The 113,035-nt window shown below is 70.4% G+C and carries 109 protein-coding genes, 3 tRNA genes, 1 other RNA gene, 2 pseudogenes and 1 riboswitch (1 of these 116 running past the window's edge); of the genes and pseudogenes, 62 read left to right on the top strand and 53 right to left on the bottom strand.

Annotated elements, in window-relative coordinates; translation table 11 throughout:
- The 8 genes from R9X44_RS22590 to R9X44_RS22625 form a co-directional block, all read left to right on the top strand.
- A protein-coding gene (locus tag R9X44_RS22590; protein WP_319816247.1) for a ribonucleoside-diphosphate reductase subunit alpha crosses the window boundary here: on the top strand, positions 1–1,484 show its 3' portion. 742 nt of this gene lie to the left of the window's left edge; the window shows 1,484 of its 2,226 coding nt (coding positions 743–2,226); its start codon lies off the left edge, out of view; it ends in the stop codon at positions 1,482–1,484.
- Entirely contained in the window at positions 1,484–2,482 is a 999-nt protein-coding gene (locus tag R9X44_RS22595) for a ribonucleotide-diphosphate reductase subunit beta (protein WP_319816248.1), read from the top strand. The genes R9X44_RS22590 and R9X44_RS22595 overlap by 1 nt, the downstream gene beginning before the upstream one ends.
- A gap of 138 nt (positions 2,483–2,620) precedes the next feature.
- Positions 2,621–3,007, top strand: coding sequence for a helix-turn-helix transcriptional regulator (locus R9X44_RS22600; protein ID WP_319816249.1), 387 nt, complete (start codon positions 2,621–2,623; stop codon positions 3,005–3,007).
- A 22-nt stretch (positions 3,008–3,029) separates the two neighbouring features.
- The gene (modA, locus tag R9X44_RS22605) at positions 3,030–3,791 is read left to right on the top strand and encodes a molybdate ABC transporter substrate-binding protein (protein WP_319816250.1); all 762 of its coding nucleotides are present in this window, start codon (positions 3,030–3,032) and stop codon (positions 3,789–3,791) included.
- A 105-nt stretch (positions 3,792–3,896) separates the two neighbouring features.
- On the top strand, positions 3,897–4,682 hold the full coding sequence (modB, locus tag R9X44_RS22610) for a molybdate ABC transporter permease subunit (protein ID WP_319816251.1): 786 nt from the start codon (positions 3,897–3,899) through the stop codon (positions 4,680–4,682).
- Positions 4,679–5,725, top strand: a complete 1,047-nt coding sequence (locus R9X44_RS22615) for an ABC transporter ATP-binding protein (protein ID WP_319816252.1) — start codon at positions 4,679–4,681, stop codon at positions 5,723–5,725. Before modB ends, R9X44_RS22615 begins: the two co-directional genes overlap by 4 nt.
- Positions 5,726–5,821: 96 nt before the next feature.
- Positions 5,822–9,787 (top strand): bifunctional nitrate reductase/sulfite reductase flavoprotein subunit alpha, encoded by a 3,966-nt coding sequence (locus tag R9X44_RS22620; RefSeq protein WP_319816253.1) that lies wholly within the window; start codon positions 5,822–5,824, stop codon positions 9,785–9,787.
- A 159-nt stretch (positions 9,788–9,946) separates the two neighbouring features.
- The gene (locus tag R9X44_RS22625) at positions 9,947–10,633 is read left to right on the top strand and encodes a Crp/Fnr family transcriptional regulator (RefSeq protein ID WP_319816254.1); all 687 of its coding nucleotides are present in this window, start codon (positions 9,947–9,949) and stop codon (positions 10,631–10,633) included.
- Positions 10,634–10,658: 25 nt separating this feature from the next.
- On the opposite strand, the gene R9X44_RS22630 is transcribed toward R9X44_RS22625, so the two are convergent.
- Genes R9X44_RS22630 through R9X44_RS22650 form a run of 5 tightly spaced genes read right to left on the bottom strand, consistent with a single transcriptional unit; the run spans position 10,659 to position 13,962 of the window.
- Entirely contained in the window at positions 10,659–11,552 is an 894-nt protein-coding gene (locus R9X44_RS22630) for an MBL fold metallo-hydrolase (protein WP_413774972.1), read from the bottom strand.
- On the bottom strand, positions 11,552–12,376 hold the full coding sequence (locus R9X44_RS22635; protein ID WP_319816255.1) for an NUDIX hydrolase: 825 nt from the start codon (positions 12,374–12,376) through the stop codon (positions 11,552–11,554). Before R9X44_RS22635 ends, R9X44_RS22630 begins: the two co-directional genes overlap by 1 nt.
- A 40-nt stretch (positions 12,377–12,416) precedes the next feature.
- Positions 12,417–12,875: a RidA family protein gene (locus tag R9X44_RS22640; protein ID WP_319816256.1), complete on the bottom strand. Its 459-nt coding sequence runs from the start codon at positions 12,873–12,875 to the stop codon at positions 12,417–12,419.
- Complete coding sequence (locus R9X44_RS22645; RefSeq protein ID WP_319816257.1) at positions 12,872–13,030, bottom strand: DUF4177 domain-containing protein; 159 nt, start codon at positions 13,028–13,030, stop codon at positions 12,872–12,874. Before R9X44_RS22645 ends, R9X44_RS22640 begins: the two co-directional genes overlap by 4 nt.
- A 17-nt stretch (positions 13,031–13,047) precedes the next feature.
- The gene (locus R9X44_RS22650; protein WP_319816258.1) at positions 13,048–13,962 is read right to left on the bottom strand and encodes a slipin family protein; all 915 of its coding nucleotides are present in this window, start codon (positions 13,960–13,962) and stop codon (positions 13,048–13,050) included.
- 141 nt (positions 13,963–14,103) lie between these two features.
- On the opposite strand from R9X44_RS22650, the gene R9X44_RS22655 reads away from it, so the two are divergent.
- Both R9X44_RS22655 and R9X44_RS22660 read left to right on the top strand, forming a co-directional pair.
- Entirely contained in the window at positions 14,104–15,090 is a 987-nt protein-coding gene (locus tag R9X44_RS22655; RefSeq protein ID WP_319816259.1) for an ArsA-related P-loop ATPase, read from the top strand.
- A complete protein-coding gene (locus tag R9X44_RS22660) occupies positions 15,087–16,220 on the top strand; it encodes an ArsA family ATPase (RefSeq protein ID WP_319816260.1) in 1,134 nt (377 codons plus the stop codon). Before R9X44_RS22655 ends, R9X44_RS22660 begins: the two co-directional genes overlap by 4 nt.
- Positions 16,221–16,277: 57 nt before the next feature.
- Here R9X44_RS22660 and R9X44_RS22665 read toward each other — a convergent pair whose 3' ends face one another.
- On the bottom strand, positions 16,278–16,586 hold the full coding sequence (locus tag R9X44_RS22665; RefSeq protein ID WP_123669798.1) for a WhiB family transcriptional regulator: 309 nt from the start codon (positions 16,584–16,586) through the stop codon (positions 16,278–16,280).
- 279 nt (positions 16,587–16,865) lie between these two features.
- Here R9X44_RS22665 and R9X44_RS22670 point away from each other — a divergent pair, with 279 nt between their 5' ends.
- Together R9X44_RS22670 and R9X44_RS22675 are read left to right on the top strand one after the other, a co-directional pair.
- The gene (locus R9X44_RS22670) at positions 16,866–19,058 is read left to right on the top strand and encodes a transglycosylase domain-containing protein (protein WP_319816261.1); all 2,193 of its coding nucleotides are present in this window, start codon (positions 16,866–16,868) and stop codon (positions 19,056–19,058) included.
- Between the two features lie 54 nt (positions 19,059–19,112).
- Positions 19,113–21,404: a transglycosylase domain-containing protein gene (locus tag R9X44_RS22675; protein WP_319816262.1), complete on the top strand. Its 2,292-nt coding sequence runs from the start codon at positions 19,113–19,115 to the stop codon at positions 21,402–21,404.
- Between the two features lie 53 nt (positions 21,405–21,457).
- Here the strand turns inward: R9X44_RS22675 and R9X44_RS22680 are convergent, their stop codons facing one another.
- Complete coding sequence (locus R9X44_RS22680) at positions 21,458–21,904, bottom strand: GatB/YqeY domain-containing protein (protein WP_319816263.1); 447 nt, start codon at positions 21,902–21,904, stop codon at positions 21,458–21,460.
- A 79-nt stretch (positions 21,905–21,983) separates the two neighbouring features.
- Here R9X44_RS22680 and R9X44_RS22685 point away from each other — a divergent pair, with 79 nt between their 5' ends.
- The 3 genes from R9X44_RS22685 (at position 21,984) to R9X44_RS22695 (ending at position 24,777) form a co-directional block, all read left to right on the top strand.
- On the top strand, positions 21,984–22,886 hold the full coding sequence (locus R9X44_RS22685; protein ID WP_319816264.1) for a metallophosphoesterase: 903 nt from the start codon (positions 21,984–21,986) through the stop codon (positions 22,884–22,886).
- 413 nt (positions 22,887–23,299) lie between these two features.
- Positions 23,300–23,376: transfer RNA gene (locus R9X44_RS22690), tRNA-Pro, on the top strand.
- 654 nt (positions 23,377–24,030) lie between these two features.
- On the top strand, positions 24,031–24,777 hold the full coding sequence (locus R9X44_RS22695) for a hypothetical protein (RefSeq protein ID WP_319816265.1): 747 nt from the start codon (positions 24,031–24,033) through the stop codon (positions 24,775–24,777).
- A 412-nt stretch (positions 24,778–25,189) separates the two neighbouring features.
- Here the strand turns inward: R9X44_RS22695 and R9X44_RS22700 are convergent, their stop codons facing one another.
- Positions 25,190–25,768, bottom strand: coding sequence for an Eco29kI family restriction endonuclease (locus tag R9X44_RS22700; protein ID WP_319816266.1), 579 nt, complete (start codon positions 25,766–25,768; stop codon positions 25,190–25,192).
- A 531-nt stretch (positions 25,769–26,299) separates the two neighbouring features.
- Here R9X44_RS22700 and R9X44_RS22705 point away from each other — a divergent pair.
- The 7 genes from R9X44_RS22705 to R9X44_RS22735 all read left to right on the top strand — a co-directional run bounded on the left by R9X44_RS22705 (position 26,300) and on the right by R9X44_RS22735 (position 36,667).
- Positions 26,300–27,652: a DNA cytosine methyltransferase gene (locus tag R9X44_RS22705; RefSeq protein WP_319816267.1), complete on the top strand. Its 1,353-nt coding sequence runs from the start codon at positions 26,300–26,302 to the stop codon at positions 27,650–27,652.
- Between the two features lie 4 nt (positions 27,653–27,656).
- Positions 27,657–28,454, top strand: a complete 798-nt coding sequence (locus R9X44_RS22710) for a very short patch repair endonuclease (protein ID WP_319816268.1) — start codon at positions 27,657–27,659, stop codon at positions 28,452–28,454.
- Positions 28,455–29,007: 553 nt separating this feature from the next.
- Positions 29,008–31,356: an ATP-binding protein gene (locus tag R9X44_RS22715; RefSeq protein ID WP_319816269.1), complete on the top strand. Its 2,349-nt coding sequence runs from the start codon at positions 29,008–29,010 to the stop codon at positions 31,354–31,356.
- The gene (locus R9X44_RS22720) at positions 31,353–33,017 is read left to right on the top strand and encodes a DEAD/DEAH box helicase family protein (protein WP_319816270.1); all 1,665 of its coding nucleotides are present in this window, start codon (positions 31,353–31,355) and stop codon (positions 33,015–33,017) included. Before R9X44_RS22715 ends, R9X44_RS22720 begins: the two co-directional genes overlap by 4 nt.
- On the top strand, positions 33,014–33,613 hold the full coding sequence (locus tag R9X44_RS22725) for a hypothetical protein (RefSeq protein ID WP_319816271.1): 600 nt from the start codon (positions 33,014–33,016) through the stop codon (positions 33,611–33,613). Before R9X44_RS22720 ends, R9X44_RS22725 begins: the two co-directional genes overlap by 4 nt.
- Positions 33,614–33,638: 25 nt before the next feature.
- Positions 33,639–35,027: a sigma factor-like helix-turn-helix DNA-binding protein gene (locus tag R9X44_RS22730; protein WP_319816272.1), complete on the top strand. Its 1,389-nt coding sequence runs from the start codon at positions 33,639–33,641 to the stop codon at positions 35,025–35,027.
- An 809-nt stretch (positions 35,028–35,836) separates the two neighbouring features.
- Entirely contained in the window at positions 35,837–36,667 is an 831-nt protein-coding gene (locus R9X44_RS22735) for a metallophosphoesterase (RefSeq protein WP_319816392.1), read from the top strand.
- Here the strand turns inward: R9X44_RS22735 and R9X44_RS22740 are convergent, their stop codons facing one another.
- From R9X44_RS22740 to R9X44_RS22760, 5 genes are all read right to left on the bottom strand, one after another.
- Positions 36,668–37,840 carry a hypothetical protein gene (locus R9X44_RS22740; protein ID WP_319816273.1) on the bottom strand — a complete coding sequence of 391 codons (1,173 nt, stop codon included), beginning with the start codon at positions 37,838–37,840 and terminating at the stop codon, positions 36,668–36,670.
- Positions 37,841–37,932: 92 nt separating this feature from the next.
- A complete protein-coding gene (locus tag R9X44_RS22745; RefSeq protein ID WP_319816274.1) occupies positions 37,933–39,126 on the bottom strand; it encodes an aminotransferase class V-fold PLP-dependent enzyme in 1,194 nt (397 codons plus the stop codon).
- A 49-nt stretch (positions 39,127–39,175) separates the two neighbouring features.
- Positions 39,176–39,289: riboswitch (SAM riboswitch) on the bottom strand.
- A gap of 47 nt (positions 39,290–39,336) precedes the next feature.
- Entirely contained in the window at positions 39,337–40,149 is an 813-nt protein-coding gene (locus R9X44_RS22750) for a PIG-L family deacetylase (protein ID WP_319816275.1), read from the bottom strand.
- Positions 40,150–40,212: 63 nt separating this feature from the next.
- Positions 40,213–40,938, bottom strand: a complete 726-nt coding sequence (locus R9X44_RS22755) for a hypothetical protein (RefSeq protein WP_319816276.1) — start codon at positions 40,936–40,938, stop codon at positions 40,213–40,215.
- A 9-nt stretch (positions 40,939–40,947) separates the two neighbouring features.
- Positions 40,948–42,177 carry a helix-turn-helix domain-containing protein gene (locus R9X44_RS22760; RefSeq protein WP_319816277.1) on the bottom strand — a complete coding sequence of 410 codons (1,230 nt, stop codon included), beginning with the start codon at positions 42,175–42,177 and terminating at the stop codon, positions 40,948–40,950.
- 301 nt (positions 42,178–42,478) lie between these two features.
- Here R9X44_RS22760 and R9X44_RS22765 point away from each other — a divergent pair, with 301 nt between their 5' ends.
- Positions 42,479–43,729: a lipase family protein gene (locus tag R9X44_RS22765; protein WP_319816278.1), complete on the top strand. Its 1,251-nt coding sequence runs from the start codon at positions 42,479–42,481 to the stop codon at positions 43,727–43,729.
- A 58-nt stretch (positions 43,730–43,787) separates the two neighbouring features.
- Here R9X44_RS22765 and R9X44_RS22770 read toward each other — a convergent pair whose 3' ends face one another.
- Positions 43,788–44,012, bottom strand: a complete 225-nt coding sequence (locus tag R9X44_RS22770) for a hypothetical protein (protein WP_319816279.1) — start codon at positions 44,010–44,012, stop codon at positions 43,788–43,790.
- 246 nt (positions 44,013–44,258) lie between these two features.
- Here R9X44_RS22770 and R9X44_RS22775 point away from each other — a divergent pair, with 246 nt between their 5' ends.
- The 3 genes from R9X44_RS22775 (at position 44,259) to R9X44_RS22785 (ending at position 46,812) form a co-directional block, all read left to right on the top strand.
- A complete protein-coding gene (locus R9X44_RS22775; RefSeq protein ID WP_319816280.1) occupies positions 44,259–45,101 on the top strand; it encodes a serine hydrolase in 843 nt (280 codons plus the stop codon).
- A gap of 68 nt (positions 45,102–45,169) precedes the next feature.
- Positions 45,170–46,099: an alpha/beta fold hydrolase gene (locus R9X44_RS22780; protein ID WP_319816281.1), complete on the top strand. Its 930-nt coding sequence runs from the start codon at positions 45,170–45,172 to the stop codon at positions 46,097–46,099.
- A gap of 41 nt (positions 46,100–46,140) precedes the next feature.
- Positions 46,141–46,812: a TetR/AcrR family transcriptional regulator gene (locus R9X44_RS22785; RefSeq protein ID WP_319816282.1), complete on the top strand. Its 672-nt coding sequence runs from the start codon at positions 46,141–46,143 to the stop codon at positions 46,810–46,812.
- On the opposite strand, the gene R9X44_RS22790 is transcribed toward R9X44_RS22785, so the two are convergent.
- Both R9X44_RS22790 and R9X44_RS22795 read right to left on the bottom strand, forming a co-directional pair.
- Complete coding sequence (locus R9X44_RS22790; RefSeq protein WP_319816283.1) at positions 46,790–47,392, bottom strand: hypothetical protein; 603 nt, start codon at positions 47,390–47,392, stop codon at positions 46,790–46,792. The genes R9X44_RS22785 and R9X44_RS22790 overlap by 23 nt on opposite strands.
- 64 nt (positions 47,393–47,456) lie before the next feature.
- Positions 47,457–49,214, bottom strand: a complete 1,758-nt coding sequence (locus tag R9X44_RS22795; RefSeq protein WP_319816284.1) for a S9 family peptidase — start codon at positions 49,212–49,214, stop codon at positions 47,457–47,459.
- Between the two features lie 146 nt (positions 49,215–49,360).
- Here R9X44_RS22795 and R9X44_RS22800 point away from each other — a divergent pair, with 146 nt between their 5' ends.
- The 3 genes from R9X44_RS22800 to R9X44_RS22810 are packed head-to-tail and all read left to right on the top strand — an operon-like array spanning position 49,361 to position 51,173.
- Positions 49,361–49,864: a hypothetical protein gene (locus R9X44_RS22800; RefSeq protein WP_319816285.1), complete on the top strand. Its 504-nt coding sequence runs from the start codon at positions 49,361–49,363 to the stop codon at positions 49,862–49,864.
- Positions 49,840–50,730 (top strand): hypothetical protein, encoded by an 891-nt coding sequence (locus R9X44_RS22805; protein WP_319816286.1) that lies wholly within the window; start codon positions 49,840–49,842, stop codon positions 50,728–50,730. Before R9X44_RS22800 ends, R9X44_RS22805 begins: the two co-directional genes overlap by 25 nt.
- Complete coding sequence (locus R9X44_RS22810) at positions 50,727–51,173, top strand: hypothetical protein (protein ID WP_319816287.1); 447 nt, start codon at positions 50,727–50,729, stop codon at positions 51,171–51,173. The genes R9X44_RS22805 and R9X44_RS22810 overlap by 4 nt, the downstream gene beginning before the upstream one ends.
- Positions 51,174–51,370: 197 nt before the next feature.
- Here R9X44_RS22810 and R9X44_RS22815 read toward each other — a convergent pair whose 3' ends face one another.
- Positions 51,371–52,426: an aspartate-semialdehyde dehydrogenase gene (locus R9X44_RS22815; RefSeq protein ID WP_319816288.1), complete on the bottom strand. Its 1,056-nt coding sequence runs from the start codon at positions 52,424–52,426 to the stop codon at positions 51,371–51,373.
- Complete coding sequence (locus R9X44_RS22820; protein WP_319816289.1) at positions 52,423–53,688, bottom strand: aspartate kinase; 1,266 nt, start codon at positions 53,686–53,688, stop codon at positions 52,423–52,425. Before R9X44_RS22820 ends, R9X44_RS22815 begins: the two co-directional genes overlap by 4 nt.
- Positions 53,689–53,921: 233 nt before the next feature.
- Here R9X44_RS22820 and R9X44_RS22825 point away from each other — a divergent pair, with 233 nt between their 5' ends.
- Entirely contained in the window at positions 53,922–55,310 is a 1,389-nt protein-coding gene (locus R9X44_RS22825; protein WP_319816290.1) for a tetratricopeptide repeat protein, read from the top strand.
- 57 nt (positions 55,311–55,367) lie between these two features.
- Here the strand turns inward: R9X44_RS22825 and R9X44_RS22830 are convergent.
- Positions 55,368–55,826, bottom strand: a pseudogene (locus R9X44_RS22830) (NUDIX domain-containing protein); the annotation flags it as partial.
- A 208-nt stretch (positions 55,827–56,034) separates the two neighbouring features.
- On the opposite strand from R9X44_RS22830, the gene R9X44_RS22835 reads away from it, so the two are divergent.
- Positions 56,035–56,418, top strand: a complete 384-nt coding sequence (locus tag R9X44_RS22835; protein ID WP_319816291.1) for an RNA polymerase sigma factor — start codon at positions 56,035–56,037, stop codon at positions 56,416–56,418.
- Between the two features lie 36 nt (positions 56,419–56,454).
- On the opposite strand, the gene R9X44_RS22840 is transcribed toward R9X44_RS22835, so the two are convergent.
- On the bottom strand, positions 56,455–56,625 hold the full coding sequence (locus R9X44_RS22840) for a hypothetical protein (RefSeq protein ID WP_319816292.1): 171 nt from the start codon (positions 56,623–56,625) through the stop codon (positions 56,455–56,457).
- Between the two features lie 27 nt (positions 56,626–56,652).
- Between R9X44_RS22840 and R9X44_RS22845 the strand changes: the two genes are divergently transcribed.
- Positions 56,653–57,165, top strand: coding sequence for a hypothetical protein (locus tag R9X44_RS22845; RefSeq protein ID WP_319816293.1), 513 nt, complete (start codon positions 56,653–56,655; stop codon positions 57,163–57,165).
- Between the two features lie 37 nt (positions 57,166–57,202).
- Here R9X44_RS22845 and R9X44_RS22850 read toward each other — a convergent pair whose 3' ends face one another.
- Complete coding sequence (locus R9X44_RS22850; protein WP_319816294.1) at positions 57,203–58,117, bottom strand: hydroxymethylglutaryl-CoA lyase; 915 nt, start codon at positions 58,115–58,117, stop codon at positions 57,203–57,205.
- Between the two features lie 61 nt (positions 58,118–58,178).
- On the opposite strand from R9X44_RS22850, the gene R9X44_RS22855 reads away from it, so the two are divergent.
- Positions 58,179–58,832 carry a GntR family transcriptional regulator gene (locus R9X44_RS22855; protein WP_319816295.1) on the top strand — a complete coding sequence of 218 codons (654 nt, stop codon included), beginning with the start codon at positions 58,179–58,181 and terminating at the stop codon, positions 58,830–58,832.
- Entirely contained in the window at positions 58,829–60,031 is a 1,203-nt protein-coding gene (locus R9X44_RS22860; protein ID WP_319816296.1) for a CoA transferase, read from the top strand. Before R9X44_RS22855 ends, R9X44_RS22860 begins: the two co-directional genes overlap by 4 nt.
- Positions 60,032–60,110: 79 nt before the next feature.
- Here R9X44_RS22860 and R9X44_RS22865 read toward each other — a convergent pair whose 3' ends face one another.
- The 6 genes from R9X44_RS22865 to ffs all read right to left on the bottom strand — a co-directional run bounded on the left by R9X44_RS22865 (position 60,111) and on the right by ffs (position 65,082).
- Positions 60,111–61,049: an EamA family transporter gene (locus tag R9X44_RS22865; protein ID WP_319816297.1), complete on the bottom strand. Its 939-nt coding sequence runs from the start codon at positions 61,047–61,049 to the stop codon at positions 60,111–60,113.
- A gap of 113 nt (positions 61,050–61,162) precedes the next feature.
- The gene (locus tag R9X44_RS22870; RefSeq protein WP_319816298.1) at positions 61,163–61,765 is read right to left on the bottom strand and encodes a DUF5063 domain-containing protein; all 603 of its coding nucleotides are present in this window, start codon (positions 61,763–61,765) and stop codon (positions 61,163–61,165) included.
- Complete coding sequence (gene recR, locus R9X44_RS22875) at positions 61,758–62,357, bottom strand: recombination mediator RecR (protein WP_319816299.1); 600 nt, start codon at positions 62,355–62,357, stop codon at positions 61,758–61,760. The genes R9X44_RS22870 and recR overlap by 8 nt, the downstream gene beginning before the upstream one ends.
- A gap of 1 nt (position 62,358) precedes the next feature.
- Positions 62,359–62,691 carry a YbaB/EbfC family nucleoid-associated protein gene (locus R9X44_RS22880; RefSeq protein WP_319816300.1) on the bottom strand — a complete coding sequence of 111 codons (333 nt, stop codon included), beginning with the start codon at positions 62,689–62,691 and terminating at the stop codon, positions 62,359–62,361.
- Positions 62,692–62,831: 140 nt separating this feature from the next.
- Positions 62,832–64,964, bottom strand: a complete 2,133-nt coding sequence (locus R9X44_RS22885) for a DNA polymerase III subunit gamma and tau (protein ID WP_319816301.1) — start codon at positions 64,962–64,964, stop codon at positions 62,832–62,834.
- A 22-nt stretch (positions 64,965–64,986) separates the two neighbouring features.
- An RNA gene (ffs, locus tag R9X44_RS22890) (signal recognition particle sRNA small type) lies at positions 64,987–65,082 on the bottom strand.
- 46 nt (positions 65,083–65,128) lie between these two features.
- Between ffs and R9X44_RS22895 the strand changes: the two genes are divergently transcribed.
- Complete coding sequence (locus tag R9X44_RS22895) at positions 65,129–65,449, top strand: DUF952 domain-containing protein (RefSeq protein ID WP_319816302.1); 321 nt, start codon at positions 65,129–65,131, stop codon at positions 65,447–65,449.
- A gap of 10 nt (positions 65,450–65,459) precedes the next feature.
- Positions 65,460–65,547 (top strand) — tRNA-Ser (locus R9X44_RS22900).
- A gap of 109 nt (positions 65,548–65,656) precedes the next feature.
- Here the strand turns inward: R9X44_RS22900 and R9X44_RS22905 are convergent.
- Positions 65,657–66,286, bottom strand: a complete 630-nt coding sequence (locus R9X44_RS22905; RefSeq protein WP_319816303.1) for a ComF family protein — start codon at positions 66,284–66,286, stop codon at positions 65,657–65,659.
- A gap of 270 nt (positions 66,287–66,556) precedes the next feature.
- On the bottom strand, positions 66,557–67,525 hold the full coding sequence (locus R9X44_RS22910) for a GlxA family transcriptional regulator (protein WP_319816304.1): 969 nt from the start codon (positions 67,523–67,525) through the stop codon (positions 66,557–66,559).
- A gap of 88 nt (positions 67,526–67,613) precedes the next feature.
- On the opposite strand from R9X44_RS22910, the gene R9X44_RS22915 reads away from it, so the two are divergent.
- The 3 genes from R9X44_RS22915 (at position 67,614) to R9X44_RS22925 (ending at position 70,672) form a co-directional block, all read left to right on the top strand.
- Positions 67,614–68,438: a dienelactone hydrolase family protein gene (locus R9X44_RS22915; RefSeq protein WP_319816305.1), complete on the top strand. Its 825-nt coding sequence runs from the start codon at positions 67,614–67,616 to the stop codon at positions 68,436–68,438.
- Positions 68,439–68,550: 112 nt separating this feature from the next.
- Positions 68,551–69,726 (top strand): NAD(P)/FAD-dependent oxidoreductase, encoded by a 1,176-nt coding sequence (locus tag R9X44_RS22920; protein WP_319816306.1) that lies wholly within the window; start codon positions 68,551–68,553, stop codon positions 69,724–69,726.
- Between the two features lie 10 nt (positions 69,727–69,736).
- Positions 69,737–70,672 (top strand): sigma-70 family RNA polymerase sigma factor, encoded by a 936-nt coding sequence (locus tag R9X44_RS22925; protein ID WP_319816307.1) that lies wholly within the window; start codon positions 69,737–69,739, stop codon positions 70,670–70,672.
- Positions 70,673–70,719: 47 nt separating this feature from the next.
- Here R9X44_RS22925 and R9X44_RS22930 read toward each other — a convergent pair whose 3' ends face one another.
- Positions 70,720–71,430, bottom strand: a complete 711-nt coding sequence (locus R9X44_RS22930) for a GAF and ANTAR domain-containing protein (protein ID WP_319816308.1) — start codon at positions 71,428–71,430, stop codon at positions 70,720–70,722.
- Between the two features lie 59 nt (positions 71,431–71,489).
- A complete protein-coding gene (locus R9X44_RS22935; RefSeq protein ID WP_319816309.1) occupies positions 71,490–72,164 on the bottom strand; it encodes a GAF and ANTAR domain-containing protein in 675 nt (224 codons plus the stop codon).
- Positions 72,165–72,415: 251 nt separating this feature from the next.
- Here R9X44_RS22935 and R9X44_RS22940 point away from each other — a divergent pair, with 251 nt between their 5' ends.
- Positions 72,416–73,735, top strand: coding sequence for a GAF domain-containing SpoIIE family protein phosphatase (locus tag R9X44_RS22940; RefSeq protein WP_319816310.1), 1,320 nt, complete (start codon positions 72,416–72,418; stop codon positions 73,733–73,735).
- Here the strand turns inward: R9X44_RS22940 and R9X44_RS22945 are convergent.
- Positions 73,728–74,090: a helix-turn-helix domain-containing protein gene (locus tag R9X44_RS22945; RefSeq protein ID WP_319816311.1), complete on the bottom strand. Its 363-nt coding sequence runs from the start codon at positions 74,088–74,090 to the stop codon at positions 73,728–73,730. The two genes, R9X44_RS22940 and R9X44_RS22945, sit on opposite strands and share 8 nt — an antisense overlap.
- Positions 74,091–74,190: 100 nt before the next feature.
- Between R9X44_RS22945 and R9X44_RS22950 the strand changes: the two genes are divergently transcribed.
- Positions 74,191–74,541, top strand: a complete 351-nt coding sequence (locus tag R9X44_RS22950) for a DoxX family protein (RefSeq protein WP_319816312.1) — start codon at positions 74,191–74,193, stop codon at positions 74,539–74,541.
- 25 nt (positions 74,542–74,566) lie between these two features.
- Here R9X44_RS22950 and R9X44_RS22955 read toward each other — a convergent pair whose 3' ends face one another.
- The 4 genes from R9X44_RS22955 to R9X44_RS22970 form a co-directional block, all read right to left on the bottom strand.
- Positions 74,567–76,432: a BTAD domain-containing putative transcriptional regulator gene (locus R9X44_RS22955; RefSeq protein WP_319816313.1), complete on the bottom strand. Its 1,866-nt coding sequence runs from the start codon at positions 76,430–76,432 to the stop codon at positions 74,567–74,569.
- Between the two features lie 157 nt (positions 76,433–76,589).
- Positions 76,590–77,396, bottom strand: coding sequence for a tetratricopeptide repeat protein (locus tag R9X44_RS22960; protein ID WP_319816393.1), 807 nt, complete (start codon positions 77,394–77,396; stop codon positions 76,590–76,592).
- Positions 77,397–77,399: 3 nt separating this feature from the next.
- The gene (locus tag R9X44_RS22965) at positions 77,400–78,617 is read right to left on the bottom strand and encodes an MFS transporter (protein ID WP_319816314.1); all 1,218 of its coding nucleotides are present in this window, start codon (positions 78,615–78,617) and stop codon (positions 77,400–77,402) included.
- 205 nt (positions 78,618–78,822) lie between these two features.
- On the bottom strand, positions 78,823–80,319 hold the full coding sequence (locus R9X44_RS22970; protein ID WP_319816315.1) for an MDR family MFS transporter: 1,497 nt from the start codon (positions 80,317–80,319) through the stop codon (positions 78,823–78,825).
- Positions 80,320–80,370: 51 nt separating this feature from the next.
- Between R9X44_RS22970 and R9X44_RS22975 the strand changes: the two genes are divergently transcribed.
- Positions 80,371–81,111: a TetR/AcrR family transcriptional regulator gene (locus tag R9X44_RS22975; protein WP_319816316.1), complete on the top strand. Its 741-nt coding sequence runs from the start codon at positions 80,371–80,373 to the stop codon at positions 81,109–81,111.
- Here the strand turns inward: R9X44_RS22975 and R9X44_RS22980 are convergent.
- From R9X44_RS22980 to R9X44_RS22990, 3 genes are read right to left on the bottom strand one after another with little or no spacing between them, the layout of a single operon-like run.
- Positions 81,108–81,878, bottom strand: coding sequence for a helix-turn-helix transcriptional regulator (locus tag R9X44_RS22980; protein WP_319816317.1), 771 nt, complete (start codon positions 81,876–81,878; stop codon positions 81,108–81,110). The two genes, R9X44_RS22975 and R9X44_RS22980, sit on opposite strands and share 4 nt — an antisense overlap.
- 27 nt (positions 81,879–81,905) lie before the next feature.
- The gene (locus R9X44_RS22985) at positions 81,906–82,652 is read right to left on the bottom strand and encodes a MerR family transcriptional regulator (protein ID WP_319816318.1); all 747 of its coding nucleotides are present in this window, start codon (positions 82,650–82,652) and stop codon (positions 81,906–81,908) included.
- Positions 82,649–83,863 (bottom strand): MFS transporter, encoded by a 1,215-nt coding sequence (locus R9X44_RS22990; RefSeq protein WP_319816319.1) that lies wholly within the window; start codon positions 83,861–83,863, stop codon positions 82,649–82,651. The genes R9X44_RS22985 and R9X44_RS22990 overlap by 4 nt, the downstream gene beginning before the upstream one ends.
- 130 nt (positions 83,864–83,993) lie before the next feature.
- Between R9X44_RS22990 and R9X44_RS22995 the strand changes: the two genes are divergently transcribed.
- A complete protein-coding gene (locus tag R9X44_RS22995) occupies positions 83,994–85,391 on the top strand; it encodes an FAD/NAD(P)-binding protein (RefSeq protein WP_319816320.1) in 1,398 nt (465 codons plus the stop codon).
- Positions 85,392–85,400: 9 nt separating this feature from the next.
- On the opposite strand, the gene mftF is transcribed toward R9X44_RS22995, so the two are convergent.
- From mftF to mftA, 6 genes are all read right to left on the bottom strand, one after another.
- Positions 85,401–86,879: a mycofactocin biosynthesis glycosyltransferase MftF gene (gene mftF, locus R9X44_RS23000; RefSeq protein WP_319816321.1), complete on the bottom strand. Its 1,479-nt coding sequence runs from the start codon at positions 86,877–86,879 to the stop codon at positions 85,401–85,403.
- A gap of 198 nt (positions 86,880–87,077) precedes the next feature.
- Complete coding sequence (gene mftE, locus R9X44_RS23005) at positions 87,078–87,872, bottom strand: mycofactocin biosynthesis peptidyl-dipeptidase MftE (protein WP_319816322.1); 795 nt, start codon at positions 87,870–87,872, stop codon at positions 87,078–87,080.
- Between the two features lies 1 nt (position 87,873).
- Positions 87,874–89,052 (bottom strand): pre-mycofactocin synthase MftD, encoded by a 1,179-nt coding sequence (gene mftD / locus R9X44_RS23010; RefSeq protein WP_319816323.1) that lies wholly within the window; start codon positions 89,050–89,052, stop codon positions 87,874–87,876.
- A 126-nt stretch (positions 89,053–89,178) separates the two neighbouring features.
- A complete protein-coding gene (gene mftC, locus R9X44_RS23015) occupies positions 89,179–90,420 on the bottom strand; it encodes a mycofactocin radical SAM maturase (RefSeq protein WP_319816324.1) in 1,242 nt (413 codons plus the stop codon).
- On the bottom strand, positions 90,417–90,695 hold the full coding sequence (gene mftB, locus R9X44_RS23020) for a mycofactocin biosynthesis chaperone MftB (protein ID WP_319816325.1): 279 nt from the start codon (positions 90,693–90,695) through the stop codon (positions 90,417–90,419). Before mftB ends, mftC begins: the two co-directional genes overlap by 4 nt.
- A 6-nt stretch (positions 90,696–90,701) precedes the next feature.
- Entirely contained in the window at positions 90,702–90,836 is a 135-nt protein-coding gene (gene mftA, locus R9X44_RS23025) for a mycofactocin precursor MftA (RefSeq protein WP_319816326.1), read from the bottom strand.
- 143 nt (positions 90,837–90,979) lie between these two features.
- On the opposite strand from mftA, the gene mftG reads away from it, so the two are divergent.
- Positions 90,980–92,506 (top strand): mycofactocin system GMC family oxidoreductase MftG, encoded by a 1,527-nt coding sequence (mftG, locus tag R9X44_RS23030; protein ID WP_319816327.1) that lies wholly within the window; start codon positions 90,980–90,982, stop codon positions 92,504–92,506.
- A 57-nt stretch (positions 92,507–92,563) separates the two neighbouring features.
- Here mftG and mftR read toward each other — a convergent pair whose 3' ends face one another.
- Positions 92,564–93,193, bottom strand: coding sequence for a mycofactocin system transcriptional regulator (gene mftR, locus R9X44_RS23035; protein ID WP_319816328.1), 630 nt, complete (start codon positions 93,191–93,193; stop codon positions 92,564–92,566).
- A gap of 174 nt (positions 93,194–93,367) precedes the next feature.
- Between mftR and R9X44_RS23040 the strand changes: the two genes are divergently transcribed.
- The 11 genes from R9X44_RS23040 to R9X44_RS23090 all read left to right on the top strand — a co-directional run bounded on the left by R9X44_RS23040 (position 93,368) and on the right by R9X44_RS23090 (position 105,984).
- Positions 93,368–93,907, top strand: coding sequence for an RNA polymerase sigma factor (locus R9X44_RS23040; protein ID WP_319816329.1), 540 nt, complete (start codon positions 93,368–93,370; stop codon positions 93,905–93,907).
- A complete protein-coding gene (locus R9X44_RS23045; RefSeq protein ID WP_319816330.1) occupies positions 93,904–95,076 on the top strand; it encodes a CU044_5270 family protein in 1,173 nt (390 codons plus the stop codon). The genes R9X44_RS23040 and R9X44_RS23045 overlap by 4 nt, the downstream gene beginning before the upstream one ends.
- A gap of 529 nt (positions 95,077–95,605) precedes the next feature.
- Positions 95,606–96,136 carry a fasciclin domain-containing protein gene (locus R9X44_RS23050; protein WP_319816331.1) on the top strand — a complete coding sequence of 177 codons (531 nt, stop codon included), beginning with the start codon at positions 95,606–95,608 and terminating at the stop codon, positions 96,134–96,136.
- A 46-nt stretch (positions 96,137–96,182) separates the two neighbouring features.
- Positions 96,183–97,757 (top strand): hypothetical protein, encoded by a 1,575-nt coding sequence (locus R9X44_RS23055; protein ID WP_319816332.1) that lies wholly within the window; start codon positions 96,183–96,185, stop codon positions 97,755–97,757.
- 1,396 nt (positions 97,758–99,153) lie between these two features.
- Positions 99,154–100,737: an ABC transporter substrate-binding protein gene (locus R9X44_RS23060; RefSeq protein ID WP_319816333.1), complete on the top strand. Its 1,584-nt coding sequence runs from the start codon at positions 99,154–99,156 to the stop codon at positions 100,735–100,737.
- Entirely contained in the window at positions 100,734–101,732 is a 999-nt protein-coding gene (locus R9X44_RS23065; protein ID WP_319816334.1) for an ABC transporter permease, read from the top strand. Before R9X44_RS23060 ends, R9X44_RS23065 begins: the two co-directional genes overlap by 4 nt.
- Positions 101,733–101,913: 181 nt before the next feature.
- On the top strand, positions 101,914–102,870 hold the full coding sequence (locus R9X44_RS23070; RefSeq protein WP_319816335.1) for an ABC transporter permease: 957 nt from the start codon (positions 101,914–101,916) through the stop codon (positions 102,868–102,870).
- 20 nt (positions 102,871–102,890) lie between these two features.
- Complete coding sequence (locus R9X44_RS23075; protein ID WP_319816336.1) at positions 102,891–103,955, top strand: ABC transporter ATP-binding protein; 1,065 nt, start codon at positions 102,891–102,893, stop codon at positions 103,953–103,955.
- The gene (locus R9X44_RS23080; RefSeq protein ID WP_319816337.1) at positions 103,945–104,649 is read left to right on the top strand and encodes an ABC transporter ATP-binding protein; all 705 of its coding nucleotides are present in this window, start codon (positions 103,945–103,947) and stop codon (positions 104,647–104,649) included. Before R9X44_RS23075 ends, R9X44_RS23080 begins: the two co-directional genes overlap by 11 nt.
- 108 nt (positions 104,650–104,757) lie before the next feature.
- Positions 104,758–105,633 carry a neutral zinc metallopeptidase gene (locus R9X44_RS23085; protein WP_319816338.1) on the top strand — a complete coding sequence of 292 codons (876 nt, stop codon included), beginning with the start codon at positions 104,758–104,760 and terminating at the stop codon, positions 105,631–105,633.
- 60 nt (positions 105,634–105,693) lie between these two features.
- A complete protein-coding gene (locus R9X44_RS23090) occupies positions 105,694–105,984 on the top strand; it encodes a type II toxin-antitoxin system VapB family antitoxin (RefSeq protein WP_319816339.1) in 291 nt (96 codons plus the stop codon).
- A gap of 80 nt (positions 105,985–106,064) precedes the next feature.
- Here the strand turns inward: R9X44_RS23090 and R9X44_RS23095 are convergent, their stop codons facing one another.
- Complete coding sequence (locus tag R9X44_RS23095) at positions 106,065–106,544, bottom strand: hypothetical protein (RefSeq protein WP_319816340.1); 480 nt, start codon at positions 106,542–106,544, stop codon at positions 106,065–106,067.
- A gap of 194 nt (positions 106,545–106,738) precedes the next feature.
- On the bottom strand, positions 106,739–107,161 hold the full coding sequence (locus R9X44_RS23100; protein ID WP_413774973.1) for an ATP-binding protein: 423 nt from the start codon (positions 107,159–107,161) through the stop codon (positions 106,739–106,741).
- Positions 107,162–107,324: 163 nt separating this feature from the next.
- On the opposite strand from R9X44_RS23100, the gene R9X44_RS23105 reads away from it, so the two are divergent.
- From R9X44_RS23105 to R9X44_RS23125, 5 genes and pseudogenes are all read left to right on the top strand, one after another.
- A complete protein-coding gene (locus tag R9X44_RS23105) occupies positions 107,325–108,167 on the top strand; it encodes a helix-turn-helix transcriptional regulator (protein ID WP_319816342.1) in 843 nt (280 codons plus the stop codon).
- 8 nt (positions 108,168–108,175) lie between these two features.
- Positions 108,176–108,373, top strand: coding sequence for a DUF397 domain-containing protein (locus R9X44_RS23110; RefSeq protein ID WP_319816343.1), 198 nt, complete (start codon positions 108,176–108,178; stop codon positions 108,371–108,373).
- A 193-nt stretch (positions 108,374–108,566) separates the two neighbouring features.
- Positions 108,567–108,746 carry a DUF397 domain-containing protein gene (locus R9X44_RS23115; RefSeq protein WP_319816344.1) on the top strand — a complete coding sequence of 60 codons (180 nt, stop codon included), beginning with the start codon at positions 108,567–108,569 and terminating at the stop codon, positions 108,744–108,746.
- A 55-nt stretch (positions 108,747–108,801) separates the two neighbouring features.
- Positions 108,802–109,497, top strand: a pseudogene (locus R9X44_RS23120) (hypothetical protein); the annotation flags it as partial.
- Between the two features lie 132 nt (positions 109,498–109,629).
- Entirely contained in the window at positions 109,630–110,046 is a 417-nt protein-coding gene (locus R9X44_RS23125) for a winged helix-turn-helix domain-containing protein (RefSeq protein ID WP_319816345.1), read from the top strand.
- A gap of 42 nt (positions 110,047–110,088) precedes the next feature.
- On the opposite strand, the gene R9X44_RS23130 is transcribed toward R9X44_RS23125, so the two are convergent.
- The 5 genes from R9X44_RS23130 to R9X44_RS23150 all read right to left on the bottom strand — a co-directional run bounded on the left by R9X44_RS23130 (position 110,089) and on the right by R9X44_RS23150 (position 111,894).
- Positions 110,089–110,178 (bottom strand) — tRNA-Ser (locus tag R9X44_RS23130).
- A 10-nt stretch (positions 110,179–110,188) separates the two neighbouring features.
- On the bottom strand, positions 110,189–110,620 hold the full coding sequence (gene tadA, locus R9X44_RS23135; protein ID WP_319816394.1) for a tRNA adenosine(34) deaminase TadA: 432 nt from the start codon (positions 110,618–110,620) through the stop codon (positions 110,189–110,191).
- Between the two features lie 37 nt (positions 110,621–110,657).
- Entirely contained in the window at positions 110,658–111,122 is a 465-nt protein-coding gene (locus R9X44_RS23140; protein WP_319816346.1) for a tRNA adenosine deaminase-associated protein, read from the bottom strand.
- A gap of 20 nt (positions 111,123–111,142) precedes the next feature.
- Positions 111,143–111,631 carry a tRNA adenosine deaminase-associated protein gene (locus R9X44_RS23145; RefSeq protein ID WP_319816347.1) on the bottom strand — a complete coding sequence of 163 codons (489 nt, stop codon included), beginning with the start codon at positions 111,629–111,631 and terminating at the stop codon, positions 111,143–111,145.
- Positions 111,632–111,720: 89 nt separating this feature from the next.
- The gene (locus R9X44_RS23150) at positions 111,721–111,894 is read right to left on the bottom strand and encodes a hypothetical protein (protein ID WP_319816348.1); all 174 of its coding nucleotides are present in this window, start codon (positions 111,892–111,894) and stop codon (positions 111,721–111,723) included.
- A 52-nt stretch (positions 111,895–111,946) separates the two neighbouring features.
- Here R9X44_RS23150 and upp point away from each other — a divergent pair, with 52 nt between their 5' ends.
- Complete coding sequence (gene upp, locus R9X44_RS23155) at positions 111,947–112,582, top strand: uracil phosphoribosyltransferase (RefSeq protein ID WP_319816349.1); 636 nt, start codon at positions 111,947–111,949, stop codon at positions 112,580–112,582.
- 163 nt (positions 112,583–112,745) lie between these two features.
- Positions 112,746–112,973: a three-helix bundle dimerization domain-containing protein gene (locus R9X44_RS23160; RefSeq protein WP_319816350.1), complete on the top strand. Its 228-nt coding sequence runs from the start codon at positions 112,746–112,748 to the stop codon at positions 112,971–112,973.
- The last annotated feature ends 62 nt before the right edge of the window (positions 112,974–113,035 follow it).

Below are 113,035 nucleotides of genomic sequence, written 5' to 3' on the forward strand. Positions count from 1 at the left end.
ACCTGGAGCCGTGGCACGCCGACGTCGAGGAGTTCCTCGAGCTGCGCGACAACACGGGTGAGGACGCGCGGCGCACGCACAACCTGAACCTCGCGCACTGGATCCCCGACGAGTTCATGCGCCGCGTCGAGGCCGACGCCGAGTGGTCGCTGTTCGACCCGAAGGAGGTCCCCGAGCTTGTCGACCTGTGGGGCGCGGAGTTCGATGCCGCCTACCGGGCCGCCGAGGAGTCGGGACGGTACGTCAGGCGGGTGTCGGCGCGCGCGCTGTACGGGCGGATGATGCGGACGCTCGCGCAGACCGGGAACGGCTGGATGACGTTCAAGGACGCCGCGAACCGCGCCTGCAACCAGACGGCCGAGCCGGGCAACGTGGTGCACCTGTCGAACCTGTGCACGGAGATCCTCGAGGTCACCAGCGACGGGGAGACCGCGGTGTGCAACCTCGGCTCCGTCAACCTCGCCCGACATGTCGGACCTGACGGGTTCGACTTCGCGCGGCTGCGCGAGACCGTCAAGACGGCCGTGCGGTTCCTCGACCGCACGATCGACCGCGGCTTCTACCCGACCGACGAGGCGCGCGGCGCGAACCTGCGGTGGCGTCCGGTGGGCCTCGGCGTCATGGGCCTCGCCGACGTGTTCTTCACGCTGCGGCTCCCGTTCGACTCGCCCGAGGCGCGCGAGCTGTCCACGGCGATCGCCGAGGAGATCGCGCTCGCCGCGTACGGGACGTCGTCGGAGCTGGCCGAGGAGCTCGGCGCGCACCCGTCGTACGGGGCGACGCGGGCGGCGCGCGGCGTGCTGCACCCCGACCACTTCCCGGGCGCGGCGCGCAGCACCGAGTGGGCCGAGCTGCGGGAGCGCGTGGCGCGGACGGGCCTGCGCAACTCGCTGCTCGTGGCGATCGCGCCGACGGCGACGATCGCGTCGATCGCGGGCTGCTACGAGTGTGTGGAGCCGCAGGTCAGCAATGTGTTCAAGCGCGAGACGCTGTCGGGCGAGTTCCTCCAGGTGAACCGCTACCTCGTGCGCGACCTGCGCGAGCGCGGCCTGTGGATTCCGGAGATCCGCGACGCGATCAAGCGCGCGGAAGGGTCGATCCAGGACATCCCGGTCCTCGACGACGACCTCAAGGCGCTCTACCGGACGGCGTGGGAGCTGCCGCAGCGCGCGCTCATCGACCTTGCCGCCGCGCGGACGCCGTTCATCGACCAGTCGCAGTCGCTGAACCTGTTCATGGCGACGCCGACGATCGGCAAGTTGTCCTCGATGTACTCCTACGCGTGGAAGTCGGGGCTGAAGACCACCTACTACCTGCGGTCGCGTCCGGCCACCCGGATCACGCAGACCACCGTCCCCGCCCAGGCGGCCGCGGCGGGCCCCGGCGACGCCGTCACGTCCGGCGTCGTGCCGGTCGCGACGATCGACGCCGACGCCGTCGCGTGCTCCCTGGAGAACCCCGAGATCTGTGAGGCGTGCCAGTAATGACGCTGCTCGACCCGGGCATGGACCTGACGCTCAGGCCCATGCGTTACCCGGACTTCTACGACCGTTACCGCGCGGCGATCCGCAACACGTGGACGGTGGAGGAGGTCGACCTGGCCTCCGACCTCGCCGACCTCGCGAAGCTGACGCCCGAGGAGCTGCACCTGGTGAAGCGGCTCGTGGCGTTCTTCGCGACGGGTGATTCGATCGTCGCGAACAATCTCGTGCTGAACCTGTACAAGCACGTCAACAGCCCCGAGGCGCGGCTGTACCTTTCGCGGCAGCTGTTCGAGGAGGCCGTGCACGTCCAGTTCTATCTGACGCTGCTCGACACCTACCTCAGCGAGGACGAGGAGCGGGTCCAGGCGTTCGCGGCGATCGAGCACATCCCGTCGATCCGGGCGAAGGGCGAGTTCTGCTTCCGCTGGATCGACTCGATCTCCGGCCTTGACGAGCTGCGCACGGCCGAGGACAGGCGGGGTTTCCTGCTGAACCTCATCTGTTTCGCCGCGTGCATCGAGGGCCTGTTCTTCTACGGGGCTTTCGCGTACGTGTACTGGCTGCGTTCGCGCGGTCTGCTCAACGGCCTCGCCTCCGGGACGAACTGGGTGTTCCGTGACGAGTCCCTGCACATGGACTTCGCGTTCGCGGTCGTGGACACCGTCCGGGCCGAGGAGCCCGGGCTGTTCGACGACAAGCTGACCGCGCAGGTCACCGAGATGCTTGAGGAGGCGGTGGAGGCCGAGCTGGCCTTCGCGCACGACCTGTGCGGGGAGGGCCTGCCGGGGATGTCGGCGGTCGACATGCGCTCCTACCTGGAGTACGTGGCCGACCGGCGGCTCGCGCGGCTCGGCATGCCGGCGCGGTACGGGACGGCGAACCCGTTCGCGTTCATGGAGCTGCAGGACGTGCAGGAGCTGTCGAACTTCTTCGAGCGCCGCGTGTCGGCCTACCAGGTCGCGGTCGAAGGGTCGGTCGCGTTCGACGAGGATTTCTGAGGCATGATCGGGACGGGTCGGCGTCGGTGCGGCGGCCCGTCCCCTCCTGGCAGGTTCGGCCCATCGTCGCAGTTCAGCCAGCAGGTGCAAGCCATATGTCCGGTTGTTCCTTGAATGTGCGATAGATAGGGTGAGGTCGTGACGACGTTCCGGATCAGCGAGGCCGCCGAACTGCTCGGGGTCAGCGCCGACACCGTGCGGCGCTGGGTGGACGGCGGCAGGCTGGAAGCCGAACGCGACGACAACGGGCACCGCATCGTCACCGGCAGGGCGCTCGCGACCTTCGCGCGCGCCCAGGTCGGGACGGACGGGGCCGACGGCAGGTCGTCGGCGCGCAACCGGTTCCGCGGCATCGTGACGGAGGTCCGCAGGGACACCGTCATGGCGCAGGTGGAGCTGGCGTCGGGGCCGTTCCGGGTCGTCTCGCTGATGAGCAGGCAGGCCGCCGACGACCTCGGGCTCGAGCCCGGCGTGGTCGCGGTCGCCGTCATCAAGTCCACGAACGTCGTCGTGGAGTTGCCGTGACGACCTCCCGAAGGAGACCCCCGTGTTCCGACGCGCGCTCACGCTCGCGCTGCCCGTCCTGCTCGCCTTCACCGCCGCGTGCGGCGGCGGTGACGACACCGAGGCCAAGAAGACCGAGACCCTGACGGTCTTCGCCGCCGCATCGCTCACCGAGACGTTCACCGAGCTCGGCAAGACGTTCGAGGCCGAGCACGACGGCGTGACCGTCAAGTTCAACTTCGGCTCGAGCGCGACCCTCGCCCAGCAGATCACGCAGGGCGCGCCCGCCGACGTGTTCGCCGCGGCGTCCCCCGCGACGATGCAGACCGTGGTCGACGCGTCCCTCGCCGCGGGCCCGACGACGTTCGTCAGCAACAAGCTGGAGATCGCGGTGCCCGCGGGCAACCCGGCCAAGATCAAGGACTTCGCGGACCTGGCGAAGCCCGACGTGAAGGTCGCGCTGTGCGCCGAGCAGGTGCCGTGCGGCGCGGCGGCGAAGAAGGCGATCGAGGCCGCGGGCCTGAAGATCACCCCGGTGACCCTCGAGCAGGACGTCAAGGCGACGCTCACCAAGGTCACGCTCGGCGAGGTGGACGCGGCGCTGGTCTACCGCACCGACGTGCTCGCGGCCGGCGACAAGGTCGAGGGCATCGCGTTCCCCGAGGCGGAGAAGGCGATCAACGACTACCCGGTCGTCGCGCTGAAGGACGCCCCCGCGAGCGACCTCGCCGCGCAGTTCGTCACGCTTGTCCTGTCCCCCCAGGCCAAGGACCTTTTCACGAAGGCGGGTTTCACCACCCCCTAGCGCGCTAGAGGACACGGCGGCGGCCCCACAGGCGAAGAGCCCGTGGCGTCGCCGCCCCTCAGGTCACAAAGCCCCCGAAGCACGAGGAAGGAGACGGAACACGGCATGGCCACGCGCAAGACACGTGCCCCATGGATGCTCGCCATCCCCGCCGCCATCGCCCTCGGCTTCCTCATCCTCCCCCTCGTCGGCCTCCTCGTGCGCGCCCCCTGGCGCACGCTCCCCCAGCGTCTCGCCGAACCCGCCGTCCTTGAGGCGCTGCGCCTTTCCCTGGTCAGCGCGACGATCGCCACCGCGGTCTGCCTTGTGCTCGGCGTCCCGCTCGCGTGGGTGCTGGCGAGGACGAACTTCCGAGGCAGGCGACTCGTCCGCGCGCTGGTGACGGTCCCGATGGTGCTGCCGCCGGTCGTCGGGGGTGTGGCGCTGCTGCTCGTCCTCGGCCGCAACGGGCTCGTCGGCAGGTACCTTGACGACGCCTTCGGCATCACCCTCCCGTTCACGACGGCAGCCGTGGTCGTCGCCGAAGCGTTCGTGGCGCTGCCGTTCCTCGTCATCACCGTCGAGGGCGCGCTCAGGGCCGCCGACCCCCGCTACGAGGAGGCCGCCGCGACGCTCGGCGCGTCACGCTGGACGGTGTTCCGGCGGGTCACGCTGCCGCTCGTCGCGCCCGGCGTGCTCGCGGGCGGGGTGCTGTGCTGGTCGCGCGCGCTCGGCGAGTTCGGGGCGACCATCACCTTCGCCGGGAACTTCCCCGGCGAGACCCAGACGATGCCGCTCGCCGTCTACCTCGCGCTGGAGACCGATCCGGAGGCCGCGATCGTGCTCAGCCTCGTGCTGCTCGCGGTCTCCGTGGCGATCCTGACCGCGCTGCGCGACAGGTGGATCCCATGAGCGGCCTGCGCGCCGGGATCGGCGTGCGACGCGGCGGATTCCGGCTCGACCTCTCCCTGGACATCGCCGGAGGGGAAGTCGTCGCCCTTCTCGGCCCGAACGGCGCGGGCAAGACAACCGCTCTGCGCGCGCTGGCGGGCCTTGTCGACCTTGACGAAGGCGAGATCCACCTCGGTAAGACGCGGCTCGACGCGCTCCCGGTCGAGCGGCGGCCCGTCGGCATGGTCTTCCAGGACTACCTTCTGTTCCCGCACCTCTCGGTGCTGGAGAACGTCGCGTTCGGGCCGCGCAGCCGGGGCGTCAGGGCGGCCGCCGCACGCGAGCGCGCAAGGGCGCTGATCACAAGGGTCGGCCTCAAGGGACACGAGAAGGCACGTCCCCGAGAGCTGTCCGGCGGGCAGGCGCAAAGGGTGGCGCTCGCCCGCGCGCTGGCGGTCGAACCCGAACTGCTGCTTCTCGACGAGCCCCTCGCCGCCCTCGACGCGCACACCCGCCTGGAGATCCGGGCCTGGCTGCGCGCCCAGCTCGCCGACTTCGGCGGCGTCGTCGTCCTGGTCACCCATGACGCGCTCGACGCGATGGTCCTCGCCGACCGCATCGTCGTCATCGAGGACGGCCGCGTGGTCCAGGAGGGCGCGCCCGGCGACGTCGCGCGCCGCCCGCGCACCGACTACGTGGCCCGGCTCGTCGGCCTCAACCTGTACCGGGGGAAGGCCGAGGGCGGCCAGGTGGACGTGGGCGGGCTGCGCCTCACGGTGTCCGAGGCGGAGGACGAGCCGCTCGACGGCCCCGCGTTCGTGGCGTTCGCGCCGGGAGCCGTCGCGCTGTACCGGACGCGTCCCGACGGCAGCCCGCGCAACCTGTGGGAGGCGACCGTGGAGGGGGTCGAGCGGCAGGGCGGGACCGTCCGGGTGCTGCTCGGCGGGCCGCTCAGGGCCGCCGCCGACGTGACGCCGGCCGCCGTCGCCGATCTCGCGCTGCGGCCGGGGGCGACGGTCTGGGCGTCGGTGAAGGCCACGGAGACGCACGCCTATCCCGCGTGACCTCACCGTGACCGGTGGGCGCTTGTGTGGCGGACGTAACCCGGCGTTACCGGGCTGTGTGACATTACGGTAACGAGGGCTTCTTACCGTTTGCTGGTGAGTTCTCGCAGCGTGAAGACGGTCTGTGCCTACTGCGGCGTGGGCTGCGGCCTCGTCCTGGAGATCGCCGACGGCAAGGTCGTCAAGGCGTCCGGGGACAAGGCGCACCCCGCCAACTTCGGCCGCCTGTGCACCAAGGGGGCCACCACCGCCGACATGCTCGCCGCGCCGGGCCGCCTCACCACGGCCCTGCGGCACACCGACGGCGGCCCGCGCCCGACGGACGCCGACGCGGCGATCACCGAGACCGCGCGCCGCCTCCGCGCGATCCTTGACGAGCACGGCCCGGACGCGCTCGCGTTCTACGTCTCCGGCCAGATGTCCCTTGAGGCGCAGTATCTGGTGAACAAGCTGGCCAAGGGGTTCGTGCGGACCAACCAGATCGAGTCGAACTCGCGGCTGTGCATGGCAAGCGCGGGCACCGGATACAAGCTGTCGCTCGGTGCGGACGGCCCGCCCGGCTCCTACACCGACTTCGAGCACGCCGACCTGTTCCTGGTGATCGGCTCGAACATGGCCGACTGCCACCCGATCCTCTATCTGCGGATGATGGAGCGGGTGAAGCAGGGCGCGAAGCTGATCGTGGTCGACCCCAGGCGCACCGCGACCGCCGCCAAGGCCGACCTCTTCCTCCAGATCAAGCCGGGGGCCGACCTCGCGCTGCTGAACGGCCTGCTGCACCTGCTGGTCGAGGCGGACGCGACTGACCCGGAGTTCATCGCCGCGCACACCGAGGGCTGGGACGCGATGCCCGCGTTCCTCGCCGACTACGACCCGGCGACCGTCGCGTCGCTCACCGGCCTGGCCGAGGCCGACATCCGGGAGGCCGCCGCGCTGATCGCGGGCGCGCCGAACTGGATGTCGTGCTGGACGATGGGGCTCAACCAGTCCACGCACGGCACATGGAACACCAACGCGCTGGTGAACCTGCACCTGGCGACGGGCGCGCTGTGCCGCCCTGGCAGCGGCCCGTTCTCCCTCACCGGCCAGCCGAACGCCATGGGCGGCCGCGAGATGGGCTACATGGGCCCAGGACTGCCCGGACAGCGCTCGGTGGTCTCCCCCGCCGACCGCGCCTTCACCGAGGACGTGTGGGGCCTGCCCGAGGGCACGCTGCGCACCGACGTCGGCAAGGGCACCGTCGAGATGTTCCAGCGCATGGCCGAGGGCGCGATCAGGGCGTGCTGGATCATCTGCACGAACCCCGTCGCGTCGGTGGCCAACCGCAGGACGGTCATCGCCGGGCTCGAGGCCGCCGAGTTCGTCGTCGCGCAGGACGCGTTCGCCGACACCGAGACCAACGCCTACGCCGACCTCGTACTGCCCGCGGCCCTGTGGACCGAGGGCGACGGGGTGATGGTCAACTCCGAGCGCAACCTCACCCTCGCGGCCAAGGCCGTCGAGCCGCCCGGCCAGGCCCTGCCGGACTGGCAGATCATCGCGCGCGTCGCGTGCGAGATGGGCTTCGCCGACGCCTTCACCTACGGCAGCGCCGAAGAGGTCTTCGAGGAGCTGAAACGCTTCCACAACCCCGTGACCGAGTGGGATCTGCGCGGCGTCACCTACGCCAGGCTGAGGCGCACCCCCGTGCAGTGGCCCGCAGCCGACCCGCAGGGCGACGACCGCAATCCCGTCCGCTACCTCTCCACCGGAACCCTCTCCTTCCCCACGCCGAGCGGCAAGGCGGTCTTCTACCCCCGCCCGCACCTCGACCCGGCCGAACTCCCCGACGACGACTACCCGTTCACCCTCAACACCGGCCGCCTGCAGCACCAGTGGCACACGCTCACCAAGACCGGCAAGGTCGCCAAGCTCAACAAGCTCAACCCCGGCCCGTTCGTGGAGATCCACCCGTCCGACGCCGCCGCCCTGGGGGTCGCGGACGGCGACGAGATCGAGGTGGCCTCCCGGCGCGGCCGCGCGGTGCTGCCCGCCGTGGTGACCGACCGGGTGCTGCCCGGCTGCTGCTTCGCCCCCTTCCACTGGAACGACCTGTTCGGCGAGTACCTCAGCGTCAACGCCGTCACCAGCGACGCGGTGGACCCGCTGTCCTTCCAGCCCGAGTTCAAGGTCTGCGCGGTCGCGCTGACCCCGGTCGCCGCCCCCGCCCGCGTGGAGGCGCCGCCCGCCGAGCTCCCGGCACCCGGCGAACTCAAGCCGCAACCGACCGTAGCGACCGCCTCTGACATTCTCGGCGGCGAGCTCCCGCCGCCGCCCGTCCTGGACGCGCCGGGCCGCCGCTACCTCGCCGGTTTCCTCGCCGCGCTGAAGACCTCGCCGCCCGCCCCCGGCGAGGTCCCCGTGCTGCCCTCCGGCGCTCCCCTGACGGCCGACGAGGCCATGTGGATCAACGGCATGCTCGCGGGCCTGTACAGCCGTGACGGGGCCGTCCCCGGGCCCTCCGCGCCCGCGCGGACCGTCCTCGTCCTGTGGGCGTCGCAGACCGGCAACGCCGAGGAGTTCGCCGCCGACGTCGCCCGTCGGCTGGCCGGGGCCGGATGGAGCGCCCCCCTGGTCAACATGGACGACACCACGCCCGAGGCGCTGCGCGAGGCGTCCGAGGTGCTGCTGATCACCAGCACGTTCGGCGACGGCGACGCTCCCGACAACGGCTCGGGCTTCTGGGACTCCCTCGCCTCCGCGCAGGCCCCGCGCCTCGACGGCGTCCGCTACTCGGTCCTTGCCTTCGGCGACTCGAACTACGACGACTTCTGCGGCCACGGACGCCGCGTCGACGCCCGCCTTGACGAGCTCGGCGCGGTCCGGATCGCCCCGCGCGTCGACTGCGAGCCCGACTTCGCGCCCTCCGCGACCCGCTGGCTCGACCAGGTCGTCACGGCCCTCGCCCCCGGCGACGCGCCCGCCCCGCCCAGCGAGGCCGCCAAGCCCGCGAGCAAACCCGCCCCCGCGAAGGCCAGGCTCGTCGGAAACCGTCTCCTGAGCCTCCCCGGAGCCGCCAAGGAGGTCCGCGAGTTCACCTTCGACATCTCCGGCACCGACCTTGTCTACGAGGCGGGAGACGCCCTCACGATCCGCCCGGAGAACTGCCCTGACCTCGTTGAGGAGTGGCGTAAGGCGGCCCGGCTGCCCGACGAGATGGATCTCGCCTCGCGCGACCTCACGAGGATCACCCCCTCCCTCCTGCGCTTCCTGTGCGACCGTACGGGCGACAGGTTGCTTAAGAAGCTCCTGCGGCCGGGCAACGAGCACGAGCTCGCCAGGTGGTCGTGGGGCCGTCAGGCGGTCGACGTGGTCGCGGAGTTCCCCGTGGAGGCGTCGGCGGAGGAGTGGGCGGAGATCCTGCGGCCGCTGGCCCCGCGCAGCTACTCGATCTCCTCAAGCCCGGCCGCGAGCCCCGACGAGATCAGGCTGACGGTCTCGGTCGTCCGTTTTGAGAACCCGGGAGGCAGGATCAGGAAGGGCGTCGCGTCCACCTACCTCGCCGACGCCCCCGCGGGCACCGAGGTCGCCGTCGCCGTCCAGCGCTCCCCGCACTTCCGCCCGCCCGCCGACCCGAACACCCCGATGATCATGGTCGGCCCGGGCACCGGCGTCGCGCCCTTCCTCGGCTTCCTCGACGAGCGCGCAGCGCGCGGCGCACGGGGACGGAACTGGCTGTTCTTCGGCGAACAGCGCGCGGCGACCGACTTCTACCACCGCGAACACCTCAAGGCGTGGCACGGCAGCGGCTTCCTCACCCGCCTCGACCTCGCGTTCTCCCGCGACCAGCGGGCCAAGGTCTACGTGCAGGACAGGATGCGCGAGCACGGCGCGAAGCTCTGGGAGTGGCTCGAGGAGGGCGCGCACTTCTACGTCTGCGGCGACGCCCGGCGCATGGCCAAGGACGTCGACGCGACCCTTCGCGGGATAGCCGCCCTGCACGGAGGGCTCAGCCCGGAGGCCGCCGAACGCTATGTAAAGAAACTCGCCAGCGACAAAAGGTACGTACGCGACGTTTACTGAAGTTACCTGAGAGTAAGCTGTTGCCCGGGACACCGGCTGATGCGAGAGCCCAATGGATCGGTAAAGTCAGGACTCGGACGCGCCAAGACCCCACGTTCACCCGCTCGGTGCGAGGTGCGTCACACTGGGCATACAAGTGCGTGTTCGGGAGGAGAAGGCGTGTCGGACCGCGATATCGAAGTACTCAGTAAGGCTCCGCTGTTCCAGGCGCTCGACGACGCCGGCGCGAAGGCGCTGCGCGCCCACGTCAGCGAGGTCCGCCTGGCCAGGGGCCAGAGCCTCTTCCACGAAGGGGACACCGGCGACCGGCTCTACGTCGTGCTCGACGGCAAGATCAAGCTCACCCGCATGGCCCCCGACGGCCGCGAGAACCTGCTGAGCGTGCTCGGCCCCGGCGAGATGTTCGGCGAGCTGTCGCTGTTCGATCCCCGGCCGCGCACGGCAGGCGCGATCGCGGTGACCGAGTGCCGGCTGGCCGGGCTCGGCCACGACGAGCTGCGCCCGTTCCTGACCGCCCACCCGGAGGTCGGGATCGCCCTGCTGCAGGCCCTGTCGGAGCGGCTGCGGCGCACCAACGAGGTGATGGCCGACCTGGTCTTCACCGACGTGCCGGGCCGCGTCGCCAAGGCCCTGCTCGACCTCGCCGAGCGGTTCGGCCAGCCGACGGACAACGGCCTGCACGTGCACCACGACCTCACCCAGGAGGAGCTGGCGCAGCTCGTTGGGGCGTCGCGCGAGACCGTCAACAAGGCGCTCGCGGACTTCGCGGCGCGCGGCTGGCTGCGGATCGAGGCCCGCGCGGTGGTCATCCTCGACATCGAGCGGCTGCGCAAGCGGTCGAAGTAGCCGTCCGGCCGCGCCCTGCCCAGGTTCAGCGGCCGGACGCGAGGTAGTCCATCTGGGCCTGGACCGACCACTCGGCGGCGGGCCACAGCTTACGGTCCACGTCCGCGTAGACGGTCTCGACGACCTCGCGGGCCGTCGTCGCCCCTGCCTCAAGCGCGCTCCTGACCTGCTCAAGGCGGGCCCTGCGGTGCCCGAGATAGGCCGCGACGGTCTTGGCCGGGTCCTCAAGGACGGGTCCGTGGCCGGGCAGGATCCGGTCGATCCCGTGCTCGGCGGCGTGGTCGTGCATCCGCTGGAGCGAGTCGAGGTAGTCGCCGAGGTCGGAGACGATCGTGGTGCCGTAGCCGAGCACGGTGTCCCCGGTGAGGACCGACCCCTCCGCGGGCAGCCAGAACGACAGGGAGTCGTGGGTGTGCCCCGGCGTGCCCCACACGTGCAGCTCAAGGCCGCCGACCTCGATGACGTCGCCCTCGGCGAGGCCCTCTCCCCCGTGCCTGTGCGTGGGGTCCAGCGCGCGCACGGGTGCCTTGGTCATACGGGAGAACTTCTTGGCCCCCGCGGCGTGGTCGTGGTGGCCGTGCGTCAGCAGGATCTGCCCGACCTCGAGGCCGCGCGCCCTGACCTCCGCGAGCACCGCCCGCAGGTGCTTTCCGTCGTTCGGTCCGGGATCGACCACGACCGCGCGGTTCGCCCCTGGTTCGGCGAGAATCCAGGTGTTGGTGCCGGTGAGCGTCATCGGTGACGGGTTGACGGCCAGGACGGCGGCCGCGCGCTCGGTGCCGCCGATGACGGTCTCGGGCAGCCCGCGCGCGTTCAGCCGGCCGAAGAGCCCTCCGCGCGACCCGAGCATCGCCGCGGCCGCCGAGGGCTCGGACAGGAACTTGCGGATCGCCTTGATCTCACCCAGCGAAATACCCATCACGCCCCATATTGGTGCGAAGCCTCGTCTGGAAGGACAAGATACGGAACGCCGTCGATGATCTTCGCGTCGGGTTGGTGCACCGCGAACCTGTGGTCAGCGGCGAGCACCTCGGCGACGCTCCCGTAGGTCGTCAGGCTCGTCAGCATGGCGATGGTCGGGGGGAGCATGAACATCTCGCCCCTGCCCACCTGCTCCAGCGCGTCGGCGGGCCGGACCCAGGCGACCCTGTCGGCCTCAGTGCTGACGTCAAGGGCCCGCTGTCCCTCCGGCAGGGCCGCGACGAAGAAGCGGGTGTCGTACCTGCGGCTCTCTATGACGGGCGTAATCCAGTGCCCCCAGGGCCGCAGAAGGTCGGCGCGCAGAACGAGGCCGTGGGCGTCGAGGAATCCCGCGAGGGAGTGGGTGCGGTCGAGCAGGGCGAGGCGGTCGGCCTCGAACGGCGTCGTGTCCTCCACGATCTTCTCCGGGGACTGCCCCGCGAGCAGGACGTGCGCCTCCTCGAACGTCTCCCGGACCGCCGCGCACACCAGGGCGCGCGCGGTGCCCTCGTCCGCGCCGAACACCTCGCCCCACGCGGTGAAGTCGGTGCCCGGCTGCGCGTACTCGGCGTCCCGGGCGTCGACGCCGCCGCCGGGGAAGACGTACGCCCCCGGCGCGAACGCCATCGAGGAGACCCGCCTGAGCAGGAAGACCTCGAGTCCGTCCCGGTCCCGCAGCAGCAGCACGGTGGCCGCGTGCTTCGGGACCGGGGGCACGGCGCGCCCGGACTCCAGGTCCCGGATCCGCTCCAGGAACTCGGCGGGAAGTTCAAGTCCGTTCATGCCGGACAATCTGTGCGCTGTACAACCGATAAGTCAAGCGTTACCTGACTTCGGCGATCAGCTCCACCTCGACCGGCGCGTCGAGCGGCAGCACCGCGACGCCGACGGCGCTGCGCGCGTGCACGCCCGCGTCGCCGAAGAGCTTGCCGAGCAGCTCACTGGCCCCGTTGACGACCGCGGGCTGCCCGGTGAACTCCGGCGCGCTTGCCACGAACCCGACGACCTTGACGATGCGGACGACGTCGTCGAGGTTCACCTGGGAGGCGAGGGCGGCCACCGCGTTCAGCGCGCAGGTGGCGGCGAGCTCGGCGGCACGCTCGGGCGACACCGCCGCGCCGACCTTCCCCGTCTCGGGCAGCTCGCCCTTGACCAGGGGGAGCTGCCCCGAGGTGTACACGTAGTTCCCGGATCGCACGGCCGGGACGTAGGCCGCCAGCGGCTTGGCGACCTCGGGCAGCTCAAGGCCCAGCTCGCGCAGGCGCTCCGCGACCGCGCTCACGGCAGCGGCCGCTTGAAGTAGGCGACCAGGGTGTCGCCGCCCTGGGGTCCGGGGACGACCTGGACGAGCTCCCACCCGTCGGCGCCCCAGTTGTCGAGAATCTGCTTCGTCGCGTGGATCAGCAGAGGTGCTGTCGCGTACTCCCACTTGGTCATGGGACCAAGCGTAGAGGTCACTCCCGGTCGAGCGGCCGCACGGGCTCCTCGAGCGTGCGGTCCACCGCGGGCGCCTCCTCGACCTTGGGCAGCCCCTCGATCGCCGCCTCGAGCGCCGGAGGCTCCTCGATCGGCTCGGACGTCGCGGCCGTGGGCTCGGCGACGCCGCCGGGGGCCATCTTGTCGAAGAAGCGCAGCAGCTCGACCGGCAGCGGCATGATCAGCGTGCTGTTCTTCTCCGCGGCCACGTCGGTGACGGTCTGCAGGAGGCGCAGCTGGAGCGAGGCGGGGTCCTTGGACAGCTCGTGCGCGGCGGCGGCGAGCCGCTTGGACGCCTGGTACTCGCCGTCGGCGGTGATGATCCGCGCGCGACGCTCACGCTCGGCCTCGGCCTGCCTGGCCATCGACCGCTTCATGCCCTCGGGCAGCGACACGTCCTTGATCTCGACGCGCTCGATCCGGACGCCCCACGGGCCCTCGGTCATCTCCTCGATGATCTGGCGCAGCGCCGCGTTGATCTTGTCGCGCTCCGACAGCAGCTCCTGCATCTCGGCCTTGCCGATGACCGAGCGCAGCGACGTCTGGGCGACCTGGGAGACGGCGTACACGTAGTTCTGGACGTTGACGATCGCCTTGCTCGGGTCGATCACCCTGAAGTAGACGACCGCGTTGACCTGCACCGTCACGTTGTCCTGGGTGATGCCGTCCTGGCTCGGCACGCCCATCGCGATGGTCTGCATGTTGACCTTCTGCAGGCGGTCAACGACCGGGACGATCAACGTCAGGCCGGGACTGCGGACGCTTTCGGTGAGCAGGCGGCCGAAGCGGAACACGATGCCCAGTTCGTACTGCTGGACGACGCGCACCCCCAGCGCCGCTCCGATGAGCAGAAAGAAGATCAGAACGCCGAGAATGATGATGAGTACTGACATCGCGCACCTCCCAGGGAGACGTGGTGCATATCAGACGGGACAGAGTCCGTCGCCGTTCCCAGCCTAGGCGGCCACCGCGTGTCAGGGATTACTTATCGGCGCACTGATGATCTTCAGGGGGCGAACGATAACCTCGAAGGCGTGAGCGTTGAAGACACCGATTGGGACGGCGTGCGGCTGCACATCGTCACCGGCAAGGGCGGGACGGGCAAGACGACGGTGGCCGCGGCCCTCGCGCTCGCCCTGGCGTCCGGCGGCAAGAAGGTGCTGCTCGTCGAGGTCGAGGGCAGACAGGGCGTCGCCCAGCTGTTCGACGTGCCCCCGCTGCCGTACGAGGAGCGCAAGGTCGCGGTGGCGCACGGCGGCGGAGAGGTCTTCGCCCTGGCCATCGACACCGAGGAGGCGCTCATCGAGTACCTCGAGATGTTCTACAACCTCCGCCGCGCCGGCAAGGCGCTCACCAAGCTCGGCGTCATCGACTTCGTCACCACCATCGCGCCCGGCCTGCGCGACGTGATCCTCACGGGCAAGGTGAGCGAGTCGGTGCGGCGCAAGGAGGGCAAGCGGTTCAAGTACGACGCCGTCGTCATGGACGCGCCCCCGACCGGACGCATCACCCAGTTCCTCAACGTGTCCGACGAGGTGTCGAATCTGGCCAAAGTCGGCCCCGTGCGCAACCACGGCGACCTCGTCATGAGCGTCATCAGGTCGCCGCAGACCCGGGTCCACTTCGTCACGCTCCTTGAGGAGATGCCCGTCCAGGAGACCCTCGACGGCATCCGCGACCTCGGCCAGTCCGGGATCGGGATCGGCGGCGTCATGGTCAACATGGAGCGGCCCGCGATCCTTTCGCCCGAGGCGCTGGAGGCCGCCGGCAAGGGCGAGCTCGACCTTGACGAGATCACGCGCGGGCTGAAGGCGTCGGGGCTCGAACAGCACGCCGCGGAGTTCGCCGCCGCGCTCGCCGCCGAGGCCGCGGAGCACTCCCAGCGCACCGGCCTCGAGCAGCGCGAGAAGGCGCGGATCACGCACCGGCCGCGCTACGACCTGCCCTTCCTGCCCGACGGCATGGACCTCGCCGGGCTGTACGAACTCGCCCAAGCCCTGCGCGACCAAGGAGCGGCGTGAAGAACCTCGACATCGACGCGCTGATAGACGACCGGCGCACCCGCATCATCGTGTGCTGCGGCGCGGGCGGGGTCGGCAAGACCACGACCGCGGCGTCCCTCGGCGTCCGCGCCGCCGAACGCGGCCGCGACGTCGTCGTCCTCACCGTGGACCCGGCGCGGCGGCTCGCGCAGTCACTCGGGCTGTCCGAGCTCGACAACAGCCCGCGCAAGATCGGCGGGATCGGCGGCGACGGCGAGCTGCACGCGATGATGCTCGACATGAAGCGCACCTTCGACGAGATCATCGAGGCGCACTCCGACCCCGACCGGGCCAAGCAGATCCTCGCCAACCCCTTCTACCAGTCGCTGTCCTCGTCGTTCTCCGGGACGCAGGAGTACATGGCGATGGAGAAGCTCGGCCAGCTGCACCGCAGCCACGCGTGGGACCTCATCATCGTGGACACCCCGCCGTCGCGGAACGCGCTCGACTTCCTCGACGCGCCCGAGCGGATGGGCCGTTTCCTCGACGGCAGGTTCATCAAGCTGCTGCTCGCGCCCGCCAAGGCCGGGGGACGGCTCGGCATGAAGGTGTTCACCGCCGGGTTCAGCATGGTGACCGGGGCCGTCACCAAGGTGCTCGGCGGGCAGCTGCTGAAGGACGTCTCGACGTTCGTCACCGCCTTCGACACGGTCTTCGGCGGGTTCCGCGAGCGCGCGGAGAAGACTTACGAGCTGCTGAAGTCGCCGGGCACCGCGTTCCTCGTCGTCGCCGCGCCGGAGCCCGACGCGCTGCGCGAGGCCACCTACTTCGTGGACCGGCTGAACTCCGAGCGGATGCCGCTCGCCGGGCTCGTGGTGAACCGGATGGCGGTCTCGGCGGCGCACTCGCTGTCGGCGGCGCGCAGCGCGGCCGCGGCGGAGATGCTGACCGAGCGCGGCGACCACGCGCTGACCGCGTCGCTGCTGCGGCTGCACGCCGAACGGATGCAGCTCGCCGCCCGCCAGGAACGGCTGCGCGACCACTTCGCCGCCGCCAATCCGACGGTCCCGGTGACGACGGTTCCCGCGCAGGCCGAGGACGTCCACGACCTCGGCGGGCTGCGTGTCGTGGGCGAGGCGCTGGCCACATCCGGCCAGGGCGCGATCTGACATTTAGGACGAAGAAGACCCGGGTACCAAGGGAGGTACCCGGGTCTTCTTGTCAGGTCAGCTCGCGACGAGCTCGTCCGAATCGTCGGAGGTGCGCTCGTACTCTTCCTTGGCCGTCTCCAGCAACTCGCGCCAGGACGTCACGCCGGGCTTGCGCCGCAGCAGCGCGCGCCGTTCCCGCTCGGTCATACCGCCCCACACACCGAACTCGATCTTGTTGTCCAGCGCGTCGGCCAGGCACTCTGTTCGCACCGGGCAGCCCCGGCAGATGAGCTTGGCTCGATTCTGAGCCGCGCCCTGAACGAACAGGGCGTCCGGGTCCGCGTTACGGCAGGCGGCACGGGCGGTCCAATCCGTGATCCACATCTTGGCCCCACTCCCCTAGGGTCTTGTGTAGTTGTGCGCTCCTTGGCCAGACGGGCGCGGACGTCAGGCCGCCAAAACAAAAGCCGTGGGGAGAAACTTACGGAAGCGAGGGGCGATTCAACAGACCCCAGAGGGCCCATTCTCGATATAGCCCAGTGGGGCCATGACTCGCCTGGTGACTAGTCACTGCTACAGTGCACGGTTCGCCGTGCGCGATCGCCGCAGCACAGGCAGATCGGCGCCGGAGTAGCGCGTGACTCCTTGGGTACCTTGATCGACATGCTCGAATCGGGGGATCGGGAAAGCAGGATCGGCGTGCTCGGCAGGCTCGTCGCGGCGAGCGCCACCGCGGGCGGCCTTGTGGCCCTGCTGCTTGTGCCCGGAGTGGGCGCGGCGGGCCTGGGCGTCCGCAAGGCGGCCGACGACTTCAAGAACATGAACGTCGAGCGGATCACCCGCTTCCCGTCGGAGAAGTCCGTCGTGTACGCCGCCGACGGCCGCCCGATCGTCACCTTCTTCGACGAGTTCCGCGACCCCGTCCGGCTCGACCAGGTCGCACCCGTCATGCGGCAGGCGATGGTCGCCATCGAGGACTCGCGCTTCTACGAGCACGGCGCGCTCGACGCCAAGGCAGTCCTCCGGGCCATCACGCGCAACGCCGAGGCGGGACAGACCCGAGAGGGCGGATCCACCCTTACTCAGCAGTACGCGAAAAACCTTCTGCTTTCCAACGCGCGCACCAAGCGGGACCGGCAAAGGGTGACGGCCACCACATTCATCCGCAAGGTGCGCGAACTGCGTTATGCCCTGCAACTCGAACAGACCATGTCAAAGGACTCGATCCTTGAGGGGTACCTCAACATCGCGTACTTCGGGGCCGGCGCATACGGCGTCCAGGCCGCCGCGCAGAGGTACTTCAGCAAACCCGCCTCGGCATTGACCCTTCCCGAAGCCGCCCTCCTCGCGGGCATCACTAAGAACCCGTTCGCTTACGACCCGCTCCTTCATCCGAAGGCGGCCAAGGAGCGGCGCGACGTCGTCCTGGCCAGGATGGGGGAACTCGGCGTCATCAGCGCGGCGGACGAGCGGCGTGAGACGTCGCGGGCCATCCGCCTGACGCCGACGCGGCCGAAGGGAGGCTGCGCGACAAGCGAAGTGCCCTTCTACTGCATGTACGTACGCGCCGAGATGATCCGCATCCTCGCCAAGGGCAAGCCCGAGCGGTTCAAGGAGGCCGAGGAACGGCTCCAACGCGGCGGCTACACGATCCGGACAAGCTTCGACACGCGCACCCAGGAGGCGGTCCAGCGCGCGGTCGACTCGCGCGCCTCCACGACGTCCGACAGGGTCGCCGCCGAGGCGATGGTCGAGGTCGGCACCGGACGGCTCAAGGCGCTCGTCACCTCCAAGCGGTTCGGCACCGACAAGCCGAAGACCACGCTCAGCCTCGCCGCCGACGCGGCGCACGGCGGCGGCGTCGGCGTCTCGGCGGGGTCCACCTTCAAGATCTTCACGCTGCTCGCCGCGCTCGACGCCGGCATGCCCGTCCGTACCTCGTTCCGCTCGCCGGGCAGCATGACGATCGGCGGCTTCACCAACTGCAAGGGCCGCGAGCTGCCCGCGTGGCACGTCGGCAACTCCCACGACAGCCAGTCGGGCAAGTTCAACATGCGCACCGGCACATGGGGGTCGGTGAACACCTACTTCGCGCAGCTGCAGAAGGCCGTCGGGATCTGCAAGTCGGTGAAGATGGCGCAGCGGTTCGGCATGGTGCGCGGCGACGGCACGCCCCTGCAGGAGGTGCCACCGCAGGTGCTCGGCAGCAACGAGATCGACATGGTCCACCTCGCCGCCGCGTACGCGGGCATCGCCAACCACGGCGTCTACTGCCCTCCCGTGTCGGTCATCGAGGCGACCGGGCCCGGCGGCCGTCCCGTCAAACTCGACACGCCCGACCGGAGCTGCCGCAGGGCGGTCTCTCCGTGGGTCGCCGACACGACGTACACCATCATGCGCGGAGTACTCGGCCCTCGCGGCACCGCCAACGGGATCGAGAAGCCGTCCAAGTACGCGGCGGGCAAGACGGGGACCTGCGAGAACTTCTCTTGCGCGGTGTTCGCGGGGATCTCACGCAACCTCGCCTCCGCCGTCGCGTACTGGGACTACAGGGGCGGGTTCCGCTACCCCGTCACAGGGGTCTACGGCGCGGGCATCCCCGCGGAGATCTGGTCGGCGAGCCTGATCGCCGCGCACAAGGCGGACAGACCGCTCGTCTCGCTGCCCGACACGCGTGGAATGTCATTGGGCTCGGCGCTGGCCACGCTCGACAGGGCGGGATTCCGTACTACGGTCTCCCTCGGACCCGTCACGTCTCAGCTGCCCAAGGGGACCGTGGCCTTCACGTCTCCGTCCGCCCAGATCGCCCGGGGCGGCACCGTCACCGTCTTCCTGAGCAACGGACGCGCGAGATGAGCTGAAAGCCCCTTATAGGACAGCATGGTCGATCGTTCCGGGTACCGTAGCCCCGTGCTGCCTTCGACCGACTCCCGGAAATCGACAGTAGTGACGCTGCTCAAGCTCCTCGCGGCGAGCGCCGCCGCTGGCGTGCTCGTCGCCCTCGTGGCGCTCCCGGGCATCGGCGGAACCGGCATCACCGCCCGCGAGGCGGCGGACGGCTTCATGGGCATGGACGTCGCGGAGATCACCCGCGCGCCCGCCGAGAAGACCGTCGTCTACGACGCCAAGGGCAAGGTCCTCGCCACGTTCTTCGACGAGTACCGCGAGAACGTCCTGCTCGACCAGGTCTCCGACCGCGTCAAGAACGCGATCGTCGCGATCGAGGACGCCCGCTTCTACGAGCACGGCGCGCTCGACCTCAAGGGCACCATCCGGGCCCTCACCCGCAACGCCACGAACGGCGGCACCGTCGAGGGCGGCTCGACCCTGACCCAGCAGCTCGCCAAGAACATGCTGGTCAACAACTCGGACACCGAGGAGGGCTACCAGGCCGCGACGGAGGCGACGGTCAACCGCAAACTCCGCGAACTGCGCCTGGCCCTGCATCTCGAGCAGACCATGTCGAAGGACGACATCCTGCGCGACTACCTCAACATCGCCTACTTCGGCGCGGGCGCGTACGGCATCCAGGCCGCCGCCAAGCGCTACTACAACACGACGGCGTCGAAGCTGACCCTCGTCCAGGCCGCGACCCTCGCCGGGATCACCAAGAACCCGTTCGCGCTCGACCCGACCCTGCACCCCAAGCAGGCCCTGGAGCGGCGCAACACCGTCCTGGCGCGGATGAAGCAGCTCAACTACATCACCGAGGAAGAGGCGGCCGAGGCCGCCAAGCAGCCGCTGAAGCTCAAGGAGTTCCAGCCCAAGGGCGGCTGCGAGGCGAGCCCGAGCCCGTACTTCTGCACCTACGTCTACCACGAGATGATCAACATCTTCATGGGCGACGCCAAGCCGAAGGACGACAAGGAGAAGCAGGCGCTGCGCGAGGCGGCGCGCAAGCAGCTCCTGCGCGGCGGCTACCAGATCCACACGACCCTCGACCCGAAGGTCCAGAAGGCCGCCGACGAGGCGGTCAAGTACGCCACCGAACCGACCGGGTGGAAGGTCAACGTCGAAGCGGTCGTCCAGCCCGGCACCGGCAAGGTCCTCGCGATCTCCAACAGCAAGCGCTACGGCCCCGGCAAGGGCGAGACCACCATCAACCTCGCCGCCGACGAGGCCCACGGCGGCAGCGTCTTCGGCGTCGACGCCGGATCGACCTTCAAGGTCTTCACGCTCATAGAGGCCCTCGACCAGGGCCTGCCGATCCGGACGTCGTTCTCCTCACCCGCCCGCACGACAGTCAACGGCTTCCCCGACTGCCCCTACCCGGCGGCCGAGAACGGACGCCTCGGCGGCGGCTCCTGGACCGTCGGCAACGCCAGCGACTCCGAATCCGGCAGCTTCAACATGAAGACCGGCACCTGGCACTCGGTCAACACCTTCTACGCGATGCTGGAGAAGAAGGTCGGCGTCTGCGAGGCCACCGAGATGGCCACCAAGTTCGGCATGGTCCGCACCAACGGCCAGCCGATCGAGCCGGTCCCGTCCCAGGTCCTGGGCGTCAACCCGATCGACATGGTCCACCTCGCCGCCGCGTACGCCGGCATCGCCGCGCGCGGCAAGTACTGCGCGCCGAACGTCATCACCAGCGCGGTCGGCCCCGACGGCAAGAAGGTCGCCCTGCCCGAGGCCAAGTGCGACCAGGTGATCGACCAGCAGGTCGCCGACGCCACCACGATGATCCTCCAGGGCGTCCTCACCCAGGGCACCGGGCGCGGCCTCGGCATCGGCCGCCCCGCCGCCGCCAAGACCGGCACCTGCGAGAACTACTCCTGCGCCGTCTTCGCCGGATACACCCCGAACCTCGCCGCCGCCACCGCGTACTGGGACTTCCGCGGCGGGCACGCCCACCCCGTCACCGGGATCTACGGCGCGACGATCCCCGGGCCGGTCTGGCAGCGGACCATGACCGCGGCGCTCTCCGGCGTCGAGGTCGTCAGCTTCAAGGCGCCCGTCAGGGACTTCGGCGACGTCAAGGAGATCCCCGTCCCCGACGTCAAGGGCAAGCCCGTCGAGGAGGCGCAGGCGATCCTGCGGGAGGCCGGGTTCAACGTGCGGGTCGCGGGACGGCCGATCCGGTCGGACGCCAAGCGCGGAACCGTCGCGCGGGTCACGCCGGGACGCGCCGAACCCGGGACGACCGTGACGATCTACGTCAGCGCCGGCAAGCGCGGCGGAGGCGGTCCGAACCACGACTGACCGGACACGAACGGCCGCTCCCCCTCACGGGGAGCGGCCGTCGTCGTTCCGGCTCAGGAGGCGAGCTGGCGCTTCACCTCGGCCGCGACCCTGCCGCCCTCGGCACGGCCCGCGACCTTCGGGTTCACGACCTTCATGACCGCGCCCATCGCGCGCGGGCCCTCGGCCCCGGTCTCCTCGATCGCCTCGCGGACCAGCGCGGCGATCTCGTCGTCGGAGAGCTGCTTGGGCAGGTACTGCTCGAGCACCGCGCCCTCCTCGCGCTCGGCCTGCGCCTGCTCGGCGCGCCCGCCGTTCGCGAACGCCTCGGCGGCCTCCTTGCGCTTCTTCAGCTCGCGGGCGAGCACCTTGACGATCTCGTCGTCGCTCAGCTCCCGCGCCGCGCCCGACTTCTCCTCGTTCGTCACGGCGGTCAGCACGGCCCGCAGCGTCCGCTTGCGGACCTCGTCGTGGGCCTTCAACGCGCTGGTGAGATCCGTCTCCAGCTTCTCCTTCAACATGCCGTCTATCATGCCCTGACGGCCTGGGCGGATCACTCCCTTTATCCCGTCCATGCCCGTCGTCTGGCAGCATTGACGGATGCGGAAGCTTCTCGCGGCCCCACTGGGCCTCCTCGGCGCGGGCGCTGCGACGTTCGCCTACGCGTCGCTGATCGAACGCAACTGGTTCGTGTTGCGGCGGCACGAGGTACCCGTCCTCAAGCCGGGAGCCCAGCCCGTCAAGGTGCTCCACCTGTCCGACGCGCACCTGACGCCCGGCCGCACCCGCATGATCCGCTGGGTCCGCGCGCTCGACGCCCTCGAGCCCGACCTCGTCGTCAACACCGGCGACTCGATCTCCCACCCCGACGCCATCGGCCCGTTCCTCGAGCTGCTCGGGCCGCTGCTCGACCGTCCTGGCGTGTTCGTCTACGGGTCGAACGACATGTTCGCGCCGACGTTCAAGAACCCCGCCCGCTACCTGTGGCGCACCTCACAAAAGGACTACTCCAAGCGCGGCGGCACCCCGAACCTCCCGTACAAGGAGCTCGGCGCGGCCCTGAAGGCGTCCGGCTGGCTCGACCTGAACAACCACATGGGCCGGCTCAAGATCGCCGACCTCGACATCGAGTTCGCCGGCATCAACGACTCCCACATCAACCTCGACCGCTACGACGAGATCGCCGGGCCCGTCGACCCGCGCGCCGACCTCACCGTCGGCGTCATGCACAGCCCCGAGCCCCGCAACCTCGACCGCTTCGCCGCCGACGGCTACCGCCTCCTCCTGGCGGGCCACACCCACGGCGGCCAGGTCTGCGTCCCCTTCTACGGCGCCCTGGCCACCAACTGCGGCATCGACCGCCCCCGCGTCAAGGGCCTCCACCGCTGGCCCCCCACCTCCTGGCTCAACATCTCCGCCGGCCTGGGCACCTCCCCCACCGCGCCCTACCGCCTCTGCTGCCCCCCCGAAGCCACCCTCCTAACCCTAACCCCACCCCCCTAACCCCCAGAGCCAGAAGACCCCAAGCCCAAACCCCAGGCCAAGGGCCCCCAGGGCCCGCAGGCCCCAGCCGAAGCCTCCAAGGCCCGCAGGCCCCAGCCCCAAGGCCCCCAGGCCAAGGGCCCCAGGGCCCGAAGGCCGCATTCCAGACCCGGAAGCCCCAGGACCAGAAGGCCCCAGCCAAGGGCCCCAGGACCAAGCCCCCAGCCAAGGCCCCGAAGGCCCCAGCCCCCAGGCCAAGGGCCCCCCAGGGCCCGAAGGCAGAAGGCTCCAGGGCCGGCCGGCACCCAGGGCCCCAACACCAAGACTCCAGCCAAGGGCCCCAGGGCCCGAAGGCAACCCCGATTTCGATTCCCGCCCATCCCCCCGCATCCTGTAGACTCTCCGAGGCGCAACAAACCGCAAGGTTCGTGCACCGGGGTGTAGCGCAGCTTGGCAGCGCGCTTCGTTCGGGACGAAGAGGCCGTGGGTTCAAATCCCGCCACCCCGACCAACCAGGGCCGCGATCCGCGAGGGTCACGGCCCTGAGTCTCTTTCTGGGGTATCCGTGCCCCAGACCCACTCAGCCCCCACGTTCAGAGCCGGGTCGTGCATGTGGTGGCGGTTCGTCCACTCGAATCCGAAAAGTGGCTCGGGCCGCCAGAGACCTCTCGTAGTCCGGGGTTTGTACCTGGCGCAGTGCCGAACAACCCAACCAGGCGCCTACTCCCTCCGCACATGCGCTAATCGCTTTGCGCTCAGAGTGAGGGCGGCGACTGGGCTACGAAGCTCGGCGCAGATCGTCGTCCCGCACGAGCATGAACTCGATGATTCGAGTCTGCGGCGTCGGCGAGCGGCTGAGTCACTAAATGACAGATGATCGGAGGAACCGGTTGCCTGAGGGCTAAGGTTCCGCATTGATTTGACGCTAGTCGACAAGGGACGACGTACCACGGATTCCTATGCTGGACGAGGACGCTCTCCCTCCCGGCCCCCACCGAGACCTCGTGGCCGCTCTCCAGGAGCTCCATACCGCCGTTGGATGGCCTAGTACGCGAGCGATCAGCAAGGTCGAGGCGGATGAGTTTCCGGGAACCCTAAGCCATGAGCCGCCCCGCGCGATCATCAGCGGTAAACGCTCCCGCGCTGGCAGACCCTGGAGACTCTGGTGCGAGCGCTGGTCCTTCTGAGGGGTTCCTCGAGTCGAGACACCACCGCCGAAGTGGCAAGGTTTATGTCGCTCTGGAAGGCCGCGTCCCTGGGCGGGTACGGCGCGGTGGAGCAACTCCTGCACGCGGACCCCGTCGACGGCGTACACGGTGACGGCAAGCAGTGGGTCACGAGCGACATCGCTCGGCTCACGTTCAACCCGATCTACGCCATAGACATCGACCCTCGGTTGGCGTGGCCGCATGAGCCAATCGTCTCGGAGGACGAGTGGATAGCCAGCGATCTCCACGTGATCGCGGAGATCGGACCCGAGGCATTCCTTCGAACGCTTCTCCATGTGCTCAAACGCCGATGGGTCGCAGGCGGCGACGGCGACGTGGCTGGGCATGCCGAGATCGACGCGGAGGCGCTCGATGCCCTCCTCGCTGAACAGGTTCTGAGGCGGATCGGCGAGGAGCCTAATATCCTGGGTCGCTCGACCGCGGCGCTCGACCGCGCCGGAGGCGCTGAAGAGGTCATCGCGGAGATCGAGGAACTGGAGTCAGACGTCCATGTGCTCCGGGAAACGCGCGCCCTGACCCCGGATCGCTCGTACAGCATCTCGGCCCAAGCACAACAACTCGTCTTTCTCTATCTCATAGATCACGTGCTGGTCGGCGGCCCCTCTGAAAGTAGAGGAGACCAGGTCACGATTGTCTGGCGTATTCCCCCCGCCGATTCGGACGCCGACCCCGTCGAACGTTAAGCTGGCTATGGAAGACGAAGGCGTAAGTCTGCTCCCCGATTCCCGCCGACACCGGTGCCGACCGGCTTTCGAGACCTCTGCTAGGTGTGACGTCGCACAGCTTAGGGTGCTTGCCATGCCGTCTCAACCAGAACAAGTACAACGGTTTCCACCCGCGTCTCAGCTGGCTTAGGGCCGAGGCGCAAAACCGGGCACGAAGCCTGCTACCGCTTCGTAACCGACCCCCCTCACCCGGTGGATAGGAACCCAGAGGATGAGCGCAGGCCAGCTTCCGACGATCCCCATCGCAAGGCTCGTCGCCCGTCCCGTCGACCAATCCTCGACTACCGCGCTGACAGACGAACGATCGCGCCAAACCCGTCGACCTGCCCCTGAAGACCCTTACCGCCCCCGACGGCGCCCGCCTCACCACCTATACCCAGGTCCTCCTCCGATCAGGGGAGCCTGGGTCCAAGTAACTGTCGGTGGCTGGGTGTGGCCACGGCAGGCGGTCGTAATCGCGCACTTGCCGCGAGATGTGGGCCTCGGCCTCCACTACCAACTTCTCGATATCGTGGACAACGCCACCATGGGTGCGCCGCCGCCCGTCATGCACAGTGTCCCACTTGCTCTTCTTACTCTGGCGGGTCGTCGCCCCTTGCTCCTTGCTACCAAAGCCTTTGAGTCTGCTATTCCAGACCGGCGTGTAACCGACTCTCAGCGCGTTCTCTCCCAGATCGGCGTGCACGTCGGGCAACAGCAGGGCCCTGAACCGGAACTCCGCGATCGGAAGGCCGCCCTCCATGATCGACAAGCGGTGTTGCTTGAGTCGGCTATGCAGTGGGAACCGCTCCCGAACTCTCTCCCCAGTGGCGGTGTTACTTGAAAGGGCCTGCCCGGCGTAGACAGGAATCTGAAGGGTGGCCAGCGGGACGTACAAGTCAACGCTCGCGCCACGGTAATACAAGGCGTACAGGCCGGAGCCCTCGAATCTCGGGATCTCGCGAGTCATGGAGACCAAGGGTTGCCGCTCGAAGGTCTCACAAATGGTATTCGCTATCTGATCGGTCGACAGAGGGTCGAACCACTTGGGGGTGTACACAGCGGGCATGGCTTTCCTAATCGATGATCGACTCGACTTTGGGATTCCCAATAGGTACTTACGAGCCACCGCGAGGGCACCAGGGCGAAGGGATCCTCGCCGACGTCCGGGCAGGAGAACGTAGAACGAACTCACCGCGCGAGTAGAGCCGATAGAACGTCGGGCCGCTCATCGGCGACGTGCGGAGTAACGCTCGGCGAGCGGGGCGTCGACCGAGACGCTTCGGCGCCTCGGCCAGCTGATCGCCGGGGCCTCGGTGACGCTCGACCGAAAGTGGTCATGGGTAGGGGGGCTATGAGTGCGTCGACTGGCCGCCTGCGTCATTCCCTTGCCCCCTTCGGCCGCGTTGATCACCACGAACCCTACGGCGTCGCCGACATGCAGGCGACCCGTTCGAATGAAAACTCGCCATGATCACCTGCTCCGCGGTATGGTTTCCACATGGTTGACCAGCCTGAAGAAGCGAAGAAGCTGCGGACCAGCGTCGAACTGTTCGCGGGCGGGGGCGGCCTTGCCATGGCGGTCCACCAAGCGGGCTTCCGCCCGCTCCTGTTCAACGAGTTCGATGACCGGGCCTGTGAGACGCTGGTCGCGAGCGCCCGGAAGACACTCGGCGTCGACGGCTTGGAGCGCACTCGGGAGACGAACCCCAAGCCCCCGAAGCCGGGGCGGCCCGCTCCCCTCTACCCCGGCGACGTTCGCGACCTAGACCTAAGCGCCTTCCAGGGAGAGGTCGACATCCTCGCCGGCGGCCCCCCTTGCCAGCCTTTCAGCGCGGGCGGGGTAGCCAAAGGCGATGAGGATAAACGCAATATGTTTCCGGCCATGTTCAAGGCCGTCCGCGAGATGCGACCTAAGGCGGTCATCTGCGAGAACGTTCGTGGACTATTGCGGCCGTCGTTCGCGGAATATTTCCAGTACATCCAGAATGAACTTCGCCTTCCGTTTGAGAAGCGGGTTGACGAGGTCAAGTGGCAAGATCACAACGCTCACTTGACACGTATCCTAGATAATCTATCCGACGAAGATAGCGACCCAGACCACTACAAGGTCGTGATGGTACCGGTCAATGCCGCCAACTATGGCGTTCCACAAGTGCGCAACCGTGTCGTTATCGTCGCCTTCCGCGCCGACCTAGGCGCGGACATCGACGCCTTTGAAAAGTATGTTAAGACGGAAAGGTTCTCTAATTCCGCCCTTTTCCGATCCATGCGTGATGAAGATGGACCTTACTGGCAGCGCCATCCGGACATTGAGGAACATGTCCGCGACCGTGTAAGATCCCGCCTTCCGAAGGCGATCAAGGAAGACGACTGCTTGCCATGGCGCACGTTGCGCGACGCCATTCAAGGATATGGCACGGACGTGAAGCTCCCTGCGCTACCCCAGGTCGACGTGAAGCGCCTTTCTGAGAAGTCTGACTTTGGGCGAGAGATCGGTGTCGTTGGTCACATCGGGTGGCCTGGAGCCCGCATCTACAAAGGACACACCCCGAACGAGCTTGATCTTCCCGCGAAGACTGTCAAAGCAGGTGTTCACGGTGTGCCGGGTGGGGAGTCTGTGATGCTGCTAGACGAGCGCGTTCGCGATGCCTCGTCGCCGGACGGCTGGACCTACTTGCACCGCTACATGACCGTGCGCGAGACCGCTCGAGTAATGACGTTCCCGGACGAATGGCACGGCTCAGGCCCGCGTGGTGAGCAAATGCGGCAGCTGGGCAACGCTGTTCCTGTCGTGCTCGGTGAGTTCTTCGCCAAGGCCGTCGCCGACGCCTTGGCCGCCGCGGGACACTAGAGTCATGCCGCGAACAGGGGCCGGAGGGCACTGGAAAAACAGGCTGCCCTCAGAGCGCGCGTATAAGCGCCATGCTGGCGCGGCGGCGCCAGCGCTTGAGCAAGATCGTGCCGCCGGAGGCCGCGATCAGCGAAACGTCACCCTGGGCGACGGGCGTCTCGCACGCGCCTCGATCACGCTCCGTTTGTACCGGAGGACACGACGGATTCGTGCTTATCTGCGCTGGTCACAGGATGGAAAGACCGCCGAGAGATACGTGTGCGAGGTCGAGTTCGAATCCCGCAAGAAGAACCTGGCCGAGGCATGGCGACAAGCCCGAGCCAAGGGGCTCCTGGCGGACGAGTCCCTGCCGCCCGAGTCGACCGCGTCCTCGCTCAAGGTCCGAGCCTCGATGCGCGGCAACCGTGGCAAAGACACTAAACCGGAACTGATACTCCGCAGTCTGCTCCATGGTCGTGGAATGCGCTACCGGGTCGACGCCCGACCAGTAGCCGAGATCCGGCGCAGAGCCGACCTGGTCTTCTCCGGCGACCGCATCGCGGTATTCGTGGACGGCTGTTTCTGGCATGGCTGCCCAGAGCATTACCGGCCCGCTATGCGAAACGCTGACTTCTGGCGGCAGAAGATCGACGGAAACAGGGCGAGGGACACGGAGACCAACGACACGCTGGCGGCGGCTGGCTGGACGGTCATCCGCGTCTGGGAGCACGACGACCCCGTCCAGGCGGCGACTCTGATCGAGAGCGCCGTCCGACGAAAGCGCGACTCAGCGCACCTCGCCGCCCAATCAAGCGACCACTGACTCTGGCGACATCGTCCAAGCACCGCAGGACGAAACCCCAGATCCCCATCGCCATCGCCATCGCCATCGCCATCGGAGGGACGCCGCGCCGGAGAAGACTCTCCCGGGCTCTGGATGTCCGCGTGAGCGACCCGTGTCGTCTCGGTCTAGTGACGATTCGGGCCGTCACCAACCGGTACGGCTGCCCCGAGACTTCACGGCCGCGACGGCCGATAGCTGCTCTGCGGGCAAGGGATGCCTACGGTTCTTGGATTGTGGTCCCTAGGCGCCGTAGAACAGGCCCGGAACTTGCTCGCGAGAAGCCCACTACCACGGCTCCCACTTCCTCACAATCCGTCACCAGATCGTCACTGTCGATCTAGCCCAACCCCCTCGTCCCTCTTTCGGTAGCCACACAACTTTTCGAGGTTCGCAAATCCGGCCGGATTGTCAGTGATTCCCTCTACCCTCGTGCTCGAACGCTCTGTTCGTCAGAGCCAGGTGGCCTTACCCTGCCCATGGGTGCCGCGGCCGCCGTGACAGCGTCCCGATCCGCCAGGAGGGTTCCGCCGGAGTGAAGATCACCCCTTCCGCCCGCGTGCTGAGCATGCTGGGCGAAATCGATTTCGACGAGTGGCAGTGTGTGGCCGAACTCGTCGACAACCCCTTCGATGACTTTCTCGACATCTTGCGCTCGGGGACGGACTGGCCGGACGGCTTCACGGTCAGCGTGACCCTGCCGTCGTCCCCGAAGGGGGTGCTAGAGGTTCGCGACACCGGGCGGGGCATGTCGTACGACCGGCTGGCGCGCGCGGTGCGGGCCGGCTGGTCTGGGAACGACATGCACGACAAGCTCGGCCTGTTCGGCATGGGCTTCAACATCTCGACCGCCCGCCTCGGCAGGCGCACCCGTGTGCTGACGACCCGCGCGGGCGACCCAGAATGGATCGGTGTCGAGATCGATCTCGACCAGATCAAGGACGACTTCGAGGCGAAGGACATCACCGAGCCGAAGAGCGACCCGTCCCAGCATGGCACGAGGGTCATCGTCGATCGCCTTCAACTAGCACGCGCCGACTGGCTCCGCCGCAATGGTGCGTCGCTCCGCAACACCCTGGGGTCAGTGTACTCGTGGATTCTCGCCGAGCACCCCTTCGACCTCTATATCGGTGGGGCCCGGGTCAAGCCGGTCCGCCACTGCCGCTGGGGTGACGACCGTTACGTGCTCTACAACGGCAAACAGCGGATCCCCGCCTACATCGAGATCGACGAGAAACTCCAGGATGGGACTGCCTGCCGCGACTGCGGGGAGTGGCAGATGGGTTCGGGCGAGGCATGCTCGCTGTGTGGTAGCGGTTCCCTGACCGTACGTGAACGGCGGATCCGCGGCTGGCTCGGCGTCCAGCGCTACCTCGACAAGACCGAATATGGAATCGACTTCCTACGCAACGGCCGGAAGATCCTGCGCTGGGACAAGCAGCTCTTCACCTGGAAGAACCCCGAGGGTCGCGAAGGCGACGAGGAGGTGCCTGAATATCCGGTCGAACTCGCCCACCAGGGCGGCCGTCTCATCGGCGAGATCCACCTCGACCACGTCCCCGTCACCTACCAAAAGGACGCCTTCGAGTACGGCGACCGCAGCTGGCTGGCGGCCGTGGAGTTGCTGCGCGGGGTGGCACCACTCCAGCCCAAACGCGCCACGGGATACCCAGAGAACGATAGCCCGCTGGCCCTGCTATTCAAGGGCTTCCGCCGCAACGACGCCGGCCTGCGCTACCTCGTCCCCGGTGACGGCCACAAGCCGATCCACAGGGACACTCGGGAATGGGGCAGGAAGTTTCAGGCAGGTGCCTCCGAGTTCCAGACAGACGAGCATTGGTGGCAGGCGGTCCTGCGGCACGAGGAGATTAAGAAACGGAGCAAGGAGACCAAGACGGCGGCCAGTGTGCCAACCCAGCCTGACGAGAAGGCTGTGGAGGAAGCGCTCGGATTGCCGACCGACATGCCTACCTCCGGTATGGACCGGCCGGAAAGCCGACCCATCACCTCAACCACACCCGCCGTGACAGCTTCCACTCCGACGAAGGGGACGAGGGAGACTCGGAGTGAGCGCCTGGCCCGCTACGAGAGCGCGGCGACGCCTCACTCCTACCTGAGCCGACCGTTCGGCCATCCAGAACTCGGCCATATGAAAGTCCGAACCCTACTACTGAAGCCAGGCGAGCCGCTCCTCGATGACCATGGGCTGCCCGTTCCAGTCCTTCTCGACCAACGGTCTGGCAACGAAATCACCGCCCTCGTAGATCCCGAACACTCCGCGTACCGGCGGTTCGGCGCGGACTACGCCGATCTCCTCTTGGTAGAACTGGCCGCCGTTCTAAAGGTGCGGGCACGCTCCGACTGGAGCCCGTCCCAACTCGTCGCCGCGATCCGCGCCGAGTCCCTGCAGGACAGCGCCCTCGACAGCACCACCGTAGGCGCGGAGGCCCGCGATCTCCTCGCGGAGATCCGCGACCGAGTGGCCGAGGCCCTCAACCAGAGTGGCGGCCACACCACCGCCTATGGCCACCTCACCCCCGAGGAAAGGATCTCGACCGAGGAGGGAATGATCGCCGCCGGACGTGTAGGCCTCGTCGGGCGTCTCGGCCAGGACCCTGGTTTCGTCCACCACATGCCCGCACTAGCATTGGTCCGCCTCGTCCAGGCGATGCCAGAGCAGTTTATGGACGGTACTGTCTTCCGTGGCCCATACACGAAGGTGTCATCGCCTTCCGGGAAGGCGCTGAGCCTGGCCAGGGTCACGGGTTGCCTCTCAGATGTGGCGACGCTCGGCACGTTCGCTGCCGGAGCGACCTCCCAGCAGTTGCGGCGGGCCCGACTGAGCATCGCCTTGTTGCGCGACGAGTTGGTTGGCGAAGGGTGAACGCCGCGTTTTTGACGTCCGCCGAGCTGCGCGACGGCGGCCCAGACGGACTGACCAAGGCACTCGAAAGGACCTTGTGGCACCTGGGGTTCCAGGATGTCCGTGTCATCGACGGCGCCCACGACCACGGTGCCGACCTGCTCGCGGTTCGCGCCCGCGAGCAGTGGGTGTTCCAGAGCAAGTGGAAGGCGCGTGGGATTGCCGATCACGCGGGGGTCGACGACCTCGAACGCGCGCGCACGCACTACCGGGCCGACAAGGCCGTGCTTGTGACGAATACACACATCACCGCGTCGGCCGAGGCGCGACGCCGAGAACTGGCGGGAATCGGCGTCGACATCGCCCTGTGGCACGGGGCCACTCTTGACGCGATCGGTCAGAGGATGCCCGACCGCGTACCCACTCACTACTCTCTGCGACCGTACCAAGAACAGGCCGTGGACGCGATCGAGCGGGACCTCGACAGTGCGGGGACGGCGTTGCTGATCCTAGCGACAGGGCTAGGCAAGACCGTCGTCGGCGGCGAGGTTATCGGAAACCTACTTGCGTCGCACCCGGAAGCCCGCGTCTTGGTCGTCGCCCATATGCGCGACTTGGTCGAGCAACTCGAGAAAGCACTGTGGCGGCACCTCCCCAAGAGCGTGCCCACCCGCCTTCGCACCGGCGAGAACAAGCCTCAGGCCCTCAATGGGGTCGTCGTCGCGACGGTCGAATCGGCGCTCTCCGTAGTTCGCGCGGGATACGAACCCGACCTCGTCATGATCGACGAGACCCATCACGTGGCCGAGAGCGGCAGGTTTGCGCAACTCCTCGATCTGTGCGGGACTGCGGGGCGCTTCGGAGTCACCGCTACCCCTTGGCGCGGCGACAAGTTCGACATCACTGCCCGCTTCGGCCGTCCCAGCTTCAAGATGGGTATCGCCGAGGGCATGGCGGCGGGCTACCTATCGGCCGTCGACTACAAGCTTTACGCGGATGGCGTCGACTGGGACGCCGTCCAGGACATCAGCCGTCACGGGTACTCCATCAAGGATCTGAACCGGCGCCTGTTCCTCCCCCAGCGGGACGAGGAGATCGTCGAGCACCTACGGGCCGCCTGGCGTGAGACCGCCGACCCCCGCGCCATCGTGTTCTGCCAGACCATCGAGCACGCCGAGCACATGGCGGGGCTCCTCTCCGTCTCGGACCCTGCGTGGGTCAACGCCTCCCATCTACACAGCGGTCTGACGAAGCGGCACCGTGACGTCCTGCTAAACGAGTTCCGTCTCGGCCGCGTACCACTAGTCACCTGCGTTGACGTGTTTAACGAAGGTGTTGATGTGCCAGACGTAAATCTCATCGCCTTCTTGCGCGTCACCCATAGCCGAAGGATCTTCGTACAGCAGCTCGGCCGTGGCCTGCGTCTGAGCCCCGGCAAGAAGGCCCTGAAGGTCCTCGACTTCGTGACGGATATCCGTCGCGCCGCAGCGGTGTTGAACCTGCGCCGGACGCTGGAGGCTGAGGAGACCGAGCACCTGGAACTCCCACACGTCTCCCGAATCGAGTTCCAAGATGAGACGGTCGGCTCCCTTATGGATATGTGGATCCAAGACGCCGCCGACCTCGAGACCGCGGCGGACGAAGTCCGCCTTCAGTTCCCCCTGCCGAAAGGAATCCTGTGACCGATTACAAGATCCCGTCTGCCCTTGAGAAGGCCGTCGTTACGCGAATCTACTCGCAAGCCGATGAGGCTCACTGGCCACACCTCCAAGACGCGGACCGTACCCGCCTATATCAGGAATGGACGGAAGATCCGGAGATCGGCGGCCGCCTCCTGGATTTCGTGGGCCAACAGGCGAATATCCGCCCGTGGCTGAAGGACTGCCCAATGAAGGAGTACGAACGAGCACGGCGAGGGGAGGGGAAGTATGCCAAGTACGTGACTCGGCCGGCCGCGACGCTCGAGCAGATGGTCACGGCGACGCTCGGTAGCGGCTGGGAAGTCATCCCGGGGACCGCCCAGCAGAAGCCAATGCGTGCCAAGATCCGCGAGGTGGGGACAGAGGATGAGGAGCGCCACTTCGTGGCGGGCACTGCGGCGAACCTCAAGCACCTCGTGTGGCCGGCCATCCTCGACCGGTCCAACGGAGAGACCTGGCCCTGGATGGTCTGCGTCATCGATCCATTCCGAAACCCTGTGCCGCCTGAGAAGAAAGAAGAGTACCGACGCGTAGCCAAGTTCCTCGGCGTGCGAATTGTCTATTTCACCGAGATGTAGGGATGCGATGAGAGAAGCGTGGTCCATGGACGAGTGTCTGGTCAGGGCGTGGGAGGACGGAGTCTTCGACGAGCGCGAGCGGGCAGTCGTCGCAGGCCGGTTGGAGGGCCGGACGCTGGATGAGGTCGGGGAGGCGCTTGGGCTGAGCCGTGAGCGCGCACGCCAGATTCAGAGCCGGGCGCGGAAGCGGCTCACCAAGGTGGCGGACCTCGTTCAGGACAACTGGCGGGAGAAGGCTCACGCTACTGGCATGGGTCCAGCCACCCCAAGAGCTGCTTTCGCCACCGCGCTCGGGTTCGTCGATCACATGACGCTGGATGAGCTGCTGGCTGCGGCGGGGCTGAAGCCACCCAGGACGTGGGCAGGGCCGTTGCGTGGCTGGTGGAGTGTCGATGCCGATGCGCTGGGCGGCGCCCTACGCCGTCTAACCGACACCGCTCCCTTCCGCAGCGACGAGCTTGGCCGCGCGGCCGCCGAAGTCGGACTGCCAGCGGCCCTCCCCCTGGAAGAGCTGCTGATCCACTCTGGGTCGCGGCTGGCACTGAGTCCCGATGGACACTGGGTGCGCCGCAGGGCGCGTGGACGCGACGCCGCCTATTTGTGGCTGCTGGAGACCGGGCGCCCATGCCAGGCCGACGAGCTGATCGCCCCGATGGCCGCGACGACCGTCGCGTCCGTACGAGAAGCACTGCGCCGTGACGACCGGTTTCGGGCGATCCGCCCCGAGGGGACCTGGGCCCTGACCGAGTGGACGCACTTGCGCGCCTCGCCATCCGCCACGGCGGTGGAGGCGATGGTCACGGTGGTCACCGAGTCAGGCCCGCTCTCCCGTGCGCGGCTCTTCGCCCGGGTGACGGAGTTGTACCCAGTCACCCCGTGGCGCCTGAAGCAGTGCCTGCTCAGCGACCAACTCGGTGAGACCCCCGACGGCCTCGTCGACCTGGTCTCTCGCGGCGCCCGCGCGTTCGAGGAGGAGGAACCGGCCCGCCCGGACATGATGGCCGTGGAGGGGGAGGTCCTCGGTGTCCGGATTCCTGTGACCCCGGAAACCCTACGCGGCAGCGGCGTCAGGGTGCATACCTGGCTTACCTGGCGGCTCGGGCTGCGCCGGGCACCGATGAGTCGCACGTTCACGACTCCCGGCGACCACGCGCCGCTGGTCGTCCGCCGCGGCACCAGCAGCGCCCGGCTTTCTAGCCTGCGCCGCCACGCGCTCGAACTCGAGGTCGTCGATGGGTGTTCACTCGCCGTCCTCCTTCGTCTCGACGACGACACAGCGCGCGTCGGCCACGGCTGCGCACCCGGCGACTGCCCAGCGCGACAAGTGCGGGCCTCTGTGTCTGCCCTGCGGCCGAGCCTGTCCGATTCCGCTGCGCCTCCACCGGGATGCCCTGGACTTCAAGGTCAACGCTAGCGGGAGCCGCCACTCGGCGTGGGGAAGTGGCGGCTCCTGCCCGGGCTACACGGGGGCTATCTAGGAGCCAATCCTCGCCCCGTCGCCCTCCAAGGCCGTCGTGGGCGCTGAAAGCCAGCGGACCACACAATTGAGTCTGCCTTCTGACTCGAGGCCGCATCGTGTCGAGGACGTAAGGTACGACCGACTGCTCCTAGCGAGCGAAATACTCAGGGATAGTCTCTGCTTCCTGGTTCGGCCACTCTCTTTCCACCTCCACGCGACTTCTGGAGAGGTCTTAAGCCGATCCGGTCGACACTCTCTCCTTCTTGGGTAGGGGAAGGTGGGTCTACAAGGTGGTAGACGAAGTCTTCGATGCCGGTGGTGGGAGTGGGACCGTCGATTACTTGAGGTGACGGTTACGCCGGCGTCGGCTGCGGTTTTTGGCGAAGCCTCGGGAGGGCCGAGGGACGTCTTGGTCATGCCGTCGCAACCAGGTTGCTGATGAGGAGTCGATGTTGGGGAGGGCGTTAAGGACAGTGGTAGTGCCGTGCTTAGTTGGCGGGTCTGCGGCGACGGGGATGGAGTGGGTGCCTGGGGAGTCCTCGGTGAGGCGGGCTGCGGCTTTGGTGGTGGGCTTCCCTGATCTGCGGTTCACCGCGGCGGTTGTGCCTGCGCGGACGAGGCTCGCGCCGATGTCCTGGTGGAGTCGGTGACCAGGGCCTTCTTGTCCGTGAGGTCGATCCGCATGGACGGTACCTCACCCTCGGGCGGGGATAGGGGTGGTTGGTGGGGGGTGTTTCACGTGAAACGGTGGGTGGGGGGGCATGATGGGGGGTGTGGAAGCTCGGGTTTTGGCGGTTAGTGATCTGCATGTGTCGTATGCGGATAATCGGGTGGTTACTGAGGGGTTGCGGCCCAGGTCGGAGGGGGATTGGTTGATCGTGGCGGGGGATGTGGCGGACAAGGCGGAGGATGTGGAGTGGGCGTTGCGGACGCTTACGCGGCGGTTCGCGAAGGTGGTGTGGGTGCCGGGGAACCATGAGCTGTGGACGGTTCGGGACGGGGTTGACGGGCTGCGGGGCGTGGCGCGGTATGAGCATCTTGTGGAGATGTGCCGGGGGCTCGGGGTGGTGACGCCGGAGGATCCGTACCCGTTGTGGGAGGGGAGCGGGGGGCCTGCGGTGATCGCTCCGCTCTTTCTGCTTTATGACTACTCGTTCCTTCCGCCGGGGTGCACGACCAAGGAGGAGGGGCTGGCGTACGCGTACGAGACGGGGGTCGTGTGCGTCGACGAGAGGTTGTTGCATCCGGATCCGTATCCGAGCCGTGAGGCGTGGTGCGCGGCGCGGGTGGCGCTGACCGAGCGGCGGCTCGCGGAGTGCGACCCGGAGATTCCGCTGGTGCTGGTGAACCACTGGCCGCTGGTCCGCAACCCGACCGAGGTGCTGTGGTATCCGGAGTTCGCACAGTGGTGCGGGACGACGGCGACGGCCGACTGGCACCGCAGGTTCAACGTGAAGGCGATGATCTACGGGCACCTGCACATCCCGCGCGAGACGCACTACGACGGCGTCAGGTTCGAGGAGGTGTCGCTGGGCTATCCGCGCGAGTGGAAGAAGCGGGCGAAGCCCCCGGAACTGCCGCGCGTGGTGCTGTGATCAGGGGATGATCTCGGCGATGAGGGCTGTGGCGTTGTCGCGTCCGCCGAGGCTCTCGGCGCGGGCGATGAGCGCGGCCGCGAGCGCGGGGGCCGACGGGTGCGCGTCGGCGAGCGCGGCGAGGTCGTCGCCGAACCAGGTGTCCGACGGGACCGCCGCGCCATCGCTGAGCAGGACGAGAAGGTCGCCGGGCAGGGTCTGGACGGACGCCGTGAACGGCGCGTCCGCGTAGCCGCCGAGGTGCTGGGTGAGCAGTGAGCCGCCCCAGTGCGCGGCGGGGTCGGTGCGGACCTCCTCGGCGAGGACGGTCTGGTCGGGCGTGAGCCGGTAGGCGAAACGTTCCCCTTCGGGGAACCGACGGACGAGCCACGCCGGGCTGTCCCCGACGAGCGCGAGTTCGACCTTCCCGGTGGACGAGACAGCCGCCCCAAGGAACGTCGACGCACCCCGCCCCAGCGCGCTGACAGCGACCTCCGCAACCCCAAGCCCTTCGACGAGCCCGCGATGATCATCACGCGTGAAGTACCCCCGCACGGCTTCGACGGCCGCCCGCGCCGCGCGCGCCCCCGACCCGTCCCCCTCCCCCGTGACGCCGTCGCAGACAACGAGGTTGACGGCCCCGTGGATGTCCCGGACGACGGCGAAAGCGTCCTCGTTGTCCCATTCCGGATCGCCCTTGGCCTTGCGCGACCCCACGGCGGTCTCGACGGCGGGCCGCACCCGGATCTCCGCGCCGTCCCCCGCCGCGCGCACCGCCGCGACGACGGGCCGCGGGTCCGCCCCGACGAGCAGCGCCCGGACGACGGCGTCGAGCCCGTGCGGGTACTCCCCCGCGTGCAGGTCGAGCAGCGCGAACACGTCGCCGAGGTCGCGCGGCGGTCGCCCAGCGACGGTCCTGACGAGCCCGTGAACGATCGCCCAGACGTCGCGCGCCCGCGCCCCAGGCGTATCTGGTACGGGCGTTTCGCCCGATCCCAGCGGCGGCACCTCGAGCACCTGCCACCCGTAAGTCGCGTGCCAGCGCAGCGCGCCGGGCCACAGGAAGCCGGGTCCCATCCGGGCGAGGCCCGCGGCGAGCACGTCCCAGAGCCCTTCGAGCTCCTCCATGAGCATGCCCGCGGGCAGGCCCTCCCGGTCCCCGAGCACGGGGTAGGGCTCCTCCGGCCATTCCACGCTGATCCGCCCCAGCAACTCCCACCCCTCTCGGCCCTACCATCGTGACCGTCCGCAGTGGCGCGGACAACCCCGACACGGGCCCCAAGGGGTCAGGCGGTGAGGGCGGTGAGCGCCGCGAGGAGCCTGTCGACGTGTTCGTCGGTGGTGCCGAGGCCGAAACTGGCCCGGACCGCGGTGGTCTCGGGCGCGCCGGTGAGGGACGCGACGAGCGGGTGGGCGCAGAACTTGCCGTCGCGGACGCCGATGCCGTGCACGTCGGAGAGGTATTCGGCGACGGACCGGGCGCTGTGCCCCTCGACGGTGAACGAGACGATCCCGACGCGCGGGTGGTTCGGCCCCCACAGGGACAGTTCGCGGACGGCGGGCAGCGCGGCGATGCCCTCGCGCAGGCGGGCGAGGAGCCTTTCCTCCTCGGCGACGATGCCGCGCCAGTCGGTGAGGGCGCGGCACGCCTCGGCGACGGCGATCGCGCCGAGCACGTTGGGGGTGCCTGCCTCGTGCCGCTGCTCGGGCTCCGACGCCCACGCGACGTCGCCTTCGGCGGTGACGCTGCGGGTCGCGCCGCCGCCGCGCAGGTAGGGGTCGGCGGCGCGCAGCCAGTCGGCGCGGCCGGCGAGGACACCCGCGCCGAACGGGGCGTACAGCTTGTGCCCGGACAAAGCGACGTAGTCGTAAGGCGAGGCGTCGAAGGGCCGGTGCGGGGCGAGCTGGGCGGCGTCGACGGCGATGCGCGCGCCGCAGCGGTGCGCGACGGCCGCGAGCTCGCGGATCGGCCACAGCTCACCTGTGACGTTCGACGCGGCGGTCACCACGAGCAGCCGCGGCCCTTCCGCGCAGGAGCGGAGCGCGTTCTCCGCGGCGGTGAGCGCCTCGGCCGGGCTCGCCGGGATCGGCAGCCGGACGGCGCGCCGCCACGGAAGCTGGGTGGCGTGGTGCTCGGAGGCGAACACCACGACCGACGTGCCCTGCGGGACGGCCCGCGCGAGCAGGTTGAAGGAGTCGGTGGTGTTGCGGGTGAACACCACGGCCTGCGGCCCGCCGAGGAACTCCCGGACGGTCTCGCGGGCCTCCTCGTAGGCGCGGGTCGTCACCTGGGAGGCGTAGCCCGCGCCCCGGTGGACGCTGCTGTAGTAGGGCAGGGCCTGCGCGACGGCGTCGGCCACCGCCTGAAGACACGGCGCGGACGCGGCGTAGTCGAAGTTGGCGTAGCCGGTGAATCCGCCGCGCACGGGGACGGGGGCGTCAAGGCCGACGACGGCGGGGAGGGACGTGAGAACGGTCATGGGTATGCCTCCGGACTCCATCAGGGATTCCGGGAGCTCACGTCCGGGGAATCCGCGCTTGCCCGACGCCCTTTGCGGCGGACCTGGTCGTCACCCGGGCCACCCCACCGCGGAGGAGGGTTGGCGGCCAGCGAGCCGGGGCTTGTCACTGGCACTCATGACCTTCGCCGCGAATATAGCAGAACGCCGCCGAACCTCCGCAAGCCCCCCTCAGCCGATGCCCGTGAAGAGATCCTCCTCCTTGTCGGGGCCCTCGCCGCGGATGCGGGAGAACGCCTCCCAGCCGAAGAACAGGCGCTGCGCCTCCTCGGGCAGGGCGAACAGGAACGCGCCGTCGCTCTGGCTGGCGTGCGCCTGGAGGGCTTCGGCCTTGCGCTGGAAGTACTCGGTGACGTCCACGACCGTGGTGACGAGTTCGTCGGGCGTGCCGAACTCGATCTCCGCGCCCTCCTCGAGCTCGGGCCACCCGAGGTCCCACCCGCGCTCCCGCGCGAGCCGGGCGATCTCCGCAAGGGATGAGCGCGGCATCGCCCCCGCGTACACCCGCTCGGGAATCCCGCTCCGGTCGGCGGCCGCGACGGCGACGCGATGGGCCTGGATGTGATCGGGATGCCCATATCCGCCGTTGTCGTCATAAGTAACGACCACCTGTGGCCGGTACTTCTCCATCAGCGTGACGAGCCTGGCGGCGGCCGCGTCGAGATCGGCGCTCGCGAAGGACCCGGGGGCGGTGTTGGCGGCCCAGCCGACCATGCCGGAGTCGGCGTAGCCGAGCAGCTCGACGTGCTCGATGCCGAGGATCTCGGCGGAGCGCGCGAGTTCCTTCAGCCGGGTCTCGCGGACCCCCGCCGGATCGTGGCCTTCCTCACCCGGCTTGACCCCGCCGGGCCCGTCGCCCTGCTCGCCGTTCGTGCAGGTCACCAGCACCGTGCGGATACCGCGGGCGGCGGCCCTGGCGAGCACTCCTCCGGTGCTGATCACCTCGTCGTCGGGGTGGGCGTGCACGGCCATCAACGTCAACATGGCCCCAACACTACGTCGCCCCACCGACAATCCGTTCCGGTTGTCCACAGGGTCCAAACCGACTTAACGGACGTCGAGCGGCTTCCATCCGGTCGAGCGCTTCTGCCACTGGACGGTCCCGGCGAACCGGGCGGAAACCGATCCGTCGACCGTCGCCTTGAAGGTGTACGCGTACCCGCCCTTGGCGTTCGTCTTGGCCGTCCCCAGCCGGACCGCCTTGCCGCCCTTGGGCCGGAACCAGATCTGGACGGTCCTTCCCTTCAGCCCGGAGAACCCGCCCTTGGCGTTCAACCCTTTGACGGTCCCCTTCGCCTTCACCTTCGCCCCCTTGACGGCGCTGGCCGGCGACGTCAAAGACACCTTGCTCGCACGCCGGACGGTGACGGCGTTGGCCTTCCGGTACACAACGAAGTCGTAGTACGCGTTCGCCGAAGTCCCGTCAGTGGCGGCGACTTCAAGCGTGTACCTGCCTCCGGCGTCGGCCTTGTCGAGCACGGCGGTGCCCGTGTAGACCCCGTCTCCCGCGCTGCCCGAGACCCGCTTGAGGTCGCTGACCAGCGCGAACCCCTTGCCGTTGGGGAGCCTGAGGGTCGCGTCGACGTCGGTGATCCGGGTCCCGCTGACGCGTGTGCGCACCGACAGCTTCGTCTTGCCCTGCGCGGTGATCACCGCCTTGCCCGTGACGCCCGCCGAGCGGACCTTGAGCGGCCCCGCCGCACGGGCGGGCGAGGCGACGACGACGGCGGGGAGAAGGACCGTCAGGACGAGGGGGGCGGCGACGGTACGCATGCGCGGAGTCTAGGACGATTCCCCCGGGAACTCATCAATCCAGGCACGCAACAGCAGCATCATCTCCAGCCGGATCTCCGGGTCCTCGAGGTCGCACCCGAACAGCTCGTCAAGCCGCGCGAGCCGGTACCTGACGGTCTGGGGATGGACGCGCAAGGTCGCCGCCGCGCCCGTCGCGTTGAACCCGTTCTTCATGCACTCGAGCAGGGTCTCGGCAAGGACCGGCGCCTGCCGTGGCCCGGCCCGCAGCAGCGGCGCGAGCCGTCGCGCGGCGACCAGGGACGCAAGGCTTCCCCCTTCGCGCAGAAGCAGCCGGGGAAGGTGGTCCTCGGCCCTCGCGACGAACCCCGCGCGCCGTGTCACGCGGCCGGAAACGGTCCCGGAGAGCACGAGGTCGAGGGTGCGCCGCGCCCACAGCAGCGAGGTCGCCGCCTCCGTGACCGGGACCGACGGGCCCATCGCGCCGGTCCACCCCGCGAGGGTCGCCGCGAGGTCGGCGGCCCTGCCGGGCCCGTCGGGGTCGGGCACGACGAGCAGGGGCCGCCCCTGGTCGTGCCCGCTGAGCAGCTGCGGCGGCAGCCCCGACGGCCCCTCGATGCCGCGCGGCACGAGCAGCACCACGGTGAGCAGGCGCGGCAGCGGCCACCCGGTGAGCGCGGCCTGTTCCTCGACGACCTCGGCGGGCGCGGGCGGATCGGCGAGGAGCAGGCCCAGCAGCCGCGCCCTGCGGCGTTCGCGCTCACCGGCCGTCTTCTCGGTGGCCTTGGCGTATCCGTGCGCGGCGGCCGACGCGAGCGCGTCGAGGTAGGCGAAATTCGCCTCGGCGAGCAGCGCGATCAGCGACAGGGATTTTCCGATCCGTTCCGCCTCGCCCGCGAGGAACCGCCACGCGGCCCGCGACGAGACGCGCAGCGCGTTCTGGAGATGTTCAAGCCCGCGCCCTTCGAGCGCCTCGCCGTAGCCGATGTCGAAATACGTCTGGTGCACCTCGCGCCAGGACGCCGAAGGATCTTCGATGAGGTCGAGAAAATGCTGGACGGCCCGCGCGGACGCCTCTTCGACGACCTTCCCGTAGATCTTGTCGTCGGGTCTGCCGTACTCGGGAACATGCCGCCTGACCGCCTCGGACATGCGCTCGACCAGCAGCGGGACATGCGGACGCAGCCACTTCGACTCGCCCTCGGGGAATTTCCGCCAGGGCTCGTCAAGTGGTTCCGCGCGTTCGCCACCGCCTTCCACAAGCGCGACCATAAACCGCCGCACGGGCCGGATGAACTCAACGCGGCAACGCGCTTTCCGGCGATCTCCTCACCATCACACAAGACTTCGCCGCGCCCCCGTCCGACGGGTCAGGCGCGTATGCGCGACACGCGTGCCGGAGAAATGCCTGGTGAACTGCGCGGACACGGGACCGTCCGTCTCCGGCGCACAATCGCGCGTGCCGCGTTCATCATTCGGCCGCGTAGGCGGGCGCGGGGTCCGGGCCGATATTCGACTCCGGATCCCCCCACCCCTGGAGACCCCATTGAGACTCAGATCCTTGTGCGCCGCCGCCCTCGTGGCCGCGGCATCGGTGCTCACCGCGGCCGGAAGCGCGACTGCCGCGCCGCTGCTGTGCCTGGCGAGCGAGCGGCAGATCTTCGCGCCGGCCGGCACGATCAACGACCCCGTCGGCGAGCTGCTCGCCTGCCGCCTTGTGACGCTGAAGGAGGTGCCCGGCAACATCTCGATGACCGCCTACCAGGTCCGTTATGTCTCGACGGACCTGCGCGGCAAGAAGATCCCGGTGACGGGGACCGTCGCGGTCCCGTCGGCGGCCTGGACGAAGGGCGGCTCACGGCCGACGGTCGCCTTCCACCCCGGCACGCTCGGCTCGGGCTCGCAGTGCGCGTTCTCCAAGCAGCTCGCGGGCGCGTACCAGGACATGTACGAGGGCGAGCAGATCGCCTCGTTCCTCAAGGCCGGGTACGCGGTCGCCGCGACGGACGGGGTCGGGTACGTCGACGGCTCAGTCCACACGTACATGATCGGCCAGAACGCCGGGCACGCGCTGCTCGACCTGGTCAGGGCGTCACGGAAGATCCCGTTCGGCTCGCTGAGGGCCGACGGCGCGGTCGGCATCTCCGGCTACTCCGAGGGCGGCGCTGCCTCGCTGTGGGCGGCGCAGGTCGCCGCGTCCTACGCGCCCGAGCTGAAGGTGGTCGGCGCGGCGGCGGGCGGTGTGCCCGGCGACCTGAAGGTGACCGCGGCGAAGCTCAACGGCGGACTGTTCGCCGGGTTCCTCGCCGACGCGGTCGTCGGCCTGCACGAGGCGTACCCCGACCTGCCCTTCGACGCGCTGCTGAACGACCGGGGCCGCCAGGCCGTCGCGGACGTCAAGTCCAAGTGCCTGCTCGGGACGCTCGCGGCGTTCGCGGGCCAGAAGGTGGAGAACTTCACCACCGCCAAGTACTCGCTCGAGCAGCTGTACGCGCTGACCGACCCGGCGGGCAACAGCTGGGGCCAGGCGGTCGACGCGCAGAAGCTCGGCGTCGGCATCGGCGGCCCGACCTCGGCGGCGACGTGGAAGATCGGCTTCCCGACGTTCCAGTACCGGGGCGTCTTCGAGGAGGTCATCCCCGTCTCGACCCAGGAGGAGACGCGCCGGCTGTACTGCGACGCGGGCATCCCCACCCGGTTCAAGAACGACTACGCGGGCGAGCACCTGACGACCGACGCCCTCGCCCGCCACGACGTCACCGCGTGGCTCGGCGACAGGTTCACCGGACGGCCGGTGTCGGACAACTGCTGACCGGCGTCTCACCCGGACCCCGCCGCGTCCCTTCCGGACGTCGGCGGGGTCTGCCGCGTCAGTGCTTCTGGCCGGTCTTGCTGCTGCTCTTGCTCTTCTTCTTTTTCTTGGACTTGGACGACGAGTCGTCCTCCCACTCGTAGCCGGGGGTGTTCTTCTCGCAGTAGCTGTCGGCGACCACCTGGTCGGTCGCGTCGAACTCACACCAGCGGTTGCTGGAACAGGCCGTAAGGCCGAACCCCGCCACGGCGAGGACCACGATGGACAGCCCGAACCTGCGCATGATCATCTACCTCTTCGAGAGTCGTCGGTGACGTCCGGAACGCTAACCCCGCGGTGTCCCGGACGCCAGGGACCGCGCGCCCCGCCGCACCGAGCCGCGCGGGAAGTCAAGCGTTTTGACGCACCCGCGGCCCGTTTTGATCGCGGTGTCCGAAAGTGAGCTGTGCCTCCCCCGCCTTCCGCGGTCTGGTCGCCGTGAGCGATGATCACTAGAGTGTGGCTACTCCCAGCACGAGGGGGACGACCTGTGCACGCGCCCACATCCGTCGGCAGGACGACCGTCGCGCTGACGCTCGCCGCCTCCGCCCTCGCCCTGATCCCCGCCGACGCCGCCGCGGCCAAGACCGTCTGCGGCTCCGCGGACTTCCCGAAGCTCGCCGCACGGCTCGGCCCGAAGATCAAGGCCGCGGTCAAGGGCCGCTCGGGCAGCGTCTCGGTCGCGGTGTACGACCGCAGGCGCGGGCTCGGCTGCTACGTGGGCACGGGTCTGCGCTACGACACCGCGAGCACCGTCAAGGTCGCGGTGGTCGCCGCGCTGCTGCAGACCGCGCAGAAGCAGAAGCGCAAGCTGACGGCGCGCGAGAAGTCGCTGGCGCGCGCGGCCATCACCCGCTCGGACAACAACGCGACATCGACCCTGTGGGCCCAGCTCGGACGCGCCCGCATGCAACGCCTCCTCGACGACGTCGGCATGAAGGCCACCGCGCTCGGCCCGACGACCTACTGGGGCCTCACCAGGACGACCGCCTACGACCAGCTCAGACTGCTGCGCGTCCTCACCCGCGACCGCGACGACGTGCTCAACGCCGCCTCACGCCGCTATCTGCTCGGCCTGATGGCCGACACCGTGAGCAATCAGCGCTGGGGCACCCCCGCCGGAGCCCCCTCAGGGGCCAAGGTGCATGTGAAGAACGGATGGCTGCCGCGCAGCACCCTCGGCTGGCGTGTGCACAGCCTGGGGACGTTCGACGGCGGCGGCCGTGACTACATGATGGTCGTGCTCACCCATGGCAATCCCTCCATGGCCTATGGAATCACGACCATCGAACGTGTCGCGCGAGTTATCCACAGCGGACTCAACCCCGAGTAGCCTCCCGTGTCACACACCGCTTACACAGCGGAAGCACCGGGGTAACGACGTCCGGCGAGGCTTCCCCCATGACCGTCGATCTGCGGTTCCGTGAGGTGCATGGTTATCGCCGGGCCTTCCGGATGGCCGGGCGGGGGCCCGCGCTGCTCCTGGTCCACGGCATCGCCGACAGCTCCGAGACCTGGCTTCCGGTCATCGAGGATCTCGCCAGGACGCACACCGTCATCGCGCCCGACCTCCTCGGCCACGGCGAGTCCGACAAACCGCGCGCCGACTACGCCGTCGCGGCGTACGCGTGCGGCATGCGCGACCTGCTCACCGTGCTCGGGATCGACCGGGTCAGCGTCGTCGGGCACTCGCTCGGCGGGGGCGTCGCCATGCAGTTCGCCTACCAGTTCCCCGAGCGGTGCGAACGCCTTGTGCTGGTGTCGAGCGCGGGCATGGGACCGGAGGTGCATCCGGCGTTCCGCCTGGCGACGGTGCCCGGCGCGGCGACGACGCTCGCGCTGATGTCGGCGTCGCCGGTGCGTCAGGCGGTCCTGGCGGCCGAACCCGTGCTGCGGCGGCTCGGCGGGATAGGGCTCGGCCCCGACCTCGCGTACGTGCTGTCCAGGTACGCGCTGTTCGCCAGCCCCAAGGCACGCCGCGCGTTCCTGCGCACGATCCGCGCCGCCGCCGACGTCTCGGGCCAGGCCATCACCATGCTGGACCGCAGCTACCTGGCCGCCGACCTGCCCACCCTCGTCGTCTGGGGCGACCGCGACGCGATCATCCCGCCGTCGCACGCCGAGATCGCCGGCGCTGCCCTGCCGGGAAGCCGTCTCGAGGTCTTCGAGGGGGCCGGGCACTTCCCGCACCGGCATGACCCGGCGCGGTTCGTCAAGGTCCTGACCGAGTTCCTGGGCAGCACGCCGCCCGCGCGCTGGGACCGGCGGCACTGGCAGGAGGTGCTGCGCGAGGGCAGGCCGGACGCCCCGTCGACGTCCAGCGGCACCTGACACCGCTCCGCCACCCTTCGCGGCGGCCTAGAGTTAGCACCGTGAGCGAGCCGAAGGCCGGACGGTCGGAGCAGACCAGGGAGCTGATCGTCCAGACGGCGCTGCGGCTCTTCCGGCAGCACGGCTACGAGGCGACCACGATGCGGGCGATCGCCAAGGAGGCCGGGGTCTCGGTCGGCAACGCCTACTACTACTTCGGCTCCAAGGAGGAGCTGATCCAGTCGTACTACGACGAGCTCCAGGTCTCGCACATGGCGGCGTGCCGGGCCGTCCTGGACGCCGAGACGGGGTTCGCGCCGCGCCTGCTCGGGGTGCTGCGCGCCAGGGTCGCCACGATGGTCCCCTACCACGAGTTCGCCGGGAAGTTCTTCAAGCTGGCGGCCGAGCCGACGAGCCCGCTGAGCCCGTTCAGCGCCGAGTCGGGGCCGGCCCGGTCCGCCGCTGTGGCGATCTACCGCGAGGTCGTGGACGGCTCCCGCGACCTGCGGCTCGACGACGACTTCCGGCGGGAGCTGCCCGAGCTGCTCTGGCTGTACTCCATGGGCATCGTCCTTTACTGGGTGCACGACGACTCGCCCGGCTGCCGCAAGACCTACCTGCTGGTGGACCGCACGGTTCCGCTGGTCCAGAAGATGGTGTCGATGTCGCGGCTGCCGGGCTTCCGCTCGGTCACCCGCGAGCTCGTGGACATCATTCGCACTGTCCGCGCCTGAGCCGCACCATCTTGTCCACACACCACGCGGGTCCGTAGAAGACGTCCCAGTGGGTGCGGCGTTCGTCCACGTAGAGCTCCCCCTCGCGAACTCCCCGGTACATCGGTGACGCGTCCTTGCGCCTGGCGACCTCGGCCATGGTCGTGGTGATGTGCGAATCGACGCAGTCGGTGGGCATGATGTCCACCTTGTAGCCGTTCTCGTGGCCGAACATCGTCTCCTCGTGGCCGCGTTCGGTCCCGCCGGAGACGGTGATCTCGCAGCCGCTCTCCCTGACGAAGCGGAGCAGCCCCTCAAGGGTGCCGCGCCGCAGGCCCTCGTAGGAGGTGCAGTCGCGGCGCGCGCGGTCGGTGCACTCGCCGCTCGACCTGCGCCGCACGCCCGCGGCGGCGAGCTCGGCCTCCACGGACTCCTGGCCGAGCCTCTCGAAGGCGTTCACCGCGGGCACCGCCTGCCGCACGACGGGTGCGGACGGCCGGACGACGGTCGCCGGCTCCCGCCCGGTGTAGGCGGCGAGGCCGAGCACCACGACGACGCCCGAGCTCGCCGCGACCGCCGCGAGCAGGCCGGTGCGCCCCATGGATCTCCCCCTCTTCAACGAGCGAGGAGATCCCCTGCGGCGCGGGACCGAAACAAGGCCCGGATCAGGACATGTTCAGTGATCTCAGGGCGAATCCGATCTCGGCTTCCACCTGCTTGAGCCGTTCTTCAATGACCAGTGACCCGTGGCCCGCGTCGTATCGGTAGACCTCGTGGGGTTTGCCGAGCTTGGCCAGTGCGTCCAGGTAGTTGTTGATCTGCCGGATGGGGCAGCGCGGGTCGTTCTCGCCCGCGAGGATCAGCACCGGGGCCTCGACGGCCTCCACATAGGTGATCGGCGAGGATTCGCGGTACTTGTCGGGAACCTCCGCTGGGGAGCCGCCGAACAGCGACCTGTCGAACGCCTGGAGCGCCTCCATCTCGTCCTCATACGCCGCCACATAGTCCGCGACGGGCACCGCGGCGACCGCCGCCGACCAGTCGCCGGGCTGGGTGCCGATGCCGAGCAGCGTGAGGTACCCGCCCCACGAGCCGCCCGCCAGGACCAGCCGCGACGGGTCCGCCAGGCCCGTCTCGACCGCCCAGTCGCGGACCGCCTTGACGTCCTCGAGCTCGATCAGCCCGACCTTCTCCTCGAGCGCGTCGCGCCAGGCCGAGCCGTAGCCGGTGGAGCCCCGGTAGTTCACCTGGACGACGGCGAAGCCGTGATCCACCCAGGCCGCGGTGTTCGGGTTGAAGGCGTCGACGTCCTGGGCGGTGGGGCCGCCGTGCACGTCGAAGACGGTCGGGAACGGGCCCTCGCCCTCGGGCTTGGACACCAGGGCGTGGATGCGTCCGCCGGGGCCTTCCACCCACGCGTCCTCGACGGGAACCGAGCCGGGCGCGGGCTCGCCGGGCGGGGTCAGCACGACCGCGCCGGTGGTCGAGCGGATGACGGGCGGCTCGGCGGCGCAGGTGAACGCGAACTCCACTGTGCCGTCGGGACGCGCGGTCGCGCCGCCGATGCACCCGCGCGGGGTGTCGATCCGGATCAGCTCACCCGAGGCCAGGTCGTAGCGGAACAGCTCGTCGCGCGCCTCGTAGCCGTGCGAGACGAGCAGGCTCGCGCCGTCGGGGAACCAGCTCGCGCCGACCTCGCCCGGCAGGTCGAAGACCAGCTCGCGCTCCTCGCCGGTGAGCGGGTTCCACAGCAGCAGCTCCTCCTTGCCGCGCCGCTCGTGGTCGACGAGCAGCCGCGCGTCGCCGGGGACCGGCGAGAACCCCGACGGGCCGACGCCCTTGCCGGGACCGTCCCACAGATCGGCGACGAGCGAGCCATCGGGCCGCAGCACCCGCAGCGCCGGATGACGGCTGTCGCCGTGCTCGCTGTGCCCGATCGCGATGAGGTCCTCATCGCGCGACATGCCGCCCAGGTAGGCGTTCTCCGCGTGCGCGTACAGCGTGACGGGCTCCGCGCCCGGATCGACGAGGTGGACCGACGAGCCGTGCGCGCCGGAGCGTCCGACGAGGACCCTGCCGCTGCGCCCCAGCGCCAGGCCCGCCGGGTAGGACGGCTCAAGGGACGTCGCCGGAGTCGCCTCGCCGCCCTCGAACGGCTGCTTCATCCAGACGCCGAACTCGTCGCCGTCGGTGTCGGCGAACCACCACAGCTCACGCCCGTACGGATCGAGCGCGCCCGCGATCGTGCCGTTGGGGCGGTCGGTCGCCTTGCGCTGCTCCCCGGTGTCCCTGTCCCAGGTGTAGATCTCCCACGTGCCGCTGGCGTTCGACCGGAACACCGCGCGCTGCGGCGCCTCGCGCGCCCATCCGGGAAGGCTCACCCGGGCCGCCCGGAACCGCTTCTTCCACCTGTCGTCGCTCATGGTCCATTCCTACCGCTTCCCACCGACACTTCGCACCGCGATCGCCACTTCCGCACCATGACCGGATTGTTTTCCCTCGGATAAGGGAAGAGACAGAAAAACCGCGCTCCGCTGCCGTGACCCCGCGCACCCCCCGGCGGTACCCCATGCAACCCCTGCTCGAAGTGCTCCTCCCGCTCATCGTCGGCGCAGTGCTGACGCTGGTCGCCAAGGAGTTCCCGCGCGCCCAGGACCGCAACCGGGACCGCGCCCGTCAGCTCCTGTCCTCCGCGCACGCGTTCCGGCACGCGTGCGAGCGCTGGCTCGACGTGCGGCTGACCGCCCAGTCGACGCCCTCCACCGCCGAGTTGCGCACCCGTCAGGAGGACCTCGCCTGGCAGCTCGAGCACGTCATCAGCAGGCATCCGTGCTGGCGCTGGCCGCGCCGCCTCCTGGAACACCTCCAGGAGGGTCCGTTCGGCCCCGGGCTGACCAGCGGCTGGACAAGGCTGCGGCCGGAGGAGCGGCGCGCAAGGCACGCCGAGACCCACCGCGCGCTTGACGAGTTCGTCAGGCACACCGCGCGGCTCGCCGCCCGGATGGAGCATCCGCTGCTGTCCCGTCGAGAGATGAGGAGTGAGCCGGTATGGACGCGACACCCCCGCGCATGAACCCGTTCGACACCTCGCCGGAGGCAGGGCATCTGCCTCTGTGCCCGTGGCGGCGTGCCGCACACGAAGGGGATTATGTCGCGGTAGACCATAGTTTCCAGGCTTATGAGCAGTTCAAGAACTCCCTTTCCGGAGACCCGTTCGGAACGGGATGGCTGTTCGTCTTCAAAGGCCCGTCCGGCAGCGGCAAGACCGCGCTCATGCACCGCTGCGCGTCATGGGTGCGGCGGCTTGGGGAGACCTCGGGGGCCTTCCAGGCCGAGATCATCGACTTCACCGACCAGGTGCCGCCCGCGTTCGAGGCGCTGCCCGTCGCGCGGCGGGTCGAGTTCGTCGCGCGACGTGTCGCGCTGCGCGTCTCGGAGTTCCTCGGGCGCAAGGTCGGGTCGGGGCCGCCCGACCTCGTCTACGCGGCGATGAGCGACCTGCTGCTCGCGCAGGACGAGGAGGATCGGCGTCTCGTCGTCGTGCTGCTGCCGCCGTCGGAGCTCGCCGCCGAACTCCAGCACTACAGGTACCTGGGCAGGCCGGGGATCGTCTTCATGGCCGAGACCAGCACCGACGAGGCCGACGCCGCCGCGACGCTCACGTCGCGGTACGGGCTGCTGGCCGTCCCGCTCGAACTGCGCACGCTCGACCCCGAGGACGGCTGGAAGCTCGTCAGGAAAAGGCTGCCCGACGGGGGCGACCCCGCGTTCCCGCGCTCGCTGGTCGACTCCTACATGGCCGCGATGGCCGGCGGCGGAATCTCCATCAAACAGCTCAGGAGCGTCCTGGCCGGGGCCTACCAGGTGGCGCGCGCCCGCGCGCACACGACAGTCAGCGAGGAAGACCTCCTCGACTCCTATCTGGGCGGTGCGACATGACCGACGACGTCGAGACGTTCGTAGAACAGCTCCAGAGCCAGGTGCTGCGGCGCTTCAGCGAGCTCGTGGCGGCCGAGCTGAACGCGTCGCGGTACACCAGGCACGCAGCGCGCGCGCTTGACGAACGTCGCCTTAGCGCGCGGCAGCTCATCCACAGGCTGGGGCTTTCCGAGCGCCGGTTCCTCGCCGAACTGCGCCGCGATCTGCACGCGACCATAGGCGACGCCCAGTACGCGACCGCGCTCAGCCTGCTCGCCCGCGACCAGTTCGCCCCGCTCGTGCGCGACTGGCTCACCGGCGAGCCGCCCGCCCCCGCGCTCGCCGAACGCGGCGTCACCTGGACCATCGGCCGCCAGGCCGCGCCGCTCACCGCCGTCAGCCTGCTGACCCTCCTGCACTACCCGCCCGCCCGCCGCCCCGCGACCCGCTCCGAAGCCGTCTGACGCCGATGAACACAGCACGGTGACGCGGGCGGCCGGGCGAAGCCTGGCCCTTCAAAGCCCGCGTCACCGGGCCAATAAACACAGCACGGTGACGCGGGCGGCCGGGCGAAGCCTGGCCCTTCAAAGCCCGCGTCACCGGGCCAATAAACACAGCCCGCCTCCGAAAGTGCGGGGGCGGGCTGTGGGGGTTCGGTGCGTCAGGAGGTGAACTCCTGGGCGACGAGTTCGGCGATCTGGGCGGTGTTCAGGGCCGCGCCCTTGCGGAGGTTGTCTCCGCACAGGAACAGGTCGAGCGCCTTGGGGTCGTCGAGGCTGCGGCGGACGCGGCCGACCCAGGTGGGGTCGGTGCCGACGACGTCGTTCGGGGTCGGGAACTCGTACGCCTCGGGGTTGTCGTTCAGCACGACGCCCGGGGCGGCGGCGAGCACCGCCTGTGCCTCGCGCTGGTCCACCTCGCTCGCGAAGACCGCGTGGACGGCCAGGGAGTGGGTGGTGACGACCGGGACCCGCACGCAGGTCGCCGACACGCGCAGGTCGGGCAGGCCGAGGATCTTGCGTGACTCGTTGCGGACCTTCAGCTCCTCCGAGGACCAGCCGTCCTCCTTGAGCGAGCCCGCCCACGGCACGACGTTCAGCGCCAGCGGAGCCGGGAACGGCCCCTCGGAGCCGACGATCGCCCGGACGTCGCCCGCGCGCTGGCCCAGCTCGCGGTTCCCGGCGATCTTCTCGATCTGGGCGTAGAGGGTGTCGATGCCCTCCTGGCCCGCGCCGGACGCCGCCTGGTAGGAGGCGACGACGAGCTCGCTGAGCCCCCACTGGCGGTGCAGCGCGCCCAGCGCGACGATCATCGACAGCGTGGTGCAGTTCGGGTTGGAGATGATCCCCTTGGGCCGCGCCTTGGCGGCGTCCGGGTTGACCTCCGGGACGACCAGGGGAACGTCCGGGTCCATCCGGAAAGCTCCGGAGTTGTCCACCGCGACGGCCCCGCGCTCGGCCGCGATCGGCGCCCACTGCGCCGAGACCTCGTCGGGCACGTCGAACATGGCGATGTCGACGCCGTCGAAGACCTCGGGCGACAGCGCCTGGACGACGACCTCCTCGCCCCGGACGGTGAGCTTCTTGCCCGCCGAGCGCGCGGACGCCACGAGACGGATCTCGCCGTAGACGTCCTCACGGGTGGACAGGATGTCGAGCATGACGGTGCCGACGGCACCGGTGGCTCCGACGACGGCGAGGGTGGGCTTGCGGCTCATCGGCCGGTACCTCCGTATACGACGGCCTCGACCTGGTCTGCGTCGAGGTCAAAAGCTCGGTGGGCGGCGGCGACCGCGGTGTCGACGTCGTCCTGGGCGACGATCACCGAGATGCGGATCTCCGAGGTGGAGATCATCTCGATGTTGACGCCGGCGTCGGCGATCGCGCCGAAGTAGGTGGCGGTGACGCCCGGGTGGGTGCGCATACCCGCGCCGACCAGGGAGATCTTGCCGATGCGGTCGTCGAACCGCAGGGAGTCGAAGCCGATCCGCTCCTGCGCCTTGTTCAGCGCGGTCAGCGCGGCCTGGCCGTCGGCGGCCGGGAGAGTGAAGGAGATGTCGGTCTTGCCGGTCGCGGCCGCCGACACGTTCTGCACGACCATGTCGAGGTTGATCTCGGCCTCGGCCAGCAGCCGGAAGATCCCGGCGGCCTCGCCGACCTTGTCGGGCACGCCGACAACCGTGATCTTGGCCTGGCTCCGGTCGTGCGCGACGCCGGAGATGATCGCGTTCTCCACCTGGGTCCCCTCAGTGCTCGCGACCCAAGTGCCTTCCTTCTGGCTGAACGAGGACCGCACGTGGATCGGAATGTTGTAGCGGCGCGCGTACTCCACGCAGCGCAGGTGCAGGATCTTCGCGCCGGACGCGGCGAGCTCCAGCATCTCCTCGTACGAGATGCGCGGAATCTGCCTTGCCGTCCGGACGATGCGGGGGTCGGCGGTGAAGACGCCGTCCACGTCGGTGTAGATCTCGCAGACGTCGGCGTTCAGCGCCGCCGCGAGGGCGACGGCCGTCGTGTCGGACCCGCCGCGACCCAGGGTGGTGATGTCCTTGGAGTCCTGCGAGACGCCCTGGAAGCCCGCGACGATGCAGATCGAGCCCTCCGAGAGGGCGTTCTGGATCCGTCCCGGCGTGACGTCGATGATTTTGGCTTTGCCGTGCGAGCCGTCGGTGATCACACCGGCCTGGGAGCCGGTGAAGGATTTGGCCTCGTGTCCGAGGTTGGCGATGGCCATGGCGAGGACCGCCATGGAGATCCGCTCCCCGGCCGTGAGCAGCATGTCCAGCTCCCGCGCGGGCGGGAGCGGTGACACCTGCTCGGCCAGATCGATCAGCTCGTCCGTCGTGTCGCCCATCGCGGAGACCACGACGACGACGTCGTTGCCGGCCTTCTTGGTGGCGACGATGCGCTGAGCGACCCGCTTCACGCAGTCGGCGTCGGCGACGGAGGAGCCGCCGTACTTCTGCACGACAAGAGCCACAGGCGGCGCTCCTACAAGTTCGAGTGCAAAGCTTGACCCCCAGAGTCTACCGATACCCCCCTGTGACCCCTCACTCAGGTTTTCTCACCTGCTGAGACAGGCGTATCAAACCCGGCCGCCAGGCCCGCTGCGCCCCCGCCCCGGCCGGAAAACACCCGAAGTGAACCGAAAGCCGGGCAACGAAGTCTCATTCCGCGGAGGACGATCACTCGGCGGAAGGTGGACACGGACCCATGGGCTCGGTGGCCGCGGCGCCCGCGACTCCCTACGCGCGGAGGCTGCTGGCGCTGCTCGGCAGGTTCGCGCCGCATCCCCTGCCGCACACGCTCGTCCTGCGCCCCGTGGTCCTGCGCGACTTCCCCGGCTTCGAGGGGATCACCGGCGAGGCCCTGTGGGCCGCGCTCGCCGCCCTGGAACGCGCGGGCCTGCTCCGCCCCGCCTCCCCAGGCTCCCGAGTCCCCCTCCTCCACCTCACCCGCCCGTCCGCCCCCGCGCCCGGCCGCCCGCCCACGTCCGCGCCTGGCCGCGCGGCCGCGGAAGCCTCAGAGATCTTGCAGGTCTCGGAGATCTCGCAGTCCTCGGACACCGTTGGGATCTCGGAGGTCTCGGCGCTCGGGAGCGGTGAGGGGGCAGGGGAGGGCGCGGCGCTGCGGGACGCGGCGCGGGCGCTGCTCGTCAGGGCCGCCGACGCGCTCGGCGACCCCGGGCGGGCCCCGGCCTGGCCGCTGTGGTGCGCGCTCGCCCCGCACGTGTTCGCGGTGCTGATCGCCGAGGCCGAAGGCCCCCGATCCCCCGAGATCGCCCCGGACGGCGCGGCGGTCCGGCGCGGGCTCGATCCCGGCGTCGTGCGCGCGGTGCCGCGCTGCCTGCGCGGACTGAACGCCGCGGGCAGGTACCGGGTCGCCGAGTCGCGCGCCCGCGCCTGCCTCGCCGTCCTCGAGGACGCGCTCGGGCCCGCCGCCCCCGAGGCCGTCGCGGTGCGCGGGGAGATCGCCGCGGCGCTCGCCGGACGCGGCATGTGGGTGGACGCCGAGGCCGCCTACTGGGGCATCCTCGACGCCGGGACCCGCCCGCCGGGCGATCCGGACGCCCTCACTGTGCGGCGCGGCATCGCCGGGACGCTCGCCGGACAGGGCAAGCACGGGGCCGCCGAGGACATGTACCGCGCGATCCTCGAAGACCATCTGCGGATGCTCGGCCCCGAGCACCCCGCGACCCTCGCCGTGCTGCGCGGCGAGGCCGCCGCGCTCGCCGGGCAGGGCCGCTACGAGGAGGCCGAGCAGGCGTTCCGCGAGGTCTGGCACACCGAGCTGCTGACGGTGGGCCCGTCGCATCCCGACGCCCTGGCCACCTACCACGGGGTCGTCTCGGCGATGAGCGGCCAGGAGCGTTACGAGGAGGCCGAGGCGGCCTTCCGGAGGCTGCTCGGCGAGCGCGGCGCGGTGCTCGGCCCCGACCACCCCGACACCCTCGCCACCCGCTTCGAGCTCGCGCTGGTGATCCTGCTGCTCGGCCGGGCCGAGGAGGCGCGCGCCGAGATCCGCGCGGTGCTCGCCGCGCGCATCGACGTCCTCGGCGCTTGCCACCCCCTGGTCGAGGCGACCCGCGCCCACCTCCCCTGACGCGCACGGGCTCGCGCCGGGGGCTGCTGGCTCTAACAGCAGGGCGAGGTCCCGGTGGGCGGGCTGGATGCCCTCGGGCAGGTCGTGCGGGTGGAAAAGCTGGGCGTCGAGGACCTCCTTGGAGTCGACCTTCAGGGAGTCGAGCCCGCCCTTCAGCACCGCCTCGTAGATGATCTCGATCCGCAGCCGGTAGCCGCTGTTCACCTTGAGCAGGCGGCCGACCTCGACCGACAGGCCGGTCTCCTCGTTGACCTCGCGCGCGATGGTGTCCTCGTGGCGTTCGCCCTTGAGCGCGTAGCCCGTGGGGAAGCCCCACTGGCGTCCGTCGGGCCAGAAGCGGTGCCGGAGCAGCAGCACCCGCCCGTCCTCGGTGCGCACCACGGCGGTGATCCCGCACATGAACGTCGCGTGCGACAGCCACAGCAGCCGCCACTGCAGGCGTTTCATGAACTTCGCCCGCCATATCCTCCGCAGTACCCCGTACACCCCGGCCTCCTCACCGCGCCGCACGCCCATGCGCGCCGCGCACAACCGCCAGAACCCCGTCCGCGACCGCCGCGCACGACGCCCGCACCCCGATCATGACACCTGGAAAGCGGCCCCAAGAGTTATCCACAGGATCGGTTCCGGGAGGCGCGGGAAAGGGCGGGGCGGCGTCGGCGAAGTACCGGTGATGACGGTTCCCGGCGAAAGGCGGCTCCATGAGGGTGATCGAGGCGGTGCGGTGAGATCGACGACCAGCGGACCAGAAACCGTCGGACGCGACGCCGCGCGCGGGGGCCAGGACGCGCTCCCCGACGATCCCGAGCGGTTCACCGACGTGTACGACAGCTACTTCGACGCCGTGCACGGCTATGTCGCGGGACGGCTCGGCGTGGAGACCGCCGACGACGTCGCGGCCGAGACGTTCCTTCTCGCGTTCAAGCAGCGCGCCGGGTTCGACCCGTCCCGTGGCTCCATGCGCGCCTGGCTGTTCGGGATAGCGACGAACCTCGTCGCACGGCACCGGCGCGCCTGGGCCGCAGTCGGCGGACGCACTCCTCATGTCGGCCGCCACGAGCCTCGAGGAGTCCCCGGGCGAGGGCGGCTACTGGAGGATCGCCACTGAGACCGGGATCGGAAGGTTTGAGGTCGAGGGCAAGGGCTACTCGGTCCACGCGCTGATGAAGCGGGAGATCTGGATCGCGGCGGAGCCCGGTGGCGAGAGCTGGAACATCACGCGTTCGTCCGGGTATGTGCCGGTGACGCCCGCCGATGAGGCCGCGTGGCGGGCCGACGGGTCGCCGACGCGGTGGACCGTCCGGTTCCCGACCACCGTGGCGGGGTGTCCGGAGGGCAAGAGGTGCGAGCAGGTGGTCTCGGCGGAAGCGCCGCCGCCCACGTCGGAACCTGTGGCGGCGACGGGGTCGGTCGGCGCGCTCGCAGTTCCGACATCACCCTCGGGGAGCTCCGTGGGCTGCCCGCCGATCCCGTCGCGCTGAAGGACGCGCTCGCGCGGCGGCTGAAGCCCGGCACGAAGGGCGTGGAGCTCGACACGCTGCTGTTCGAGATGGGCGTCCATCTGGTGTCCGAACTGCCCGTCTCGTCCGAGGTGCGGGCCGCCGCCTACCGGTTGATCGCGGGCCTGCCGGGGGTCGTCTCGACGGGCGCGGTGACCGACGCGCTCGGCCGGCAGGGCAGGTCAGTCGCGATGGGCGCGGACGGGAGCGCCGACCAGATGCTCAGGCTCGTCATCGACCCCGCCGACGGGCTTCCGCTCGCGGTACAGCACTACACGACGGCGACGGGCGAGGTCGTCTCGGCGACCACGGTGACGAGGATCGGCTGGACCGACGACAGGCCCGACCTGCCGTAAGCGAAGCGCCCGTACCGGGGTCCGGTACGGGCGCTGCTCAGGCCGGGAAACCCCCGGCGCAGCCGAGGAGGGCGGGGGCGGGTTTGTCGAGGAGGGTGCCGAGCCAGGTGCCGGTCTCGGCGATCGCGGTCATGTCGATGCCGGTCTCGACGCCGCTGCGGTGCAGCGCGTAGAGCAGGTCTTCGGTGGCGATGTTGCCGGTCGCGGCGGGGGCGAAGGGGCAGCCGCCGAAGCCGCCCGCGCTCGCGTCGAGGACGGCCGCGCCCTCGTCCAGCGCGGTGAGCGCGTTGGCGTAGCCGGTGTTGCGCGTGTTGTGGAAGTGGAACCTCAGGGCCGCCGTGGGCGCTGCCTGCTTCGTCCGGCGTGACAGGTCGCGCACCTGCGCGGGCACGCCCACGCCGATCGTGTCGGCGAGCGCCACCTCGAACGCGCCTGCCGCCTCGGCGCGCCGCGCGATCTCCGCGACGCGTGCGGGCGGGGTCTCGCCCTCGAACGGGCAGCCGAAGGCGGCGGCGATCGTCATCCCGACGGGCACGCCCGCGGCGTGCGCGGACGCGGCGATGTCGTCCCAGGCGGTGAGCGCCTCCTCGGTGGTGCAGCCCTGGTTTCGCTGGCAGAACGTATCCGACGCGACCACGACGACGTTGACCTCGTCCACGCCCGCGTCCAGCGCGCGGTCGAGTCCGCGCCGGTTGAGCACGAGGCCGCTGTAGGAGACGCCGTCCACGCGCGGCACGCCCTTCATGACCTCCTCGGCCCCGGCCATCTGCGGCACCCGCCTGGGGTTCACGAAGGACACCGTCTCGATCCTGCGCACCCCGGCCTCGACGCAGCGGGCGATCAGCGCGATCCGGTCGTCCGGGGACAGGGCGCGCGCCTCGTTCTGGAGTCCGTCACGCGGTCCGACCTCGAGCACTGTTGTATGCAATCTGACCCCATCCTTCCGAATCATCCCTTGTCGCTGTTGGCATACTCCCCTATATTGCATGCAACAGCCAGGGGAAGGGGCAGGGATGGCAGCCGGGAACCGCGCGGCGGACACCGCCTACACGCAGCTGCGCCGGATGATCCTCGGCGGCGAGCTCACCCCCGGCGCGCGCCTCGCCGAGGTCGAGCTCGCCCAGACGCTCGGCCTGTCGCGCACCCCCGTCCGCGAGGCCCTGGGACGGCTCGGCGCCGACGGGCTCGTCGAGGTGCTGCCGCACCGGGGCGCGCGGGTGTCCCTGTGGACCGAGTCCGACATCGCCGAGATCTTCGAGCTCCGCACGCTCCTCGAGCCCTACGCGGCGGCCCGCGCCGCGCGGATCGGCGTCGCCGAAACCGTCCTCGCCGAGCTGCGCGGGCTGTGCGCGGCGATGGAGACGGCCGCCGCCGAAGGCGAGCTCGCCGAACTCGCCCAGCTGAACTCGCGCTTCCACGCCCTGCTCATCGACGCGTCCGGCAACGGACGGCTCCCCGCGATGCTCACGTCGGTGATGCACGCGCCCCTCATCCTCGGCACCTTCCACCGCTACGACCCCGACGCGCTGGCCCGCAGCATGGGCCACCACCGCGAGGTCGTCGCCGCGATCGCCGCCCGCGACCCCGAGTGGGCGGCCTCGGTGATGCGCTCCCATCTGCGCTCCGCCGCCGCGAACATCTCCGCGACCCCCAGGGAGGACCCATGACCGACCCCCAGACCTCCGCGCTGGGCGACCTGCGCGTCGTGGAGATGGGCCAGCTGCTCGCCGGCCCGTTCTGCGGCCAGCTCCTCGGCGACTTCGGCGCGGAGGTCATCAAGATCGAGCCGCCGGGCTCGGGCGACCCGATGCGCGAGTGGGGACGGGAGAAGCCGCACGGCAAGTCGCTGTGGTGGCCGATCCTCGCCCGCAACAAGAAGTCGGTGACGCTGAACCTGCGCACGTCCGAGGGCCAGGACCTCGCGCGGCGGATCATCGCGCAGGCCGACGTGCTCGTCGAGAACTTCCGCCCGGGCACGCTCGAGCGCTGGGGGCTCGCGCCGGAGACATTGTGGGAGCTGAACCCGGGCCTCATCATCACCCGCGTCACCGGATACGGCCAGAACGGGCCATACTCGCCGCGCGCGGGGTTCGGGTCGATCGGCGAGGCGATGGGCGGCATCCGGTACGTCACCGGGGACCCCGACTCGCCGCCCGCGCGCGCTGGAATCTCCCTAGGAGACGAACTCGCCGGGACGTTCGCCGCGCTCGGCACGCTCGTCGCGTTGCACGCGCGGCAGCGGACCGGCAAGGGCCAGATCGTGGACTCCGCACTGTACGAGGCGGTGTTCGCGCTGATGGAATCCCTCGTGCCCGACTGGGAGATCGCCGGATACCAGCGCGAGCGCACCGGATCCGTCCTGCCGAACGTCTCGCCGAGCAACGTCTACCCGACCAAGGACGGCCCGATCCTCATCGCCGCCAACCGCGACACCATCTGGACAAGGCTCGCCGAGGTGATGGGCCGCCCCGAACTCGCCGACGACCCCCGCTACGCCACCCACGGGGCGCGCGGCGCAAACGCCGACGAACTCGACGCGCTCATCGGCGACTGGACCGCCACCTGGGAGTCCGAGCCGCTGCTCGCCCTGCTGCACGACAACGGCATCCCCGCCGGGCTCACCTACCGGGCCAAGGACATGCTCGCCGACCCGCACTTCAAGGCACGCGAGGCCATCATCCGGCTCGCCCACCCCGAGTTCGGCGAGTTCCCCATGCAGAACGTGTTCCCGAAGCTCTCCGGCACACCAGGCGAGGTCCGCTCCGTCGGACCGGAACTCGGCGAGCACAACGCCGAGATCTACGGCGGGCTGCTCGGCATCGATTCGGCCGGACTTGAGGGGTTGAAAGCCGCCGGAACCGTTTAGGCTTAACCCGTTGTTCCTTTGTTGTTCCACGCTGGGCCGGAACGGACCGATCAGGGCGGTCCGCCCGGTCCAGCGTGTTTTATACGTCAAGGAGCTCGCGGGTCTCCCGTGCGTCACGCGCCGGCGTAGCGCGCTGGGCGACCAGGGCCCCGGCCAGCACGAGCAGCGCCCCGACGAGCTGCGGCGCGGCGAGGTGCTCGCGCAGCAGGAACCAGCCGAGCACGATCGCGACGACCGCCTCAAGGCAGGCGACGACCCCCGCGACCGGCGCGGACAGCAGCCGCACCGACACCACGCCCGTCGCGTAGGCGAACAGCGTCGCCACGACGACCAGGTACCCGTACGGCAGGAGCGCCGCGACCTCGCGTCCGTCGAACCCGACCTCGCCGGCCAGGACCGAGAAGTCCATCGTCCACGGGCGGGCCAGCACGGTCAGGGCGAGCGCCGCGACGAGGAAGCCGAACGTGATGACGCCGAGCGGATCAGGCTGGTCCTCACCCGTGCCCTGGTCGGCCAGCAGGAAGTACCCGGCCTGGCAGGCCGCCGCGCACAGGGCGAGGCCGAGGCCGAGCGCGTCGAACGCGAGGCCCGACCACACCTGCACCACACACGCGAGCCCGGCGACGGCGAGGACCACACCGACCACCGCGGCACGGCTCACCGGGGCACGCCGGACAAAACGCACCCAGCCGAGCACGAGCAGCGGCCCCAGGTACTCCACGAGCAACGCCACCGCGACCGGCACCCGGGAGATCGCCGCGAAGTAGAACGCCTGCACGCCCATGATCCCCAGCAGGCCGAACCCGAGCAGCAGGGCGGGCCGCTCCCACAGCAGCGCCCTGCGCCGCCACGCCAGCGGCGACAGCAGCAGCGCGGTCCCCGCGATCCGCAGCCACACCACGTGCAACGGGTCGAGACCCGCCTCGATCAGCGGCTTGGCGGCGACGCCCGAGCTGCCGAAGGCCAGCGCGGACACCAGGGCGAGGACGAGGGCCTGCGATCTTCCTTGGGAGGGCACCGCACCATGATGACAGGTGCCAATCCGGGTTCACTCCTGGCGGGTTGCCGAAGTGAACCCGGTGCCCTCACCCGTCACGGGGACCTGTGCCGCCTCCCGTCAAAAAGAGGTTCTCAGGTGGTGACGAGCGCGGTGTCCGGCTCCGCGCCGGGCTTCGCGGCAGGCTCGGCCTCCGGCTCAAGACGCTCCTCGGCCACGTTCAGCCGGACGCCGGAGACGACCGCGTGCAACGCCCGCAGCGCCGCGCCGCCGTGGTTGCCCCAGTGGTTCAGGTAGCTGAACTGCCACCACCACAGCGCCTCAAGGGTCCGGCCCGCCTTGTAGTGGCGCAGGCCGTGCGCAAGGTCGGCGGCGACGTCGACGAGGTCGTCCGACAGGCGGTAGGAGGTGAGCTCCGGGTCCTTGTACGGATCGAACACCTCGGCGTAGTCGTCCACCGAGGGCAGCCGCTCGGCCAGGCCCTGCCGGATCGCGTCGAGATCCGGGTCGGGGCCCATCTCCGGCTCCCAGTTGTCGGGCAGCACCACGTCGGGGCTCGCCCCGAGCTGCGCGCCCGCCAGCATCACCTGGGCGACCTCGAGCAGCAGCACCGACACCGTCTGGCTGCCCGCCTCGCCGCGCGCGCAGCGCTCGAGACCCGCCAGGTAGTTCTCCACGTGCAGGACGACACGTTCCGCGAGGTCGTCCCAGTCCTTCGAGGTGTTCGCACTAGACATCGAGCAGTCTCCGTCCTTCGAAAGCGCGGCCCAACGTGACCTCGTCGGCGTACTCCAGGTCTCCCCCGACGGGCAGACCGCTCGCCAGCCTGGTCACCTTCAGGTTCATCGGTTTCACGAGCCGGGCCAGGTACGTCGCCGTCGCCTCGCCCTCAAGATTCGGGTCGGTGGCGAGGATGAGCTCGGTCACCTCCCCGTCCGCGAGCCGCTGCATCAGCTCACGGATACGAAGATCTTCGGGCCCGACGCCCTCGATCGGGCTGATCGCCCCGCCGAGAACGTGATACGTCCCCCGGAACTCCCGTGTCTTCTCGATCGCGACGACGTCCTTGGACTCCTCCACGACGCAGATCACGGCGCGGTCCCTGCGCACGTCACGGCAGATCCGGCACTCCGCCTCCTCGGCCACGTTCCCGCAGACCCGGCAGAAACGGACCTTCTCCTTCACCTGGCGGAGCGCGTCGGCGAGCCGCATGACCTCCGCAGGGTCGGCGTTCAGCAGATGGAAGGCGATCCGCTGCGCGCCCTTGGGACCGACGCCCGGCAGCCTGCCGAGCTCGTCGATCAGGTTCTGGACGACGCCCTCGTACATCTCAGAACCCCGGCAGACCGGGCATACCCTGCGCGAGCGGGCCCATCGTGCTCTGCTGGAGCTCCGCGGCGGCGCGCGCCGCGTCGCGGATCGCCGCGATCACCAGGTCCGCGACGGTCTCCGCGGTCTCGGCGGGATCGTCGGCGTCGATCGCCTTCGGGTCGATCACCAGCGCGGTGATCTCGCCCTGGCCGTTCATCGTCGCCCGCACCAGGCCGCCGCCCGAGGTCCCCTCGACCTCGGCGTCCGCCAGCTCCTGCTGTGCCGCGAAAAGCTGCTGCTGCACCGCCTGCGCCTGCTCAAGCAACCGCTGCATGTCGAAACCGGGTTCCACGGCCTTCCCCCTCCAACGTAGGACTCCGAGCCTACGACGTCCGGGCCGATTGCGATACGACCCCGGCGGCCCGCTCCGTGACAAACCGTATGGAGCCCGACACAACGGGCTCGGGTTCCGCGCGGGGCCCGACGGGGGCGTCAGGGGGTGGTGATCTCGCCGATGATCTGGCCGCCGAGCTCGCGCTGGATCAGCGCGAGGCCGAAGTCTGCCCCGCCCGTGCCGTCGGACTCGTCGAGGTCGTCGGGGCCGTCCGGGGGCGGGGGCAGCGGGTCTTCCGGCGCGGGGGCCTTGGGCGCGGGCTCCGGGGTGCGCGAGGGCTGCGGGGCGGGCGACTGCGGGCGCGGGGCGCGCGGCGGCTCGGGCGGGGACGCCTGCGGGGCGGCGGGCGGGGCCGGGGCCTGGGCTTGGGCCTGGGGGCGCGGGGCGTCCCAGACTGGGGGCGGCGGCGCGGCGGCCCTGGGCGGGGCCTGCGACGACCCGAGGACCGCCTCGATCCGCCACTCCACGCCGAACAGCTCCTTCAGCACCTCGGCGAGGACGCCGTCGCGACGGCCGTTCACGAAGTTCTTGCGCTTGCCCTCATGGTCGAACGCGATCGTCAAGAGGTTGCCCTCGACCGACGCCGGAGCCACCCCCTCCATGATCGACATCCACGCGACACGGCTGCGGCGCTGCACCGACTCGAGAATCCGCGGCCAGTGCTGCCGGACGCCGTTCACGTCGACGCCGCCTGAAGACGTGGGCGCGGGCTGCGCGGGCGCGCCCCAGCCGTCGGAGCTCGGACGGGCGGACGCCGCCGGAGGGCGGGCGGGCTCGGACGCGGAAGGCGACGCCTGCGCGCCCCAGCCGTCGGAGTCGGGACGGGCTGACGCCGGGGGCCGGGCGGGCTCGGCCTGGGCGTCGGGTTCGGGACGCGCGGGCTCGGGGGCCCAGTCGGCGACCTTGGACGGCTGCGGACGCTCGGCGGGCGGCGCGCTCGGAGCCGCCTCGACGGGCTGCGGGGCCTGCGGGGCCCGGGGCGCGGGACGGGACGGCGCGGAGGGGGCCGGGGCCGGGGCCGGGGCCGGGGCCGGGGCGGAAACCGCATAACCGGCATTTCCGCTCGGCGCGGGCGGGCCCTGCCGTTCGAGGCGGTCGAGCCGGGCGAGCAGCGCGGACTCGTCGCCGTAGGCTCCCGGCAGAAGGATCCGCGCGGCGATCAGCTCAAGGAGAAGTCGCGGAGACGTCGCCCCCCGCATTTCGGTAAGGCCGGCGTGCATGAGGTCGGCGGCCCTGGTGAGGTCGGCCGGGCCCATCGCGGCGGCCTGGGCGCGCATGCGGTCGAGCTCGTCGGCGGGGCCGTCGATCAGGCCGGTGCGCGTCGCCTCCGGCACGTTCGCCATGATCACCAGGTCGCGGAAGCGGCCGAGCAGGTCGGCGGCGAAGCGGCGCGGGTCCTGGCCGCTCTCGATCACCCGGTCGATCGCGGCGAACACCGCTGCGCCGTCGCGCCCGCCGAACGCGTCGACCACCTCGTCGAGCAGGGCCGCGTCGGTGTAACCGAGCAGGGAGACCGCGCGGGCGTAGGTGATGCCCGCCTCGTCGGAGCCCGCGAGCAACTGGTCGAGGATCGACAGGGAGTCGCGCGCCGAGCCCGCGCCCGCCCGCACGACCAGCGGCAGCGCCGCCTCCTCGTACGGGACGTCCTCGGACGTCAGGATCTCCACGAGGAGTTCCTGGAGGGTCTTCGGCGGGATCAGCCGGAACGGGTAGTGGTGGGTGCGCGACCTGATCGTCCCGATGACCTTCTCGGGCTCCGTCGTCGCGAACACGAACTTCAGGTGCGGCGGAGGCTCCTCGACAAGCTTCAGGAGGGCGTTGAACCCCTCCCGCGTGACCATGTGGGCCTCGTCGATGATGTAGACCTTGAACCGCGCGGAGACCGGCGCGAAGAAGGCGCGTTCCCGCAGGTCACGGGCGTCGTCGACGCCGCCGTGCGAGGCCGCGTCGATCTCGATCACGTCGAGGTGGCCCGCCCCGCCGGGGCCGAGCGCCGCACACGACTCGCAGACGCCGCAGGGATCGGGGGTCGGGCCCTGCTCGCAGTTGAGGGAGCGGGCGAGGATCCTGGCGCTGGAGGTCTTCCCACAGCCGCGCGGCCCGCTGAACAGGTAGGCGTGGTTGACCCGTCCGTTGCGCAGGGCCTGCTGGAGCGGTTCTGCGACGTGTTCCTGCCCCTTGAGCTCACCGAAGGTGGCCGGGCGGTACTTGCGGTAGAGAGCCAGACTCATCTAGGGGACCCGTCCGTCTCGACGAAAGGACCCCTCGCACACCCGCCAGAGCCTGTTTATCCTTGCTGCCTTCCGGCCCTGGGGAGGTTCACAAGATGACGCCATGCGAGGGGTCTGCCCCCGAGTCTATGTCATCCCGGCCACCCGCCCGTACAGTCCGTGGAATGTCCGCCATCTTCCATGTCGCCGACCGCGTCGCCTGGGCCGCCGCCACCCCCGCCTCCCCGTACGCCATGTCCACCCGCGACCAGACCCTCGCCGAGGTCGGCTTCATCCACTGCTGCACCGAACCCCAACTCCCCCACGTCCTCACCACCTACTACTCAGACGCCGACCCCACCACCCTCTGCCTCCTCGAGATCGACCCCGCCTCCCTCGACGTCCGCTACGAGCCCGCCCCCACCGGCGACCTCTTCCCCCACCTCTACTCCCCCCTCCCCCCGTCGTCCGTAATCCGTGTTCTCCCACTCCCCAACACCCGCTAGACTCTCCCACGGAGGATTCGCCTAGTGGCCTAGGGCGCACGCTTGGAAAGCGTGTTGGGTGCAAGCCCTCACGAGTTCGAATCTCGTATCCTCCGCCAAGTGCCTCGCCGGGCACTGAAACAAAGGCCCCCAGGGAAACCCAGGGGCCTTTGTTGGTTCCCGGGGCCATCCCCCCGACACGGCCTCCATGCGCCCGGCCCTCTTCCCTCACCCATCTGACGCCGCCCACATGTCGGGCGTACGGGCCAGAACCAGACCCCGCACCCGCTCCGCCCCTCTCCGGACCAACAACCGCGAGACTTCACGCAGCTGAGAACCAGTGGTGAGGACATCATCAACGATGAGGAGCCTCTTGTAGAGGATGGCGTTCACGTCCACCTCCAACGCCTCGCAGTGAGCCTCGGCGGCCTCCCTCCGCCCCACCCGGGACCTTCCGTGCGAACGGATCGTAGGACGCGTCTTCCGCAGCACCGGGCTCTCCGGGTCATCGACGGGAAAGACACCCTCCGGGTCAGCGCGCTTTATCGCGCTGAGGAGAAGTTCGGTATGCGGGACCGCGCGGTTCGGTTCTGTCGGATTGACAACGATGAGATCCAGATCATCCGCCACATCGGCGTGCTCCCACAGCCAGCCGACGATCACACGACCGAAGATCTCGGCGAAGCCGCCTCGCCCTGGGTGTCCGGGGTACTTGAAGGCTCGGATCGCCTCAGCCAGCAGACCCGTATAGCTCCCGATCGCAGCAGCCGAACTGAGCGCCGCCGCCTTTCTGCGGTCAGTCGCACAGGTCTCCGCGGTGCAGGAACCCTCCTCAGTGAGCGCCCGAGCACAGATCACACACTGACGCTCAGGCGGTTGTCCGACTACCCCCCGAACGCACGGATAACAGTGCTCATAGCCACCGGACAGAAACAAAGAGCAATCACGACAGTCGGGGTACCTGACAGCCACAAGCCTTCCTTCCTCCCTAGGACCTGCGACTCTACGGCCGACGCCAACGCCCCTCCCACAGCGGTATCCGGCCTGCTCACTACTCCGCCCGTCTCTCGGGTTGTTCCCGGATGTCAGCGCGTAAGGATCGCGCTGACGGCAACCCATGGAGGGGGGTTAGCTGGGGTGGGGGGAGGTGGTGCGGTGGGTGGTTGGGGGGTGGCCGGTGTGTTTGGTGAAGAGGGTGGTGAAGGTTGAGGGGTCGCGGTAGCCGACGGCGGCGGAGATGGCGGTGACGGTTTTGGTGGTGGTTTCGAGGAGGTGGCGGGCTCGGCGGACTCGGGCGGACTGGAGGTATTGGAGGGGGGTTTGGTGGGTTTCGGCGGAGAAGCGGCGGAGGAGAGTGCGGGTGCTGACGTTGAACTCGGCGGCCAGGGCGGAGAGGTTGTAGGGGGTGGTGAGGTGCTGGTCCAGCCAGCGCATTACTTTGCGGGAGAACTCGTCGCCTGGTGGGGGGAGGAGGCGCGGGTCCACGTAGGGGGTCTGGGAGGAGCGGGCGTCGTCCAGGAGCGCGACGCGGGCGGTCGTGCGGGCCACGCGCGGGCCGCTGTGGCGGCGGATCAGGTCGAGGGTGAAGTCGTACATGGCGCTGAAGGCGGCGGTCGTCGTCACGCCGGTGTCGGTGACGACGAGGTGTTCGGGGCGGATCTCGGCGTCGGGGCAGCGGCGGGCGAGGTCGTCGGCGAGGAGCCATGCGGTCGTGGCGCGGCGGCCGTGGAGGAGGCCCGCTTCCGCGAGGAGGAACGCGCCCACGCAGATCGAGACGACGGCGTTGCCCGTCGCGGCGTGCGCGCGGATCGCGGCGATCTCGGGGGCGAGGGGCTTGAGCTCGGCGTCGACGTCGAGGCCGGGCAGGAGCTCGAACCCCGGGACGACGAGGACGTCGACCTCGCGCAGCGGCGCGCCCGACAGCCGTGTGCCGCCCGAGGCGACGACGCGACGGCGCGGCGAGACGACCGTCACGTCGTATCCGGCGTGGTCGGGGCCCGCGACGTGCGCGGCCATCGTCAGCAGGTCGGGGACGCCGAACACCTCGGACGCGAAGCACCCCGGATAGGCCAGGACGCCGACCCGCAACGCGCTCATCCGACCTCCCGACCTTGGCGAGATCACCATCGCATATGGCGATACCGCCTGTCGCCCGGGGTCGGCGCGGCGGCCCACACTGTCGGCCATGAACGCTGCGAGTGAAAGCCCCGACGACGCGATCACGGACTTCTCCCGACGGCTCGTGGACGTCGACGGTGTCGTGAAGACGGTCTACGTCGCGGGTTCCGGCCCCGCCGTCGTCGTAATGCCGGAAATGCCGGGCATTAGCCCTGACGTCCTGCGCCTCGCCCGATGGATACGTGACGCCGGCTTCACCGTCCACGTCCCGTCGCTCTTCGGAATCGACGGTGCCTACCCAACTGCCGAGGGCGGCGCCGAGGTCATGCGGCGCGCGTGCGTCAGCGCCGAGTTCCGCGCGTTCGCCGGAGGCGGCACAAGCCCCGTCGCCGGGTGGCTGCGCGGGCTCGCGCGCCAGGCGCACGCCGCGTGCGGCGGTCCCGGCGTCGGCGCGGTCGGCCTGTGCTTCACCGGGAACTTCGCCCTCACCATGACGCTCGAGCCGTCCGTCATCGCCTCGGTGGTCAACCACCCGTCCCTGCCGCTTGACGATCCCGCCGCCCTCGAACTCAGCGACGAGGACGCGCAGGCGATCAAAGAACGCGTCACTCGCGACGGCCTGAAAGTCCTCGCCTACCGCTTCGACAACGACCGCTGGTGCACCGGCCAGCGCTTCGCCGCCTACCGGGCCCTCCTCGGCGACGCCTTCGACGGCCGCGTCCTCCCCGGCACCGCCGCCAGAACCGACCCACCCCCCTTCTTCCGCGACGTCGTCCAATCCCCCCACAGCGTCGTCACCGCCCACCTCGTCAACGAACAAGGCCACCCCACAACCCGCGCCAGAGACGAAATCCTCACCTACCTCACCACCCACCTGATCCCCGCCCGCTGAGCGGAGTGACCGCGAGACCCGGAGTGTGACGCGGGTCACGGCCGGGTTCTGTCATGGGCGAGCGGGTTGTCTCGCTCAAGGGGGAAAGCGCGAACAGAACGGGAGTCGGGTCATGGGGCATCGGGTCGTGGTTCTCGGCGGGGGTTACGCGGGGGTGGCCGCGGCCGGGGGGTTGGCGCGGCGGCTCAGGCGGGGCGAGGTGGAGGTCACCCTCGTCAACGGGATCGGGGAGTTCGTGGAGAGGATGCGGCTTCATCAGATCGCGTGCGGGCGGGAGGTTAGGAAGCGGACTCTGGTGGGTATGTCGGCCGCAAGTGGCGTGCGGGTGCGGCTGGGGTGGGTTGCGGCGGTCGACGTCGAGCGCAAGGTCGTGGTGGTGGGGGGTGAAGAGCTTGGGTACGACACGCTTGTTTACGCGTTGGGCAGTGTTGTCGATGACGGGGGGATCGCCGGGATCGGCGAGCACGCGTTCCATGTCGCGGGGAGGGACGGCGCGCTGCGGTTGCGCAGGCGGTTGGACGGGCTGGGCGTGGGTCGTCGGGTTGTGGTGGTGGGTGAGGGCCTTACTGGGATCGAGACCGCCGCGGAGATCGCCGAAGCGCGGCCGGGGCTTGCGGTCGCCTTGCTCGCGCGAGGCGAGCCCGGCGCATGGTTCTCGGCCGGGGCGCGCCGTCATCTGCGGCGGGCCTTCGATCGCCTCGGGATCACCGTCCACGAACGCGCCTCCGTCGACCGCGTCGAGGCGGATCGGGTCGTCGCCGCCGACGGGAGGGTCTTCGCGTCGGACGCGACGGTGTGGTGCGGGGGGTTCGCGGTTCCCGCGATCGCGGCGCACAGCGGCCTTGAGGTCGCCGAGAGCGGGCGGATCGTCGTCGACGCCGCCATGCGCTCGGTCTCGCATCCCGACGTGTACGCCGCCGGTGACAGCGTCCACGCCCTCGGGGAGAACCGTCGGCCGCTGCCGATGTCGTGCGCCACCGCGGGGTTGACCGGCAGGCGGGCGGCCGACGCGATCGTCGGACGCCTGAGCGGTCGCGCGGTCCCGTCCGGCGCGCTGAAGTACTACGGCAACACCGTCAGCCTCGGACGGCGTGACGCGATCTTCCAGATGGTCGACGGTGACGCCGTCGCCACGTCCTGGTATCTGGGAGGCCGCACGGCAGCGCGTCTCAAGAGCGGCGTCCTCAAGGGCGCCGTCTGGAACGCGGCCCATCCGACCTACGGCCTGCCGTCCCGGAGACACCGCCTGACGGCGTCGGCTCGTTCCGCCGAGCCGGACGTCGTCTAGGGTCCGCCGTATGGACGCCCTCGCCACCGAGCGGTTCGAGGCCGACCGGCCGAGGCTCGCCGCGCTCGCGTACCGTCTGCTCGGCTCGGCCGCCGACGCCGAGGACGCGGTGCAGGACGCGTTCCTGCGCTGGCAGGCCGCCGACCGCGCCCGGATCGAGGCGCCCGAGGCGTGGCTCGCCAAGATCGTCACGAACCTGTGCCTCGACCGGCTGCGGTCCGCGCGGGCCAGGCGCGAGCGGGCGGTGGGCGAGTGGCTGCCGGAACCGCTGCTGGAGGGCGATCCGATGCTCGGTCCCGCGGACGCCTTCGAGCAGCGCGAGTCGGTCTCCTTGGCCATGCTCGTCCTCATGGAGCGCCTCTCGCCCAGCGAACGCGCCGTCTACGTGCTGCGCGAGGCGTTCTCCTACGGGCACGCCGAGATCGCCGGATTGCTCGACATCACCGAGTCCGCGAGCCAGCAGCACCTCCACCGGGCCCGGCGACGCGTCAGGGACGCGCGGCGCGGCGACGTCGTCGACGAGGCGGGCGCGCGCCGGATCGTCGAGGCGTTCCTCGCCGCCGCCGCTTCGGGACGGACTGAGCGGCTGATCGCGCTGCTCACCGAGGACGCGACCGGCGTCTCGGACGGCGCGGGACTCTCCGCCAGGCTGTTGCGGTTCCCCAACGCCGAACGGGTGGCCGTCGCGGTGCGCGGCGCGCTCAAGCCGAGTGACGGCAAACGCCGGAGGGCGGGCGGCTCCCCCGCGCTCTATTCCGGCGTCGTCAACGGTTCGGCCTGTGTGGTCGCGGTGGTCGACGGCAGGGTGGTGGGCCTGGTGATCCTGGAGACACGCGACGGAAAGATCATGTTCATGCGGGGCGTCGCGTCGCCGGAACACCTCGGCCGTCTCACCGAGGTGTGGTCCGCACGGGAACATGACGCGCCGATCGTCCCGTCATGGTGACCGCGCCGCGCGAGGCCGGGCGGCTCCCGGAAGGCCATCACCTAGCGTCAGATGTCCTGGTTCGTCGGGGAGCCGAGGGGGCTTGTGCCGTTGAGGATGGCGGTGGCGGCGTCGGGCAGTTTGGTGTTGGTGCGGCGGGCGTGGTCGCGCAGCGCGGTGAACGCCTCGTCGACGGAGATGCCGGCGCGTTCGGCGAGCATGCCCTTGGCCTGCTCGATGATGACGCGGCTGTTGAGCGCGAACTGGAGCTGTTCGGACAGGAGTTCCTGGTGGCGGGCCGCCCTGTGGTGCAGGAGGCCGATGGTGGCGATGTCGGCGAAAGCCTGGGCGAAGGTGGTGGTCTCCTCGTCAAGGGCCTGCGGCCGCGCGCTGAACAGGTTGAGCGCGCCGACCGTCTGGTGGCGCAGCCGCATCGGCAGCGCGTGGACCGCGGCGAAACCGCTGCGCTGCGCGGCGGCGGCGAACTTCGGCCAGCGGCCGGCCTCGGCGGGCAGGTCGGTGCTGGTCACCGGGTTGCCGCTGGCGAACGCGTCGAGACAGGGGCCCTGGTCGCTCTGCAGCTGGAACAGCTCGAGCAGCCGAGCCCGCTCGGACGACGCCGCGATCAGCCGCAGGTGGTCGTGCTGGTCGGTGAGCAGGATGCCCGCCGCGTCGACGCCGAGCAGCTGGGTGCACCGTTCGGTGAGCCGGTGCAGGAACTCGAAGACGTCGAAGTCGTCCACCAGGGTGTCGGCGAGCTGCACGAAAACCCGGGCCATCTCTTGATCGTTTGGCACTGCTGCTCTCCGGTCGGTGGTCGGTGGAACTCATCGGGGCGTCAGGGGCTGAGGCGCAGGGTCCTGGCCACGACCTGGCGGGCGATCTCCACGAGGCTCTCCTCGGTGGTGAACGCGTGCGCGCGCAGCCGGACGAACGCCACTTCCAAGCTGGCGTTCAGCTGCGCGGCGACCATTCCGGTGGCCTGGTAGACCTCGGTCCAGTCCTCGCCCTGCTCGTCGAACCACCACGTCGGCTGCGCGCCGGACGTGGTCGGCTGGGTCGCGGCGAGGACGACCCCCGTCGCCGCGGACGCGAAGGTGAGGCCGTCGGCGAGTTGCCCGTCCGTCAGCGGGCCGGGCTTCGCGCGGTACAGGCCGAGCGCGCCGAGCCGGATCGCGCCCACCCGCAGCGGGAACGCGAACAGCGCCCCGGCCCCCGCGGTGACGGCGGCGGGCGCGAACAGCGGCCACCTGGCGGCGGACGCGTCCGACGTCAGATCCGAGGCGAGGACGAGTTCGCCGACGGTCCACGCCCGCACGCACGGCCCCTCCCCCAGCACGAACTGCCGATCGTCGAGACGCCGCGCCACCGGGTCCGTCGCGTAGACGAGCTTGCGCCGGTCGGCCTGGGTCGCCAGCCACAGGACCGCGCCGTCCGCCGCGAGCGCCGCGGTCGCCGCCCTGCACACGTGTTCCGCGGTGACGGCCTCGGCCCCGGCGCAGTCGGTGATCAAGGTCCACACCCGCAACGATCGGCTTTCGCCCTCCGCCGGCACGCTGATCACCGTTCCCGCCTGGTTCGCCGTGCCCGGAGCCGCGCGTGTGGTTCGCACCGGCCACAAGAGAACGGCCGGTTCCCCACCCATACTCCTCCGCCGATCTGTCGGCCGCACCGATACTGCGATACCTTTTCGGTCAGGACTCCTGTCCGGCTGCCCGAGACCCCGGTGGTGCTTCTCCAGGTTCGACCCGAAATGGGGACCCTGTGAGCCCTCCCGAGCAGACGATCCCGGCCACCGATCCCGAGGCCGCGCGCCATGCGGCGCTGCGCCGCTACGACATCCTCGACAGCCCGCCCGACGGCGCGTTCGACCGCGTCGCGCGCCTCGCGGGCCGCTGGTTCGACGCGCCGGTCGCGACGGTCTCGCTCGTGGACGCCGACCGGATCTGGTTCAAGGCGGCCCACGGCATCGAGGGGCTCCGCGAGACCGGACGCGACCTCGGCCTGTGCGTGTCGACCATCGGCCAGGACCACGTCCGGGTCGTCCCCGACACCCTCGCCGACCCGGTCGCCAGCACCCACCCGTGGGTCACCGGCGAGCCCGGCATGCGGTTCTACGCCGCCGCGCCGATCGTCACCGCCGACGGGCACCGGCTCGGGACCGTCAGCGTGCTCGACGTCCAGCCCAGGGAGGTCGACGACGCCGACCTCGCCGTCCTGCGCGACCTCGCCGCGATCGTCATGGACGAGCTCGAACTGCGGCTGTCGATGCTGCGGTTCCTCAGGGCGCAGCAGGACGCGAGGACGCGCGCGGCGTCCGCGATGGACGAGCTCGCCGAGTTCGCCGCGACCCTGCAGCAGACCCTGCTGCCGCCGAAACTGCCCGCCATCCCAGGGCTCGACCTCGCCTGCTACTACCGGACGGCGTCACCACGCGACGTAGGCGGCGACTTCTACGACGTCTTCCCCATCTACGGAGGCAGATGGGCGTTCTTCCTCGGGGACGTGTGCGGCAAAGGGCCCGCCGCCGCCGTCCTCACCTCGCTGATCCGTTACACGCTGCGGTCCGCCGCGCTGCACGATCCCGAACCCGTCAGCGTGCTGCGCGCGCTGAACGACGCGATGCTGCTCGACGCCCCCGCCGGACGGTTCTGCACCGCGATGTTCGGCACCCTCGAACCGCACAGGCTCGGCGGCTTCACCGTCTGCCTCGGCAACGGCGGACACCCTGCCGCGATCGCGCTGCTCGCCGGCGAACCCGTCGCCACCCGCCTCATCGAACCCGGCGGAATGATCATCGGCGCCCTTGACGAAGCCGTCTTCGCCACCACGACGCTGCGCCTGCGCCCCGGCGACGCGCTCCTTCTCTACACCGACGGCCTCACCGAATCCCACCTCGACGGCGCCGACGAACTCGGTGAGGACGGCCTGGCCCGTCATCTCGCCGCCACGGGCCCGCACGACGCCCGGCAGCTCATCGACCGCTCCCTCACCCTCACCACGACCTCCACCCACCGCGACACCGACGACATCGCCCTGCTGAGCATGAGCGTCCCCCACCGCCACCTCACCCCCGTCACATGACCTCGGCCTCCTCCTGGAACGCGACGATCGCCTCGCCGTTCGACCTCGCCCACTCGGTGAGGACCGCGATGGGCTCCCTGAGCGTCACGCCGAGCTCGGTCAGGGCGTACTCGACGCGTGGCGGGGCCTCGGCGTACGCACGCCGTTCTACGAGTCCGTTGTCCTGGAGGCGACGCAGCGTCTGCGTCAGCACCTTGCGCGAGACGCCGCCGATCAGCTCGACGAGTTCGCCGTGCCGCAGCGGGCCATCGCTCAACGCGAAGAGCGTCACCACCGCCCACTTGCTGGAGATGATCTCGATCGCCAGCCGCGCGGGGCAGTCGGCGAGGAAGACGGTTCCGGGACGAAGGCTCATGCTGCGAAGGGTACCTTTTGGTACCTAACGGATCCCTAACGTCGAAGACACCCGGCGCGGCTCCCCGCGCCGTCGTCCTCTCGACCAGTTGAGGTGTCCCGTGTTCCTCTCGTACGCCATCCTCACCGCCCTCATGTCCGCGGTCCTCCTCCCGTCCGCCGCCGCGAAGTTCCTCCGCCCGAAGCACCTCATGAACCAGATGACCACCCTCGACCTCCCCCTCGCCATGCTCCCCTTCCTCGGCACCGCCCAGATCGCCGGCGCCGCGGGCCTCATCCTCGGCCTCTGGTACCCCCCGCTCGGCATCGCCGCCGCCGTCGCCCTCACCCTCTACTTCCTCGGCGCCGTCACCACCCACGCCCGCGTCCACGACTACAAGGGCACACCCCCCGCCCTGGCCCTAACCCTCCTCTCCGCCCTCTTCACCTACCTCCGCACCACAACCCTCTAACCCCCAGGCCGGTCCCCAACAAGGGTCACCGGCCTTCGCCACTCCACGTGGAGTGGGGTGCTTTCGGGGGTTGCTGGGGGTTGAGGGATTGGAGGGCGGCGGTTAGGCGGGCTTGGGCTCGGGTGCGGCGGAGGCGGGACATGCCGGTGTAGAGGGCGTCGCGGACGAGGGGGTGGGTGAAGCGGAGGCCGCCTTGTTGGGGTTCGGCGAGGACGCCTGCGGCGAGGGCGGTCTCGACGGCTTCCATGACGTGTTCCTCGCCCTGGCCGTGGGCTGCGACGAGGACGTCGATGTCGACGTCCGCGCCGAGGACCGCCGCGTCGTGCAGCACCCCGCGCGTCGCCGAGGTGAACCGGGCGGTGCGGCGCATCACGAGGTCGCGGACGGCGGGCGGGACGCCCGACTTGGCGGCCCGCTCCCCCTCCGCCGCGATGAGCCGTCCCATTTCACGAAGGAAGTACGGATTGCCGGACGTGCGGGCCATCAGCGCCGCAAGCGTCTCCGAAGAGATCGGGCGTCCCGAGGCCGCGGTGACGAGTTCGCGCGCCGCGTCGGCGTCGAGCCCGCCGAGCCTGAGGCGGAGCACGTCGTGTCCGGTGAGGGCGGCGAGCGCGCCGGTGAGCCGGTCCGCCTCCTCGGTCCGCAATGTCGCGAGCATGACGATCCGGGAGCCACGCGTCTGCGCGGTGAGGTCAACGAGCAGCGCGAGGGTCTCCTCGTCCGCCCGGTGCAGGTCGTCGAGGACGAGGAGAAGCGGCGCGTCGGAAGCGAGGTCGGTGAGGTGGGCGGCGAGCGCGCGACGCCGCCGGAACCGCGCCGACGCGTTGTCGTCGGACGGGTGAATCCGCGGCGCGGCCCCTCCGAGCGGGGCGAACGCGCGCAACAGCTCGGTCCACACCCAGCCCGCCGGCGCGCCGGGCGTCACGGGGCAGCGCGCCGTCGCGACCTGCCACCCCTCGTCGGCGCGCGCCGCCGCGACCGCCGCGACGAGCGCTGACTTGCCCGCCCCTGACTCGCCGCTGACCAGCGCGAGTCCGCCGCGGAGCCGGCGCAGCGCCGCGAGCTCTGCGTCCCTGCCGAAGATCCGCTCGGTGGCGGCGACCCGGACGGGCGCGCGGCGGGCCGACACCGGCGCGGACAGCACCGACGCCTGCGCGAGGATGTCGGCCTCGAGCTTGCGCAGCCCGGGGCCCGGGTCGACCCCGAGTTCGTCGCTGAGCGCCCGGCGGCCCCTGCGCAGCGCGAGCAGCGCGTCGCCCTGCCGTCCCTGCCGGTAGAGGGCCAGGGCGAGCAGCCGCCAGCCCTCCTCCCGCAGCGGATGCTCGATGACGTGCGCGCGCAGGTCCGCGACGACGAGTTCCGGCGTGCCGAGCGCGATCGCCGCGGCGGCGCGCCCCTCCACCGCCATGGCGTGCAGCTCCTCGAGCCGCGCGGACTCGCCGGCCGCCCACCGCGCCCCGGCGAACTCCGCATACGGGGTGCCGCGCCACAGCGCGAGCGCCTCCTCGAACCCGGCGAGCGCGGCGCGGTCTCCCCGGGTGCCGTGCTCGGCGAGCGCACGCCTGACGCGCTCCTCGAACCGCCGCGCGTCGACGTCGTCGCCGCGCAGCGCGTACCCGGGCGAAACGGTCACCAGCACGCGGGCGGGCGCACCGGCAGGACGGCCCGGCTCGAGCACCCGCCGCAAATTGGACACATAGGTCTGGAGGGAGGCCGTCGCGCTCGCCGGGGGACGGCCGTGCCACAGGTCGTCCACGAGCCTGTCGACGGGGACGACCCGGCCCTGTGCGGCCAGGAGTCGCGCGAGAACGGTCCGCTGCATGGGCGGGCCGAGGTCGACTCCCCCCGCCTGCCCGACGACTTCGAAGACCCCTAGTACCCGAAAGTGCACCCGCACAACCTCACTCCACCGGGGAAACGCCATCGACGGACGACAGGCCGAGGTCTCGCATCGCGGGAGCAGGCGATCTTTCCCTGCCCAGTATGGTCGAGGCGGGCCCGCCCACAAGATGGCGCTTCTCACGTTTCACCCGGCGCACGCGCGCGCGTCACCCTGAGCTCGCGCGCACGTCACCCAGGGCGCGCTCGCACGCGGCCCGCAATGGGTGGCCGGCGGCCACGACCCCGTCGAGCAGGGAGAGCGCCCGGCGCAACGCCTCCGCCGCGTCGTCGTCCCTGCCCTGGGCGCGGAGCATCACCGCGAGGTTGTGCAGCGCCGTCGCCAGTTCCGGATGGTCGGGGCCGAGGAGCCGTTCCTTGGCGGCGAGGACGTCGCGGCACAGGGCCTCGGCCTCCGTCGCCCTGCCGCGCGCGTGCAGGACCGCGGCGAGGTTGTGCGACGCCGACGCGATCTCGTAGCCGTCGCCGAGCGCGCGGAACACGTCGAGGGCTTGGCGGAGCAGGGTCTCGGCCTCCTCTAGACGGCCCAGGGCGTGCAGGATCGCGGCGAGCGCGGCCCGGTCGGCGGCCACGTCGGGGTGGTCGTCGCCGAGTGACCGCAGCCGGATCGCGAGGCCCTTGCGCGCATATTCCTCGCCGTCGACGGGGGTGCCGCGGGCGTGGTGGAGGCCGCCGAGGTTGTGGAAGAGGTCGGCGAAGAACGGGTGGCCGTCGGGGCAGCGCGCCCGCACGATCGCCAGCGCCCGGGTGTAGGCGTCCAGCGATTCGGGGAAGCGGCCCGTGTACTTGTGCAGGACGCCGAGGCCGGTCAAGACCCGTGCGGCGTCCAGGGACCCGGGTTCCGCCCGGTGCAGCAACGCGCTCAGCAGGGCGTCCGCCTCCGCGTAACGTCCCGCCGCCCGGAGCCGGTCGGCCTGTTCGACGCCCGTGCGGACGCCAGTCGTCGGCTGGTCGATGGGCTAGTCCTTTCTCTGAGAGCGGTTCGCCGCCTCCGGCAGAATGCGCTCGAGCCGGAACGCCAGGGCCGCGGCGGCGCACAGGGCGAGCGCCGAGCCGACGAACAGCGCGTCACCGAGCCCCGCCGACAGCATCAGCCCCGCGGTGCCTGGGCCGATCACGTAACCCGTCGTCCAGGCGAGCGTGTAGACGCCGTTGTAGCGGCCGCGGTCGGAGTCCGTCGCGAGGTCGTTGACGATGGCGGGCGCGGTCGGCGCGAGGAACGTCTCGCCGAGCGCGAACACCACGAGGGCGAGGGTCAGCCAGAGCACCGAGCCGGTCCCCGGCACGATCAGCCAGGCGAGCGCCATCAGCGCGGCGCACACGGCGAGCCCGCGCGTCCTGCGCCGCGCCGCCATGAGGCGCAGCACGAAGAACTGAGCAGCGACGACGGTGACGGTGTGCGCGACGAACGTCAGCCGCAATTCGCCGGCGTCCAGTCCCGCCCGGTCCGCCGCGTAGATCGGGTACGCGCCGAACAGCTGCCCGTAGCCGCAGGCGACGAGCACGACGACGATCCCCCACAGGCCGACCATGCGCCGGTCCGCGAGCACCGTCCGGTAGCCGCCGAAGCCGGTGCCCGCCGACTTCGCGTCACGCGCCGTCAGGGCGATGACGACGGCGAAGACAAGGAACGTCGCGGAATCGAGGAGGTACAGCAGCACGAAGGTGCCCGGATCGGTGAAACTCGCGACGGACGCGGCCGCGACCCCGCCCAGGCCCGCGCCCACGTTGACGCCGACCTGACGGATCGCGAACGCCTTCGGCCGCCCCTCCACCGGCACCGACGCCCCGAGCAGCGCCTGAAATGCCGGAGCCGTCACCGAGATCCCCAGCCCGTAGCAGGCCGCCGCAGCGAACCCCTGCCACGCGGTGTGCACCGCGGCGAACCCCGCGGTGCCCGCGCCGACGACGAGCAGCCCGGCGACCGCCGTCCGCCGCGCCCCGATCCGGTCGGACAGCAGGCCCCCCACCGGATTGCCCACCAGGCCGAGCACCGCGATGACGGAGAAGATCGGCCCGGTCAGCGTCAGGTCGATGCCGCGCACCCGGTGCAGGTAGACGACGAGGAACGGCAGCGTCAGGCCGGTCCCGAACGCCGACACCGCGTCGCCCGCGAGCACCGGCCACGCCCGTGCCGGCAGCCGGGTCCGGGAGGCGGCGCCCCCCGGACCCGTCACGGCGTGCTCACTCAGAGCACGACCTCGCTGTGGTTCGTGGACAGACCCGGCTCGAACGCCAGGACGACCTCGCTGTGGTTGGTGGACAGACCCGGTTCAACGAACATGGCGAGCTCCTTTGTGGATTGCCGTTTTCGGCCCTTTCACCATCGGCGATCCGGCTCGGCGTCCACTCGGTGTCCACTCGGCGTCTGGTCGGCGTCCGCTACGCGCTGTCTTGTGCCACGGGCTGCTTGGGGGCCGTGTCGGGGGCGTGCTTGGGAATGAGGAGGGTCGGGATGAGGGCGAGGGCGGCCAGGGCGAAGGCCCACCAGAAGGTGTGGGTGAACGCCGAGGTGAACAGGACGGCCACGGAGTGGGGAAGGTCGGCGGGGACGGCGGAGAGGGTGCCGTCGGAGTCGGGGAAGCGGTCGGTGAGCGCCAGCTGGAGCAGGACGGCGAGGGCGGCGACGCCCAGGGAGCTGCCCACGCGCATGCCGATGTTGCCGGCCACCGTCGCCGACGGGACCTGCGCCGGGGACAGCGTGCGGTACATGCCGCCCATGAGCGCGGGCATCATCGTGCCGTGTCCGATGCCGATGAGGAACAGGATGCCGAGCAGCACCGCGACGGGTGTGTCGTAGCTGATCTGGGTGTAGCAGAGGATGCCGAGGAGCACGACGGGCAGGCCGGTGAGGGCGAGACGGCGTGAGCCGAGCCGGTCGGCGAGCCGTCCCGACAGCGCCATGGTGATCATCGCGCCGAGGCCCATCGGGGCCGTCATCAGGCCGGATTTCAGCGGCGAGTACCCGTGGACGACCTGGTAGTACAGCGGGAAGAGCACCATCATGCCGAACAGCGCGCCCACGTAGACGAAGAACGCGAGGTTGACGACGCTGAAGGTGCGGTCCCGGTAGAGACGGACGTCCACTAGCGCGCTATCTCCACGGCGTAGCGCGTGCAGGACGAACAGGCCGATGAGCAGCAGGCCGAGCAGCGCGCTCCCGAGGACCTTGAAGCCGGTCAGCGCCTCGCCCTCGCCCGCCTCGGCCATGCCGAAGACGACGAGCGCGAGCCCGGGGGACAGCAGGAGGAGGCCGAGCCAGTCGAGCTTCGCCGTGACGGCCGAGCGCACGTCGGGCTCCATGAAGCGGAACGCGGCGGCGAGCGCGACGGCGCAGAACGGCACGTTGATGAAGAACAGCCAGCGCCAGCTCAGGTGCTCGAGCAGGAGGCCGCCGAGGGCCGGGCCGAGGACCGGCGCGAGCATCGCGGGCACCGCGATGACCGCCATGACGCGTCCCATCCGCCGCGGGCCGGCCTTCTGGGCGAGCATCGTCTGGCCGATCGGCATGATCATGCCCGCGGCAGCGCCCTGGAGCACCCGGAAGACGATGAGGCTCGTGACGTCCCAGGCGAGCCCGCACAGCGCGGACGCGGTGACGAACCCGACGAGCGACACCGTCCACATGCGTTTCGCGCCGAACCTGGCGACGGCCCAGCCGGTGATGGGGATGCTCATGGAAAGGGCGAGCGTGTAGCCGGTGAGCACCCACTGGATCGTCGTCAGCGGCGCTTCGAACGCGTCCGCGAAGGACTTCACCGCGACGTTGACGATCGTGGTGTCGAGGATCGTCATGACCGCGCCCAGGAGCACGACGATCGCGAGTTTGCGGAGTTCGGGGTCGAGACCCTCGTCTTGATCTTGCGTCTGCGTTACCACCGCTACACTGTAGCGCTAAGCGCTACGGTGTACGACACCTACTATGGAGCCATGCGCTCGAACGTCGATCCACCCGAGTCGGGGGCGGGGACTGACCCGGTGTGGACCCGCGGCCGTGCCCGTCAGCGCCGTCCGCTCTGCCGTGCCGACATCGTCAGGGCGGCCATGGAGATCGGCGACGCCGAGGGGCTGTCCGCGGTGTCGATCCGGCGGATCGCGACGCACCTTGGCGCGCGCGCGATGAGCCTGTACAGCCATATCGACAAAAAAGAGGATCTCTTCGAGCTCATGATCGACGAGCTCCTCACCGAGATCCTCATCCCGCCCGGCGAGCTGCCGCGCGGCTGGCGCGCGGCGATCAGCGAGATCGCCCGGCGCGAGCGCGCGATGATGCTGCGGCATCCGTGGGCGGTGAAGCTGGTCAACCACCACACGGCGATCGGCCCGAACCGGCTCCGCCACCTCGAGCAGTCACTCGAGGCGCTTGACGAACTCGGCCTCCCCGCCGACAAAGCCGTCCTCATCGTCCACCACGTGGACGCGTACATGGTCGGCTGCGTCCTGCGCGAGATCTCCGACCGGGAGATGGTCCGGCGTTACGGCGTCACCCACGCCGACGCCAAGACAGCCGCCCTGCCTTACCTTCGCCAGCTCGTCGCGGAGGGCGACTTCCCCCGGCTCGCGCCCCTTGTCGACAACCCCGTCCGCGTCCAGGCCGACCCCGAGGAACGCTTCGAACGCGGCCTCGCCTGGCTCCTCGACGGCATCGAGCACAACTTCGCCGGCCCCTAGCGGCGGAGGACCGACGCGGTGTGGGCGTCGGCGGGGAAGAAGGTCTCGACCGACAGTTCGGCGACGGTGACGTCGAGCGCGTTGCCGAAGACCGTCATCGTGCTGAGGAAGCTGAGGACCCCCGACGGGTGGCGCAGGCGCAGCGGGACATAGACGGCGTGCTCGTCGACGGGCACGTCGGCGGGCTCGGGGACGGGGAACGCGGCGGCCTCGGCGTGCAGCCTGAGGAGTTCCGGGTCCGGCGACGTCTCGATCTGGCGGCGCAGGCGGGCCAGGAGGTGCGCCCGCCACTCGCCGAGGTTGCCGACGTGCGGCGCGAGCCCTTCCGGGTGGAGGGTGGCCCGCACGACGTTGACCGGGGGCTTGAGCAGGAACGGCGCGACGAGGTCGGCGAGCAGCGCGACGCCCGCGTTGGCCTCGAGCATCGTCCAGTGCCGGTCCAGGAGCATCGCGGGCGCGGGTTCGTGCGCGCGCAGGACCCGCAGGACCGTCGCGCGGACCTGGGCGAGCTCAGGCTCGGCGAGCCGCGCGGGGACCGGCGCGTGCCCCGCGGCGAGCCGCAGCCTGTTGTGCTCGCGCGCGGTGAGGCCGAGCGCGTCGGCGAGCCTGCCGATCAGCTCTGCGGTGGGCCGTGACCTGCCCGTCTCCACGAAGCTGAGGTGCCGCTGGGAGACGTCGGCGCGCAACGCGAGGTCGAGCTGGCTGATCCTGTGGGTCTCGCGGAGTTCGCGCAGGACGTCGCCGAAGGCGCGGGGGCCTGCGGTCATCTCGGGCATATCCCTTCGTTCGGCGTCTCACACCTCAAGGAAACCCGGCACGAGATCCAGGACGCGGCGTTGCGCGGGATTCAGCACCTCCGCCGTGTAACCGCCCAGCAGGTCGGCGGGGTCCTTGAGATTCAGGGACTCCGCGATGTCGCTCATCGCGCTTATCAGCGGCGTAAGAGTCCTCGCGTAGTCACGGGCGAAGGCTTCGACTTCGTCGTCGGGGGTGTCGGGCGTCAAAGAGCCGAACCTGGAGACGATCGTTAGGAGAGTCGGCATGAGTTCGGGGGCGCTTATCCTCGCGTACACGTCGGCCAGGCCGTCCATCGAGGAGTCGCCGACGAGATGGGCCAGAAGGGCCGTCTGGTCGCGGTCGAAATCGGCGAGTTCGCGCGTCGGGTAGGCGTCGGCGAACAGCGCGACGAAGGGCGCGAGCTCGGGGGGCGCGTCCGGCGGGGCGCCCTCGGCGCGCAGATCGGCGATGAGACGGCGGCGCACGGTCAGCCGCTCGATCTCGGCGGCCAGTTCGGCGTCGAGGGCGGCGAGCAGGCCCGTGCCGTCGGCGGAGGGGTCGTCAAGGAGCGGGCGCATCCGGTCGAGGGGGATGCCGAGGGCGGACATCCGCTTGATCCGCAGGACGCGGGCGACGTCACGGACCGTGTAAGCGCGATAGCCGTTATGGGCGCGCGCGGGCTCGTCCAAGACTCCGACCTGGTGGTAGTGGCGCAACGCCCGGACCGTAACGCCGGTGATCCGCGCGAGCTCCCCGCTTCTCACCCTGCCTCCGCGACAGCTCGTCCGTCCTCGGCCTCCAGGGTACGCAGCGGCCGCGCCACCAGCGCCGCGCCCACGGCGAGCAGCCAGACGACGGTCACCGCGGCGGCCGCCGTCCGCAGGCCCGTCCACTCGACCAACGCCGCCGCGACGATGATCGACACCGGCGCGACCGCCGTCATGAACGCGTTCTGGGTCCCGGTGACGCGCCCGCGCACCGCCTCCGGCGTCCGCTCCATCACCAGCAGGCCGAGCAGCGCGTTGAACAGCCCGCTGGCGAACCCCACGAGGAACGCCCCGGCCAGGACGACGCCCGGCGACGCGAGCGCGCCGATCAGCGCGAGGCCCACGGTCACCCCCGCGAGGCCGCAGCCGAGCCAGACCCGGCGCGACCCGCGCGTCCCGAGCACCGCGTACAGGCCGCCGCCCATGAGCATGCCGAGCGCGATCAGGCTGAGGACCGAGCCGAGCAGCCCGGGCCGATCGAGGAAGTAGACGGGCAGGATCAGCGCCTGAAATGCGCCCAGCACGAACACCGCGGCCAGCCCGAGCCCGGTGACGGTCAGCAGGAACGGGCTGCCGACGAGCACCGCCCACCCCTCCCGCAACCGCGTCGCCCCGGCCCGCCGCGCCTCAGCCCCGACCGCCCCGACCCCACGCGGAATCACCAGCGTCACCACCGCCGCGGCGAGCGAGCACCCCGCAGTGATCCACAACACCGCCGCGGCCTCAAAAACCGCAAGCAACCCGCCCGCCGCAGCAGGCCCAACCAGCAGAGCGAACGCCCCCAAACTCTCCCGAAGCCCGGTAACCCTCTCCGCCCCCATCCGCCCATGCCGCACAACGGCCGGAAGCAACGCCTCCCTCGCCGTCATCCCGGGCACATCCCCCAACGACCCCACCAGCGCGCTGACGATGAACCACCCGATCCCCAGCTCCCCCACCCACGCCACAATCGGCAAGATCGCCACAGAAACCCCGGAAATCACATCCGTCACCACCGAAACCACCCGCCGATCAAACCGATCGACCACACCCCCCATGAACACCCCCGCCACCACCGCGGGCACCACACTTACCGCCGCCACAACCCCGGCCCCCCAGGCGCTCCCCGTCACCCCCAACACCACCAACGGCATCACCACCCCCGCCAACGAGTTCCCCAACACCGACAACCCATAAGACCCCAAATAGGCCCAAGCAACTCTCCCCATCCCCCCACCCAAAACCCCTCCCCTACGTCCGAGTCAAGGGCGTTCGTCCGGGAGACAGGTGTACGTATGCGGATCTTTCGTGACTGGTTGTCTATCAATCCTCTGGGAAATATGGGTTAGTCTCGGGGGCATGAGCAGCGGGAAGCCGGCGGGGCCGGTCGTCGTCATCGTCGGCGGGGGCGCGAGTGCGGCGCTCACCGCGGTTCACCTTCTCCTTGGGGAGCGCGGGGGCGAGCCTCCGCGGGTCGTGATCGTGGACGGGGAGGGCAGGCACGGGCTCGGGCAGGCGTACTCGACCACCGATCCGCTGCACCTGCTGAACGCGCCGGTCGCGAAGATGAGCGCGCTCGCCGAGGACCCCGAACACCTGCTGCGGTGGGCGCGGTCCCAAGGGATCGACGTCGAGGGGTCGGACTTCCTGCCGCGCCGTACGTACGGCCGGTATCTGCGTGATCTCTTGGACGAGGCCGGACGCCGCCGTCCCCACCGGCTGAGCGAGATCACCGGTACTGTCACCGACGTCTCCCGCCAGGGCGGCCGCTGGAAGGTGGCCCTCGCGGACGGCAAGGCCCTCGACGCCGACGCCGTCGTCCTGGCCACCGGCAACCGGGCCCCCACCGCGTGGCCCTGGGAGCCCGAGGGCGACCCGCGTTACGTCGCCGACCCCTGGGCGCCCGGCGCGCTCGACAGGATCGACGACTCCGGCGACGTCCTCGTCGTCGGAACCGGCCTGACCATGGTCGACCTCGCCACCACCCTTACCGCGCGCCACCCTGAGCGGGTCGTCTACGCGGTCTCCCGGCACGGTCTCCTTCCGCGGCCGCACCGATGTCCGAGCCCTCCCGCGGTGCCTTTCAGCCCGCCCGCCGGCGAGGTCACCGTCGCCGATCTTCACCGGATCTACCACGAGGCCGTCGAACGCAACGACGGCGAGTGGCGCGGGGTGGTCGACGGCCTGCGCCCGCACGTCCCGGAGATGTGGGGACGGCTGAGCCTGTCCGAGAAGCAGCGGTTCCTCACGTTCTTCGCGCGCGGCTGGGAGGTGCGCCGCCACCGCATCCCGCCGGCGACGGTCGCAAGGATCGACGACCTGCGCTCCACGGGCCGCCTCCGCGTCGTCAAGGGCTTCCTCGACTCGGTGACGGCCGGTCCGGACTCCCTGGCCGTCGCGGTCGACACCGGCGGCAACCGGCGCGACTTCAAGGTCGGCTGGGTGGTCAACAGCACGGGCCCGGCCGCCGACCCGCGCACCGACCCGCTGCTGCGCGGTCTGATCGACGCGGGGACGATCGCGGCCGACCCCCTCGGCCTCGGCCTGTCCGCCGACGGCTGCGGCTGCCTGCTCGGCCCCGAGGGCGAGTCGCGGCCCGGCCTGTTCACGCTCGGCCCGACCCTGCGCGGCCTGCGCTACGAGAGCACGGCCGTCCCGGAGATCCGCGCGCAGGCCGCGCATCTCGCGGCCGTCCACCTCGCCGAGTACGACATGCCCGCGGCGCGTCAGGGCGCGGAGCGCTCCGTCACTACCTGAGCGCGCTATCTACGACTTGGCTCGCTTGGGGAACGGCATCCGTACACGCGGCAGTAGAGGCGCGAGCGTACGCGCCCGCCAGGCCGCCGCCGTGACGCCGGAGCCGTAGGAGACGTCCTCCATCAGCCGTAGGGCCGTGTACCGAAGCGGGTCGACGGCGGGTCGGCGAGTGGCCCACTCGTAGGCGATCGGCGTGAGCATCGCCGCGCAGGCGGCGCGCGCAAGGCGGCTGCGCGGGGAGGCCGCGAGGCAGACGAGCCCGAGCGGCCACCATTCGCGGCGCAACGCGTGCCCCAAGGCCGCCGCGTCCGCCGTGACGCCCTTGGCGACGATGGCGGCGCTCAGCTTCCAGTCGTCCGACGTGCCCGCAAGCGAACGCCGCAGCAGGTACGTCGTAACGGCGACGCTGACGGCCGCAGAGACGGGTCGCCGGTACGTCACAAGGCCGAGGGTCGCGAGGTTCCACGCCGAGGGACGGGCGGGGACGAGCCGTCCAGGGTGCCGGTTCTCCAGGTCCGGAGCCGAAGTCCCGTACTCGTGCCTTCTCTTGGCCCACGCCTTCGGGTCGAGCCTTGGCGTGTGCACCACCCGCGCCTCCGGCTGGTACCTGACGTGCCAGCCCAGGTCGGCCGTCCGCCAGACGAAGTCGACGTCCTCGCCGAGCCGCAGCGCCGCGTCGAACGCCGGAGCTCCAAGCGCCGCATTGCGGACCACAAGGGTCGCGCTCGGCACGAACCCGAGCTTGGCACCGGGCCTGACGAGCGCGGGCCGCTCCCCCATGTCCAGGGCGGACCGCGCGGCCTCGTAACGGGCGAGCAGCCTTCCGCTGACGGTGTCCGGCACGATCCTCGGCGCGACGACCGCGACCTTCGGGTCGGCGAAGTGGGGCATGAGCGCGTCGAGCCATCCCGGCTCGGGCCTGCAGTCGGAGTCCACGAACGCGGTGAAGGCCGTCGAGACCGTCCGCAGCCCGGTGTCGCGCGCGGCGGCCGGCCCCCGGTTGACGGCGTGCCTGACGAGCCGCGCCCCGTACGTCTCGGCGAGGCGGCGCAGCGGCTCCGGGTCGGGTGAGGCGTCGTCCACGACGACCACCGGAAGGCCCCGCACCGCCTTGAGCGTCAGTTCGAGCTCGTCGGGACGGCCGTAAGCGGGGACGACGACGGTCACGTCGTGGGGCCCGGATACGGGCGGCGGGACGGGACGGGCGAACCCGTGGTCAAGGAGTTGCCGCGCAAGGGCCCTCCCCAGAGGGGAGCCGAAGACAACTCCCCGCTTACCCGCCGCGCGCAGTTCCCCAAGGAGAGGCACCGCGGCCGCCCCCATGCGGACGACCTTCCAAGGCGAGCCTCCCGTCGCCACCCGGTCCCCCGCCCACAGCGACGTGCCTTCGTCCAGCGCGACGCCGAAGCCCTCCGGGAGCGCCGCCGCGGCCCCGGAAGGCGGCCGGTTCGGCTCTGCGGTCACGGGCGAGGTCGGCAAGGTCGGCATGGGAGGTCCCGGGAAGACGGAAGACAAGAAGACGGAAGACAAAACGGAGAAGGGACCGCGGCCCATCCCGCCGCGGTCCCCGGGGAGAGCGGTGTCCCACGCGCCGACCCGCCCGGGGCGACGGGCCGGTCGGCGCGCGGACGACCGCCGTCCGTCGGACGGACGCGTGCGCCCGTCCGAGGATCGACGCCCGGCAGGCTACCGGTAAGGCTCATCGCGGATCGTGCTTCTCCACGAGGATTCTTTGCCGAAGTCGCCGGAAACAGGGTCGGCCGACGGTTCCAGGAGGCGGCCGCGTTCGTCGGCGCGGCCTTCGCGGACCCGTCGGACGACGGAGGCGACCATCTCGGCGACGATCCGCTCTCCCGCTTCGGCTGTCGCGCCCGTCGGGTCGCCGAGGACGCCGGAAGGGGAGACCGCGCGTACGCCGCCCGCGAGCAGCTCGGGCATCAGCTCGGCCAGGGGCCGGGTGTCCCCCACGACGGCGTCGCCGAGCCGCACGGTCTCGGGGGCGAGGTACAGCATCGCCGACGTCTCGGTGAAGCCCGCGTGCGGATCGGCTCCCGGCACTCCGCAGGGCGTCCAGGACACGTCGTGGCCTTCGGCACGCATCTGCCCGAGCGCGTCGTCCAAGGTGGGAACGTTCCCGCCGTGCCCGTTGACGAACACGACGCGCCCGGCCCATAGCCCGAGCGACCTGACGGTTTCCACGAGCACCGCGCGCAGCGCTGAGTGGCCGATCGAGACGGTTCCGGGGAAGCCCGCGTGCTCACCGCTCGCCCCGAATGCGAGGGCCGGAGCGACGAGCACAGGGCCGGGAAGCTCGCGCGCGGCCCTGGCGGCGACCGCCTCGGCGATCACCGTGTCGGTGGACAGCGGCAGATGCGGCCCGTGCTGCTCGGTCGCCCCTATGGGGACGAGTACCAGCGCGCTAGGCGGAACGTCGGGCCACACCGCCCCCGCGAGGGCGGCGTGGCCGTCTCGTCCGGACATGTCAGGATTCCGCGCCGAGGGTCACCTTGAAGTCGCGCGGGATGTGCAGGTCGGCGGGCGACAGGTCCTTGACCGAGGAGTGGCCGAGCCCGAGGACCGCCGAGTCGAGGCCGCCGCGCAGGATGTCGAGCACGTTCTCGACGCCGGCGCTGCCGTTCGCGGCAAGGCCCCACAGGTAGGCGCGGCCGATCAGCACGGCCCGCGCGCCGAGCGCGAGCGCCTTGGCGACGTCGCCGCCGCGCCGCACGCCGCCGTCGAGCAGCACCTCGATCTGGTCGCCGACGGCCTCGGCGACGCCCGGGAGCAGCCGGATCGTCGCGGGGGTCGTGTCGAGGTTGTTGCCTCCGTGGTTCGACACCGAGATCGCCGTGACGCCCGCGTCGACAGCGCGCTTGGCGTCGTCCACCCTCGTCACGCCCTTGAGCAGGAAGGGGCCGCCCCATTCCTTGCGCATCCACTCGACGTCCTCCCAGCTGGGAGGCGGCGTCTGCATCCACTCGTAGTACGCGCCGAAGAACGTCGGCGCGGTGCCGCCGGGAGGCTGGAGGTTGGGGGCGGTGAGGTCAGGGATCTTGCCGGTCTTGCCGAAGCGCCACAGCCACCCCGGCCGGTTGACGACCTTCGGCGCGAGCTTGACCATCGTCTTGAAGTCGATCTTCTCGGGGATCTGCGGGCTGCCCCAGTCGCGGCCGTTGGAGAACGACCAGTCGAGCGTGGCGATGAGCGCCTTGGCCCCCGCCGCCTTAGCGCGCTCCATCCGCTGGATCATGTCGTCCCGGGTGCCCGTCCAGTACATCTGGTAGAAGACGTTCGGGTTGGCCGCGGCGACGTCCTCGACCGAACGGCTCGCGAACGAGCTCAGACCCATGATCACACCGCGGTTGGCCGCCGCGCGCGCTACCGCGACCTCTCCTTCGGGGTCCACCGCCTGCACGCCCGTCGGCGAGATCAGCACCGGGAACGACGACTCCACGCCCATGATCGTGGTGCTGAGATCGCGCTCGGCCTTGTGGCCCGCCACCTTGGGGGCGAACCCCAGCTGCGCGAAGGCGTCGAGGTTGTCGTCGATCGTGCGGCCGCGCTCCGAACCCGCCACGAGCGCGCCGTAGACCATGCCGGGGAGGCGTTTCTTGGCCCTGCGCTGCGCTTCGGCGACCGTTTCGAACCAGGCGTTGCCCATGGGTGTTTCTCCTTGCCGAGAGCACGGCGGCGAGGGTGGGTGGCCGCGGCTCAAGAAAGACGTGGGGTGTGCGGCGGACGCCCGCGGGGTGTCGGGCGTCCGCCAAGGAGGGGGTCGGAGGGTGGGTCAGAGGGAGAGGCCCGCTAGCGGGTTCTCCTCACACGCGCTCACCGGACGGCGGTCGGGGTCGGGACGGCTCAGCGAGAGCTGCACCGGCACCGGACGGGACCGCGGCTTGGCCTTGCGCGAGTGGTCGGCCGACGGCTTGGGGATCGCCGAGCGGTCCTCCGGCCTTCCGGCGAGCAGCTTCTCGCCGTGCCCGACGACGCACTCGGGGTCGGGCCCGTCGAGGGGAAGGCCGGTGAAGAACTTCGCGGCCATGCAGCCGCCCTTGCAGGTGCTGTAGTGCGAGCAGGACGAGCACGCCCCGCCCGTCTGGGGCTCCCTGAGGTCCTGGAACAGCCCGGACTCACGCCATACGCCCGCGAAACCGCCCTCGGACCTGACGTTGCCCGCGAGGAACTCGTCATGGATCGCGAACGGGCAGGCGTACACGTCGCCGATCGGGTCGATAAGGCAGACCACGCGTCCCGCGCCGCAAAGGTTGAGGCCCGGGAGCGCCTGACCGTACGCCGACAGGTGGAAGAAGGAGTCCCCGGTGAGTACCTTGTCGCCGTTGGCTATCAGCCAGTCGTACAGCTCGCGCTGCTGGCCGGGAAGGGGGTGCAGTTCGTCCCACACGTCCGCGCCGCGTCCGGACGGACGCAGCCGGGTGAGCCGTAGCTGTGCGCCGTAACGGTCGGCGATGGCCTTGAACTCGTCCATCTGCGGGATGTTGTGGCGGGTGCAGACGACGGACAGCTTGAAGTTCTTCATGCCGGCGTCCGAAAGGTTCTGCATCGCCCGGATCGCGGTGTCGTAGGACCCCGGACCGCGGACCGCGTCGTTCACCTCGGCGGTCGCGCCGTCGAGCGAGATCTGGACGTCCACGTAGTCGTTGGCCGCCAGACGACGGGCGGCCTCGGGGGTGATGCGCACGCCGTTCGTGGAGAACTTGACGCCGACGTGATGCGAGGTCGCGTAGTCGAGCAGCTCCCAGAAGTCCGAGCGGACCGTGGGCTCGCCGCCGCCGATGTTCACGTAGAACACCTGCATGCGCTCGAGTTCGTCGATGACCGCCTTGCACTCGTCGGTGGTCAGCTCGCGCGGGTCGCGCCGGCCGGAGCTGGAAAGGCAGTGCTCGCAGGCCAGGTTGCAGGCGTAGGTGAGTTCCCAGGTCAGGCAGATCGGCGCGTCGAGTCCGAGCTCGAACAGGTCGACAAGCCGCGTTCCTGGCGCGGGAGCCGCCCGCTCGGGGGTGATGGTCATGCGGGGGTCCTTTCGACGACCATGGACGATCCGGCGAGCGCGCCGAGCGCCGCGCCGAACCTGGGCAGGTCGGTTTCGGGTACTCCGGCCGCCGCGCACGCGGCCCGCGCGGAGGGCGCGTCCTTCAGCGACCGGACGACCTCCAGCAGCACGCGGTCCTTGAGGAACGACAGCTTGCGGGTCCCGAAGTGGTACAGGAGCGCGCCGAAGGGTTCCGGCCGCACCGAGACCTGCGGGTGCAGGTCCCAGGCGCGGTCGAGATCGAGAGCGGGCATGACGGCCTAGTAGACGCCGCACATGCCGTCGATCGAGACCTCCTCGATCAGCGACTCCACGAGTTCCACGTCCTGGTTCTCGTTCATGGCACCTCCTGCTTCTTTCGGGTATCCGGCATATCCGGGTATGCGGCGGCGCACCCTTCGGGTGAGACCCCGCTCACACGGGTCAAGACATGTCGGATACTAGTTACATCGAGTGCCAAAAGGAAGGGGTCACTTCGGATGAAGAGCGGGTCACCTGCGGAATCGCGGCCAAACAGGACATCTCCCCGGGTTCCTCGGTGAACCGCCCCGACGTCGTCGTCGTGGGCGCGGGGGCGAGCGGAGCCGCCCTTGCGGCACGTCTGAGCGAGGACCCCTCGCGGACCGTCCTTGTGCTCGAAGCGGGGCCGGTACCTGCTGACATGTCGGGTTTTCCGGAGGATCTGCTCGACGCCAGACTCGTTCCCGGAGCCCAGCCGGGACACCCGGCCGTCAGCACTCACCTTGTGCGGCTCACCCCCGGGCAGGCGTACGTGGCCACCCGTGGCCGCTACCTGGGCGGGTCCACGACCGTCAACGGCGGGTACTTCATACGGGCCCGCGAAGCCGACTTCGCACGATGGGCGCAAGCGGCCGGGGACCCTCTGTGGTCCTACGAGCGCGTCCTACCGGTGATGCGGGAGTTGGAGAACGACCTCGACCTGGGCGACGGACCCCTGCACGGAGATAACGGGCCCGTAGGCGTCCGGCGTACCTCGCTGACGCACCCGGCCGCCGTCGCGTTCGCGGAGGCGGCCCGCTCTCTCGGGTATCCGGAGGAGGCCGACAAGAACGCCCAGGAAGCGCCGGGGTTCGGAGCCGTGCCCTCCAACGCCGTGGACGGGCGGCGGATCAACACCGGCGTCTCCTACCTGCTGGGCGCGCTGAACAGGCCCAACCTCACGGTGCTCGGGGGGTGCCCTGTGCGTTCCGTCGTCATCGAGGGCGGGCGGGCCGTGGGCGTCGTCTGCGAACGGGGAGGGCGGCGTGAGGTCGTCGCGGCGGGGGAGGTCGTCCTGTGCGCGGGGGCGTTCGTGTCGCCGCATCTGCTGCATCTCTCCGGGATCGGTCCTGCGCGTGAGCTGGAGCGGGTCGCCCTTCCCGTCGTGGCGGACCTGCCCGCTGTGGGGGCCGCCTTGAGCGATCATCCTCAGGTCGCGTTGGAGTGGACGGCCCTTGAGGAGTTGCCTGAGCCGTCGGGGTCCTGGCTTGGAGGGGCGTTGCATCTGACGTCGTCCAAGGGCGAGGAAGGGGATCTGGAGATCCTTCAGTCGCTCGTACCGCTGGCCGGGCTCGTCGGCGAGGCCGTCAGCGTGCCGGGGGCACCGCTGGCGTTCCTCGCCTCCGTGCAGACCCCTCGGCGGGGCGGGAGACTGCGCACCGAATCGGCCGACCCCCTCGTCGCGCCCAGGATCGACTACGGGTACCTGGAGACCGAGGCCGACAAGAGCGCGCTACGCGACGTTGTCCGGGCCGTCGCGTCGCTCGTCGCCACCCACGTGTTCGGCGCGGTCTCCTCCGGGCTCGTGGAACCCGCCTCCCTTGACGACGACACCGCGCTCGACCTCTGGATCGCCACCCACCTCGGCACGTCCCAGCACACCTGCGGCACCGTGCCCATGGGGACCTCCGGAGACTCGGCAGTGGACGCCCGTGGACGCGTACACGGGATCTCGGGGCTGCGGGTCGCCGACACCTCGATCCTGCCCACCGCGCCGCTGCGCGGGCCCGCCGCGACGGCCGTGCTCATCGGCGAGGTCATCGCGAAGGCGATGCGCGAGGAGTGACGCACAGTACGGGCCGGCGTATGGGCCGTACTGTGGCCGTCGGGGATGCTCGACGCGTCAGCGCGCGGCGGGATCGGCGGCGGACAGGCCGTCGCCGATCCTGCGCAGGGCCACGTCGAGTATCCCCGTCAGGTCCTCGGCGGCGTCCACCGACAGCCAGTACTCATAGCCGGAGATCGACGCGGCGAGCACCACATAACCCGACAGGACCGGCAGCATCGCGGTAGGCGGCTGCCCGGTACGGGCCGCGACGAACGCCGTGATGATCTCCCGCCAGGCGGCGTAGCGCAGGGTCGCGTCGGCCTGGAGGGTCGGCACCCTCAGGATCAGCTCCATCCGCTGGCGGTGCCACGGCACCTCCTGCGGGTCGTACCTGTTGAACTCCACGACGGCCGCGCGGACCGCCTCCATCATCGGCGCGTCCGCGTCGGCCTCGTCAAGGAGGACGCGCAGCCGGTCGAGGTGGCCCTCGAAGTCGCCCCACACGAGATCGTTCTTGGAGGCGAAGTAGCGGAAGAACGTGCGCCGCCCGATGCCCGCCGCCGCCGCGATGTCGTCAACGGTGGTCTCGTCGAAGCCGCGTCGGGCGAACAGCTCGAACGCCAGCCGCTCCAGCGCCGCGCGCGAGGTGACCCTCGGCCTTCCCAGGGCCGTCCGGCTCCGTCTGTTCGCGCTGTCGGTCTGCACCCCTCAAGGCTTTCACGTCACGGGCCCGTCCGCGAAAGCACCGGCTTCCTGGGCTTTTGCCCTGGTCTGCCGCCACGGGCCGGTCGGGTCGCGGAAAAAAGGCGGTAACGATGGGGCGTGCGGGACCACTTCCTGGTGACAGCGAAAGTTGAACCCGAGGACGGAGGTGAACACGTGAGCGAGGACGAGAAACGGTTCTCGTCGATCTACGACGAGTCCCGGCAGCACGTCTGGGCTTACGTCATCAGCCGTGGCGGGCGGCGGGTCGTGGAGGAGGTGGTCAGCGAGACCTTCACCATCGCGTGGAAGCGTCTCGCGGATCTGCCTCCCCAGCCGCTGCCGTGGCTGCTGGGCGTCGCCCGAAATGTGCTGCGCGAGAACTACCGGGCCGAGATGCGGCGCGAGGAGTTCGCCGCGGAACTGCGCGAGCGGGCCCTGCCACCACAGGCGGACGTCGCCGACGACGTCGCCGAACGCCAGGCCGCGCTGCGCGCGCTCGCCGCACTGCCGGAGGACGAGCGCGAACTGCTCATCCTCGTCTCCTGGCACGGCCTGTCGCCACGCGAGGCGGCCAAGGTGGTCGGCTGCTCGGCCGCCACCTTCCGCGTCCGCCTGCACCGGGCGCGCCGCCGTCTCCAGCGCGAGCTGGACCGGCCGACCGACCCCCGTCCCGTCCGTCCCCGCGTGGGGATGATCCGTGAGGAAATGCCATGAGCCGTGATCCGCTGCGCCTGCTGAAGCAGGCACGTCCCGCCGAGCTCGACCCGAGCGCGCCCGTCGCCGAGGAGATCCGTCAGGCCGAGCTCACCGCCGCGATGGCGTCCGGCGTCCCGTCCCGCGAGAAGGCCGGGGCCGTCCGCGCGGCGCGGCGCGGGCCCGCCCGGCTCGGCTGGGGCGTCGGCCTGGCCGGCGTGCTCACCGCGGCGGCTGTCGCGTTCAGCGTGCTGCCCCCCGAGACCCCCGCCGACGGCCGCACGAGCCCGGCGCCCAGCGCCAGCGGCCAGGCCGCCCCCGGCGTCGTCGCGCTCGACGCCAAGACCGTCCTGCTCGCCGCAGCGCAGGGTGCCGCCGAATCCCCCAAGGAGACCGGCGACTACTGGGAACGCGTGGTGGTCTCCCGCTCCTACGGGCGCACCGGCGCTAGCCCGTCGGCGTACACCGTGGTGACGTCCGACCGGCAGGAGAGCTGGATCCCCAACGTCAAGGGCGGCCGCATCTGGAACCGGCAGCAGTATCTGGGCACCCGCCCGGCCACCCCGCAGGACGAGGCGGCCTGGCGCGCCCAGGGCTCGCCCACGTCGATCCCGGTCTACTTCCGCAAGGGCAAGGGCACGCTCGCGCCCCTCGAGGTCGCGCCCGGTGAGGTCAAGACCGAGAGCTCCCTGCCGCTCGACGGCGACAAGGTCTTCTGGCTGGGCCGCAACGTCTCGATGCGGGACCTGCGGGAGCTCCCCGCCGACGCAGCAAAGCTGCGCTCCTGGCTGCTGGGGTTCTACACCGGCTCCGACACCGAGGCCGAGGGCGTGCCGATGGAACGTGACGCCTGGCTGTTCCGGGTCGTGTCCGGCATGGTCACCGACATGCCACTGCGACCAGAGGTGCGGTCGGCGGCGTTCACCGTCCTGTCCGGCCTCAAGGGCGTCACCTCCCTCGGCGAGGTCACCGACCCGGAGGGCCGGCCGGCCGTCGCGGTCTCCGCCATCGAGACCACCGACAACGGGGTCCTCGAGCACCGCATCTACCTCGACCGCACCCGCGGCCAGTCCCTCGCTTACGAGATCACCATCAAGAAGCCCGCGGGCCTGAACGCCCACTTCCCCGCCAACTCCCCCCTGTCCTCCACCACGGTCATCTCCACCACCTGGACCGCCGCCCACCCTTGACTTCTTCCCTTCCCTCCTGACCCGCGCCGGGCGGGCCACCCCCGCCCGGCGCACCACCCAGAGGCGAACCCACCTCCAGACACACCCAACGGCCCCGAAGGGACGAGAAGACCAGGCGAGAAGACCAACCGAACAAGCGAGCGCACAAAGTGCGGCCGTAGGGGTGAGGGCAAGAAACGCTCACGTGGGTCGGCGGCGAACTCTGGCTGTGCGGGGGCGAGGCAGAGGGGGCCGGAGGTTGAGGGGGTGGGAGGTCAAGAGGGCGGGAGGTACGTAGAGGGAGCGGGTGAGAGGTGGAGGGGGTGGGGGTGGGGGAAGGAGGCGGGGAGGAAGGAGGGGATTGGGGGGTGTGGGTGTGAAGGGGGGAAAGGGCGGGAACGGGCTTGATCATCGGGTGATCCGGTGGGTGGGGAAAGCCGGGTACAGGTGATTCGGGGGGATCATGAGACTTGGGGTGTGGGCGGCGTGTGCCGTCGTGTTGACGGGGATGACGGGGATAGCGGGGTGCGGGGGCGCTTCGGAGACCGCGGTGAAGAAGGGGGCCACGGCCGCGAGCCAGGCGCCTGCGGCGGTGGCCGCGCCTCCGGTCGCCGCGCCGCAGACGTTCGGGACGGGGTGCGCGTCGGTCCAGGGGACGTCCGGCGGCGGCCTCGCGGGGATGGCGGCGCAGCCCGTGGTCACCGCCGTGGCCGACAGTCCTGAGCTGACGTCTTTCGCCTCGGCCGTCCGCAAGGCCGGGATGGTCGAGACGCTCGACACGGCGCCGGAGATCACGGTGTTCGCACCGAGCAACGCGGCGTGGTCGGCGGTGAAGAAGGCCGACATGGACGACGGCATGATCCTCACCGGCATCCTCATGCACCTGATCGTCGAGGGCAGGCAGGGCCCCGACGAGCTCGGCTCCGGCGAACTCGAGACGCTGCGCGGCAGCACCCTCGAGGTCGAGGGCTCCGAGGGCGCGTACACCGTCGGCGGGGCGAAGATCCTCTGTGGCAACATCAGAACGGGCAACGCCACGGTCCACGTGATCGACAAGGTCCTGCTGCCACCGGAGGAGTGACCGCCGACCGGGCGGTCCGGCCGGAGCGCGACCGCCGGGAGGACGCATGGATATCCGTTCGCTGGAGGAGCAGGTCGCCCTGCTCGTGGGCCTGTCGGCCCGTCCGACTGGTTCGGACGCCCACCGGGCGCTGATCGAGGACGTCGCCGCCCGCTGGGAGGCGCTCGGCCTCGAGGTGCACCGTGACGCGCACACCTTCACCCGCTGGGAGGTCCCGACGGGCGCGGCGCGGCTGACGGTCGGCGAGGAGAGCGTCAAGGTCTCCTCGGCCTACCCGTACTCGGGGACGACGGGTCCCGAGGGCGTGTCCGGGCGGCTGCATCTGCTCGACGGCCTGGTCAAGCACTGGCGGCGGGCGCGCGGCGGGATCGCGGTGGTCGAGGTGCCACACCGGCCCGTCCCGTTCGACCTGCTCATCGGCCAGTGGGAGGGGGACGCCCCGGCGCGTCCCCCGGTCGCGAACCCCGTGGTGACGGCGACGCTGTTCGGCCCGGCCCTCGCGTCCGCCCGCAAGGCGGGGGTGCTGGGCGTCATCGCGGTCTGGAAGGGCCTGTCCCCGGGCAACGCCCAGGGCCAGTACCTGCCTTTCACCTTCCCGTACCGCGATCTGCCCGCGCTATGGGTCGCGGGCGAGGACGGCGAACGCGTCCTGGCCGCTGCCCGCGCGGGCGACGACGCCCACCTCGTCCTCGACGCCGTCCTCACCGAGAACACCCAGACCGAGACCATCTGGACGATCTCCAAGGCCACCCCACCCGACAAAGCCGACAAAACGCCCACACCGGAAGCCGCAGACGCGCCGGACGGGCGCGCCGCGACCGACAGCGCGCCGGAGAAGGGCACCGGGGTGCAGGTGCCGGACGGCGGTGCCGCGTCGGCGAGGGGCCGTGGGGCTGCGGGCGGGTCGGGAGGGGGTGAGTCGGTTCTTGTTGTTTCGCACAGTGACGGGGTCAATGCGATCGAGGAGAACGGGCATATCGGGCTTGTGGAGATGGCGCGGGACGCGGTCGAGCGGCCGCACCGGCGGGACATCGTGTTCGTGCTGACGTCGGGGCATCTGCGGATTCCGGCGGTGACGTCGCACGGGCAGGCGACGACGGCCTGGCTCGCCGCGCATCCCGAGCTGTGGGCGGGCGGCCCCGGACAGCTCCGCGCGGTCGCGGGCCTCGTGGTCGAGCACCTCGGCGCGCGCGAGTTCGCCGACGATCCCACGACCGGCGTCTACGGCCCGACCGGCGCCCTGGAGCCCGAACTCCTCTACGCGACGACCCGCCAGCTGCGCGACCTCGTCCTCGAGGAGTGGACGGGCCCGGCCCCCGCCCCCACGGAGGTCTGCGCCCCCGGCCCGCTCGTCCACTTCGGCGAGGGCGAACCCCTCTACGAGCGCCGCATTCCCGCCGTCTGCCTGGTCACCCCGCCCCAGTACCTCCTCGCCGAGACCCCCTACGACGCCTCCCTCACCGACCTCCCCTCCCTGCAACGCCAGATCGAAAGCTTCATTCGCCTCCAACGCCGCCTAGACGCCCTCCCCTCCTTCACCCCCGTCCCCGCCCCTTCCCGCCTCCGCAAACTCTGGGCCACCCTCCGAGCCGCCCGCCTAGCCCTAACCCCCACCCCCTAACCCCCCACCCGCAGCCCCTTCGGGACTGCGAAGAGAATCCGCGCCCCCTTCACCACCCCCTCCCCGCAGTCCCTTCGGGACCGCGGGAAAATTCCGCGCCCCCTTCACCACCCCCTGCCCGCGACCCCGAGTGGCCCGCAGGGCAAGCCCCACCCCTCAGCGCCCCCCTGCCCGCAGCCCCGAGGGGCCTGCGGGGGGTCGCCCCGCTCCTCAGCGCTCCCCCGCCCGCAGTCCCTTCGGGACTGCGGGAGTAAATCCCGCCCTCCGGCACCCCTCCCCCGCCCCGAAGTAACTACGGCCCCGCCCACCCCTTTCGACACCTTTCCCGTGCCCGCAGCCCCGAAGGAACCGCGAGCTGATCGCCTCCCCCCTCGGCGTCTTCCCCTTCCCCGAAGTCCCGACGGGACAGGGAGAAAAATCCGCGCCCCCTCGGCACCCCCCTGCCCGCAGTCCCAAGGGCCCGCAGGAAGCAAGGTCCACCCTGCGGCACCCCCTGCCCGCAGCCCCGAGGGGCCGGGGGGAAGGCCCGCCCTTCAGCGCTCTCCTGCCCGCAGTCCCTTCGGGACTGCGGGGGAAGACCCCGCGTCCGCCCAGCCTCCCGCGCGTGCGCGGCGTCCCGCCCCTGCTCAGCGTCCCGCGCGGGCGCGGCACGGCACGTCGCGTCCGCCCCCGAAGCAACTACGGCCCCGCCCCACCCCTTTCGGCACCCCTTCGGCCCCCTCCCGTGCCCGCAGCCCCGAGGGGCCGGAGGGGACAAGGCCCGCCCCTCGGCGCTCCCCTGCCCGCAGTCCCGAGGGGCCCGTGGGAGTAAGGCCCGTAAGGCTCGCCCTTCGGCGCTCCCCTGCCCGTGGCCCCGAGGGGCCGGAGGGGGCAAGGTCCACCCTGCGGCACCCCCTCCCGCAGCCCCAAGGGGCCGGGGGTAAGGCCCGCTCTTCGGCGCTCTCCTGCCCGCGGTCCCGAGGGGACTGCAGGGGCAAGGCCCGGCCTTCGGCGCTCCCTGGGGCCACGGGGGTAAGGCCCGCCCTCAGCGCTCCCCTGCCCGCGGTCCCGAGGGGACTGCGGGGGAAGGCCCGGCCTTCGGCACCCCCTGTCCGTGGTCCCGAGGGCTGCGGGGGCCCGGCTTTCGGTGCGCTCTTGCCTGCGGTCCCGTTTGGGGGTTTGGGGAGGTCTTGTCGCTTCGGTGTTTCTCGGGGCTCCTCTAGCCGCAGTCCCGAAGGGACTGCGGCTGGGGGTTTAGGGACGGGGGCGGTTTGTGGTGGGGGTGGGGTGGGGGTGGGGGGGTTTCACGTGAAACAGGGGTGGGAGGGGGAGTGGACAGGGTGTCGGTTTTGTGGTGTTATGCGGGGGTTGTTGTTGCGAGGTGTTCGCAATAGCGGGAGAGGGGCGGGAGTCGCAGGTGGGGTTGTGGAAGGCGGGGGCGGGAGTTCTCGTGGGGTCGGCGCTGGTGGTCGGGGTTGTCGCGTGTTCCGCGCAGGAGGGGGCGGGCAGGGCGGCGGACTCGTCGGTGACGATCGGGGTCTCGTATGAGCCGGAGAGCCTCAGTCCGCTGCTCGGGTACGGCAAGGACGGCAACTCCAAGATCTTTGACGGGCTTCTGCAGCGCGACCAGGGACTTGAGCTGGAGCCCGCGCTGGCGACCGCGCTCCCCGAGGTCTCGGAGGACGGGCTCACCTACACGTTCCAGCTCCGCGAAGGCGTCAGGTTCAGCGACGGGACCCCGTTCACCGCCGCCGACGTGGTCTTCACCTACACCACGATCCTCGACGCGAAGACCAACAACGGCTACGCCTCCGAGCTCGACGCGATCGCCAAGGTCGAGGCGGACGGCGAGCACAAGGTCGTCTTCACGCTGAAGTACCCGTATGCCCCGTTTATCGAGCGGACCGTGCTGCCGATCGCGTCGGCGAAGGCCGCGGGCGGCCAGGACCCGAACACCGGCGAGTACAACACCAAGCCCGTCGGAACCGGCCCCTATGTGGTGTCTTCCTGGCGCAAGGGCGAAAAGCTGACGCTCAAGGCGAACCCGGACTACTGGGGCGGCGCGCCCGAGATCACCGATTTCACCGTCGCGTTCATCCCCGACGACGACGTCCGCGCGACCCGCCTGCGGGCGGGCGAACTCGACGGCGCGGCGCTGCCCCCGTCGGTCGCCGAGCCGTTCCGCAAGCTCGACGGCATGACCGTGCTGAACGCCAAGTCCGTCGACTACCGGACGGTCACGCTGCCGACCGCCAACCCGGTGACGGGCGACAAGGCGGTCCGGCGCGCGCTGAACCTCGCGGTGGACCGGGACCTGATGGTCGAGTCGATCCTCAAGGGCTCGGGCCGCCCGGCCTACAGCCCCCTTCCCGACGACAACCCGTGGTTCCTCAAGAGCACAAAGATCACGCGTAACGAGGCAGAGGCCGCGCGGATCCTTGACGACGCCGGCTGGAAGCCCGGCGACGACGGCGTCCGCGTGAAGGACGGCAAGCGCGCCTCGTTCACGCTCTGGTACTTCTCGGGCGACAAGCTCCGCCAGGACCACGCGCTCGCCTTCGCCTCGGACGCCAAGAAGGTCGGCGTCGAGGTGAAGGTGCAGGCCGGCACCCGTGAGGTGGTCCAGCCGCTGCTCGGCAAGGACCCGATGCTGGCGGGCGGCGGCGCTGGCTTCGACCCGGACTTCGACCTGTACCCGTCGCTGTACTCCAAGCTCGGCGGCGACGGCTGGAACAACATGCCGCACTACGCCAACGGCGCGGTGGACCGCGCGCTGGAGATCGGCCGGGAGAGCGGCGACGAGACCGAGCGCAAGCTCGCCTACGAGACCGTCCAGGACGAGTTCGCCAAGGACCCCGGCTACGCGTTCCTCACGTTCATCGACCACGTCTATGTCATGGCCGACGGCTACGCCGACCTGACGACGCAGGTCGAGCCGCACGACCACGGCCTCGCCGGCGGTCCCTGGTGGAACCTGGAAGACTGGCGCCTGCCCAAGTGAGAACGCGGCGGGGGACGGGCAAGGCGGTCGGACGGCTTGTCGGGCGGCGGGCGCTCGCCGGGGTTCCGGTGCTGCTCGTCGTCACGTTCGGGGTTTTCGGGCTCGCGGCGGTGTCTCCGTTCGATCCGGTGCAGCAGTATCTGGGGTCGGCGGGGTTGACGGCGTCGCGGGAGACGCTCGACCAGGTCGCCCGCAATCTCGGCGTCGACGTGCCGTTCTGGCAGCAGTGGTGGAACTGGCTGACCTCCGCGTTCGGCGGCGATCTCGGCGAGTCCAGCACCTACCGGCAGCCGGTCGCCGAGGTGATCGGGGGGCGGCTCGGCTGGACGGCGCTGCTGTGCGCGGTCGGGCTCGCGGTCGCGGTGGCGCTCGCGGTGGTCCTCGGGGTGGCGGCGGCACGGCGGCCGGGCGGCGCGCTCGACCGCGCGGCGACGTCGCTCGCCTACACGCTCGAGGCGGCCCCGTCGTTCTGGGTGGGTCTGCTCGCGATCTGGCTGTTCGCGCTGCATCTCGGCTGGCTGCCCGCGGGCGGCCTCACCGACCCGGGCACCGACGAGATCACCGCAGGCGGCGTGGCGCGTCATCTCGCGCTGCCCGCGCTCGTGCTCGCGATCTCCCAGATGCCGTGGTTCCTGCTTTATGTCCGCCAGGGCGTGTCGGACGCGCTCGCCGAAGACCCGGTGCGCGGCGCGCGGGCGCGCGGCCTGCGCGAGCGGACCGTGCTGTTCGGGCACGCGCTGCGCTCTGGCCTGCTGCCGGTGCTGACGCTGGTCGGGACCCGCACGCCCGAGGTGATCACTGGCGTGCTGCTCATCGAGACGGTCTTCAGCTGGCCGGGCATCGCCTCGGCGACCTCCGAGGCCGCGATGGCCGCCGACTTCCCGCTCCTTGCCTCGGTGACGACCCTCTCGGCGGCCGCGGTGCTCGCGGGCAACCTCCTGTCCGACATCCTCTACGGCCTCGCCGACCCCCGCGTCTCCCTGGAGGACCTGTGACCCCCACCCGACGCCCCCACCCGGCCCCGCACTCGCCGACCCACGACACGCCACTCCCCCACGCCGTCCGATACGCGGCCGACGACACCCGACGTCGCCGCGCCACCCGGCGTGCGGCGGCCGACTGCGCGCGACGTGGCCGAGCCGATGACGCCGGGGTGGTCGAGGGGGCGAGGCCGTGATGGAGACGCAGATCAAGAGGGACCAGAGGCCGGTCCAGGACAAGGGGAGCGCGCCGAAGAACGCGAGGGCGGCTGCCAAGGCCGTGCTCAGGGCGGGGGCGCAGGGGAGGCGGGGAAGGCGGGCCGCGGGGACGCGGCATGTGCTGCGGTTCCGCGTCTCGGCCGCGTTGGTGGTGTTGATCGCCCTTTCTGTCGTGTTTGTCCCCGTGCTGTTCCCTCTCGACCAGCAGGCCGTGGATCTGCGCAATACCCTGCGCGCCCCGACGTGGGCGCACCCGTTCGGCACCGACGGCAACGGCCGCGATGTGCTGTTGCGCTGTGTGTACGGGTTGCGGGTGTCGCTGATGGTCGGGCTTGTGGCCGCGCTGGGCTCGGCGGTGATCGGCACGCTCATCGGCTCGGCCGCCGCGATGTTCGGCGGACGGGTGGACCGCCTGGTGATGCGCCTCGTTGACACGTTCTCGGCGGTGCCGCACCTGATGATGGGCATCTTCATCGTCGCGATGTTCCGGCCGGGCGTCTGGCCGGTGATCATGTCGATCGGGCTGACGCACTGGCTGTCCACGACCCGGATCGTGCGCGCCGAGGTGCTGTCGCTGCGGTCGAGGCCGTTCGTGGACGCCGCAGTTTCGGGCGGCGCGTCGCGGCTGCGCGTGGCGACGCGGCACGTGGTGCCCGCGGTGCTGCCGCAGGCGGGCCTGGCGGCGGTGCTGCTCGTGCCGCACGCGATCTGGCACGAGACCGCGCTGTCGTTCCTCGGCCTGGGCCTGCCCTCGCACCAGGCGAGCCTGGGCAACATGATCTCCGACGCGCGCGGCACGCTCCTTGCGGGCGACTGGTGGCCGACGCTCTTCCCGGGGCTGTTCATCATCGTGCCCACCCTCGCGATCGCCGGGCTCGCCGGGGCCTGGCGGGAGCGGCTGAACCCGCGCCGCCGATCGGAGCTGATGCTGTGACCTCGCCCGTGGAGAAGCGCATGGAGGAGCGCACGGAGGAGCACGCCGCCGTGCTGTCGGTGCGCGGCCTGACCGTCAGCTTCGCCGTGCGGCGCGACGGGGCGTGGCGCGACGTCGCCGCCGTGACCGACGTGGCGTTCGGCCTCGCCCCCGGCGAATGCCTCGCGCTGGTGGGCGAGAGCGGATGCGGTAAATCCGTGCTGGCCTCGGCCCTGCTCGGCCTGCTCCCCGGCAACGCCGATGTCTCGGGAAGCGCGCTGCTCGACGGCGTCGACCTGCTCGCCGCCGACGAGGCCACCCTCGCCGGACGGATTCGCGGCCGCCGCGTCGGCCTGATCCCGCAGAGCCCGGCCAACCATCTGACGCCGGTGCGCACGATCCGCTCCCAGCTCGCCGAGACCGTACGGGAGCTCACCCCCCACGCCGACAGGCAGGCCGCAGTCCTTGACGCCGCCGAACGCGCCCTCTTCCCCGCCGACCACCTCGACAGATACCCGCACGAGCTGTCCGGCGGCCTCGCCCAGCGCGCCGCGACCGCGCTCGCCCTCGTCGCCGACGCGCCCCTCCTGCTCGCCGACGAGCCCACCACGGGCCTCGACCGCGATCTTGTGGACCGGACCGCCGCCGAGCTGCGCCGTCTTGTGGACGCCGGGCGCTCCCTCCTGCTCATCACGCACGACCTGACCGCCGCCGAGCAGGTGGCCGACAGGGTGGCCGTCATGTACGCCGGACGGATCGCCGAGATCGCCGACGCCGCGACGTTCTTCGGCGCGCCCGGCCCCCGGCATCCGTATGCGCGCGGTCTCCTTGACGCCCTGCCGACGCGGGCTTTCACCCCCATTCCGGGCATGCCGCCCACCCTTGACGACCTCCCGCCCGGCTGCGCCTTCGCGCCCCGCTGCCCTTCCGCCACCGCCGTGTGCACCACCGAAATCCCCCTCCTCAACACGCCATCACCCGGCCCGGCATGCCATCACCCGGCCGACCCCCACACTCTGACACACCCCACTGACATTCCGTCACCCCCCAAAAAGAATTCCGGTTTGTCCGTATATGCCGTGGGGGAATCCGCCGATGCCACCTGAGAACGCCGCCGAAATGCCGCCCGCGCTGGAATTGCTTGCGATTCATGCTGGATATCCGGGTCTCAAACCCGTCGTCCGGGATGTCTCGTTGACGATCGGGCGCGGCGAGTCCGTCGCGCTGCTCGGGCCGAGCGGGTGCGGGAAGTCGACGCTCGCGCGGGTCTCCGCGCTGCTGCACCGGCCGGAGTCCGGCGAGGTGCTGCTGGCCGGAAAGCCCGCGACGGGCTGGCGCTACCGGGCCTCGCGCGCCCAGCGCACGTCGGTCGGCCTGGTGTTCCAGCAGCCGCGCGCGGCCGCCGACCCGAGGCTCTCCTTGGCGGATCTGATCGCCGAGCCGCTACGAGCGGCCAAGGTGGTCGCCCGCAGGGATCGCGACGCGATCGACCGCAAGGTACGTCCGCTGGCCGAGCGCGTAGGGCTCACCCCCGACCTTCTGACGCGCCGCCCCCACGAGGTGAGCGACGGCCAGCTCCAGCGCGCTTGCGTGGCGCGTGCCCTCGTCCTCGGCCCGTCGCTGCTGATCTGCGACGAGATGACGGCGATGCTCGACGCGTCCACCACGGCCGCGCTCGTCGCAGCCGTCGAGGAGTACCGGGCGGAGTCCGGCGCGGCCCTGCTCGCGGTGGGCCACGACCGTCCGCTGCTGGCCCGCTGGTGCTCGCGGGTCCACGACTACGCGGCCCTCGTCGCCTGATCCGCGCGGCACGGACGAAACCAAAAAACCCGGCAAACCTTGACGGTCTATCGGATTCTTCTCTTTACCTAGAGGTTTTTCGGAGGATTCTCCGGCTATGTCGAGTTCGTGGACTTCAACGACGATGTCAGGCTCGATCCGTCCCAGGTCGAGGTCAACCGGGGCGGGCGCGGCCGGGGCGTCGCGATGGGCGGCGGGCTCGTCGGGCTGCTCGGCCTGATCGCCGCGCTGTTCTTCGGCGTTAACCCGTTCGAAGGGCAGGAGCCGGGTCAGGGCGCGCAACAGGCTCCGCAGCAGGCGCAGGAAGCGAGCGACGTACAGCGCAAGTGCCTTACGGGGGTGGACGCCGAGCAGGGAGGCGACTGCCTTGTTGTGGGCGTCGTGAACAGCGTGCAGGACTACTGGGGAAGGGTGTTCGCCAACAGCGGGCTCGATTACACGCAGGCCAAGACGCAGCTGTTCGAGGCGTCGACGCAGACGGGCTGCGGATACGCGACGTCGCAGGTTGGCCCGTTCTACTGCCCGGCCGACCAGAAGGTCTACCTAGACCTCACGTTCTTCGACGAACTCCAGTCGAAGTACGGGGCGCAGGGAGGCCCGGCCGCCCAGGCGTACGTGATCGGCCACGAGTACGGGCACCACGTACAGAACCTTCTCGGGGTGATGAACCGGGTGCAGCAGGGCACTTCGGGCGCGTCGAGTCCGGCCGTGCGGATGGAGCTCCAGGCGGACTGCTACGCGGGCGTGTGGATGCGCAACGCCGTACAGACGGGGTATTTGGCGCAGATCACCCAGCAGGACCTGGACCAGGCGCTGAGCGCGGCCCAGGCCGTCGGGGACGACCGGATTCAGACGCGGGCGCAGGGCTACGTCCGGCCTGACGCGTTCACGCACGGCACCTCCGCGCAGCGGTCGAAATGGTTGACCGAGGGCTATTCGTCCGGCGACCCGACCCGCTGTGACACGTTCCGCGGGGCGATCTAGGCGGGAACTCAGGGTGTGCACGGATGACCGGGCACGGCGCGCCGCAATAGACTCCGGAGCGTGATCTTCAAAGCGGTGGGCGACGGCCGCCCCTACCCCGACCACGGGCTCCAGCCGCGGGACTGGGCCAAGATCCCGCCGCGCCAGATCCGCCTGGACGAGCTCATCACCACAAAACGCGAACTCGACCTGCACTCCCTGCTCGCCAAGGACTCGACCTTCTACGGCGACCTGTTCCCCCACGTAGTGCACTGGCAGGGCGACTTCTATCTGGAGGACGGCCTCCACCGCGCCCTGCGCGCCGCCCTGCACCAGCGCACTGTCCTGCACGCCCGGGTCTTCGACTACTGAGACTTGGGACGGTTCCGCTTACGCCGCGCCCCGCGACGTCAAGGATGCGGACTTCCTTACGCACGGGCCCACGACGTCGGCTACGCGGCCGCGCGACGGGTGCGGAAGCGGTCGGTCAGCCGCGTCAGCAGATTAGGACGGCGGCCCGCGCGCGCTGGAGTCGGCGAAGGGACGGGAGCCGAACGGCCCGGCCAGAAGTCGGCGGTGTCCAGGGGTGACGGTACGGGCGGCGGAGGCAGCCTCCGGGAAGGCCCCGCGAAGGTCGCGGACGCCGGGCGCGGAGAAGGCGGGCGGGCGGGGGGTCGGGGTGGACGGGAGCGCAGGCGGGTCCAGAGGGCGTGCCCGAGGCGGGTGAGGGTGTCGGCGGTGACCCAGGCGTCGACGCCGTCGACGTGGACGAGCGCGCGCCACACGTGGGTCGACGCGCCCCACCAGAGGGTGACGACCTCGGGGAAGGCGGCGCGCAGTGCGGCCGGGTCGACGGGACGTGCGGCGGGACGGGTGGGCCCGCCCGGCCGGGCCGGTGGACGCCCGGCGGCCCGGGAACCCGAATCGGTCACCGCGATAAGCGCGGGCGAGGGGCGGGAGGGGCGCGGGTTCCGGGGGTCGGGGAGGCGGGGGTCGGTAGGGTTGGCCATAAGGCAGGAGTTCTCTTCCTGACTGAGGCCCCGGGGTTCCGTTGTTGGCGCAGCGGCCGGGGCCGTTCTGGTTTCGGGGCGGGCTTCGGGGGCGGGGGGCGCGGCCCCGCCGGGGGTCAGGCCGTGGCCTTGGCGTCGAGTTCGAACCAGACGACGGTGCCGCGGCCGTCGGGGCCTGGGTCGTGGCCCCAGGCGTGGGCGAGGGCGTCGAGGAGGAAGAGGCCGCGGCCGTCCTCGTCTTCGTCGGAGGCGGTGCGACGGGAGGGGACGCCGCCGCCCTCGTCGTAGACCTCGACCCGCAGGCGGGCTGACTCGTCGGCGAGCAGAAGGGCGACCCGGACGATTCCGGTCGCGCCGCCGTGCTGCAACGCGTTCGTCGCGATCTCGGACGTGAGGAGCCGCAGCGTGTCGATCGCCGGCGACGACGCGTGCGGCGCGGCCACCGAAGCCGCCCACTTCCGCGCCCTCCCCGGCATCTGCGCATCCGGCTTAAGCCGGGCAAACCCGACAAGTCTCAGCTCGGTTCGACTCCGACCCATGCCATTCACGCTCCCTGAGTGTGGCCGGACCGCTACTCTCAGCGGCATCGGCCCACATGATGTCGTAGATTTTTCTATGGGGCCGAGAGATTGTCTAAGAAATCTTGGCCGAGTTTGGCCAATTGCCCGTCGCGGGTAGACACGGCCGTGCAAAACTCCGGGCATGGCAAAGGACCAGGGGCCAACGGCACGGCAGCGGAAACTCGCCTCGGAACTGCGGAAACTCCGCCGGGAGGCGGGTTTCACGACCGATGACGCGACTGCCGCGCTGGGTTGGCAGAAGTCGAAGCTCAACCGTGTCGAGACCGGCACCACCACGCCCACAGTCGCCGACGTCGGGCGCATCCTCGGCGCGTACGGCGGCATCGACCACGCGCGCCGCTTGGCGTTCCTCGAACTGACGCGGCAGATCAGGCAGCGCGGCTGGTGGGTGCCGTTCGGCGAGATCTTCTCCGGCTCGTACGCGGAACTGGAGGACGCGGCCGACAGAATCCTCTCGCTGGAGAAGGAAGGTATCCCGGGCCTTCTCCAGACGCCGGACTACGCCCGCGAACTCATCTCGCAGGTATCGCCGAGTCCGCAGGAGACCGACCTCCGACTTCAGGCGCGACTGACACGACAGGCGATCCTGCTCAGGGAGAAGGCCCCGAAGCTCTGCGCCGTGCTGACCGAAGAGGTTCTACACCGGCCCATCGGCGGGCCCACGGTGATGCGCCGCCAGCTTCAGCGACTCCTCGAAGAGGCGGAGCGGCCGAACGTCGAGCTCAGGGTGATCCCGACCGAAAGGGCGCACTACCCGACCTTCGGTGAAGGCGGCATGGTGATCTTCGAGTTCGACTCGCCGATCGAGCTGGACACGGTGTACGTCGAGACCGTGCCTGGCGGCCACTACATCGAAGATTCCGGGCAGGTGCACCGCTGTAAGGTGGTGTACGCGCAAGTCGCGGAAGCCGCGCTGTCCCCCGAGGACTCGGCGGCGCTCATCACTGCGATCTCCAAGGAGTAGTCCAGGCCATGCACCAGCCTCGTCTTCAGTGGCGCAAGTCCTCATACAGTGGCGGCGGCAACAACACTTGCGTCGAACTCGCCGAGCTGCGTGAGGCCGGAGACGTCGGCATTCGGGACAGCAAGAACCCCGCCCACGCTCACCTGAGCGTCACGCGCGCACAGCTCGGCCGCCTCGTCTCCCGCATCCGGACGAACGAGTTCTAACCGGCCGATAACGACCGATACAGGCCCCCGGCAGCTCGCACTGCCGGGGGCTTTCTCGTGCGCCCGTCCAGGCCAAGGAGCGCGCAACTCCCACGATAATCGAACACCTATCGAACGCCTAGCCCATCCGGCCGTGTTTGGTCACCTAGGTTTCTGGGAACGCCACTCGCATCCGTGACCGTAAGGAGCACCGATGTCCACCCCCTTCCGCTGGCGCAAGTCCTCGCATAGCTCTCCCACCGGTGACGCGTGCGTCGAACTGGCCGAGCAGCGCGACCGCGTCGCCGTCCGCGACAGCAAGAACCCCGCCGACCCGCACCTGAGCTTCACCCGCGCCGAACTCCGCCGCCTCACAACCCGTCTGCGCGCCTAGCCGGTGCTCACCCGGGAAAGGTTCTCCCGGACTCGATCCCGGGGTCGCGCGGGAGGCGGCGCGGCGCGTTACGGCCGCCGGGTATGCGGCCGAGGTCGTCGCCGGGGATGGGGCGCTCGGGTGGCCGTCGGGTGCGCCCTATGACCGTGTGCAGGTCACCTATGCCGTCTCACGTATCCACGCCGCCTGGCTTGGGCAGACGCGGCCGGGTGGGGTGATCGTCGCGCCTTGGCGGACCGGGTTCGTCAACCGGGGGGCCGTCGTCCGCCTCACCGTCGACGAACAGGGCAACGCGAGCGGCCCCTTCACCCGTCCCGCCGAGTTCATGCGCGACCGACGCGACCGCCACGACGTCGACCACCACGCCTACATCCCCGCCGACGCCCCGGGCTGGCCCGCCGACACCACGACCTCCACCACCCACCTGACCAGGGACGACCTGCACGACCCGGCCGCCGAACTCGTCATCGGCATGCGCGTCCCCGACGTCGTCGCCGCCCCCGCCCACCAAGGCGACCTCCCCGTCACCTGGCTCTACTCCCGCACCTCCCCCTCCTGGGCCGCCATCATCTGGCACCCCGACGCCCCCACCCAAGTCCTCCAGGGCGGCCCCCACCCCCTGTGGCCCCCCATCGAACAGACCTGCGACCACTGGCACGCCTCCGGCCGCCCACCCCTCACCTCCCTGACCCTCACCATCACCCCCACCACCACAACCCTCCAAATCACCCCCACCCAGCCCCGCATCTGACCCCGGGTGGCCGGGTGCGGTCAGGGGGTGGGGGCGGGAGGTGGGATGTTCGAATTCTTCTCGAACAGTTATACGCTCTGGTAGGGATCGGGTGCTCTCGGGAGTGGTCGGGGGCGTGGCAGCGTGCTCGGCATGTCCGCTCCGGAGTCGATTGACCGCGCTTCGCGTATTCCGCTGTACCTGCAGCTCGCGGAGGTGCTGCGCATCCATGTGGAAGGTCTGCTCGACGGCGAGCTGCTGCCGTCGATCGGGCGGCTGACCGAGCGGTACGGCGTCGGGCGCGGCGTCGTGCGCGCCGCGTTGCAGGAACTCGAACGTGAGGGCCTTGTGGTGGTCGAGGCGGGTATCGGTGCGTTCCGGCGGCCCCGGCCTTCGATCAACGAGGTCGACGCGCGGGCCGGCGACGTCGTCGCCACCCGGCCGCCCACGCCCGCCGAACGCCGCTTCTACGACCTGTCCCCCGCGGTGTCGATGCTCGTCATCACCCGCGCCGGCACCTCGGTCGAGGAGGCATACCCGGGCGACCGCACCGTCGTCCGCATGGTCTGAGCAAGAAGGCCCCCGACCTGTGCAGGTCGGGGGCCTTCTCTGTGGCGGTGGTGAAGGGATTTGAACCCTTGGATGAGTTGCCCCATCACGCGCTTTCGAGGCGCGCGCCCTCGGCCACTAGGCGACACCACCGCGGGAGAGCTTACCCGAGTCTGCGCGCAGAGAAGAACCGGGTGAGCAGCGCGGCCGACTCATCGGCCAGAACGCCGGTGATCACCTCGGGGTTGTGATTGAGCCTGCGGTCCCTGACGACGTCCCACAGCGACCCGACAGCCCCCGCCTTCAAGTCGATCGCCCCATAGACGATCCGGGCCACACGAGACAGCACAGCGGCCCCCGCGCACATCGTGCACGGCTCCAAGGTCACGACGAGCGCGCAGTCGGTCAGCCGCCAGGAGCCCAGCGCGCTTGCGGCTCGGCGTAGGGCGAGGACTTCCGCGTGCGCGGTGGGGTCGCCGGTGAGTTCGCGTTCGTTGTGGGCGCGCGCGACGATCGCGCCGTCGGGGGCGACGACGACCGCGCCGATCGGGACGTCCTGGCCCGCGTTCTCGGCCTCGGCAAGCGCCTCGCGCATCCACCCGGCACAGCGCGTAAGCAGCTCCTGGGACGGGTCAGACACGCAGCGCGTCGAGTTCGTCGGCGAAACCGGCGGACTGGGCGATCTCGTCCAGGGCGTCGGTGGGGACCGCGCGGTCGCTGAGGCGCATGAGGCGTTCCTCGGCCGTGCCGAGGTCGCCGAGCAGGGCCGGGTCCCCGACGGGGTCGCCGTCGGCCTTCGCCTCGAGGCCGTCGGTCACCAGGTCGAGCAGCAGCTCGCCGAGCACCCCGGGGGCCGCCTGGGCGGCCGAGGCGTCCGAGACGAACACGCGGGGGTCGTCCTCGCCGTCGACGCGCACGACGCCGAACCACGCGTCATTGTCCTCGACCAGCAGCACCACAAGATCGCCCGGCGCTTCGAGCGCCGCCTCGCGGAGCAGGTCTGTCACGTCCTCGGGCTGCTCGCTCTGCGCCAGGTCGGCGTCGGCGGCGATCCAGCCTGAGTCGGTGCGGGCGAAGACGGCGGCGAAAGAAGGCACGGTCCTATTGTGACCCGGCGTCACACCAGGCTGTCGAGGGCCCGCTCCAGGGGAATCGCGAACCCGAGCTTCTCGCCGATCGCGAGCAGCATCTCGTCGGGGTAGGCGTCGAGGTCGCCGGAGATCGCGCCGAGCTCCATCTCGTCGAGGCCGAGGTCGGCGAAGATCGACATGTCGCCGACGGGCAGGACCTGGTCGAGGTCGTCATCCTCGTCCGGGAGGTCGATGTCGAGGTATTCGAGCACCTGACGGGCCAGCGGCCAGTCCAGCGACGCCGTCACGTCGGACAGGAAGACGAGGACCTCACCGCCGAGGACGCGGATCGCGACGAAGAAATCATCACCGACCGCCACGAGGCCGATCGTGCCGCCGATGCCCGGCATCTGCCGAAGCGCGTGGATCAGACCGTCGAGGTCCTCCGACAGGGCCACCGGGAGGAGTTCGGTCTCCCACTTGGACTCCTCACGAAAGACCACAACGGCGAAATCGGTCGTGTCGGTGTCCGTCATCCCTCACCCGCCGCGAAGTGCTGTGCCACCGGAATGTTCCCAGATGCCAGGCCGCTGTGCGGCGTGAGCGCGCTATTTACTCCTGAACCCTACTCGGCCCGATAAGTCCTCCTGCGTAGGGTCGCGTGAATCTGAGCGCGCTTGGACCTGCGGGGAGCGACACGGCGGCGCAGCTCGCGGGCCTCGGCGAGGTCGCGCAGGAACGCCGCACGGCGGCGCAGCCGCTCGCGGATCTCCTCTGGACTCCAGTCTGTGCCTTCCATGGGGTTTTCCTTCCCAGAGAAGGGTGGGTCATCCCTGTTAGCGTGGCCACTCATGGAGATCCTCGCCGTCCACCATCCCCTGGTGGCGCACAAGCTGACCGCGCTGCGCGACGTGACCACCGACTCCCCCACGTTCCGCCGCCTCGCCGACGAACTCGTCACCCTTTTGGCCTACGAGGCCACCCGAGATGTCCGGGTTTCGCCGGTGACGATCGACACACCGCTCGTCTCGGCCCAGGGCGTCCGGCTGTCACGGCCGGTCCCCCTTGTGGTGCCGATCCTGCGCGCGGGCCTCGGCATGTTGGACGGTATGACCCGGTTGATCCCGACCGCCGAGGTGGGCTTCCTCGGCATGGTCCGCGACGAGGACTCCCTGAAGGCGCAGACCTACGCCACACGCCTGCCCGACGACCTGTCCGGCAGGCAGTGCTACGTGCTCGACCCCATGCTCGCCACGGGCGGCACCCTTGTGGCGGCGATCCAGCTGCTGTTCGAACGCGGCGCGCGTGACGTCACCGCGATCACCCTGCTCGCCGCGCCGGAGGGCCTTGAGGTCGTAGAGAAGGCGTTCCCTGCGGACACTCCTATCCGCATCGTCACGGCCGCCGTAGACGAGCGGCTGAACGAGAATGGGTACATCATCCCCGGCCTTGGCGACGCGGGAGACCGGCTTTACGGGGTCGTCTAAGGGAGGTCGTCTTACCGGACGGTCCTGGGGAGGCTGTCACGGAGGTTCGGCTGTCATCACCTCAGGGTAACTAGTCACTACGGAGAGTAGTTCTCTCCTCTCGCCGGCCCGGCCCGTTGGGGGCATCAGCCGGGGTCCGGCGGGCTAGGCAAGGGACCCGTCGATGGCTCTCGAACAACAGGCATACGAAGAGGTCACCGAAAGGCTGCGTAAGGAGTTCGCGACAGTCCACCCCGCGCGTACCGTCACCCGCTGCGTCACCGTGGCGCTGCACGGGGCACGCGACGTCATCGGGTCGGACGAGCCGGAACTCGTCGAGAAGATCGCGCGCCGCCACCTGCGCGTCCTGGCGATCGTCGCGGCGGAGAGGACCCCGCGGATCGGCACCTGAAAACCGCCGAATCGCCTGTGCGCTAAGGGATTCTGAGGGGTATGACCGCTACTGTGGTGAGG

Origin of the sequence: Actinocorallia sp. A-T 12471 (genome assembly GCF_033875155.1) — a bacterium.
Classification (GTDB): domain Bacteria; phylum Actinomycetota; class Actinomycetes; order Streptosporangiales; family Streptosporangiaceae; genus Actinocorallia.

Coding starts and splice junctions, on each gene's coding strand:
- R9X44_RS22595 (WP_319816248.1), top strand. CDS start 1,484: ATGACGCTGCTCGACCCGGGCATGGACCTGACGCTCAGGCCCATGCGT.
- modB (WP_319816251.1), top strand. CDS start 3,897: ATGGCCACGCGCAAGACACGTGCCCCATGGATGCTCGCCATCCCCGCC.
- R9X44_RS22615 (WP_319816252.1), top strand. CDS start 4,679: ATGAGCGGCCTGCGCGCCGGGATCGGCGTGCGACGCGGCGGATTCCGG.
- R9X44_RS22630 (WP_413774972.1), bottom strand. CDS start 11,552: ATGGGTATTTCGCTGGGTGAGATCAAGGCGATCCGCAAGTTCCTGTCC.
- R9X44_RS22635 (WP_319816255.1), bottom strand. CDS start 12,376: ATGAACGGACTTGAACTTCCCGCCGAGTTCCTGGAGCGGATCCGGGAC.
- R9X44_RS22645 (WP_319816257.1), bottom strand. CDS start 13,030: ATGACCAAGTGGGAGTACGCGACAGCACCTCTGCTGATCCACGCGACG.
- R9X44_RS22650 (WP_319816258.1), bottom strand. CDS start 13,962: ATGTCAGTACTCATCATCATTCTCGGCGTTCTGATCTTCTTTCTGCTC.
- R9X44_RS22665 (WP_123669798.1), bottom strand. CDS start 16,586: ATGTGGATCACGGATTGGACCGCCCGTGCCGCCTGCCGTAACGCGGAC.
- R9X44_RS22670 (WP_319816261.1), top strand. CDS start 16,866: ATGCTCGAATCGGGGGATCGGGAAAGCAGGATCGGCGTGCTCGGCAGG.
- R9X44_RS22680 (WP_319816263.1), bottom strand. CDS start 21,904: ATGTTGAAGGAGAAGCTGGAGACGGATCTCACCAGCGCGTTGAAGGCC.
- R9X44_RS22685 (WP_319816264.1), top strand. CDS start 21,984: ATGCGGAAGCTTCTCGCGGCCCCACTGGGCCTCCTCGGCGCGGGCGCT.
- R9X44_RS22700 (WP_319816266.1), bottom strand. CDS start 25,768: ATGACTCGCGAGATCCCGAGATTCGAGGGCTCCGGCCTGTACGCCTTG.
- R9X44_RS22705 (WP_319816267.1), top strand. CDS start 26,300: ATGGTTGACCAGCCTGAAGAAGCGAAGAAGCTGCGGACCAGCGTCGAA.
- R9X44_RS22710 (WP_319816268.1), top strand. CDS start 27,657: ATGCCGCGAACAGGGGCCGGAGGGCACTGGAAAAACAGGCTGCCCTCA.
- R9X44_RS22730 (WP_319816272.1), top strand. CDS start 33,639: ATGGACGAGTGTCTGGTCAGGGCGTGGGAGGACGGAGTCTTCGACGAG.
- R9X44_RS22735 (WP_319816392.1), top strand. CDS start 35,837: ATGGGGGGTGTGGAAGCTCGGGTTTTGGCGGTTAGTGATCTGCATGTG.
- R9X44_RS22745 (WP_319816274.1), bottom strand. CDS start 39,126: ATGACCGTTCTCACGTCCCTCCCCGCCGTCGTCGGCCTTGACGCCCCC.
- R9X44_RS22750 (WP_319816275.1), bottom strand. CDS start 40,149: ATGTTGACGTTGATGGCCGTGCACGCCCACCCCGACGACGAGGTGATC.
- R9X44_RS22755 (WP_319816276.1), bottom strand. CDS start 40,938: ATGCGTACCGTCGCCGCCCCCCTCGTCCTGACGGTCCTTCTCCCCGCC.
- R9X44_RS22770 (WP_319816279.1), bottom strand. CDS start 44,012: ATGCGCAGGTTCGGGCTGTCCATCGTGGTCCTCGCCGTGGCGGGGTTC.
- R9X44_RS22780 (WP_319816281.1), top strand. CDS start 45,170: ATGACCGTCGATCTGCGGTTCCGTGAGGTGCATGGTTATCGCCGGGCC.
- R9X44_RS22790 (WP_319816283.1), bottom strand. CDS start 47,392: ATGGGGCGCACCGGCCTGCTCGCGGCGGTCGCGGCGAGCTCGGGCGTC.
- R9X44_RS22795 (WP_319816284.1), bottom strand. CDS start 49,214: ATGAGCGACGACAGGTGGAAGAAGCGGTTCCGGGCGGCCCGGGTGAGC.
- R9X44_RS22800 (WP_319816285.1), top strand. CDS start 49,361: ATGCAACCCCTGCTCGAAGTGCTCCTCCCGCTCATCGTCGGCGCAGTG.
- R9X44_RS22805 (WP_319816286.1), top strand. CDS start 49,840: ATGGACGCGACACCCCCGCGCATGAACCCGTTCGACACCTCGCCGGAG.
- R9X44_RS22810 (WP_319816287.1), top strand. CDS start 50,727: ATGACCGACGACGTCGAGACGTTCGTAGAACAGCTCCAGAGCCAGGTG.
- R9X44_RS22815 (WP_319816288.1), bottom strand. CDS start 52,426: ATGAGCCGCAAGCCCACCCTCGCCGTCGTCGGAGCCACCGGTGCCGTC.
- R9X44_RS22825 (WP_319816290.1), top strand. CDS start 53,922: ATGGGCTCGGTGGCCGCGGCGCCCGCGACTCCCTACGCGCGGAGGCTG.
- R9X44_RS22850 (WP_319816294.1), bottom strand. CDS start 58,117: ATGATTCGGAAGGATGGGGTCAGATTGCATACAACAGTGCTCGAGGTC.
- R9X44_RS22855 (WP_319816295.1), top strand. CDS start 58,179: ATGGCAGCCGGGAACCGCGCGGCGGACACCGCCTACACGCAGCTGCGC.
- R9X44_RS22860 (WP_319816296.1), top strand. CDS start 58,829: ATGACCGACCCCCAGACCTCCGCGCTGGGCGACCTGCGCGTCGTGGAG.
- R9X44_RS22870 (WP_319816298.1), bottom strand. CDS start 61,765: ATGTCTAGTGCGAACACCTCGAAGGACTGGGACGACCTCGCGGAACGT.
- recR (WP_319816299.1), bottom strand. CDS start 62,357: ATGTACGAGGGCGTCGTCCAGAACCTGATCGACGAGCTCGGCAGGCTG.
- R9X44_RS22885 (WP_319816301.1), bottom strand. CDS start 64,964: ATGAGTCTGGCTCTCTACCGCAAGTACCGCCCGGCCACCTTCGGTGAG.
- R9X44_RS22895 (WP_319816302.1), top strand. CDS start 65,129: ATGTCCGCCATCTTCCATGTCGCCGACCGCGTCGCCTGGGCCGCCGCC.
- R9X44_RS22910 (WP_319816304.1), bottom strand. CDS start 67,525: ATGAGCGCGTTGCGGGTCGGCGTCCTGGCCTATCCGGGGTGCTTCGCG.
- R9X44_RS22915 (WP_319816305.1), top strand. CDS start 67,614: ATGAACGCTGCGAGTGAAAGCCCCGACGACGCGATCACGGACTTCTCC.
- R9X44_RS22920 (WP_319816306.1), top strand. CDS start 68,551: ATGGGGCATCGGGTCGTGGTTCTCGGCGGGGGTTACGCGGGGGTGGCC.
- R9X44_RS22925 (WP_319816307.1), top strand. CDS start 69,737: ATGGACGCCCTCGCCACCGAGCGGTTCGAGGCCGACCGGCCGAGGCTC.
- R9X44_RS22930 (WP_319816308.1), bottom strand. CDS start 71,430: ATGGCCCGGGTTTTCGTGCAGCTCGCCGACACCCTGGTGGACGACTTC.
- R9X44_RS22945 (WP_319816311.1), bottom strand. CDS start 74,090: ATGAGCCTTCGTCCCGGAACCGTCTTCCTCGCCGACTGCCCCGCGCGG.
- R9X44_RS22975 (WP_319816316.1), top strand. CDS start 80,371: ATGCGCTCGAACGTCGATCCACCCGAGTCGGGGGCGGGGACTGACCCG.
- R9X44_RS22980 (WP_319816317.1), bottom strand. CDS start 81,878: ATGACCGCAGGCCCCCGCGCCTTCGGCGACGTCCTGCGCGAACTCCGC.
- R9X44_RS22990 (WP_319816319.1), bottom strand. CDS start 83,863: ATGGGGAGAGTTGCTTGGGCCTATTTGGGGTCTTATGGGTTGTCGGTG.
- R9X44_RS22995 (WP_319816320.1), top strand. CDS start 83,994: ATGAGCAGCGGGAAGCCGGCGGGGCCGGTCGTCGTCATCGTCGGCGGG.
- mftF (WP_319816321.1), bottom strand. CDS start 86,879: ATGCCGACCTTGCCGACCTCGCCCGTGACCGCAGAGCCGAACCGGCCG.
- mftE (WP_319816322.1), bottom strand. CDS start 87,872: ATGTCCGGACGAGACGGCCACGCCGCCCTCGCGGGGGCGGTGTGGCCC.
- mftD (WP_319816323.1), bottom strand. CDS start 89,052: ATGGGCAACGCCTGGTTCGAAACGGTCGCCGAAGCGCAGCGCAGGGCC.
- mftC (WP_319816324.1), bottom strand. CDS start 90,420: ATGACCATCACCCCCGAGCGGGCGGCTCCCGCGCCAGGAACGCGGCTT.
- mftB (WP_319816325.1), bottom strand. CDS start 90,695: ATGCCCGCTCTCGATCTCGACCGCGCCTGGGACCTGCACCCGCAGGTC.
- R9X44_RS23045 (WP_319816330.1), top strand. CDS start 93,904: ATGAGCCGTGATCCGCTGCGCCTGCTGAAGCAGGCACGTCCCGCCGAG.
- R9X44_RS23055 (WP_319816332.1), top strand. CDS start 96,183: ATGGATATCCGTTCGCTGGAGGAGCAGGTCGCCCTGCTCGTGGGCCTG.
- R9X44_RS23070 (WP_319816335.1), top strand. CDS start 101,914: ATGGAGACGCAGATCAAGAGGGACCAGAGGCCGGTCCAGGACAAGGGG.
- R9X44_RS23075 (WP_319816336.1), top strand. CDS start 102,891: ATGGAGGAGCGCACGGAGGAGCACGCCGCCGTGCTGTCGGTGCGCGGC.
- R9X44_RS23080 (WP_319816337.1), top strand. CDS start 103,945: ATGCCACCTGAGAACGCCGCCGAAATGCCGCCCGCGCTGGAATTGCTT.
- R9X44_RS23100 (WP_413774973.1), bottom strand. CDS start 107,161: ATGGGTCGGAGTCGAACCGAGCTGAGACTTGTCGGGTTTGCCCGGCTT.
- R9X44_RS23105 (WP_319816342.1), top strand. CDS start 107,325: ATGGCAAAGGACCAGGGGCCAACGGCACGGCAGCGGAAACTCGCCTCG.
- R9X44_RS23110 (WP_319816343.1), top strand. CDS start 108,176: ATGCACCAGCCTCGTCTTCAGTGGCGCAAGTCCTCATACAGTGGCGGC.
- R9X44_RS23115 (WP_319816344.1), top strand. CDS start 108,567: ATGTCCACCCCCTTCCGCTGGCGCAAGTCCTCGCATAGCTCTCCCACC.
- R9X44_RS23125 (WP_319816345.1), top strand. CDS start 109,630: ATGTCCGCTCCGGAGTCGATTGACCGCGCTTCGCGTATTCCGCTGTAC.
- tadA (WP_319816394.1), bottom strand. CDS start 110,620: ATGCGCGAGGCGCTTGCCGAGGCCGAGAACGCGGGCCAGGACGTCCCG.
- R9X44_RS23145 (WP_319816347.1), bottom strand. CDS start 111,631: ATGACGGACACCGACACGACCGATTTCGCCGTTGTGGTCTTTCGTGAG.
- R9X44_RS23150 (WP_319816348.1), bottom strand. CDS start 111,894: ATGGAAGGCACAGACTGGAGTCCAGAGGAGATCCGCGAGCGGCTGCGC.
- upp (WP_319816349.1), top strand. CDS start 111,947: ATGGAGATCCTCGCCGTCCACCATCCCCTGGTGGCGCACAAGCTGACC.
- R9X44_RS23160 (WP_319816350.1), top strand. CDS start 112,746: ATGGCTCTCGAACAACAGGCATACGAAGAGGTCACCGAAAGGCTGCGT.